99 protein-coding genes and 1 pseudogene (2 of these 100 running past the window's edge) are annotated in these 115,106 nt (G+C 70.4%); 58 read left to right on the top strand and 42 right to left on the bottom strand.

The genetic code is table 11. The features are described 5' to 3' along the window. A protein-coding gene (locus AB0L91_RS26500; RefSeq protein WP_365014547.1) for a TetR/AcrR family transcriptional regulator crosses the window boundary here: on the top strand, window positions 1–935 show its 3' portion. It extends 226 nt beyond the left edge of the window; only the last 935 of its 1,161 coding nucleotides appear in the window; its start codon lies off the left edge, out of view; its stop codon occupies window positions 933–935. Window positions 936–1,082: 147 nt separating this feature from the next. Then, window positions 1,083–1,469: a hypothetical protein gene (locus tag AB0L91_RS26505; RefSeq protein WP_365014550.1), complete on the top strand. Its 387-nt coding sequence runs from the start codon at window positions 1,083–1,085 to the stop codon at window positions 1,467–1,469. A gap of 29 nt (window positions 1,470–1,498) precedes the next feature. Here AB0L91_RS26505 and AB0L91_RS26510 read toward each other — a convergent pair whose 3' ends face one another. After that, complete coding sequence (locus tag AB0L91_RS26510; RefSeq protein ID WP_365014552.1) at window positions 1,499–2,212, bottom strand: cutinase family protein; 714 nt, start codon at window positions 2,210–2,212, stop codon at window positions 1,499–1,501. Window positions 2,213–2,371: 159 nt separating this feature from the next. Between AB0L91_RS26510 and AB0L91_RS26515 the strand changes: the two genes are divergently transcribed. After that, entirely contained in the window at window positions 2,372–2,653 is a 282-nt protein-coding gene (locus AB0L91_RS26515; RefSeq protein ID WP_365014555.1) for a hypothetical protein, read from the top strand. Between the two features lie 40 nt (window positions 2,654–2,693). Continuing rightward, complete coding sequence (locus AB0L91_RS26520; RefSeq protein WP_365014558.1) at window positions 2,694–2,957, top strand: hypothetical protein; 264 nt, start codon at window positions 2,694–2,696, stop codon at window positions 2,955–2,957. A 73-nt stretch (window positions 2,958–3,030) separates the two neighbouring features. Here AB0L91_RS26520 and AB0L91_RS26525 read toward each other — a convergent pair whose 3' ends face one another. Further along, entirely contained in the window at window positions 3,031–3,738 is a 708-nt protein-coding gene (locus AB0L91_RS26525; RefSeq protein WP_365014560.1) for a TetR/AcrR family transcriptional regulator, read from the bottom strand. Window positions 3,739–3,867: 129 nt separating this feature from the next. Between AB0L91_RS26525 and AB0L91_RS26530 the strand changes: the two genes are divergently transcribed. The 7 genes from AB0L91_RS26530 to AB0L91_RS26560 all read left to right on the top strand — a co-directional run bounded on the left by AB0L91_RS26530 (window position 3,868) and on the right by AB0L91_RS26560 (window position 10,987). Then, a complete protein-coding gene (locus AB0L91_RS26530) occupies window positions 3,868–4,650 on the top strand; it encodes a crotonase/enoyl-CoA hydratase family protein (RefSeq protein ID WP_357349050.1) in 783 nt (260 codons plus the stop codon). A 1-nt stretch (window position 4,651) separates the two neighbouring features. Next, window positions 4,652–5,545, top strand: coding sequence for an SDR family oxidoreductase (locus tag AB0L91_RS26535; protein ID WP_365014564.1), 894 nt, complete (start codon window positions 4,652–4,654; stop codon window positions 5,543–5,545). Window positions 5,546–5,584: 39 nt separating this feature from the next. Then, entirely contained in the window at window positions 5,585–7,138 is a 1,554-nt protein-coding gene (locus AB0L91_RS26540; protein ID WP_365014566.1) for an AMP-binding protein, read from the top strand. Then, window positions 7,135–7,542 (top strand): OB-fold domain-containing protein, encoded by a 408-nt coding sequence (locus AB0L91_RS26545; RefSeq protein WP_365014569.1) that lies wholly within the window; start codon window positions 7,135–7,137, stop codon window positions 7,540–7,542. The genes AB0L91_RS26540 and AB0L91_RS26545 overlap by 4 nt, the downstream gene beginning before the upstream one ends. After that, window positions 7,539–8,687, top strand: coding sequence for a thiolase family protein (locus AB0L91_RS26550; protein WP_365014572.1), 1,149 nt, complete (start codon window positions 7,539–7,541; stop codon window positions 8,685–8,687). Before AB0L91_RS26545 ends, AB0L91_RS26550 begins: the two co-directional genes overlap by 4 nt. A 68-nt stretch (window positions 8,688–8,755) precedes the next feature. Next, window positions 8,756–9,625 carry an alpha/beta hydrolase gene (locus AB0L91_RS26555; protein WP_357349060.1) on the top strand — a complete coding sequence of 290 codons (870 nt, stop codon included), beginning with the start codon at window positions 8,756–8,758 and terminating at the stop codon, window positions 9,623–9,625. Between the two features lie 48 nt (window positions 9,626–9,673). Continuing rightward, window positions 9,674–10,987 carry an oxygenase MpaB family protein gene (locus AB0L91_RS26560; RefSeq protein ID WP_365014575.1) on the top strand — a complete coding sequence of 438 codons (1,314 nt, stop codon included), beginning with the start codon at window positions 9,674–9,676 and terminating at the stop codon, window positions 10,985–10,987. Here the strand turns inward: AB0L91_RS26560 and AB0L91_RS26565 are convergent. Beyond that, window positions 10,984–12,522, bottom strand: a complete 1,539-nt coding sequence (locus tag AB0L91_RS26565; protein WP_365014578.1) for an FAD-dependent oxidoreductase — start codon at window positions 12,520–12,522, stop codon at window positions 10,984–10,986. The two genes, AB0L91_RS26560 and AB0L91_RS26565, sit on opposite strands and share 4 nt — an antisense overlap. 225 nt (window positions 12,523–12,747) lie before the next feature. On the opposite strand from AB0L91_RS26565, the gene AB0L91_RS26570 reads away from it, so the two are divergent. The 3 genes from AB0L91_RS26570 to AB0L91_RS26580 all read left to right on the top strand — a co-directional run bounded on the left by AB0L91_RS26570 (window position 12,748) and on the right by AB0L91_RS26580 (window position 17,082). Continuing rightward, window positions 12,748–14,979 carry an MMPL family transporter gene (locus tag AB0L91_RS26570; protein ID WP_365014580.1) on the top strand — a complete coding sequence of 744 codons (2,232 nt, stop codon included), beginning with the start codon at window positions 12,748–12,750 and terminating at the stop codon, window positions 14,977–14,979. A gap of 28 nt (window positions 14,980–15,007) precedes the next feature. After that, a complete protein-coding gene (locus tag AB0L91_RS26575; protein WP_365014583.1) occupies window positions 15,008–15,622 on the top strand; it encodes a TetR family transcriptional regulator in 615 nt (204 codons plus the stop codon). A 71-nt stretch (window positions 15,623–15,693) separates the two neighbouring features. Then, window positions 15,694–17,082: a wax ester/triacylglycerol synthase family O-acyltransferase gene (locus AB0L91_RS26580; protein WP_365014586.1), complete on the top strand. Its 1,389-nt coding sequence runs from the start codon at window positions 15,694–15,696 to the stop codon at window positions 17,080–17,082. A gap of 55 nt (window positions 17,083–17,137) precedes the next feature. Here the strand turns inward: AB0L91_RS26580 and AB0L91_RS26585 are convergent, their stop codons facing one another. Beyond that, window positions 17,138–18,022, bottom strand: coding sequence for an alpha/beta hydrolase (locus tag AB0L91_RS26585; protein WP_365014589.1), 885 nt, complete (start codon window positions 18,020–18,022; stop codon window positions 17,138–17,140). Between the two features lie 71 nt (window positions 18,023–18,093). Continuing rightward, a complete protein-coding gene (locus AB0L91_RS26590) occupies window positions 18,094–18,537 on the bottom strand; it encodes a hypothetical protein (RefSeq protein ID WP_365014592.1) in 444 nt (147 codons plus the stop codon). Between the two features lie 170 nt (window positions 18,538–18,707). On the opposite strand from AB0L91_RS26590, the gene AB0L91_RS26595 reads away from it, so the two are divergent. After that, window positions 18,708–20,105 (top strand): sensor domain-containing protein, encoded by a 1,398-nt coding sequence (locus AB0L91_RS26595; protein ID WP_365014594.1) that lies wholly within the window; start codon window positions 18,708–18,710, stop codon window positions 20,103–20,105. Window positions 20,106–20,119: 14 nt separating this feature from the next. Next, window positions 20,120–20,761, top strand: coding sequence for a response regulator transcription factor (locus AB0L91_RS26600; protein WP_365015289.1), 642 nt, complete (start codon window positions 20,120–20,122; stop codon window positions 20,759–20,761). 9 nt (window positions 20,762–20,770) lie between these two features. Here AB0L91_RS26600 and AB0L91_RS26605 read toward each other — a convergent pair whose 3' ends face one another. From AB0L91_RS26605 to AB0L91_RS26630, 6 genes are all read right to left on the bottom strand, one after another. Continuing rightward, entirely contained in the window at window positions 20,771–22,567 is a 1,797-nt protein-coding gene (locus AB0L91_RS26605; protein WP_365014597.1) for an acyl-CoA dehydrogenase, read from the bottom strand. A 149-nt stretch (window positions 22,568–22,716) separates the two neighbouring features. After that, window positions 22,717–24,546 carry an acyl-CoA dehydrogenase gene (locus tag AB0L91_RS26610; protein WP_365014600.1) on the bottom strand — a complete coding sequence of 610 codons (1,830 nt, stop codon included), beginning with the start codon at window positions 24,544–24,546 and terminating at the stop codon, window positions 22,717–22,719. Window positions 24,547–24,756: 210 nt separating this feature from the next. Beyond that, entirely contained in the window at window positions 24,757–25,980 is a 1,224-nt protein-coding gene (locus AB0L91_RS26615) for a TetR/AcrR family transcriptional regulator (RefSeq protein ID WP_365014603.1), read from the bottom strand. A 25-nt stretch (window positions 25,981–26,005) separates the two neighbouring features. Next, complete coding sequence (locus AB0L91_RS26620) at window positions 26,006–27,100, bottom strand: saccharopine dehydrogenase NADP-binding domain-containing protein (RefSeq protein ID WP_365014605.1); 1,095 nt, start codon at window positions 27,098–27,100, stop codon at window positions 26,006–26,008. Continuing rightward, complete coding sequence (locus AB0L91_RS26625) at window positions 27,097–28,014, bottom strand: alpha/beta fold hydrolase (RefSeq protein ID WP_365014608.1); 918 nt, start codon at window positions 28,012–28,014, stop codon at window positions 27,097–27,099. The genes AB0L91_RS26620 and AB0L91_RS26625 overlap by 4 nt, the downstream gene beginning before the upstream one ends. Then, window positions 28,011–29,405, bottom strand: a complete 1,395-nt coding sequence (locus AB0L91_RS26630) for an NAD(P)-binding domain-containing protein (protein WP_365014611.1) — start codon at window positions 29,403–29,405, stop codon at window positions 28,011–28,013. Before AB0L91_RS26630 ends, AB0L91_RS26625 begins: the two co-directional genes overlap by 4 nt. Window positions 29,406–29,504: 99 nt before the next feature. Here AB0L91_RS26630 and AB0L91_RS26635 point away from each other — a divergent pair, with 99 nt between their 5' ends. Then, window positions 29,505–30,161: a TetR/AcrR family transcriptional regulator gene (locus tag AB0L91_RS26635; protein ID WP_365014614.1), complete on the top strand. Its 657-nt coding sequence runs from the start codon at window positions 29,505–29,507 to the stop codon at window positions 30,159–30,161. Window positions 30,162–30,209: 48 nt separating this feature from the next. Here AB0L91_RS26635 and AB0L91_RS26640 read toward each other — a convergent pair whose 3' ends face one another. The 4 genes from AB0L91_RS26640 to AB0L91_RS26655 all read right to left on the bottom strand — a co-directional run bounded on the left by AB0L91_RS26640 (window position 30,210) and on the right by AB0L91_RS26655 (window position 33,350). After that, window positions 30,210–30,671, bottom strand: a complete 462-nt coding sequence (locus AB0L91_RS26640; protein ID WP_365014617.1) for a cupin domain-containing protein — start codon at window positions 30,669–30,671, stop codon at window positions 30,210–30,212. Window positions 30,672–30,751: 80 nt separating this feature from the next. Further along, entirely contained in the window at window positions 30,752–31,522 is a 771-nt protein-coding gene (locus AB0L91_RS26645) for an SDR family oxidoreductase (RefSeq protein WP_365014620.1), read from the bottom strand. Window positions 31,523–31,705: 183 nt separating this feature from the next. Beyond that, on the bottom strand, window positions 31,706–32,344 hold the full coding sequence (locus AB0L91_RS26650) for an MspA family porin (RefSeq protein WP_365014622.1): 639 nt from the start codon (window positions 32,342–32,344) through the stop codon (window positions 31,706–31,708). Between the two features lie 127 nt (window positions 32,345–32,471). Further along, entirely contained in the window at window positions 32,472–33,350 is an 879-nt protein-coding gene (locus AB0L91_RS26655; RefSeq protein WP_365014625.1) for a rhodanese-like domain-containing protein, read from the bottom strand. 174 nt (window positions 33,351–33,524) lie between these two features. Between AB0L91_RS26655 and AB0L91_RS26660 the strand changes: the two genes are divergently transcribed. From AB0L91_RS26660 to fabD, 17 genes are all read left to right on the top strand, one after another. Next, window positions 33,525–34,376 (top strand): SDR family NAD(P)-dependent oxidoreductase, encoded by an 852-nt coding sequence (locus AB0L91_RS26660; RefSeq protein WP_365014627.1) that lies wholly within the window; start codon window positions 33,525–33,527, stop codon window positions 34,374–34,376. A gap of 336 nt (window positions 34,377–34,712) precedes the next feature. Beyond that, window positions 34,713–36,065: a helix-turn-helix transcriptional regulator gene (locus tag AB0L91_RS26665; RefSeq protein ID WP_365014630.1), complete on the top strand. Its 1,353-nt coding sequence runs from the start codon at window positions 34,713–34,715 to the stop codon at window positions 36,063–36,065. A 254-nt stretch (window positions 36,066–36,319) separates the two neighbouring features. Next, window positions 36,320–37,495 carry an acyl-CoA dehydrogenase family protein gene (locus AB0L91_RS26670; RefSeq protein WP_365014631.1) on the top strand — a complete coding sequence of 392 codons (1,176 nt, stop codon included), beginning with the start codon at window positions 36,320–36,322 and terminating at the stop codon, window positions 37,493–37,495. A 29-nt stretch (window positions 37,496–37,524) separates the two neighbouring features. Then, on the top strand, window positions 37,525–39,282 hold the full coding sequence (locus tag AB0L91_RS26675; protein ID WP_365014634.1) for a biotin carboxylase N-terminal domain-containing protein: 1,758 nt from the start codon (window positions 37,525–37,527) through the stop codon (window positions 39,280–39,282). Window positions 39,283–39,302: 20 nt separating this feature from the next. Further along, window positions 39,303–40,757, top strand: a complete 1,455-nt coding sequence (locus AB0L91_RS26680) for an FAD-dependent monooxygenase (protein WP_365014637.1) — start codon at window positions 39,303–39,305, stop codon at window positions 40,755–40,757. Between the two features lie 23 nt (window positions 40,758–40,780). Next, window positions 40,781–41,107, top strand: coding sequence for a TcmI family type II polyketide cyclase (locus AB0L91_RS26685; RefSeq protein ID WP_365014640.1), 327 nt, complete (start codon window positions 40,781–40,783; stop codon window positions 41,105–41,107). Then, entirely contained in the window at window positions 41,104–42,381 is a 1,278-nt protein-coding gene (locus tag AB0L91_RS26690) for a beta-ketoacyl-[acyl-carrier-protein] synthase family protein (protein WP_365014643.1), read from the top strand. The genes AB0L91_RS26685 and AB0L91_RS26690 overlap by 4 nt, the downstream gene beginning before the upstream one ends. Then, entirely contained in the window at window positions 42,378–43,601 is a 1,224-nt protein-coding gene (locus tag AB0L91_RS26695) for a ketosynthase chain-length factor (protein WP_365014646.1), read from the top strand. The genes AB0L91_RS26690 and AB0L91_RS26695 overlap by 4 nt, the downstream gene beginning before the upstream one ends. A 14-nt stretch (window positions 43,602–43,615) precedes the next feature. Then, a complete protein-coding gene (locus AB0L91_RS26700; RefSeq protein ID WP_365014649.1) occupies window positions 43,616–43,882 on the top strand; it encodes an acyl carrier protein in 267 nt (88 codons plus the stop codon). A 33-nt stretch (window positions 43,883–43,915) separates the two neighbouring features. After that, window positions 43,916–44,698: a 3-oxoacyl-ACP reductase FabG gene (fabG, locus tag AB0L91_RS26705; RefSeq protein WP_365014652.1), complete on the top strand. Its 783-nt coding sequence runs from the start codon at window positions 43,916–43,918 to the stop codon at window positions 44,696–44,698. Between the two features lie 29 nt (window positions 44,699–44,727). Next, complete coding sequence (locus tag AB0L91_RS26710; protein WP_365014653.1) at window positions 44,728–45,672, top strand: aromatase/cyclase; 945 nt, start codon at window positions 44,728–44,730, stop codon at window positions 45,670–45,672. Then, window positions 45,653–47,602, top strand: coding sequence for an SDR family oxidoreductase (locus AB0L91_RS26715; protein ID WP_365014655.1), 1,950 nt, complete (start codon window positions 45,653–45,655; stop codon window positions 47,600–47,602). The genes AB0L91_RS26710 and AB0L91_RS26715 overlap by 20 nt, the downstream gene beginning before the upstream one ends. A gap of 36 nt (window positions 47,603–47,638) precedes the next feature. Next, entirely contained in the window at window positions 47,639–49,210 is a 1,572-nt protein-coding gene (locus AB0L91_RS26720; protein ID WP_365014657.1) for an acyl-CoA carboxylase subunit beta, read from the top strand. Beyond that, window positions 49,207–49,416, top strand: a complete 210-nt coding sequence (locus AB0L91_RS26725) for an acyl-CoA carboxylase epsilon subunit (protein ID WP_365014660.1) — start codon at window positions 49,207–49,209, stop codon at window positions 49,414–49,416. Before AB0L91_RS26720 ends, AB0L91_RS26725 begins: the two co-directional genes overlap by 4 nt. 15 nt (window positions 49,417–49,431) lie before the next feature. Further along, window positions 49,432–50,484, top strand: a complete 1,053-nt coding sequence (locus tag AB0L91_RS26730; RefSeq protein ID WP_365014663.1) for an LLM class flavin-dependent oxidoreductase — start codon at window positions 49,432–49,434, stop codon at window positions 50,482–50,484. Then, window positions 50,477–51,736: an MFS transporter gene (locus AB0L91_RS26735; protein WP_365014666.1), complete on the top strand. Its 1,260-nt coding sequence runs from the start codon at window positions 50,477–50,479 to the stop codon at window positions 51,734–51,736. The genes AB0L91_RS26730 and AB0L91_RS26735 overlap by 8 nt, the downstream gene beginning before the upstream one ends. Beyond that, on the top strand, window positions 51,733–52,680 hold the full coding sequence (gene fabD, locus AB0L91_RS26740) for an ACP S-malonyltransferase (RefSeq protein ID WP_365014669.1): 948 nt from the start codon (window positions 51,733–51,735) through the stop codon (window positions 52,678–52,680). Before AB0L91_RS26735 ends, fabD begins: the two co-directional genes overlap by 4 nt. Here the strand turns inward: fabD and AB0L91_RS26745 are convergent. Genes AB0L91_RS26745 through AB0L91_RS26770 form a run of 6 tightly spaced genes read right to left on the bottom strand, consistent with a single transcriptional unit; the run spans window position 52,677 to window position 57,570 of the window. Continuing rightward, entirely contained in the window at window positions 52,677–53,420 is a 744-nt protein-coding gene (locus tag AB0L91_RS26745) for a class I SAM-dependent methyltransferase (protein WP_365014672.1), read from the bottom strand. The two genes, fabD and AB0L91_RS26745, sit on opposite strands and share 4 nt — an antisense overlap. A gap of 58 nt (window positions 53,421–53,478) precedes the next feature. Beyond that, window positions 53,479–54,417 carry a PDR/VanB family oxidoreductase gene (locus AB0L91_RS26750; protein ID WP_365014675.1) on the bottom strand — a complete coding sequence of 313 codons (939 nt, stop codon included), beginning with the start codon at window positions 54,415–54,417 and terminating at the stop codon, window positions 53,479–53,481. A 12-nt stretch (window positions 54,418–54,429) separates the two neighbouring features. Next, a complete protein-coding gene (locus tag AB0L91_RS26755) occupies window positions 54,430–55,722 on the bottom strand; it encodes a Rieske 2Fe-2S domain-containing protein (protein ID WP_365014678.1) in 1,293 nt (430 codons plus the stop codon). Further along, window positions 55,719–56,618: a TIGR03621 family F420-dependent LLM class oxidoreductase gene (locus AB0L91_RS26760; protein ID WP_365014681.1), complete on the bottom strand. Its 900-nt coding sequence runs from the start codon at window positions 56,616–56,618 to the stop codon at window positions 55,719–55,721. The genes AB0L91_RS26755 and AB0L91_RS26760 overlap by 4 nt, the downstream gene beginning before the upstream one ends. Next, the gene (locus AB0L91_RS26765) at window positions 56,615–57,049 is read right to left on the bottom strand and encodes a hypothetical protein (RefSeq protein WP_365014684.1); all 435 of its coding nucleotides are present in this window, start codon (window positions 57,047–57,049) and stop codon (window positions 56,615–56,617) included. The genes AB0L91_RS26760 and AB0L91_RS26765 overlap by 4 nt, the downstream gene beginning before the upstream one ends. A gap of 29 nt (window positions 57,050–57,078) precedes the next feature. Further along, on the bottom strand, window positions 57,079–57,570 hold the full coding sequence (locus tag AB0L91_RS26770; RefSeq protein ID WP_365014687.1) for a nuclear transport factor 2 family protein: 492 nt from the start codon (window positions 57,568–57,570) through the stop codon (window positions 57,079–57,081). A gap of 244 nt (window positions 57,571–57,814) precedes the next feature. Between AB0L91_RS26770 and AB0L91_RS26775 the strand changes: the two genes are divergently transcribed. Beyond that, window positions 57,815–57,946: a hypothetical protein gene (locus tag AB0L91_RS26775; protein WP_365014690.1), complete on the top strand. Its 132-nt coding sequence runs from the start codon at window positions 57,815–57,817 to the stop codon at window positions 57,944–57,946. Between the two features lie 46 nt (window positions 57,947–57,992). Here AB0L91_RS26775 and AB0L91_RS26780 read toward each other — a convergent pair whose 3' ends face one another. Next, window positions 57,993–58,475, bottom strand: coding sequence for a nuclear transport factor 2 family protein (locus AB0L91_RS26780; protein ID WP_365014691.1), 483 nt, complete (start codon window positions 58,473–58,475; stop codon window positions 57,993–57,995). Between the two features lie 244 nt (window positions 58,476–58,719). Between AB0L91_RS26780 and AB0L91_RS26785 the strand changes: the two genes are divergently transcribed. From AB0L91_RS26785 to AB0L91_RS26800, 4 genes are all read left to right on the top strand, one after another. Then, entirely contained in the window at window positions 58,720–60,336 is a 1,617-nt protein-coding gene (locus AB0L91_RS26785; RefSeq protein WP_365014694.1) for an ABC transporter substrate-binding protein, read from the top strand. 6 nt (window positions 60,337–60,342) lie between these two features. Further along, the gene (locus AB0L91_RS26790; RefSeq protein ID WP_365014696.1) at window positions 60,343–61,296 is read left to right on the top strand and encodes an ABC transporter permease; all 954 of its coding nucleotides are present in this window, start codon (window positions 60,343–60,345) and stop codon (window positions 61,294–61,296) included. Window positions 61,297–61,412: 116 nt separating this feature from the next. Continuing rightward, window positions 61,413–62,195 (top strand): ABC transporter permease, encoded by a 783-nt coding sequence (locus AB0L91_RS26795; protein WP_365015291.1) that lies wholly within the window; start codon window positions 61,413–61,415, stop codon window positions 62,193–62,195. After that, the gene (locus AB0L91_RS26800; RefSeq protein ID WP_365014699.1) at window positions 62,192–63,799 is read left to right on the top strand and encodes an ABC transporter ATP-binding protein; all 1,608 of its coding nucleotides are present in this window, start codon (window positions 62,192–62,194) and stop codon (window positions 63,797–63,799) included. Before AB0L91_RS26795 ends, AB0L91_RS26800 begins: the two co-directional genes overlap by 4 nt. Before the next feature lie 4 nt (window positions 63,800–63,803). Here the strand turns inward: AB0L91_RS26800 and AB0L91_RS26805 are convergent, their stop codons facing one another. Then, a complete protein-coding gene (locus AB0L91_RS26805) occupies window positions 63,804–64,646 on the bottom strand; it encodes an LLM class flavin-dependent oxidoreductase (protein WP_365014702.1) in 843 nt (280 codons plus the stop codon). Further along, window positions 64,643–65,299, bottom strand: a complete 657-nt coding sequence (locus AB0L91_RS26810) for a TetR/AcrR family transcriptional regulator (protein ID WP_365014706.1) — start codon at window positions 65,297–65,299, stop codon at window positions 64,643–64,645. Before AB0L91_RS26810 ends, AB0L91_RS26805 begins: the two co-directional genes overlap by 4 nt. 369 nt (window positions 65,300–65,668) lie before the next feature. Between AB0L91_RS26810 and AB0L91_RS26815 the strand changes: the two are divergent. The 3 genes and pseudogenes from AB0L91_RS26815 to AB0L91_RS26825 all read left to right on the top strand — a co-directional run. Beyond that, window positions 65,669–66,886, top strand: a pseudogene (locus AB0L91_RS26815) (DHA2 family efflux MFS transporter permease subunit); the annotation flags it as partial. Between the two features lie 3 nt (window positions 66,887–66,889). Beyond that, window positions 66,890–67,264 carry a helix-turn-helix domain-containing protein gene (locus AB0L91_RS26820; RefSeq protein WP_365014708.1) on the top strand — a complete coding sequence of 125 codons (375 nt, stop codon included), beginning with the start codon at window positions 66,890–66,892 and terminating at the stop codon, window positions 67,262–67,264. A gap of 124 nt (window positions 67,265–67,388) precedes the next feature. Next, window positions 67,389–69,389 (top strand): glycosyltransferase family 39 protein, encoded by a 2,001-nt coding sequence (locus AB0L91_RS26825; protein ID WP_365014710.1) that lies wholly within the window; start codon window positions 67,389–67,391, stop codon window positions 69,387–69,389. Window positions 69,390–69,450: 61 nt separating this feature from the next. Here the strand turns inward: AB0L91_RS26825 and AB0L91_RS26830 are convergent, their stop codons facing one another. From AB0L91_RS26830 to AB0L91_RS26845, 4 genes are all read right to left on the bottom strand, one after another. Continuing rightward, window positions 69,451–69,852 (bottom strand): hypothetical protein, encoded by a 402-nt coding sequence (locus tag AB0L91_RS26830; protein ID WP_365014711.1) that lies wholly within the window; start codon window positions 69,850–69,852, stop codon window positions 69,451–69,453. A 139-nt stretch (window positions 69,853–69,991) separates the two neighbouring features. Next, on the bottom strand, window positions 69,992–71,065 hold the full coding sequence (locus AB0L91_RS26835; RefSeq protein ID WP_365014714.1) for a magnesium and cobalt transport protein CorA: 1,074 nt from the start codon (window positions 71,063–71,065) through the stop codon (window positions 69,992–69,994). A 28-nt stretch (window positions 71,066–71,093) separates the two neighbouring features. Continuing rightward, entirely contained in the window at window positions 71,094–71,375 is a 282-nt protein-coding gene (locus AB0L91_RS26840; RefSeq protein ID WP_365014717.1) for a hypothetical protein, read from the bottom strand. A gap of 85 nt (window positions 71,376–71,460) precedes the next feature. Then, the gene (locus tag AB0L91_RS26845; protein ID WP_365014719.1) at window positions 71,461–72,789 is read right to left on the bottom strand and encodes a cytochrome P450; all 1,329 of its coding nucleotides are present in this window, start codon (window positions 72,787–72,789) and stop codon (window positions 71,461–71,463) included. Window positions 72,790–72,962: 173 nt separating this feature from the next. Between AB0L91_RS26845 and AB0L91_RS26850 the strand changes: the two genes are divergently transcribed. The 3 genes from AB0L91_RS26850 to AB0L91_RS26860 are packed head-to-tail and all read left to right on the top strand — an operon-like array spanning window position 72,963 to window position 86,778. Next, entirely contained in the window at window positions 72,963–83,042 is a 10,080-nt protein-coding gene (locus tag AB0L91_RS26850; RefSeq protein ID WP_365014722.1) for an HAD-IIIC family phosphatase, read from the top strand. Further along, complete coding sequence (locus AB0L91_RS26855) at window positions 83,039–85,714, top strand: thioester reductase domain-containing protein (protein WP_365014724.1); 2,676 nt, start codon at window positions 83,039–83,041, stop codon at window positions 85,712–85,714. Before AB0L91_RS26850 ends, AB0L91_RS26855 begins: the two co-directional genes overlap by 4 nt. After that, window positions 85,711–86,778, top strand: coding sequence for an alpha/beta fold hydrolase (locus AB0L91_RS26860; RefSeq protein WP_365014727.1), 1,068 nt, complete (start codon window positions 85,711–85,713; stop codon window positions 86,776–86,778). The genes AB0L91_RS26855 and AB0L91_RS26860 overlap by 4 nt, the downstream gene beginning before the upstream one ends. On the opposite strand, the gene AB0L91_RS26865 is transcribed toward AB0L91_RS26860, so the two are convergent. Next, window positions 86,761–87,765, bottom strand: a complete 1,005-nt coding sequence (locus AB0L91_RS26865) for a Gfo/Idh/MocA family oxidoreductase (protein ID WP_365014729.1) — start codon at window positions 87,763–87,765, stop codon at window positions 86,761–86,763. The genes AB0L91_RS26860 and AB0L91_RS26865 overlap by 18 nt on opposite strands. Window positions 87,766–87,806: 41 nt before the next feature. On the opposite strand from AB0L91_RS26865, the gene AB0L91_RS26870 reads away from it, so the two are divergent. Next, window positions 87,807–89,096, top strand: a complete 1,290-nt coding sequence (locus AB0L91_RS26870) for a glycosyltransferase (RefSeq protein ID WP_365014732.1) — start codon at window positions 87,807–87,809, stop codon at window positions 89,094–89,096. Window positions 89,097–89,109: 13 nt separating this feature from the next. Then, window positions 89,110–90,306 carry a glycosyltransferase gene (locus tag AB0L91_RS26875; RefSeq protein ID WP_365014735.1) on the top strand — a complete coding sequence of 399 codons (1,197 nt, stop codon included), beginning with the start codon at window positions 89,110–89,112 and terminating at the stop codon, window positions 90,304–90,306. A 12-nt stretch (window positions 90,307–90,318) separates the two neighbouring features. On the opposite strand, the gene AB0L91_RS26880 is transcribed toward AB0L91_RS26875, so the two are convergent. Beyond that, a complete protein-coding gene (locus tag AB0L91_RS26880) occupies window positions 90,319–92,781 on the bottom strand; it encodes an FAD-dependent monooxygenase (protein WP_365014737.1) in 2,463 nt (820 codons plus the stop codon). A 120-nt stretch (window positions 92,782–92,901) separates the two neighbouring features. Between AB0L91_RS26880 and AB0L91_RS26885 the strand changes: the two genes are divergently transcribed. After that, window positions 92,902–93,471: a helix-turn-helix domain-containing protein gene (locus tag AB0L91_RS26885; RefSeq protein WP_365014739.1), complete on the top strand. Its 570-nt coding sequence runs from the start codon at window positions 92,902–92,904 to the stop codon at window positions 93,469–93,471. Between the two features lie 45 nt (window positions 93,472–93,516). Here AB0L91_RS26885 and AB0L91_RS26890 read toward each other — a convergent pair whose 3' ends face one another. Then, window positions 93,517–94,161 carry a dihydrofolate reductase family protein gene (locus AB0L91_RS26890; protein WP_365014741.1) on the bottom strand — a complete coding sequence of 215 codons (645 nt, stop codon included), beginning with the start codon at window positions 94,159–94,161 and terminating at the stop codon, window positions 93,517–93,519. A 78-nt stretch (window positions 94,162–94,239) separates the two neighbouring features. Here AB0L91_RS26890 and AB0L91_RS26895 point away from each other — a divergent pair, with 78 nt between their 5' ends. Beyond that, window positions 94,240–95,100, top strand: a complete 861-nt coding sequence (locus tag AB0L91_RS26895; RefSeq protein ID WP_357349993.1) for a haloalkane dehalogenase — start codon at window positions 94,240–94,242, stop codon at window positions 95,098–95,100. Here the strand turns inward: AB0L91_RS26895 and AB0L91_RS26900 are convergent. Continuing rightward, window positions 95,069–96,379, bottom strand: coding sequence for a HAMP domain-containing sensor histidine kinase (locus AB0L91_RS26900; RefSeq protein WP_365014744.1), 1,311 nt, complete (start codon window positions 96,377–96,379; stop codon window positions 95,069–95,071). The genes AB0L91_RS26895 and AB0L91_RS26900 overlap by 32 nt on opposite strands. Then, window positions 96,367–97,041: a response regulator transcription factor gene (locus AB0L91_RS26905; protein WP_355283913.1), complete on the bottom strand. Its 675-nt coding sequence runs from the start codon at window positions 97,039–97,041 to the stop codon at window positions 96,367–96,369. Before AB0L91_RS26905 ends, AB0L91_RS26900 begins: the two co-directional genes overlap by 13 nt. 149 nt (window positions 97,042–97,190) lie before the next feature. Here AB0L91_RS26905 and AB0L91_RS26910 point away from each other — a divergent pair, with 149 nt between their 5' ends. Then, a complete protein-coding gene (locus tag AB0L91_RS26910; RefSeq protein ID WP_355283910.1) occupies window positions 97,191–97,409 on the top strand; it encodes a hypothetical protein in 219 nt (72 codons plus the stop codon). A gap of 77 nt (window positions 97,410–97,486) precedes the next feature. On the opposite strand, the gene AB0L91_RS26915 is transcribed toward AB0L91_RS26910, so the two are convergent. After that, window positions 97,487–98,404 carry an aminoglycoside phosphotransferase family protein gene (locus AB0L91_RS26915; RefSeq protein WP_365014748.1) on the bottom strand — a complete coding sequence of 306 codons (918 nt, stop codon included), beginning with the start codon at window positions 98,402–98,404 and terminating at the stop codon, window positions 97,487–97,489. 363 nt (window positions 98,405–98,767) lie between these two features. Between AB0L91_RS26915 and AB0L91_RS26920 the strand changes: the two genes are divergently transcribed. The 7 genes from AB0L91_RS26920 to AB0L91_RS26950 all read left to right on the top strand — a co-directional run bounded on the left by AB0L91_RS26920 (window position 98,768) and on the right by AB0L91_RS26950 (window position 105,716). Next, the gene (locus AB0L91_RS26920; RefSeq protein WP_365014750.1) at window positions 98,768–99,562 is read left to right on the top strand and encodes an MHYT domain-containing protein; all 795 of its coding nucleotides are present in this window, start codon (window positions 98,768–98,770) and stop codon (window positions 99,560–99,562) included. A gap of 99 nt (window positions 99,563–99,661) precedes the next feature. Beyond that, window positions 99,662–99,850: a hypothetical protein gene (locus AB0L91_RS26925; RefSeq protein ID WP_365014753.1), complete on the top strand. Its 189-nt coding sequence runs from the start codon at window positions 99,662–99,664 to the stop codon at window positions 99,848–99,850. Window positions 99,851–100,077: 227 nt separating this feature from the next. Continuing rightward, window positions 100,078–101,268: a lipid-transfer protein gene (locus AB0L91_RS26930; RefSeq protein ID WP_365014755.1), complete on the top strand. Its 1,191-nt coding sequence runs from the start codon at window positions 100,078–100,080 to the stop codon at window positions 101,266–101,268. A 33-nt stretch (window positions 101,269–101,301) separates the two neighbouring features. Continuing rightward, a complete protein-coding gene (locus AB0L91_RS26935) occupies window positions 101,302–101,742 on the top strand; it encodes an SRPBCC family protein (RefSeq protein ID WP_355283898.1) in 441 nt (146 codons plus the stop codon). Then, window positions 101,739–102,608, top strand: a complete 870-nt coding sequence (locus tag AB0L91_RS26940) for a MaoC/PaaZ C-terminal domain-containing protein (RefSeq protein ID WP_365014757.1) — start codon at window positions 101,739–101,741, stop codon at window positions 102,606–102,608. The genes AB0L91_RS26935 and AB0L91_RS26940 overlap by 4 nt, the downstream gene beginning before the upstream one ends. A gap of 13 nt (window positions 102,609–102,621) precedes the next feature. Further along, window positions 102,622–103,500 (top strand): SDR family oxidoreductase, encoded by an 879-nt coding sequence (locus AB0L91_RS26945; RefSeq protein ID WP_357349980.1) that lies wholly within the window; start codon window positions 102,622–102,624, stop codon window positions 103,498–103,500. A gap of 2 nt (window positions 103,501–103,502) precedes the next feature. Then, entirely contained in the window at window positions 103,503–105,716 is a 2,214-nt protein-coding gene (locus AB0L91_RS26950; RefSeq protein WP_365014760.1) for an acyl-CoA dehydrogenase, read from the top strand. A gap of 5 nt (window positions 105,717–105,721) precedes the next feature. Here the strand turns inward: AB0L91_RS26950 and AB0L91_RS26955 are convergent, their stop codons facing one another. Continuing rightward, window positions 105,722–107,164 carry an amidase gene (locus AB0L91_RS26955; RefSeq protein WP_365014762.1) on the bottom strand — a complete coding sequence of 481 codons (1,443 nt, stop codon included), beginning with the start codon at window positions 107,162–107,164 and terminating at the stop codon, window positions 105,722–105,724. A 54-nt stretch (window positions 107,165–107,218) separates the two neighbouring features. Then, window positions 107,219–107,653, bottom strand: a complete 435-nt coding sequence (locus AB0L91_RS26960; protein ID WP_365014764.1) for a hypothetical protein — start codon at window positions 107,651–107,653, stop codon at window positions 107,219–107,221. A 155-nt stretch (window positions 107,654–107,808) separates the two neighbouring features. Between AB0L91_RS26960 and AB0L91_RS26965 the strand changes: the two genes are divergently transcribed. Next, window positions 107,809–108,501, top strand: coding sequence for a TetR/AcrR family transcriptional regulator (locus tag AB0L91_RS26965; protein ID WP_365014765.1), 693 nt, complete (start codon window positions 107,809–107,811; stop codon window positions 108,499–108,501). A gap of 1 nt (window position 108,502) precedes the next feature. On the opposite strand, the gene AB0L91_RS26970 is transcribed toward AB0L91_RS26965, so the two are convergent. From AB0L91_RS26970 to AB0L91_RS26995, 6 genes are all read right to left on the bottom strand, one after another. Continuing rightward, window positions 108,503–109,102 carry a TetR/AcrR family transcriptional regulator gene (locus AB0L91_RS26970; RefSeq protein WP_365014767.1) on the bottom strand — a complete coding sequence of 200 codons (600 nt, stop codon included), beginning with the start codon at window positions 109,100–109,102 and terminating at the stop codon, window positions 108,503–108,505. Continuing rightward, on the bottom strand, window positions 109,102–110,562 hold the full coding sequence (locus tag AB0L91_RS26975; RefSeq protein ID WP_365014770.1) for an alpha-L-fucosidase: 1,461 nt from the start codon (window positions 110,560–110,562) through the stop codon (window positions 109,102–109,104). Before AB0L91_RS26975 ends, AB0L91_RS26970 begins: the two co-directional genes overlap by 1 nt. 122 nt (window positions 110,563–110,684) lie before the next feature. After that, window positions 110,685–111,737 (bottom strand): lytic transglycosylase domain-containing protein, encoded by a 1,053-nt coding sequence (locus AB0L91_RS26980; RefSeq protein WP_365014772.1) that lies wholly within the window; start codon window positions 111,735–111,737, stop codon window positions 110,685–110,687. An 89-nt stretch (window positions 111,738–111,826) separates the two neighbouring features. Further along, entirely contained in the window at window positions 111,827–113,224 is a 1,398-nt protein-coding gene (locus AB0L91_RS26985; RefSeq protein ID WP_365014774.1) for an FAD-dependent oxidoreductase, read from the bottom strand. 373 nt (window positions 113,225–113,597) lie between these two features. Continuing rightward, entirely contained in the window at window positions 113,598–114,899 is a 1,302-nt protein-coding gene (locus AB0L91_RS26990; RefSeq protein ID WP_365014775.1) for a TetR family transcriptional regulator, read from the bottom strand. Further along, window positions 114,896–115,106, bottom strand: partial view of a hypothetical protein gene (locus tag AB0L91_RS26995; protein ID WP_365014776.1) — the 3' portion only. It continues 437 nt past the right edge of the window; 211 of the gene's 648 nt are visible here — the last part of the coding sequence; the start codon falls outside the window, past its right edge; its stop codon occupies window positions 114,896–114,898. The genes AB0L91_RS26990 and AB0L91_RS26995 overlap by 4 nt, the downstream gene beginning before the upstream one ends.

Here is a 115,106-nt window from a genome sequence, read left to right on the forward strand (position 1 = left end):
GCACGCTCGACGGCCCCGACGTCCTGGACGAGGTCGCCGATTTCGCGGTCGGCAGGCGCACCGCGCCACTGCTGTGGGTGCGCGAGGCACGTCACCTCCCGCGCCCACAGCGCCTGGATGTGGTCGCCCGGCTCGACCGGTTGTGCGAGGCGTTCGCGGTGGCGACGACCGGCGACGCGGTCGGCCCCGGTGCGCGGTTGCGCGCGCGCATGGCGCTGGCCGCGCTGCTCAGCCCGGCCTTCCACGGCACCACGCTGCCCGTCGAGGAATTCCGGTCGACCCTGGTCGGCATCGCCGCCGCGGTGCTGGGTACCGAGGTGGAAGTGCCGCCGCCACCACTGGTTCCACCACCGGCGGGGTTGGCCCGCGGCAGCAAGCGCGAACAGATCCTGCGCGCGGCCCTGCGGATCTTCGCCGATCAGACCTACGCGAGCACCGGGATGGAGGAGATCGGCGAGGCCGTCGGCCTGTCCACCTCGAGTGTCTACAACCATTTCACCAGCAAGCTGGAGATCCTCGACGTCGCCCTGCACCGGGCCAACGGCTATCTCCAGGTGACCCTGGACGACACGCTGCTGGCCGCGCCCGACGAGGGCGCCGCGCTGCGCGCGCTGGCCGGGGTCTACGCCGACTTCACCCTGCGGCACCCGGCCCTGGTCGACATCCTGGTCACCGAAGTCCGCAGCCTCGGCGCCCAGGCGGAACCGCTGCTGCAGGCCCAGCGTGACTACGTCAGCGAATGGGTCAGGCTCTGCCGCGCGGCGCGCCCCGCCCTGACCCGTGAGCAAGCCCTGGTCACCGTGCAGGCCACGCTCATGGCGATGAACGACATCGCCAGGGACAGCACGTTTTCCGATGTCCGCCTGCTGAGCGGTCCCTTGGCCGCGATCGCCGTCGCCGCCCTCGGCCTTCCGGAGCAGACGTCCGGGCCGTGACCGCGGCGTTCGGCCCGCGCGGTGGGCGTCCGCGATGAGCTGAATCGATCGGCCGTCGGAGCGCGGTCGAAAGATGTTGCGGTCGGCTATCTTCGAGGGGGAGGAGCGCGGGACCGTCGTCCGGGCTCGGGCAACAGGGGGTAGGACATGAATCCGAGAATCGTCGCCGCCGCGGTGGCCTTGGCCGCGGGCGCCGTCGTCGCGACCGGGTGTTCGAGCGACGCCGATGTGGTGTCGAAAAATCTGTCCAAGGAATCGGACCAGTTCAAGATCGACCGTCGGGTGGTGTTCTTCAACGGGATCACCGACAAGTACCTGCTGTCCATCGAGGGCAAGTGCTCGATCAAGGACGAGAACAACCAGCTCGAGGTCACCTGTAAGACCGGTGACGACGAGTACAAGAAGCACTTCCTCGGGCTCTCCGACAATGTGAGCTACTTCGTGGAACAGCTCGAATCCGCCGAGGTGAGCCGCTATCACTACAAGGTGATCTTCAAGCCCGAGACCATTCTTGCCGACGTCGACCGGCCCTGAGCCGAGCGGCTCGGCGCTCGACCGACGGGTCAGGCGCCGAGCCGCTCGTGCACGAAGGCCGCGGCCTGGTCGCGGTTGTCGTTGACGAAGTACGCGAAATGGCCGTAGCTCAGCGCGTTTCCGAAGCCTGCTGCCGGGTTGCCGCCCTGGCAGACTCGGTCGCCCGCGTTGCAGTAGTCGCGCAGGCGGTCGGCGAATTCGGCGAGGGCGCCCACGGGGAGCGCACCGGTGCCGGACAGGGCGGGATCGTAGCTGCCACGATCGTAGGGTTCGGCGCCGTTGAACAGCGGGCTGCCGAACAGGGCGATGGCGTCGATCCGCGCGGCGGCCTGGTCGGTCACCGCGGCGCGGGCGGCGAGGGTGTTGCCGATGACGCGGGCGCCCTGCGAGTAGCCGAGCAGGACGAGCTGCTGGTCCGGGCAGGCCGCGGCGGTCGCGTTCAGCAGCGCGGTCAGGTTCTCGACGCCGCGCAGGGAGCTGTCCGGCGCCATCGAGGCCGGGTACTCTAGCTCGGTCACCGTGGTCGCGCGCCCGGATTCCTGGGCGATCCGCTTGGCCAGCGGCGTCAGCAGCAGGCTGCCGATCTGCGGTTCGAGCGTGCCACGGACGGTGACGACGCGGACCTCCGCGCAGCCGGTGGGGCCGGTGGACGGCTCGGCGGCCGCGGCCGGGAGGGCCGTGAGCGCCAGTGCCGCTGTGACTGCCGCCGCCGAACGCAGCAGGATTCGGGATGGTCCACGCATGCGCCCACTGTATTGCGCCGAGGGGCGAAGTGGGGCCGGACAGACCGGGTTTCCGCACGTTCTCATGGAGCGGCCGCGCGGTGACAGACAGTAAAATTAGGGTATTTCACAATGGCGGGACTCGACTAGTGTCGGCGAGCACATTCATAGGAGGTAGCCATGACTCATCTACTCGCCAAAACCCTTGCCGTCACCGCTTTTTCGGGCGCCCTGCTAGGCGCATCCCTGAGTCCGGCGTATGCGGCCCCGGGCCCCGTCGCGCCGATCGCGGAATCCGGATCCGCGTCGGGTTCGGGCGATTCCGGTTCGTCCCTGGCGCCGCTGATCACCATCCCGCTCGGCGCGCTCTACATCCTGCTCTGTGACGCCGAACCGAACGGCCCGGTCTGCGCCCTGATCTACGAGATCGGCCACGGCAGTTCCGAATCCGACCCGGCCTGATCCCCGGAACATCCCCCTACCTGATCCGAGGTACTCCTTCATGGGCCGAATACTCACCACATCCCTTGTCGCGGTGGCACTCTCCGCCGGATTGACGCTGGCACCGGCGCAGGCCGCGCCGGCGGTGATCGCGCCGGTCGCCGATACGCCGACCGGATCGGCGTCGGGATCCGCGCGAATCCTGCTGGCCTGGCCGCTGGGCTTCGTATTGTTCGGCGCCTGCTTCGCCGACGGCGACAGCCCGACGCACAATCCCCTGTGCCAGGCGCTGCTCGACCTCACCGCGGGCAGCACCGACTTCTGACCCGACCGACACCCGACGCCGTCGTTCCCGCACCGCGGGGCGGCGGCGTCGTTCTGTTCCGGCGAGGGCGAATTCACTTCGCGCGGGACGGTTTTCGCTGCGTCGTGGGGGACAGGCTATGCCGGACGAAGCGCTGGCCGGCCTCGATCGCGGCCGTCAGCGCGACGGCGTCCGGCGCGATGAGGTACTGCGCGCCGACGCCGCGCAGCATGCCGACGAGGGTCACCGCGGTCGCGGCCGGGTCGAGCGCGCTGTCCACGGTCGCTTCGGCCTGTCCCGCGCGCACCACGGTCTCCACGCCCAGCCGGAACAGCGCGTCGTCGGCGGCGAAGATCGACCGCAGAGTCGCCTCGTCCGGGATCGCGGAGGACCACATGACGAAGAAGGCCCGACCCGCGTCGGGTTCGGAGACGAGCGCCGACAGGTAGTCCTGGACCAGGCCGACCAGGGTCTCGACGGCGTCGTCGCCCGATTCGGTCATCTTGGTGACGATCCCGGCGACGAACCGCGCCTGGATATCGTGGGCCAGCCGATCGATGAGCGCGGCCTTGCTGCCGAAGTGGTGGTTGACCAGACCGCGGCTGTAGCCCGCCTCCAGTCCCACATCGGCGAGCGAAGTCCGGTCGACACCGCGCCGCGCGAACAGTGCCGCCGCCGCGTCGAGCAGTGCCTGTTCGGCTTGCGCGGTCCGTTCCTGCTGGGTGCGGCGGGGTGCGGGGGTCGTCGTCGTTCCGGAGCTCGCGGGTGGCTTCTTGCTGGTCTTCCCCTGATTTCCGGTCATGCGGAGAACGGTAGCAGTCAACTTGCTGACCGTTCGACACGGAAGAAACTTGCTTGATGGTCAGTAAGTATCTATGGTTGGTTCGACTGTGACGCCGACCACGGCGCCCGACCACCGAAGGAACGACACATGACCGATGGCTCCGACAGCGTCATCCGCACCGAGCGACGATCGGACGATCAGGTGCTGCTGATCACGATCGACCGGGTACAGCGCCGCAATGCCTTCGACGGCGCGACCGCGCGAGCCATGGAAGCCGTCATCGACGACTACGAGGCCGACGACACACTCCGGGTCGCGGTCGTCACCGGCGCGGGACCGACGTTCTCGGCCGGACAGGACCTCGTGGCCGCCGCGGTCGGCGACATGGGAGTGTCCGCGCGCCGCGGCGGGTTCGGTGTGCTGGCGAAGCCACCGGCCAAACCGCTCATCGCCGCGGTGGAGGGCGACGCGCTCGCCGGTGGCTTCGAGCTGTGCCTGGCATGCGACCTGATCGTCGCCACCGAGGCGACCCGGATGGGCCTGCCCGAAGCGGCCCGGGCGCTGGTCGCGGTCGGCGGCGGGCTGTTCCGGCTGCCGCGCAAGATCCCGTTCAACGTCGCCATGGAACTGGCCCTGACCGGAAAGCCTCTGCCCGCCGCGGAATTCCACCGGATGGGTTTGGTCAATCGGCTGGTGCCGGTGGGCCAGGCCGTGGCGACCGCGCTGGAGCTGGCCGAGCAGATCGTGGCGGCGGGACCGCTGGCCGTCGTGGCGAGCAAGGCGATCGTCGAGCACAGCTACGAGTGGTCCGACGACGAGGCCTGGCAGCGGCAGTGGGAGTTCGCCGGACCCGCGATTCAGTCGGAAGACACCCGAGAAGGAATCCGCGCGTTCATCGACAAGCGCGCGCCGCAATGGAAAGGCCGCTGACATGCTGACCACCCCGACTCTCACCAGCACGCTGCTCGCGGGCAGAACCGCGATCGTCACCGGCGCGGGCAACGGCATCGGCCGCGCGACCGCCGAGGCGCTGGCCGCCAGCGGCGCCCGCGTCGTCGTCGCCGACCTCGACGCCGATCTCACGAGCGAGGTCGCCGGCGAACTCGGCAACGACGCGGTGCCGTTCGCCGGTGACCTCACCGACCCGTCGGTCCCGGACAAACTCGTCGCCGCCGCGGCCGCCCTCGGCCAGGGCATCGACATCATCGTCAACAGCGCGGGCTACTTCTGGGACGCCCCGGTGCACCGGATGACCGACGAGCAGTTCCAGGCGATGCTCGACATCCACCTGCTGGCACCGTTCCGGATCTGCCGGGCAGCCGCGCCCTACTTCCGCGACGCCGGTCGCGCGGAAGCGAGCGGCGGCGCCGTCCGGCACCGCAAGATCGTCAATGTCACCTCCCTGGCCGCCAGTTTCGGCACGGCCGGAGCGGCCAACTACGCGGCGGCGAAGGCGGGCCTGATCGGCCTGACCAAGACGCTCGCCACCGAATGGGGCTCGGCCAACGTCAATGTCAACGCCGTCGCGTTCGGCGTGATCCAGACCCGGTTCGGCGCACCGCGATCCGCCGGACAGACCATCACCGTCGACGGGCGCGAGGTGGCACTCGGGGTGCCCGACAAGACGCTCGCGGCCATGGGTTTCGACCCGGCCGAGGAGCGTGACCTGTTCGCGCCCCGCCCGATGTTCGGCGCCGCGCTGGGCCGCACCGGAACCATCCGGGAGGCCGCCGACGCCATCTTCTGGCTCGCCTCGCCCCTGTCCGATTTCGTGACCGGTCAGGTCATCCCCGTCAGCGGCGGCGCCCGCGGCGGACTGTCCTGACCTCGCTCGACCGCTCGCATCGCTCGAAGAGGAGCCATCATGTCCACACACTCGCTGACCCCGTCACCCGCATACGCGCCTGCTGATCTCGATGCCGTCTGCGCCACCGAAGGCGACCGCACACTCACCTGGCGCGACTGGAATTCGCGCGCCGACCGGCTCGCCGACTCGCTGGCCCGGCGCGGCGTGTCCGAGGGCGACCGCATCGCGGTGCGGATGCACACCCGCCTGGAATGGCTGATCGTCTCGCTGGCGCTGGCCAAGCTGAAAGCGGTCATCGTCGCGGTGAACTACCGGCTCTCGCCACCGGAAACGCTGTACATCGCCACCGATTGCGCGGTGACAGCCGCCGTCGTCGACGACGCGGATCCCACCACCGTCGTCGAGGCGTGGGCACCGCTGGAGCTGAAGGCCATCGTGTCGATCGACGTCGCGGCCGACGGTACCGAACTGCTGGCCGAGCTGATCGCCGAGGGCACGGAGCGTGACCGGGTGGCGGCGTCGCTGGCGCCGCTGATCATCTATTCCTCCGGCACCACCGGCGCGCCCAAAGGCGCACCGCTGGCCAGCTTTCAGACCGATGTCGACGAGGCCGTCCTCCGGGACTATCGGATCTCGGTGCAGTTCGACTTCGCCGCCGGCGGTCCGGGCAACCGGACCCTGATCAACCTGCCGATGCATCACGGCGCCGGTCCGTCCTACACCGAGTTCGCCCTCGCGACCGGCGGCGCCGTGGTCTTCCAGCGGCGCTTCGACGCCGAAGAGGTACTGGCGTTGATCGCCGGACACGGGGTGACCCATTGGATCTCGGTCCCGACCATGCTGCACCGCGTCCTCGAACTGCCCACCGAGGTCCGCGCCCGCTACGACACCTCGACGCTGCGATTCCTCGGCGGCGGCGCGGCGCCGTTCAGCGCCCAGCTCAAGCGGCAGGCCATCGAGGCCTTCGGCGACGTGGTCTACGAGGTCTACGGTGCGACCGAGGCGGGCATGATCGCGGGCGCGACCCCGGAACTGTTGCGGCGCAAGCCCGCCGCGACCGGTTTCCCGTTCCGGCAGGTCGAGGTGCGCATCGTCGACGAATCGCGGCGCCCCGTTCCCGCGGGCACCGCCGGGGAGATCATCGTGAAGACTCCCGCCGTCATCAGCGGCTACCTCGGCCGCGGACCCCTGACCGAGGACGAGATCGACGCGGACGGCTTCTACTACACCGGCGACGTCGGCTATCTCGACGACGAGGGTGTGCTCTTCCTGTCCGACCGGATCACCGACATGATCATCGCCGGTGGGGTGAACATCTATCCCGCCGAGAGCGAAGCCGTGATCGTGACACACCCGCAGGTGGTCGATGTCGCGGTCATCGGGGCGCCCGACGACGACCACGGCGAACAACCGATCGCTTTCGTCCAGACCGTGCCCGGCGCGAGCCTGACCGCCGCGGAGATCCTGGCCTACTGCGACGGCAAGCTGGCCAAATACAAGTGGCCAAGGGAGATCGAGTTCATCGACGAGATTCCGGTCAACTCGATGGGCAAGAAACTCAAACGGGTCTTGCGCGCCCACTACGCGGCGAACAAGGGGGCGACGGCATGACCTCCGTGTCGGCGGAGCCCGCCCTCTACGACGTCGATGCCGACGGAGTGCCCCGGCTGTTCGGGCTGCGTGACTCCAGTGGATTCGTGTCCTATCCCTTCCAGCCATACGGCTCCGAGAACAACGGCGACCACGGCGAACTCGTCCGGCGAGTGGCCCTGGCGGGCACCGGCACGATCACGGCCGTCACCACGGTCCATCTCGCGCCGCATCCTTCCGTCGACGCTCCCTACACGCTGGCATCGATCGTGCTCGACGAGGGACCGATGGTGCGCGCGGTGCTGATCGATGCCGACGACGCCGGAATCGGCACGCGCGTGCGGGCGGTCACCGTGCCGATCGAACGCGGGGGCGAGCAGGTCGCCGAGGTGCGGTTCCTGCCGATCATCCAGGGGGACAGGTGAAGATCACGCTCGCCCAGCAGCGACCGGTCTACGTCGCCGGTGTCGGCAGGCATCGCTACCAGAAGCCCGGCGACACACCCTATGTCCAGCTGGGGCTGACCGCGGTCCGGGCGGCGCTCGGTGACGCGGGCGTCGCGTGGCCCGCCGTCGACAGCGTGTACACCGCGACCGCGATGCTCGGGATGGCGGTGTCGCGGCCCTTGTTCAAACACCTCGGCGTGACCGGGGTACCGATGACGCAGGTGGAGAACGCGTCGGCGTCCGGGTCCACCGCCTTCCGGCTGGCCTGCCACGACGTGGCCGCGGGGACGAGCGACATCTCGCTGGTCCTCGGGGTCGACAAGCTCCCGGCCGCCGGTGTGGTGCCCGCCCCGACCGGTGTTCCGACTCCGGCGGCCGCCTATGTACCGCCGATGGCGCACTTCGCGCTGCTGGCCTCGGAGTACCTCGACCGCTACGGCGCGACGCCCGATCAGCTGGCCGCGGTCGCGGTGAAGAACTACGCCAACGCGGCGCTGAACCCGGACGCGCAGCGGCCGAAGGCGCGCACCATCGAGGAGGTGCTGGCCGGTCCGTTGCTGGCCGGTCCGCTGACCCGTCTGCAATGCTGTCCGCTCGGCGAAGGCGCGGCAGCGGCGATCGTCGTCTCCGACGACGCCATCGATGCGCTCGGTCTGGACCGCTCGCGCTGTGTGCGGGTGCTGGCCTCGGTCCTGCGCAGCGAAGAACTTTACGGCGCACGGAGTTTCGATGCCGAACTCACCCGGGCGACGGTGTGCTCCGCCTACGACCAGGCGGGGATCGAGCCGGAGGATCTGGACGTGGTCGAACTCCACGACGCGTTCACGATCGAAGAACTGCAGTACGTCGAAGCGATGGGGCTGGTCGAGGAAGGCAAAGCCGCGGCTGCCCTGGCGCGGGGTGAGTTCGACCTCGGCGGCCGGGTGGCGGTCAGCCCGTCCGGCGGACTGCTGGGGGCGGGGCATCCGATCGGTCCCACCGGGGTCGGTCAGATCGGTGAGGTCACCACCCAGCTCCGCGGCGAGGCCGGACCCCGCCAGCACCGTGGCGCGCGCACCGGGCTGGCGCACATGGTCGGCCTCGGCGCGGTCTGCGCCGTCCACATCCTGCGGGCGGGGGAGTAGCGGATGAACCGCGATTCGGCAGCTCACCGCGCACCGCGCGTCTCGACGCGAGTGATCGGAGCCGGGCGATGAGCGCGACGAGGGACGCCGACACCACCGGGGTCGCCTTCACCGGTGGCGCGGGCCGCCTCGCGGGCGACCTGTGGGGCGGGTCGGGCCGCGCGGCGGTCGTGCTGGCGCACGGCGGCGGCCAGACCCGGCACTCGTGGCGGCGCACGGCCGCCGACCTGCATCGCCACGGCCATACCGTCGCGACCTTCGACGCCAGGGGCCACGGCGACAGCGACTGGTCCACCGCAGCGGAGTACTCGTTCGACGATCTCACCGGCGACCTCGCCGACGTCGTCGCGCAGGTGCGGTGGCGCACCGGTGTGGGCCGACCGGTGCTGGTCGGTGCGTCGATGGGTGGGATCGCCGCCCTGCTGGCCCTGGCCGCCGATCCGGGACTGGCGGCGGCGCTGGTGCTGGTCGATGTCACACCGAAGGTCGAGCCGGACGGGGTCAGCCGGGTCCATCGCTTCGTGACCGGTGCGCCGAACGGATTCGGTGATCTCGACGAGGTGGCCCGTGCCGTCTCGGCCTACAACCCGCACCGTCGCACGCCCGCCACCCCGGACGGCCTGCGAAAGAACGTGCGCCGCGGCGCGGACGGCCGGTGGTACTGGCACTGGGATCCGGCGTTCTTCCAGGTCCGCCGCGAGGTGACGGCCCAGGGGCTGCAACGACGGCTGGAACGGGCGGCGCAGCGTATCGCAGTGCCCACCCTGCTGATTCGCGGCACGGCCTCCGATATCGCCACCGACAGTGGGGTCGCGCTGCTGCACCGGCTGATCCCGCACGCCGTGGTCGCCGATATCAGCGGCGCCGGGCACATGGTCGCCGGCGACGACAACGACGTCTTCGCGGTCGCGCTGCGGACATTCCTCGACGAGCTGTAGCGAGGAATGCCCGTGGCGTCCACCGCCCCTTCGAAAGGTTCACGCCCAATGACCACCGCTCCGGCCGAGATCCGTGCACGGATCGCCCAGCAGAAGTTCCTGCTGCCCGGCATGTACGGCGCCATCGACTTCACCCGGCGCCCGGAACGATTCACCGACGCGCCGGACGCCGAGACCGCGATCCGCGCCGAACTGGCGTCCCTGCGGCCACGACTGCTCGCCGACAGCGACCGTGTCGCCACCATCGAGGCGTACACGATGCTCGGCGATCTCGCCGCCGATGCCTACGCGGCGCTCATGCCCGAGTACGGCTTCCGGCGCCTGGTCGAGATGCTCGACCAGGCGTGCGCCGACGGGATCGGCAGCATCGAGCATCCGCCCGCCGAGCTGATCGCGCTCCTCGCGGAGATGGAGCGGATCCCCACCTGGCTCGACATGGCTCTGGTCGAGGAGGGCGCCCGGATCGAACGGAACATGACCGCGCACCTCATGCCGTTCCTGATCCGCGGGTCGTTCGTCGGCACCTTCATGAATTCCTATGCGGCGCTGCCGATGGCGATCACCGGGTCACTCGGCACCAGGACCGCCGGACGGCGGATGACGGAGACCGCGTCGTTCTTCGCCTGCACCACCCTGCCCGGCGCTTTGGCCCGGCACGGTGTCGGATTCCGGGCGGCGGCCAAGGTCCGGCTCATGCATTCGATGGTCCGGTTCAACATCCTGCGTCGCGACTGGGACGCCGCGGTGTACGGCATCCCGATCCCGCAATCGGATCAGATGCCCGCCGGACTCATTCCGACCATGCTGCTGGCCCTGCGGGTCCTCGACCGGGGCCGCGACCACTTCACCCCCGCCGAACGGGCCCAGGTCGAATTCGCCCGCTACCGTTGCTATCTGCTCGGCCTGCCCGAGGATCTGCTCCCGGCCACGCCTCGCGAGATCGTCGATGTTCTGGCCACCCGGCAGGCCACCCTGCGCCGGGCCTACGACGACACGACCTGCGGTGCGCTCGTCCGCGCGACCATGGCGGCCTACACCGAGCCTGATCGCGGTCTCGCCAGCCGGCTGCACGACCGCGTGGAACGCAGCGCCGCCAAGGTCTTCTTCGTACAGGCGGTGCTGTCCGGCAGCACCGAACGAGCCGCTGCCATGGGGATCGAGGTGACGGCCGCCGACAGACTCCGCGCGACGGTCGCCTTCGCCTACGCGGGCTGCCGTCTGGCCACGTACCGCCTGCTGCTGCGCATCCCCGCGACGAGGTCGATCGCGGACGCTCGCCTTGTGCGCAAGATCGATCGGTACCTGGCGCGGCTCGGCCACGCCGAATTCACCACCGACGCTTCGACCTACCGCGCACCCTAGGGCTCGCGGCCGTCCGGGGTAGCGACCCGGACCACGCCGGTGTGCTCGTGCACGTGATCCAATGGCCCGCACCGGACGTCGAATCGGGTGCGGATGGTGTCCAGGGACCGGCGCAGGTGCTCGCGTTCGCGGTGGTGAGTGAGGGCGAACCGGGCCATGGCCGCCATGCGACGGGGGAGGGGATACCAGCGATCGAGGTCGAGTCCGCAGTCCCGGAAGATCGCGTTCGGGACGCTGTCGTAGATGCGGCTCACGTTGTACTGGGTGAGGGTGAACAGTGCGTACGGGACAACTGTTTTCGACTTGTCGAGGAGGTCCTGGACGTCGAGTTCGTAGAGCGGAGTGTCGGAGATCCGGTCCAGGAACATCAGGTGGGTCAGGAAATACGCGATCATTGTGGTCAGGTAGAGCGTGGCCGAGCGCGGCTGGATGGACAGGACGGCGCCGTCGTTCGACATGTACGGCTCGTAGGGATACTCGTGGCGCATGACGTAACCGGTGCAGTTCACCACCCAGCTGCCGGGCTGGATGGACGTGGACGTGCCGCCGCGGAAGACGAGGCGGGTGTCGTCGCCGTCGTCGACGGCGTCCACGAGATAGTCCATGACCACCGTGCGCAATCCCGCGGCGATCGTCGCCGCTTCGGCTTCCGACAGGATGCCCAGCAGGAAATTTCCGGCCTCGGGTGTCACCGCGGTGCCGAACGTCGTGCGATGCCAGTCCCAGACGGCGGCCTCGTTACTGCCGTCGAATCGCCGGTTGACCTCGCGGAGCAGAGCGCTGGGCAGCGCACCGCCCCACCATCGCCGGGTGCCCCCGGGGAAGAACTTCTCGCGGCTGTGGAAGAAGGTGCCCCTACCGGCGACCAGATTCACCTCGCGACCGGGCTGTGCGGTGACCAGTTCGTAGGCGGTGTCCATGGCGGTCTTGCCGCCGCCGATGATCCAGACGGGATCGGCACTGGCGCGCAGGCCGTCGCCGCGCAGATCGCAGTCATCGGGTGACACCGACCTGACCCGCGTGCTGGACAGGGTGAGCGGTGTGTTCGGGGCGATGCGGAAGCCGTAGGCCTTGATCAGCCGCCGCGTGTCGATCACGACCGAGCGGCCGTCCGCGGACTCGCAGGTGATCCGGACGGTGCCCGCCGACTCGTCCTGCGCGGTCATCGTCCAGCCGAAGAGCTCGTCGACGTGCACGCGCTGCTCGATCTCGGCCAGGCAGTGTTCGAGATGGTCGAGCACCTCGTCCTTGGTCGCCAGATAGGAACGGTCCTGACCGAGGGTCCACGGGATGTCGCCCGCGGTGAACATGCCGTGCGGCTGATGCAAGCGCACGTACGGATAGGTGTCGGTCCACATGCCGCCCACCCGTTTCCGACTGTCGACCAGCACGACACGGTGGTCGCGGCTCAGATAGCGACTCGCGACATACAGCGCGTTGAGCCCGGCGGCGCCCGCACCGACGACGCACACATCGCACGTCATCGTCGCGGCGTCCGCCGCCGCTTCGCCGGAGTGTTCGCTGCGGGGAGACATGCTCTGCTCCCTCCTTCGAGGTGGACGCGATTCCGTCCGATGGGGCAATTGTCCGGCAAACCGGTGCGGTCGAACAGAGTAGTGCGTTACCCGGTCGTGGGTGACAGCCGTCATAGCCGCCCCCTACCGCGGAAGCGCTATCTTGTTAGTGACTAACAAGTGGTAGTCACTAACAGATTCGTGCACGCGGTGGTCGGCGGACGGCCCGGGAGTGGAGGAAGTGCGATGGCGTCATGGTTGTACCGGCTCGGCCGGTACTCGTTCCGGCACAAATGGCAGGTGATCGCCGCCTGGCTGATCGCCGCGACGGCGGTGGCCGGGCTGGTCGGTGCGCTGAACCCGAAGTTCGCCAAGGACTTCGACCTGCCCGGAACGGACTCCGGCACGGCGACGAGCCAGGTGGAGAAGTACTTCCCCGAGGTCATGGAGCAGCAGATGAAGGCCTCGACGAGTGTGCTCGTCGCGGCCGAGGACGGGATCGCGAACCACACGGCGCAGATCGACGCCCTGGTGGCGGACCTGCGGACCCTGCCCGAGCTGACCGATCCGGCCACTGTCGTCGACCCGGTGCTGGTCGCCCAGGTCGAGCCCGCGCTGGCGGCGTCGGTGCTGGGCGACAACGGCAAAGTCGGCCTCATCCAGGTCCGCCAGAACATCGACGTACTGGATCTGAAGTCGGATCAGAAACACGAACTCCAGGACATCCTCGACCGGCACAACGGTGACGGACTGCAGGTGGAGGCCACCGGCTCGCTGATGCAGATCATGGAGGAACCGGGCAAGGCGGAGCTGATCGGTTTCGCGCTCGCCTTCGTGGTGATGATCGTGGCCTTCGGTGCGCTGGTCGCCGCGTTCATCCCGCTGGTCACCGGCGTGGTCGGGGTGTTGATCACGATCCTGCTGGTGACCCTGAGCTCGGAGTTCATCAGCGTCAACCAGAGCGCGACCGGCATCGTCACGATGCTGGGCATAGCGGTGTCGATCGACTACGCGCTGTTCATCGTGTCGCGATATCGTAGTGAGCTGGCCCGTGGCGGCGTCCCCGCCGACGCCGCCGGGCGCGCGGTCGGCACGGCCGGCTCTGCGGTCGTCTTCGCCGGGCTGACCGTGATCATCGCCGTCGTCGCGCTGACGGTGATCGGTATCCCGCTGATCACCCAGATGGGCATCGGCGCCGCGGTCGCGGTGGCCATCGCGGTGCTGGCCGCGCTGACGCTGATCCCGGCGATCCTCGGTGCGGTGGGCCGTTTCGCGTTCACGCCGCGGATCCCGTGGATCAAGCACGCCGAGCAGTCGGAGACCGCGGAGACCACCGGGGTGAAGTTCGGGCGGATGGTGGTCCGCAGGCCGCTGCCGTTCGTCTTCGCGGGCTTGGCGGTGCTGGTGCTGGCGGCGCTGCCGATGAGCAAGCTCGAACTGGCGATGACGATGAACACCCCGGACGAGGCGCGTGCGATGACGTTGCTGCAGCGCGGTTTCGGCCAGGGCATCAACGGCCCGCTGCTGGTCACGGTTCACCACGACGACGGTGACGTGCGCACGGCGGCCGACGCGAGCGTGGCCTACATCAAGACCCTGCCCGATGTCGCCAATGTCGACACGCTGACCTGGACCGGCAACGGCGCCGCGCAGCCGAACCTGGACGCGGACACCGCGCTGATCATGGTGATCCCCACCAGCGCGCCCGCGGATCAGGCGACGCACGATCTGATGGAGCGGATCCGCGACTACGCACCGGCCGCCGAGCGGGTGGGCGCGGAACTACATGTCGGCGGCCAGACCGCGATCGTGTCGGACCTGTCGGCCAAACTCGACCGCGCGCTGCTGCCGTATCTGGTCGTGGTCGTCGGCCTGGCGTTCCTGATCATGATCGCGGTGTTCCGGTCGATCTGGGTTCCGCTGATCGGCACCCTCGGCTTCGTCTTCTCGGTCCTGGCGACCTTCGGCGCCACCGTCGCCATCTTCCAGGAGGGCGCGCTCGGCCTCATCGACAACACCCAGCCGATCGTGTCGTTCCTGCCGATCTTCCTGATCGGGGTGGTGTTCGGCCTCGCGATGGACTATCAGGTGTTCCTGATGACACGCATGCGGGAGGAGTACATCCACGGCATGTCCGCCAAGGACGCCATCGTCGCCGGTTATCGGCACGGTGCGCGCGTGGTGACCTCGGCGGCGATCATCATGGTCAGCGTCTTCGCGGCGTTCATGCTCGCCCCCGACACCACGATGAAGATGCTGGGCTTCGCACTGGGCATCGCGGTGTTCTTCGATGCCTTCATCATTCGGATGATGGTGGTACCCGCCGTCGTCGCGATGCTCGGTGACCGGGCATGGGGCCTGCCGACGTGGCTCGATAGGCTCGTGCCGAACTTCGACATCGAAGGCGGCGCCGTGCGCAACCGCGGTATCCCCGCGGCGGCCGACGACGCGGCCGAACTCGTCGAAGTGAGGAGCTGACCGAGGCACCGCCGATGAAGGAGCCGAGATGACGAACGCGACGACCCCGGGCACGAGCCCGGGGCGTCGGGTCGGGCTGCGTGAGAAGCACAAGATGCGCACGCGAACCGCGATCCGCGAGGCCGCGATGCGCCTGTTCGAGCAGCAGGGGTACGCGAGCACGACGGTCGAGCAGATCGCCAAGGAAGCCGACGTCTCGCACACCACCTTCTTCCGCTACTTCGCGTCCAAGGAGCAGGTGGTCATCCACGACGACCTCGCCGACGAACGAGAAGCCGCGATCGCCGCGCTGCCACGGGGGCTCAACCACTTCGATCTGCTCCGCGCTGTTCTCCGCGAACTCTATCGACTCGCCCTCGAGGACCCGTGGACGGCCAATCCCGAGCGGATGAAGCTGATCCACGCCGAACCGGCCCTGCGGACGGCGTATCAGATCGAATCCGATCGGGCCATCTCCGAGGCCGTGGAGTTCTTCGCCGACTACCTCGGCGTCGAGCCGGACAACCCGCGGCTGCGCGTGTTCATCGCCGCTGCGGGCGGGGTGATGTTCCACATCGCCAACAGCGCCTACGAACCCGGCGACGATGTCTACCGGCTGGTACTGGAGGCGGTCGATCTGCTCGAGCAGGGGCTGCCGCTGTAATCAGTGTGAGAGTCGTCTATTTCGGCCGCGCGAGACAGCGAAATTAGAACGTGTTCTAGTAGGGTTCGGCTATGGAACGACTTACTGGATTGGATGCCAGTTTCCTCTATCTGGAGACCGATACCCAGCATCTACACGTGTGTGCCCTGCTGATTCTGGATCCGGCCGACGGGCCGTATTCGTTCGACCATCTGCGCGACGAGCTCCGCAGGCGCCTGCCCCTCATCCCGCATATGCGCCGCCGGGTCCACCCGGTGCCGTTCAACCTCGACCATCCGCTCTGGGTGGACGACCCCGAGTTCGACATCGACAACCACATCCGGCGCGTCGAGCTGCCGGAGCCGGGCGGGCAGGCCGGTCTGGCCGCGCTCATCGGCGAGGTAGCGAGTACGCCGATGGATCAGAACCGGCCGCTGTGGGAGATGTCGGTGGTGGAGGGGCTCGACGACGGCAAGGTCGCGGTGGTCTGCAAGTACCACCATTCGGCCGTCGACGGCATCACCGGCACCAACATGATGATGCACCTGTGCGATCTGGAGCCGGGGCTCAGCAGGCCGGAACCTGAACCGTGGCACCCGGAACCGGTGCCCGGCGATCTCGAGCTCATCGCGCGCGCCGCGGTCCGCTTTCCCGCCAGGGTCGGGATGCTCGGCATGGTGCCCAAGACTCTCGGCATGGTGGCGGGTTTCGCGCAACGGCGGCGGAACAACGAAGCGGGGATGGCCCTGCCGTTCTCCGCGCCGCGCACGCCGTTCAATCAGGCCGTCACCGCGACCAGGGCGGTCTCGTTCACCAAGACCGATCTCGGCGTGATCAAGGAGATCAAGGCCGCGTTCGGGGTGAAGGTGAACGATGTCGTGCTCACCGTGGTCGGTGGTGTGTTGCGCCGCTACCTGGCCGATCACGATGAGCTGCCTGATCGCTCGCTGGTCGCCTCGGTGCCGGTGTCGGTGCACGAGTCCACCCGGCACACCGAGGGAATCAACAAGGTCTCGACGCTGTTCTGCCGGCTCGGCACCGATATCGCCGATCCGGTCGAGCGGCTGGAGATGCTGGCCGTCGCCAACCGGGACGCCAAGGCCGAGCACGATCTGATCGGTGCCGACTTCCTCCAGGACTGGTCGAAGTACGCCCCGCCCAACACCTTCCGCCTCGCCTCGCGTGTCTATTCGTCGCTGAAGCTGGCTGAACGGCATCCGGTGGTGCACAACCTGGTGGTCTCGAACGTGCCCGGTCCGCCGATGCCGCTGTACTTCCTCGGTGTCCGGGTGGACGGCATGTATCCGTTCGGGCCGGTCTTCCACGGCGCCGGGCTCACCGTCACTGTGCTGTCGAACTGCGGCGACCTCGATTTCGGCTTCATCGCCTGTCGTGACCTGGTGCCCGATGTCGGCGCGCTGGCCGACGCGGTGCCCGCCGTGATCGACGAACTGCTGGCCGCGGCCCGCGCCAGGGGCTGATCGCCCACTCCGCATGTCCGCCCTGTTCGCCACCGGCGTCGAACAGGGTCGTCGACTACCGCCGCGCGGTCGCCGCCCGGCACGCGTCGGCCAGTACCGGCACGAACCGGTCCGGTGCGACAGCGCACGCCGCATGACCCGCCGCGACCGGATGCACGCTCGACCCGGGAATCGCGGCGGCGAGCTCGATCTGCCGATACACCGGGATCGCCCGGTCCTTGGTCGTGATGACCACCGCGGTCGGCACCCGCAATTCCGGCAGCCACGGGGTGGCGTCGAAGGTTCCGATCTCGGCCAGCACCGGCGCCAGCGCCCATCCGCTCGTACTGCGGAATTCGCCCATCGCCCACTGTCGTAGGTGCCCCGGCACCAGCGCGTCCGGCAGTTCCGGCAGCGCGCGCAGGAGCCGCCGGGCCCGGCGATACGGATAGTCACCCAGCGCCTCGGCGACGCCGGCGAAGCCGCGATGGAATGCCCGCTCACGCCACTTCTCCTGGAAGCGATACGGCGTCGCGCAGAGCACCAGCCCGGCCACCCGGTCCGGATGCCGGTGGGCGGTGAGCAGGGAGACGATGCCGCCGAGCGAATAACCGACGCAGACGAAGCGGTCCAGGCCGAGCGCGTCGGCGACCGCGACCACGTCGTCGGCGCAGTCGTCGAGCCGGAATCGGGCCGACTGGATTCCGCGCCCGTGCCAGCGCTGATCGAACAGCACCACGCGGTACCGCGCGCTCAGGGTCTCCAGTGCCGGAAACCAGTTCAGGGCCGCCGTGCAGGCGGTGCCGTGCAGCAGGATCAGGACGGGGGCGCCGACCGGTCCCGGGATGTCCACGACATAGGTCCGGCCGCGGCCGGGCAGATCGAGCATCCGTCCGCCGGGAATCTCGTCGACGGCGGGCACGACGAAAGGCCCCGTCCGCACCGATCGCGCAGGTCCCACGGCGGCCTCCTCGACATTTCTAGAACTCGTTCTAGTTCATGATGCCACAGCGGCGCGAGGACGCCGGGATCTCACCCGGCCACCCGCTCGATCGCCCGCAGCCACGCCGCGTTGTCCTCGACGAAGAAGCCGATCTCGCCCGCTCGGGTGTCGACGACCAGGTGGGTGCGGCCGCCGGTCACCGCGCCCTGGAAGACCTTCGTCTCGTGTGCGGACACGATCTCGGCCACCGGCACGTCGAAAGCCGTTCCGACGTACGGCCGGAACCGCAGCGAGGTGGCGGTGAGCGCGACGACGCCGTTGCCCTTCACGGTCGGGAATCCCGGCGCGGTCGCGCCCCGGTAGAGGGCCCGCTCCGGTCCGCGCACGACGGTGTCGCCGCGCAGGTCGCGGGTCAGCTCCTCGGTGACGCGCGCCTCGCGTCGCCGCAGCCACACGACGACCGGGATCGAGACGATCGCGAGTGCGGCGAGAATCCCGGCGACCAGGACGACGACGAACCACAGGGTGCTCATGCGGTGATCATCGTTCGCGCGGGCCGCGCTGTGAACAGGCGCGCCGCCGACCCTTCCGGCGGCGGTGGCTGCCGCGATGCCGACCTGGTGGGAAGGTGGTGCCTGCTACACCACCGACCCGGTGGGCAGCTCCATCGAGATCCCGGCCCGCCTCGACAACCATGGGAGTCATGACCCACCCACCAACCGAGCCGACCCTGGTCATCAGTGGTTCCGGCGAGCAGACCGCGGTCCTCGACGGCCTTCGCGAGCCAGCGCGCCCCCGCGGCGGGGTGCTCGCCGCCATCGCGCGGGCGCCCTTCCAGCTCCGGACCTGGAAGGAGCTCGGCTATCTGATCCTGTCGTTCGTGCTCGGCTGTGTGGCCGTGTGCTACCTGTTCTTCGGTGTCGGCGGCGGGCTGTACACGTCGATCTTCCTCGTCGGCATCCCGCTGCTGGCGCTGATCCTGCTCGGCGGCCGGGTGTGGGGACGGATCTACCGTCGGCTCGGCAGGGCGCTGCTCGATGTCCGGGTCGAGGCGCCACCGGCGTTCGTCCGCGGACCGGGCCTGATCGGCTTCCTGAAGAGCGCGTTCACCGACCGGGTGAGCTGGCGGGCCACGCTGTTCCTGCTCGCGCAGTCCGTGCTGGGTGTGGTGGTCGGCTACGTGGTGCTCGTCGTGACCGCGATGGTCGCCTTCACCGCGATCTCGCCGATTCCGTGGCTGCTGGTCGACCCGGTCCAGGTGGACGAGAACGGCATCGAGCGGCACAGTCTCGTGCAGTTCGGTTCGTTCTATGTCGACACCTGGCCCAGGGCGCTGGCCGTGTCCGGCATCGGCATCGCGCTGTGTTTCGCGGTGCCGTGGCTGATCCGCGGTGTCTGCTGGGTGCACGGGATGCTGATCACGCACCTGCTGGCCGCGACATCGCGGGACCGGCAGCTGGCCGAGCTGCGCGCGAGCAGGCGGGCCGCGGTCGACGACGCCGCCGCGACGCTGCGCCGGGTCGAGCGCGACCTGCACGACGGCACCCAGGCACGGCTGGTCACCATCGCGATGGCCCTGGGCCGGGCCGAGGAACGCCTGGCCACCGGCGGGGACCCCGGCGATCTCATCGCGGAGGCCCGCGCCGGTGCGAAGGAGGCGCTGACCGAGCTGCGCGAACTGGTCCGCGGCATCCACCCGCCCGCACTCGAACTCGGCCTCGGGCCCGCCCTGGAGACGCTCACCGCCCGCTGCGCGGTGCCGGTCGACCTGCGCGTCCACCTGCCGCGGCGGCCGAGCCCCGCGGTCGAGGCCATCGGCTATTTCTCGGTCGCCGAACTGCTCACCAACGTGGTCAAACACGCGCGGGCGACGGAGGTCACCGTCACGGTGCTGCCCGCCAGTCTGCGCTCGCTCGTGATTACCGTGCGCGACAACGGGATCGGTGGCGCGTGCCCGTCCGGGTCCGGCGCGGCGGGTGGCAGCGGGCTGGCCGGTCTCGCCGCCCGTGCCCACGCCGTCGACGGCACACTCACTGTCGACAGTCCCGCCGGTGGGCCTACCGTGGTGGCCATGGTGTTGCCGATGACGGGTCCGCGGTGAGCACGCCGGGGCCGCTGCGAGTGGTGATCGCCGAGGACAGCGCGATCCTGCGGGACGGTCTGGCCGGCCTGCTCACCGAACGCGGCCACGAGGTGGTGGCGATGGTCGGTGACGCGATGTCGCTGTCCGAGGTGGTCGGGGCGCACCGGCCCGATGTCACGGTGGTGGACGTGCGGATGCCACCCACCTTCACCGACGAGGGACTGCTTGCGGCGATCGAACTGCGCCGCGCCTACCCGGACATCGGTGTGCTCGTCTTCTCCCAATGGATCGAAACCCGGTACGCGACAGAACTTCTCGCAGCGGGCGCGGGCGGTGTCGGCTACCTGCTCAAGGATCGGGTCGCGGACGTCGCCGATTTCGTCGACGCCCTGCACCGGGTCGCGACCGGCGGCACCGCGCTCGACCCGGAGGTGGTGAAACAGCTGATGGGCGCCTCCCGGCAGCAGGACAGCCTGACCCGGCTCACGCCCCGCGAGCGCGAGGTGCTCGAACTGATGGCCCAGGGCCTGACCAACAACGCGATCGCCGCCGCCCTCACTGTCACCGAACGCGCGGTCGAGAAGCACATCGGCAACATCTTCACCAAACTCGACCTGCCACCGTCGGACACCCATCACCGCCGAGTCCTCGCGGTCCTGCGCCTGCGGGGGTGACCTGCCGGGTCAGAACCAGTTCTCGTCGGTGTCGAGGGTCGTGCGGTCCAGCGCGGCGAGCAGGTCGAGCTGGGGTGCGGTCTTGGGTAGTTCGTAGCGGAAGTAGTAGCGGGCGGCCGCGCGCTTGCCGTCGTAGAAGTCGCCGTCCTTGCCGACGGTCGCCAGTTCCTGTTCGAGCCAGATCCAGGCGAGGACGAGGTGTCCGAACGCCTCGAGGTAGACGGCGGCGTTGGCCATGGCCGCGGCCGGGTCGCCCGCGGCGAACATGGCGGCGGTGACGGTGAGCAGGCGCTGCCAGGCGGTGTCGAGGAGCTCGGCGTGCGCGCCGGGCTGTCCGCCTGCCGCGCCTGCGGCGGACACGGTGGCCGCGATGTGTTCGGTCAGCAGGAGCAACGACGCGCCGTCGTGCTGGATCACCTTGCGGCCCAGTAGATCCAGGCCCTGGATGCCGTGCGTGCCCTCGTGGATGGGATTGAGGCGGTTGTCGCGGTAGTGCTGCTCGACGTCGTATTCGCGGGTGTAGCCGTAGCCGCCGTGGACCTGGATGGCCAGATTGTTGGCTTCCAGACACCACTGCGACGGCCAGCTCTTGGCCACGCCGGTGAGGATCTCCAGCAGCCGGGTGTGCGCGCGAGCGGCCTCGGGATCGGTGTCTGTGCGCTCGAGATCGATGAGCCGGTTGCAGTACAGCAGCAGCGCCAGCGCGCCCTCGCTGTAGGCCTTCTGCGCCAGCAGCATTCGCTTGACGTCGGGGTGTTCGATGATCGGGATCTGCGCGGTGGCCGGGTCCCTGGTGGTGAGGGCACGGCCCTGGTGGCGGGTGCGCGCGTACTCGACGGACTTCAGGTAGCCGGTGTAGCCGAGCGCGGTGGCGCCGAGGCCGACGCCGAGGCGGGCCTCGTTCATCATCGTGAACATGTAGGACAGACCGCGGTGCGGCTCGCCGACGAGGTAGCCGACCGCGCCGGGCGTGCCGTCCGGCGTGTGGCGGCCCTCGCCGAAATTGAGGACGGTGTTGGTGGTGCCGCGATAGCCCATCTTGTGGTTGAGCCCGGCCAGGACGACGTCGTTGCGTTCGCCGCGTGACCCGTCCTCGGCGACGAGGAACTTCGGCACGATGAACAGCGAGATGCCCTTGGTGCCCGCGGGGCCGCCCGGGATCTTCGCCAGCACCAGATGCACGATGTTCTCGGTCAGTTCGTGATCGCCGCCGGAGATCCACATCTTGGACCCGAACAGCCGGTAGGTGCCGTCGTCCTGCGGCTCGGCGCGGGTGACGATGTCGGCCAGCGAACTCCCGGCCTGGGGTTCGGACAGGCACATGGTGCCGGTGGCGGTGCCCTCGATCATCGGGCGGACGAACCGCGCGATCTGGTCGGCGCTGCCGTGGGCCGCGATCAGATTCGCGTTGCCGATGGTCAGGAACACATAGGCGGTGGTGCCGACATTGGCGGCCTGGAACCAGCTCATACCCGCGGCCTGCACGGTCGCGGGCAGCTGCAGCCCGCCGAGCTCCTCATCCATGCTCGCGCCGACGAGGTTGGCCTTGGTGAACGCCTCGACCGCGGCGCCCACCTCCGGGATCATGGTGACCGTCGCGCCGTCGAAGGTGGGCTCGTTGCTGTCGTTGCGCTTGTTGTGCGGGGCGAAGTAGCGCGTCGCGATGTCCTCGCACAGCTCGAGGAAGCCGTCGAAGGTCTGCTTGGAGTGTTCGGCGAACCGCGGGGCCGCGGTCAGCTCCGCCACGCGCAGCCACTCGTAGAGCAGGAAGTCCAGATCCCGGCGGGAGATCAGGGTCGAGCGCACGGTCGTCCTCTCCGGGGCGGCCGTCTCGGACGGGAGCCCCTGTGCTGTCGGCACCAAGCTACCGACGATCGGTCAGTGGTTCCGGGGAACTCGCCGCGAGGATCGGCACCGCGGCGAGACCCGATGTCTCGTCGCGGTGCCTGCTCGGATCAGAACGCGGCTTCGGGGATGGTCATGGCGTCGTCGGTCAGGCTCGCCACGACCGCGCGGTCGGCGGTGAGCCGGGGCAGGACCTCGCGAGCGAAGAACGCGGCGACGGCGACCTTCCCCGCGTAGAAGTCCCGCTCGCCGGTCGTGCCGTCGAGAGCCGCGAGGGCGATCTCGGCGTTGACCAGCAGGCGCCAGCCGATGAACAGGTCGCCGACCGCCATCAGGAAGCGGACCGAACCCAGGCCGACCTTGTACAGCTCGGTCGGCTGCTCCTGGGCGCCCATCAGGTGGCCGGTCAGGGTGGCGGCCATGGTCTGGACGTCCTCGAGCGCGGTGGCGAGCAGCTTGCGCTCGCCTTTCAGTCGTTCGGTGGCGGAGTCGGCGTCGATGAACTTCTGGATCTGGCCCGCCACGTGGGCCAGGGCCACACCGCGGTCACGCGCGATCTTGCGGAAGAAGAAGTCCTGCGCCTGGATGGCGGTGGTGCCCTCGTACAGCGAGTCGATCTTCGCGTCGCGGATGTACTGCTCGATCGGGTAGTCCTGCAGGAAGCCGGAGCCACCGAAGGTCTGCAGCGAGTCGGTCAGGTACTGGTAGGCGCGCTCGGAGCCGACACCCTTGACGATCGGGAGCAGCAGATCGTTCACGCGCGCGGCCAGCTCGCCGTCGGCACCCGAGACATGCTGTGCCACTTCGGGATCCTTGTGCGCGGCGGTGAACAGGTAGACCGACCGCAGGCCCTCGGCGTAGGCCTTCTGCAGCAGCAGCGAACGACGCACGTCGGGATGGTGCAGGATCGTGACGCGCGGTGCGGTCTTGTCGGTCATCTGGGTCAGGTCGGCGCCCTGGACGCGGGTCTTGGCGTACTCCAGCGCGTTCAGGTAACCGGTCGACAGGGTCGCGATGGCCTTGGTGCCGACCATCATGCGAGCGTTCTCGATGACCTCGAACATCTGCGCGATGCCGTTGTGCGCGTCGCCGACGAGCCAGCCCTTGGCGGGCACGCCGTGGCCGCCGAAGGTGAGTTCACAGGTGGCCGAGGCCTTGATGCCCATCTTGTGCTCGACGTTGGTGACGAACACCCCGTTGCGATCACCGAGTTCGCCGGTGGCGGAGTCGAAGTGGAACTTCGGGACGAAGAACAGCGACAGGCCCTTGGTGCCGGGACCGGCGCCTTCCGGACGGGCGAGGACCAGGTGCACGATGTTGCCGAACAGGTCGTCGGAGTCGGCGGAGGTGATGAAGCGCTTGACGCCCTCGATGTGCCAGGAGCCGTCTTCCTGCGCGATCGCCTTGGTGCGGCCCGCGCCGACGTCGGAGCCCGCGTCCGGCTCGGTCAGCACCATCGTCGCGCCCCAGCCACGCTCCACGATGATCTGGGCCCAGGCGCGCTGCTGGTCGTTGCCGACGCGGTCGAGGATGTCGGCCATCACCGGACCCATGCTGTACATGTGCGCGGCGGGCTGGGCACCGAGGACGAACTCGGTGACCGCCCACTCCAGGATCGCGGGCGCGGGCACGCCGCCGATCGCCTCGGACTTGCCAAGGCGCCACCACTCCGCGTCGTACCAGGCGCGGACGGCGCGCTTGAACGAGTCCGGCAGTGACACCGTGTGCGTGGCCGGGTCGAATGTCGGGGGTGTGCGGTCGGCCTCGGCGTACGGCGCCGCGACCGGACCCTCGGCGAGCCGGGCCGCCTCACTGAGCACCGAGCGCGCGGTATCCGCGTCCATATCACCGAAAGTGCCTGCCGCGAGGACGGTTTCGAGTCCGTACACCTCGAACAGGTTGAACTCGAGGTCTCGCACGTTGCTCTTGTAATGACTCACGAACGTTGCCTTCTCGGTGGGCCGGGGACGCGACGCGTCCGGAGGGATGGGGGGCGGCGGTGCGGCTCCCGCGGCCACTGTGCGGCACGGCAGCGCGGCGGGCAACGCTAAGTGAACGGTGGCTAAAACGGGGTGCGCGGGGGCGGTGGGCCCAGTAGCTGGTAGCCGGACGTCGGCGGCCACCGGTCAACGTCCGGTGAGTGGCGTGAATCACTTTCCGGGTCGTGCGGGCTCCAGCGGGACGGCCTGAATCCGCTCGGCCACCGCGACCAGCGCCTCGACCAGATCCGGACGCCCGGCCAGCCGTGGGTTGCGGACCGCTTCGATGACCACGGTGGTGACCGCGCGGATGAGCATCCGCGCCACGGGCGGGGCCACCTCGGGACGGAGCGCCCGCAGCAAGCGCGCCCAGCGGCCGATGCCGTCCTGGCGGACCTGCCGGTACCGGCGTTCGGCGGCCGACGGCAGGTAGCGGGTCTGGCTGACCGTGATGGCGAGCAAATCGGGTTCGTCGACGCCGAACCGGGCGAAGTTGCGGGTGAGGGTCCGCAGCGTCTCCCCGGGATCACGGCCGTGCGTCAGCGCGCGGGAGACCAGCAGATGGACCCACTCGTCGTGCCTGCGCACGATCTCGTCGAGCAGTTGCGCCTTGCTGTCGAAGTGGTGGTAGACGGCCGGGCCGGTGATGCCGACGGCGGCGCCGATGTCGTCGATGCTCACGCCGGGGAAGCCGTGGTCGGTGAACAGATGCGCGGCCGCGGCGAGGATGCGTTCGCGGCGCACCGTGCGGTCGAGCCCTGGGCGATCGCTGGCCGCCCAGTGCGCGCGAACATGCGCGGCGCGCGCCCCGTTCGCCGGGAGGTCGATCGCGAGGACCTCGCGCGCGGTCGCGACGAGCACCCGCGCCGCGACCGGCGGGGGCAGCTCGAGCCGGTGGTAGGCCGGGCTCGCCGCGACCGAGAAGGCCGCCCAGCTCAGCAATTCCACGTCGGCGGCTCGCAGTTCCGGTCGTCGCGTCCGCACGGTGCGGCGCAGGTACTCCGTCAGGCGGGCGGCGCGCAGCAGCACCGCGACCCGGTCGGTGGGGTGCAGGTGCCGGAACTCGAGCTGCCACAGCCGGGGCAGACCGCGGCGGTCCAGCGCCACCTGGACCAGCTCGACGACCACCGCGTCGTCGGCGGGGGACCGTCGGTAGGCGGTCTCGAGCCGGGCCAGCGCGTCGTCCAATCCGGCGAGCAGACACTGGCCGAGGAGGTGCTGCTTGCTGTCGAAATGCCGGTAGAGGGCTCCGGGGGAGATACCCACCCTGGCGGCGACCATCGCCATCGAGGTGTCGTGATATCCGTCGTGCGCGAAGGCGTCGAACGCGGCGTCGAGGATGATCGTGCGACGGTTGCGCGGTCGCGTGCGGCGGGTGGTCACCTCGGATCTCATCCCCCTCAGTGTGCCCGCACCCGGCTCAGACCACGACGAGACCGGTCTCGGCACAGCCCTCCCGCAGTTCCCGCAGTCCGAAGGCATCGACGGGGCCGACCACACCCGCGGTGGACGAGGCGCCCTCGGCGAGGCGCGTCGCGGCCCAGGCGATGAGCTCGCCGGTGAGGTCGTAGATGCTCGGACCTTCGACATGGACCTCGGTCGCGGGGCCCGACGCCGACGACGCGACCGCGACGACATGCGTTCTGGTGCGGGCGCGTTCGGTGGCGTCGGGCCCACCGGCGGGGCCGATGACCGGGCGGGTCAGCGTATCGATCAGGGCGCGCCCACCGGGCACGCGCAGGGCGGCCGCGGTCGCCGCGGACAGCACCGTCGCCGGGCGGCTCAGGGCGGGGAACCAGCCGTTGTAGACGGTGACGTTCTCGAGCGACGGGAACGCCGCGGGCAGGTGGAGTACCTCGGTGCCCGAGACCAGGAAGGCGCGTTTGCGCTGCCCGCGGACGGTGAAGGCCCGGGTGGACGAGGCGCTGCGTTCCTCGACCAGTCGCGCGTCCCGCCAGCGGGCGGTCGGCAGCGACAAGCCGTCGCGCATGGTGGTCCGGGTGCCCTGGCTCAGGCCCCGCCACAGCGGTCCGGTGGCGAAGTAGCCGATGTCGAGCGAGCGCACCGGGCTCGGGTGGTCCGCGGCGGCGAGTGACCCGGCGAGGATTCCGGGGACGTAGTCGTAGCCGAAGGCGGGGAGCATCACCGATCCGGTCCGCCGGGCCCGGTCGTCGAGGTCGCGGTGCAGGTCCCGCACGAAACCGACCTCGCCGGTGGAATCGATGTAGTGGGCACCGGCCTCGGCGGCCGCACGGGCCACGGTGTGGCCGAACCGTTCGAACGGGCCGACCGTGGTGACGAGGACATCGCCCTGCCCGATCAGCGCGGCGACGCTCCCGGCGTCGGTGACGTCGGCGACCGCCAGATCGAGACCGCCGGACCGCTCGGCGAGTGCGTGCAGCGCGGTCCGGTCGCGGCCCGCGAGCACGGGTCGGGCACCGCGGCGCCGCAGTGCGCCGAGCACCAGGTCGCCGGTGTAGCCGGTGGCGCCGAGCAGGACGATGCGTCCGGTCATGGAATCGATTCTCCTTCGTCGAGGCGGGCGGTCGGCACCTGCCGCCGCAGGAAGTCGAGCTGATCGGTGACGACGCGTTCGAAGGCGTCGCCGCGGTAGATGTCGAAGTGCCCGTCGGGATACGTCCGGGTCTCGCCGAACGGCGCGTGGGCGGCGTAGCGCAGTGTCGGCCCGGCCGGGGCGACCGAGTCCGTCTCGCACACCGAGAACAGGATGGGGACCCGGATGTCGGCGGTGAGGCGTCCGGGCCGGTCGGTGAGGATGTCCAGCACGACCCGGGCGGCGACCTCGTTACGGAAGTCCGCGCCGGGCGGGACCAGCTCCAGATAGCCGGACTCGGCGTCGGGTGCGGTCATCAGCGCCGTGCCGCGGACAGGTCCGGCGGTGGCGATCATATGGGGCGCGCGGCCGGCGCGGGTACCGACGACATCGCGCAGCCAGGCGACGGTCGCCTTCACCGAGCTGACCGGATGGACGGCCAGAGTGGAGGCCACGCCGTCGGTGAACGGGCACTGCGCGATCGCGGCCACGAGGCCGGCCGGTCGTTGCGCGGCGGTGTAGATGACGTGACCCCCGCCGAAGGACGTGCCCCAGGCCACGATGCGGTCGCCGTCCACCTGGGGCAGCTGCCGCGCGAAAGTGAGGGCGGCGGCCCAATCGGCCCGCTGTTCGGTGGTCGAGAGCAGGTGCCGTGGTGTGCCTTCGCTGTCTCCGAAGTACCGGTAGTCGAACACCAGGCACGCGTAGCCCGCGGCCGTGAATCGTTCGGCGTAGGCGGCCAGGCCCATGGCGCGGATCGCGCCGAGGCCGTGCGCCATCACGATCACCGGCGGGCGCTCGCCCTCGGGCAGGTACAGCGTCGCGGCGCAGTATTCGCCGCCGACGGACGGGAAACGCAGATGTTCGATGCTCATCGCGCCGCCACCTCGAGCTCGCGCTGGCGGCGTGCGGGCACGGACGCGGTCGGGTAGTCGGCGCCCGACAATCCGGCGGGGCGAGCGGCTCCGCGCTGCCGCTCCAGGCGAAGATCGCGCATGTAGTCGTCGAAGTCGACCTGGATGGTGTGCCGCTTCGACGCCACGTAGCGACGTTCCAGCCCCCGCCGATGCGCGGTGATCTCCCGATCCATCGCCCGGCGGTCGGGCAGGTGGTAGACGCCGTGCAGGTGGTCGGCCACCAGGTGCGCCTGGCGTTCGGCGATCGGCATGATCGCGCCCAGCGGCTGCACCAGGCCGATGAAGTACAGGCCGGGGACATCGGGATGGAAGAGCCTGCGGTACAGGCCGATTCGATTGTCGCCGGAGGGGTCGAGGAATCCGGGGTCGAAGAACGGGAAGCTGATCTTGTAGCCGGTGCAGAACACCACCAGGTCGGCGGCGACGCGGCGGCCGTCGGCGAAGACGACCTCGTCGCCGTCGAACCGGTCGATGGTGGGCACCGGGGTGATCGCGCCGTGCGCGAGCCGGTCCAGGATGCGGCTGGACATGGTCGGATGCGCCTGGGCGAACTTGTGGTCCGGCTCCGGCAGGCCGTAGCGGGACATCGGGCCGGTCGCCGCGGCCATCAGCCGCCGGGCCAGCGGCCAGCGCAGGAACGAGGGGATCCATTCCGCCCCGCCGATCCGGTCGTAGGGACGCCCCCACACGTACTTCGGGATGACGTGGACGCCGCTGCGAGCCGAAAGATGGGTCTGCGCGGCGTGATACGAGGCGTCGACGGCGATGTCCATCGCCGAATTGCCCATGCCGAGCACGACGACGCGCTTGCCGGTCAGCTGGGCTTCGTCGGTGTAGGCGTGGGAGTGCATGATCTCCCCGCGGAATTCGCTCGCGCCGGGGAACATCGGCTCGGGCAGGCGCGGATCCCAGTGGTGGCCGTTGGCGACGAGAACCGCGTCGTAGCAGACGATCTCGCCGGTGGACAGGGTCACGTCGAAGGTGCCGTCGTTGCGCGGGGCGACATGGGTGACGCCGGTGTGGAACCGGATGCGGTCGCCGAACCGGAAGTGCGTGACGTAGTCGGCGAAGTACTGCGCGATCTGATCGTGGCGCGCGAAGTCGGGCAGGTGCGCGGGCATCGGGAAGTCGCTGAATTCCATCCGCTGCCGCGAGGTGTTGATGTGCAGCGACTTGTACGCGGCCGAGACCCCGTTGCTGTTGCCCCACACCCAGTTGCCGCCGACCCGGTCGGACAGCTCGTAACAATCCACGTCCAGGCCGCGTTCGGCCAGCACCTTCACCGCGGCGATGCCGGCCGAACCCGCGCCGATCACGCACACTCGGGCGCCCTTGGAGGGGTCGAACATGATGCACACTCCTTTGTGACCAGTGGTCATATGACCACTGGTCACTGTACGATCGAAGAGGTCACACCGTCAAGGGCCCGCGGGCAGAGGAGAGCAGTGATGCCGACAGGGACATGGGACCGGCTCGCGCCCGCCCGCCGCGCCGCCGTGGTGGCCGCCGCCGAGGCCGAGTTCGCCGCGCGGGGGTTCAGCGGCGGCAGTCTCAACACCATCTGCCGGGAGGCGGGCGTCGCCAAGGGCAGCCTGTTCCAGTACTTCGCCGACAAGGCGGATATGTATGTCTACCTGGCCGAACAGTCCAGCGAACGGATCCATGCGACCATTGATGCGGCCGCGGCGGAACTGCCGTGGGATACCGACTTCGTCGGCGCGTTCGAGAGTCTGGTGACGACCTGGGTGCGGTACTTCTACGACCACCCGCTCGAACGCGCGATGACCGCCGCGGCCAATCTCGAGCCCGATCCGGTCGCCCGCACGGCGGTCCGGGAGGCTGTCAACAAGCATTACCTGGCGGTCCTGCGTCCGCTGCTGGAACGCGCGGTCGACACCGGTGTGATCCGCCGCGACGCCGACCTCGACGCCCTGCTGGCCCTGCTCCTGCTGATGCTCCCGCATCTGGCGCTGGCGCCGCACGTCCAGGGATTGGACCCACTGCTCGGGCTGGCCGACGGCGATGCCGACCATGCGGTGCGCGTCGCGTTGAACCTGGTCACCACGGTGCTCGCGCCGTTCCGGGTCACCGATCCGGCGGTGTGAGGCCGACCGCCGGGTGATGCCCCGGTCCCTGGCGGTCCGTGCGATCGCCTACGGGTGACGGTGGATCGGGTCGACCCAGTGCACGGTTTCCGGCTTCTCGATCGGCTCGATATCGAGATTGACGACCACCGCTTCGCTGTCGCTGCGCACCAGCACGCACTCCAGGGGTTCATCGGTGCTCGCGTTGATCTCCTGGTGCGGGACATACGGCGGCACGAAGATGAAATCCCCCGGCCCGGCCTCGGCGACGAACTCCAGCCGCTCACCCCAGCGCATCCGCGCCCGCCCCCGCACCACATAGATGACACTCTCCAGCGCACCGTGATGATGCGCCCCGGTCTTGGCATCCGGATGGATCGTGACCGTCCCCGCCCAGATCTGCCGCGCCCCCACCCGCGCGGCATCGATCGCCGCAGCCCGGTCCATCCCCGGTGTCTGGGCCGTGTTCGCATCCAGCTGATCCGCCTTGATCACCCGAACACCGTTGTGCCGCCAGTCTTCCGCTGTCATATGTGCGCTCCTCCGTTTGCGGTCGGGGTCGAGCTGTTCGGCCGATGAGGCCGGGCAATGACGATTCGTTCTGCTGTCGATCAGCGTGCCAGGCCGGGTAGCGGGAGGATGCCGAGATCGGCGTCGAGCCCGCCGTCGACCACGAGGGTGGTGCCGGTGATGTAGCTCGCGGCGGGTGAGGCGAGGAACCAGATCGCCTCGGCCTGTTCGCGGGGTTCGGCGAGGCGGCCCAGGGGAATTCGGCGCTCCAGTGCGGAGAGCACGGCGTGGTCCTGGTGGACGCCGGCGGTGATGCCGGTGCGGGTGAGACCCGGTGCGATCGCGTTGATCCGGATCCCCTGTGCGGCATAGTCGAGCGCGAACGCGCGGACGAGATTGATCAACGCGCCCTTGGACGCGTTGTACGCCCAATTTCCGGTATCGCCGCGCAGACCGGCGACCGAGGCGGTGAACACCGCCGAGCCGCGGGAGTCGCGCAGGGCGGGCAGTGCGGCCCGGAGGCCGTGGACCGGGCCGAGCAGGTTCACGTCGAGAATGCGATCGGCCCGGCCCACCGCGTCCGGGGATTCCAGCGGTGGGGTACCCCCGATCCCGGCATTGAGCACGATCGTGTCGAGCCGCCCGAACCGGCTGAGCGCCGTATCGACAGCCGCCTGATTGACCGCCGCCGCGGCGATGTCTCCGGCGAGCGTCACGATGCCGTCGCCGAGATCGGCGAGCCCGCGCTCGGCGACATCCACCGCCACCACGTCATGTCCACGTTCGGCGAAGAGTTCGACTGTGGCGCGGCCTATTCCGGAAGCGGCACCGGTCACGATCGCGACGCGGTGGACGTCGGCGGGGGCGGTCACCCGATGCCACCCAGCGGACGCGACGGGAAACCACCCGCGCCGAAGCCGCGGACAGTGATCGCCGGCCGTGCCGGACCGCATCGATCGAGGAGCGCGCTGGTCACGAGACCGAAATCTAGGTGGTTGCCTGCGTTCCGTGAACGGTTGCGATCACCCGGAACCCTAGGTGCGCGGACGTGCCGGTCAGAGGGTGATCGGGTCGGCGAAGACCGCGCCGGTGCCGGTCACATCGAGAGAGTGGGTGGTGATACTGGTGTAGGGCCGAACAGTCAGTGGCCCAGCGCAATTGGTGACAACCAGGTGGAAGTCGCGGCTGTGGACATAGCCGGTCGCGTCCGGACGCAGGGCCTGCTCGCCTACGGAGATCTTGACGATCTTGCCCGGTGCGACCGACAGTTCGATGCCGAGTCCACCGGAGACGTTCGGCCCGACGCCGAGCTCGACACCCGGGTCAAGGGAGGTCAGGCCGACGTCGAGCGTGGCGTTGGCGCCCGCGTCGAATCCGAGTCGTCCCTCCAGCTTCACCTCGACATCGATATCGGCCGCGCACGCCACGAGATACCCCGCCTCGACCGTGCCCGTCCCCGGCCCGGTGACCCGCCCGTACCCGGTGATATCGAGAAATGCCTCCCGATTGGTGGGCATCCCGTTGAGCGCTCCGACCGACCGAGCGGCGACATCACCGTGCCCCACGGTGTACTCGATCCCACCCGGCGCGTCATAGGTCTTCTCGCGCGCGGGCACCGTAGCCGTCGCCGGAACCAGCACGAGCAGATGGCCGACGCTGAGCGCGGCACCGATCGCCACGCGCTTCCTGTACATGATTCTCCCGCTCTGTCTCGATCAGCCGGACGGCCGACGGCCATCGTTTCCGCTGAACCTCCAGGAACCCTGGACGATCGCTGGGAGGAGCCTGGGAGCGAGGCGAATCACAGTGTGATCGCAGCGGTTATCCAGGCTGGTCGCCCAGGGTGAGTGGAAGGGTGGGGTCGGCGGTCCAGGCGGTGAGGGAGCCGTCGTAGACGGCGACGTCGTCGCGGCCGAGCAGGGCCAGGGCGTGGGCGACGGCGGTGGCGGCGACCCCGCCGCCGCAGTAGGTGACGGGGGTGATCGTGGAATCCAGCAGGCCCGCGGTGGCGAACAGGGTCCGGAGTTCCGCCAGGGGGCGCAGGGTGCCGGTCCGTGGGTCGCGGATCCGGTCGATCGGGAGGTTGATGCTCGCGGGGATGTGTCCGGGGCGGGCGAACACCTCGGTGTCGCCGCGGTAGACGGCGGGGTCCAGGACGCCGACGAGAACGGAGCCGTCGTCGTCGATGGCGGCCCGCACCTCGGCGGTGGATCGGAGGAGACCCGGCCGCCGGCGCGGGGTGAAGGTGACCGGGGTCGGTGGGACGGGGAAGCTCGAGACCTCGCCGCCCGTGGTCTGCCAGGCCGGGAGTCCGCCGTCGAGGACGGCGACGTCGTCGAAACCCTCCAGGCGCAGCTGCCACCAGAAGCGGGTGGCCCACATGCCGTCGTCCTGGTCGTAGACGACGACGCGCACGCCGTCACCGATGCCCAGGGCGCCCGCCGCCGCGGCGAAGCGCGCCGAATCCGGTGCGGTGACGGGCTGATCGGCCGTGGGGTCGGCGAAGTCGGTGAGCAGGTCCGCGAAGACCGCGCCGGGCACCTGCGCGGCGGCGTAGGCGGTGCGGCCCGGCTCGAGGGAGAAGGTGCCGTCGTCGTGCACGGTGAACCGGGTGCTCGCGTCCACGACGAGCAGGCCGGGCTCGCCGAGATGGTCGCGGAGCCAGGAGACGGACACGGTGTGGGGGAAGGTGAGCCCCATGTGAACCTCCGATCGCGCTGGTGGGCACTGCCTCCCGAACCTAGCGAGGGGCGTCGAGTGGTGGACAGAGCACCGATCGCCGTGAATGTAATCAGGGCCTCGAACTGAACTCGCTGTTCCAATTCACTGTACGGTCGGGATGACATCGATGAACCGTCCCGTTAGCATCAATGTATGAAGCACATTGTTGTCGCCGGCGGGACCGACGGCCTCGGGCGGGCGGCGGCTCTCGACCGCCTGGCCAAAGGCGACACCGTCGTGGTCATCGGGCGGAACCCGGTGCGGGGCGCCGAGTTCCTGGCGGCGGCCGAGGCGCTCGGTGGCGGGGACCGTGCGCATTTCGTCGCCGCCGACCTCAGCTCGATCGCGGCCACGCGTGCGGCGATCGCGGCGGTTCGCGCGCGCGTCACCCGGCTCGACGCACTGGTACTGTGCGCGCGGCACTACCGGTCCGAACGGCTGGTGACCGCGGAAGGATTCGAGTACACCCTCGCCTTGTTCTATCTGAGCCGCTTCGTGCTCGGCTACGACCTGCTCGACCTGCTCGCGGCCGCACCTCGGCCGCTGATCCTCAATGTGGCGGGCCCCGGTAGCGGCACCGGCCAGATCCGCTGGGGTGACCTGGGTTTCGCGCAGGGCTATCACGGCCTGCGCGCGCTGTCGCAGGGCGGTCAGCTCAACGACCTGCTGGGAATCGAGTTCGCGCGCCGCGCTCCGGCCCGGGTGGCGTACGTGCTGCTGCATCCGGGCGTGGTCGACACGGGGCTGTCCGGCGACTACGACCCCGAGATGGCGGCCAGGATCGAGGCGATGCGGGTGGGCGCGCAATCGGTGGAGCGGGCGGTCGGCCCGATCCTCGACGTGCTGGACGATCCGCCGGTCGCGCCACTGACCGCGATCGTGCAGGGCAAGGTTCTCGACGTCCGCGGGCCCGCCTTCGATCCGGTCGCGGCGGCGCGGCTGTTCGACGAGACGACGACCCTGCTCGCGCGCCTGTCCCAGACCGTGGGTGCCGTCGAGCGCTGAACCGAGAACTGCGCTCGTTCGGCTATCGGCGGGCGAACTTTCGTCTGCAAGCACATTTGCCTTTGCATCGACGATCTGGCGGCGGATTGTGTAATCGCCTGTGCGAGTATTCGATTCGAGATCGTGATCTGCAAGAGATAAGATCATGAAAATCGTATGTCGAGCGTCACTGTGAATGACGCTGTGTCGCTGGTACTTTGAAACAGGGGTGGGAATTCTTCGCGGCTGTCGACGGCGTGGCCGCGAAAGCTCGGCTTGCTGCACCAGGGAGACTTCATGAACGATCATCCTGTGCCCTGTTCGGACGGCACGTCGCCGCCGGGCGTAGTGAATTCTATGGCGGGACGCCAGGAATTCCGGTCCATCGGTACGACCCGGATGTCCGGGTGCGCGGAGAGAACCCGATGCGATCGCCCGGAGCGGACCTGGTGTGAACGGCGCGATGCCCGGCTCACCCGCACGATCGATTACCTGTCCGGCGTCGGCCACAGCGAGGCCCGTATCCGGTTCGGCGACGCCGACACCCTGTGCGGCGGCGTGCAGAGCATGCTGTTCGTGCACTGCGGTGTACTGGACCGCGAAACCATCGTCCGCCGTTCGGAACTGGTGCTCGACACCGAATCCGGGCAGCCGGACGCGGGCTGCCTGTGGCTGGCGCTGCTGGCGCTGGTCTACGCGGACCGCTGCGCCGAGGCCGCGGCCTACTGCACCCGGCTGCTGTCGGCCGACCGAACCGAAACCTCGCCGCGCGTCGTCGAGGCACTCACGCTGATCCGCGCCAGGATCGACGCCCAGTCCGGCAGACCCGCCGCGGCGATCGAGGCGATGGGACCGCTGCTGCGGCGCGGGGTGTCGCCCTCGCTGCGGGGAATGGCGCTGGCCTGGCTGGTCGAGGCGCTGGTCCAGGTGGGTGACCTGCGCGGTGCCCGGTGTCTGTTCGAGGACCGGATGAGAGCGGTAGAGGCCATGCCCGACCACGCGCACGTGCTCGCCGCCCGCGGCGCGTTGCACCGGGCCGAAGGGGAGCTCGAGCGCAGCCTCGCGGACTATCTGGCCTGCGGAAAGGTCCTCACCGCACTGAATGTCGCCAATCCGGCGATCGTGCCGTGGCGGTCTCGCGCGGCGCTGGTCGCCACCGCGCTCGGGCGCTGCGACCTGGCGGCGGCGCTGGCCGACGACGAACTCGCGGCCGCCCGGCGCTGGGGGTCACCCGGCGCGGTGGGGCGGGCGTTGCACGCGGTCGGGATGGCACGGCGCGACGGCGGGTCGGTCGCCACGCTCGAACGCGCCGTTGAGCTGCTGGAACTGGCCGAGGCCCGGTACGAATTGATGGGCGCCCTGTGTGACCTGGGGCAGCTGCACGCACTCGAAGGTGATGTGGCGCGATCGCGGTGGGCGGTCGCGGCGGCCACCGAGCTCGCGGCCGCCGCGGGCAGCAGACCGGTGCTCCAGCGGGCGGGCTCGGTGCTCGGCACGCTGGACAACCAGCACCGCGAGACCGGTCTGACCAGACAGGAGCGCAAGATCGCCGGCCTGGCCCTGCGGGGGCTGACCAACAAGGACATCGCCGAAGAACTGTTCCTGACTGTGCGGACCGTCGAGTTCCATCTGTCGAATGTGTACCGAAAACTCGGCATTCCGGGTCGGCGGCAACTGGCGGGGGTGATGAATTCGCGGGAGTGTGCATGAACTAGTTTAGCGGTAGTCCAATTCCTCGGACGGTAGTCGTGTTTCGCACGGCTGCCGTCCTTCGTGCGTTTCCGGTGGCACCGAATGCGAAGTCCCGGTGGTGATCCTGTGGGTTTCCCGGGGATAACCTACGGGTCGACCGTAGAGTCGTTCCGCAGCTCTTGAACCGCCGCCGAATCCTGTGCGAGATTTCTCGTGATCGGTGAGCAGCGTTGTCGCCGAATAATTCTCGAAATTCGGCGAGAGGAATCGATATGTCTGCCAACCCGTCCCGCGCGGAACTCGTCGAACGTGCCGCGAAATTGGCGCCGCTGCTGCGCTCCCGGGCCCGGTGGATCGACGAGAACCGCCGTCTGCCCGACGATGTCATCGCGGCGATCGAGGAATCCGGCCTGCTGAAGATGCAGGCGCCCGCGCAGTACGGCGGCTACGAGTCCGCCACCCGCGATTTCGTCGATGTGCTCGCCGAAGTCGCCCGCGGCAATACCTCGGTGGCGTTCTGCCTGTCGATCTATGCCTCGCTGACCTGGATGTCGGCACTGTGGCCCGACGCGGCGCTCGACGAGGTGTTCGCGACGCCGAACGTGCGGATCTCGGGCACCACGGCCCCCACCGGCACGGCCACGAAGGTCGACGGCGGGTGGTTGCTCAACGGCACGTGGCGCTTCAACAGCGGTGTGCTGCACGCGCAGTGGAAGATCACGGTGGCCCTGCCGACCGAGCCCGGCGCCGCGCCGGTGCCGATCTTCGCGCTGGTGCCGACGGCGGATCTGCGCATCGTCGACGACTGGTACACCTCCGGGCTGGAAGGCTCGGGCAGCGTCTCCACGGTGGCCGAGAACGTCTTCGTGCCCGAGCACCGCGTCATCACCGGTGAGGACTTCTATCAGAACCGCTCCAAGTCGGCGGTCAACGTGCTCAAGCCGCAGTACGCGGCGCCGGTGCTGGTGCCGGTCACCGCGATCCAGACCGGACAGCTGGTCGGCGCGGCACGGGCGGCGCTGTCGGCCTTCGTCGAACGGCTGCCCGGCAGGCCGATCACCTACACCGACTATCCGAGTCAGCTCGACGCTCCGGTCACCCACCTCCAGGTCGGCGAGGCCGCGCTGCTGATCGAGGACGCCGAGGCACGGGCGCGCACCTTCGCCGACGTGATCGACGCGAAGGCAGCGGCGAACGAGGCGTGGACCGAACAGGAGCGGGTCTGGTCGCGGGTGCAGATCGGCTGGGTGGCTCATCAGGCCAAGGCCGCGGTGGAGATCCTGGCACAGGCCGGCGGCGGCTCCTCGATCCAGCGCGACGTCCCGATCGGGCGCTTGCAGCGCGACATCCACGCGACCTCGCTGCACGCCATGATCACGCCCAGCGTGAACATCGAGCTGTACGGCCGCTCGCTGGTCGGCCTGCCGCCCAACACCGTCTACCTGTGACCACGACGCAGCGACAGGGAGCCGGAACCATGCGCAAGGTACTCATCGCCAATCGAGGCGAGATCGCGGTCCGCGTCGTGCGCGCGTGCCGCGACGAAGGACTCACCGCGGTCGCGGTCTACGCCGAACCCGACCGGGACGCACCCCATGTCCGGCTGGCGGACGAGGCGTACGCGCTCGGCGGTGACACGCCGGCGACGAGCTATCTCGACTCGGCCAAACTGCTGGCCGCCGCGGCCGCCGCGGGAGCCGACGCCGTCCATCCCGGCTACGGATTCCTTTCCGAGGACGCGGATTTCGCGCAGGCGGTGCTCGACGCGGGGCTCATCTGGATCGGTCCGCCGCCGGCCGCGATCCGCGCGCTCGGTGACAAGGTCTCGGCCCGGCACCTCGCCGAGGCGGTCGGCGCTCCGCTCGTGCCGGGCACCCGTGATCCGATCGCGGGCGCGGCCGAGGCGGTGGCCTTCGCCGATCGGCACGGTCTGCCGATCGCGATCAAAGCCGCCCACGGCGGCGGCGGTCGCGGGCTGCGGGTCGCGCGGGATCGCGCCGAGATCGCCGAACTGTTCGACGCCGCCGTGCGCGAGGCCACCGCGGCCTTCGGCCGGGGCGAGTGCTTCGTCGAGCGCTACCTCGAGCAGCCACGACACGTGGAAACACAGTGCTTGGCAGACGCTTTCGGGCATGTCGTGGTGGTGTCGACCCGGGACTGCTCGCTGCAGCGCCGCCATCAGAAGCTGGTCGAGGAGGCCCCGGCGCCGTTCCTCACCGAGGCGCAGCGCGCGGAGCTGTACCGGGCGTCGAAGGCGATCCTGTCCAGGGCGGGCTATGTCGGCGCGGGCACGTGCGAATTCCTGATCGGGCGCGACGGCACACTGTCGTTCCTCGAGGTGAACACCCGGCTGCAGGTCGAGCATCCCGTGAGCGAGGAAGTGACCGGGATCGACCTGGTGCGCGAGATGTTCCGGATCGCCCGCGGCGAGGCGCTCGGTTACGACGACCCGCCCGCGCGCGGCCACGCGCTGGAGTTCCGCATCAATGCCGAGGACCCGGGGCGCGGATTCCTGCCCGCGCCCGGCACGGTGACCGCGTTCGCCGCGCCCTCGGGGCCGGGAGTCCGGGTGGACACCGGTGTCTACGAGGGGACCGTGATCGGCCCGGCCTGGGATTCGCTGCTGGCCAAGGTGATCGTCACCGGCGCCGACCGCGAGCAGGCGGTGGCCAGATCGCGACGGGTGCTCGCCGAGCTCACCGTCGACGGCCTCCCGACCACGCTGCCGTTCCACCGCGCCGTGCTCGACGACCCAGCGTTCACCACCGCGCCGTTCACCGTGCACACCCGCTGGATCGAGACCGAATTCGACAACCGCATCGCCCCGCAGGACCTCGGGGGCGAAGCGGAACCGGAGCAGGCGAGGGAAACGGTCGTCGTGGAGATCAGTGGTCGCCGGGTCGAGGTATCCCTGCCCGCGGCCGAGCGGATCGGGCCGGGTAGCGCGCCCCGCCGGACGCCACGGGCGGCGCGCGGTGGCGGAGTCCGCGGGGCTGTCGCCTCCGACGCGCTGGTCGCTCCCATGCAGGGCACCGTCGTGAAAGTCGCTGTGGCGGAAGGTCAGTGGGTCGACGCCGGCGAGCTCGTCGCGGTGATCGAGGCCATGAAGATGGAACAACCGATCACCGCGCACCGGGCGGGCACCGTGCGCGAACTGACCGCCACCGTCGGGACGACGGTGAGCTCCGGCACCACCCTGTGCCGGCTCGACGACTCCGGAAGTCATGCGGCATGAACGGGATTCAGGAGGAAACCATGGACACTGCGGTCATCGTGGCCGGAGCGGGACCGACCGGGCTGACCCTGGCCGGGGAACTGCGGCTGGCCGGCGTCGACGTGATCGTCGTCGACCGGCTGCCCGCCCGCACCGGGGAATCGCGCGGCATCGGGCTGACGCTGCGCACCGCCGAAGTACTGGAACAGCGCGGCCTGCTGAGCCGCTTCGGCGCGCTCGAAACGGGTTCGGCCGGACACTTCGGCGGTATCCCGCTGGACCTCGCGGTGCTCGGCGCCCCGCTGGAAGCACCGCGGACCGTGCCGCAGTCGACGACGGAAGCGGTGCTGGAGAGCTGGGCGCGGGAACTCGGCGCGGACATCCGGCGCGGGCACGAGGTCGTCGGGCTCGACAGCGACGCCGACGGGGTCACCGTGCACCTCGACGGTCACCCGCCGCTGCGGGCGGGCTACCTCGTCGGCGCCGACGGCGGGCGCAGTGTGGTGCGCAAAGCGGCCGGATTCGACTTTCCCGGCACCCCGGCCACCACCGAACTGCTGCTCGCCGACGTGCGTGGCGTGGAGATCGCGCCGCGGATGATCGGTCAGCAGGTGGCGGGCGGCATGGTGATCAGCGCCCGGCTGCCCGACGGCACCTACCGCATCATCGTCGGCGAACGCGGTGCCGCGCCCCGGCGGCGCAGTGGCCCACCGGATTTCGCCGAGGTCGCCGACGTGTGGAAGCGGCTGACCGACGTCGACATCTCGCACGCGGAGCCGGTGTGGGTGAGCGCGTTCGGTGACGCCGCGCGCCTGGTCACCGAGTACCGCCGCGGCCGGGTCCTGCTGGCGGGCGACGCCGCCCACGTGCACCTGCCCGCGGGCGGGCAGGGCATGAACACCGGCATCCAGGACGCGGTGAACCTCGGCTGGAAACTCGCCGCGGTGGTTCGGGGCACGGCGTCGGCGGCGCTGCTCGACACCTACCACGCGGAGCGCTATCCGGTGGGGGAGCGGCTGCTGGCCAACACCAAGGCGCAGAGCCTGTTCCTGCTCGGCGGCGAGGAGGTCGGGCCGCTGCGGGAGGTGCTGCGCGAACTCGTCGCCTATCCCGAGGTGGAACGGCACCTCGCCGCGCGGGTCACCGGTCTCGACATCCGCTACGACGTGGGCCGCGGCTCCCACCCGCTCTTGGGTGCGCGGCTGCCGCGGCGCGCGCTCGTTCGCGGCGGGCAGGTCACCGACACGGCCGCGCTGCTGCGGTCCGGTCGCGGTGTCCTGCTCGACCTCACCGACAACCCGGCGCTGCGCCGCCGGGCCCAGCCCTGGACCGACCGCATCGACGTGGTCACCGCCACCACCACCGAACCGATCGAGGCCGGCGCCCGCACCACGGCGGTGCTGGTGCGGCCCGACGGCCATGTCGCCTGGGTCGCTCCCGGCACCGACGACGATCTGCCGACCGCCCTGGACCGCTGGTTCGGGCCGGGCCGGTGAAGACCACAGAGAAGGGGAAGTCAATGTTCAGCACACTGATCGTGGCCCGCATGGACCTCGCGTCCGCGGGCGATGTCGCCGGATTGTTCCGGGACTTCGACACCACCGAGATGCCGCACCGGATGGGCACTCGCCGCCGTCAGCTGTTCCACTACCGCGGCCTGTACTTCCACCTGCAGGACTTCGACGCCGACGACGGCGGCGACCGGATCGAGGACGCCAAGACCGACGACCGCTTCGTCCGGATCAGCCAGGACCTGAAGCCGTTCATCGAGGCCTACGACCCGAAGACCTGGCGTTCCCCGGCAGATGCCATGGCGCACCGCTTCTACGACTGGAACGCGCGATGAGCGCCGGGGAACGCCGCGTGGTGATCACCGGCGTCGGTGTCACCGCCCCTGGCGGGGTCGGCACCAAGAGCTTCTGGGACCTGATCTCCAACGGCCGCACCGCGACCGGGCGCATCTCGCTGTTCGATCCGGCGCCGTTCCGCTCCCAGGTCGCCGCCGAGATCGACTTCGACCCGGAACTGCACGGCCTGACCCCGCAGGAGATCCGGCGGATGGACCGGGCGGCGCAGCTGGCGGTGGTGAGTGCCAGGGAGGCGGTGGCCGACAGCGGACTCGAATTCGACGACATCGACCCGTTCCGGACCGGTGTCACCATCGGCAGCGCGGTCGGCGCGACGATGGGGCTCGACCAGGAGTACCGCACCGTCAGCGACGGCGGGCGGCTCGAACTGGTCGACCACACCTACGCGGTGCCGCACCTCTACAACTACTTCGTCCCGAGTTCGTTCGCGACCGAGGTGGCCTGGGCCGTGGGCGCGCAGGGACCGTCGACGGTAGTGTCCACCGGTTGCACCTCCGGTCTGGACGCGGTGGGCTACGCCGCGGAGGTCCTGCGCGAGGGCGGCGCCGACGTGATGATCGCCGGTGCCACGGACGCGCCGATCAGCCCGATCACCGTGGCCTGCTTCGACGCGATCAAGGCGACGACCCCGCGCAACGACGACCCCGAACACGCCTCGCGCCCGTTCGACGCCAGCCGCAACGGGTTCGTCCTCGGCGAGGGCGCCGCGGTGTTCGTGCTCGAGGAACTCGAGAGCGCGCGCAGGCGGGGAGCGAAGATCTACGCCGAACTGGCCGGCCACGCCACCCGGTCCAACGCCTTCCACATGACCGGCTTGCGTCCGGACGGCAAGGAGATGGCCGAGGCGATCCGCACGGCGCTGGGTCAGGCGCGGATCGACGGCTCCGAGGTCGACTACATCAACGCGCACGGCTCGGGCACCAAACAGAACGACCGGCACGAGACCGCCGCGGTCAAGCGCAGTCTCGGTGACCACGCCTATCGCACGCCGATGAGCTCGATCAAGTCGATGGTCGGACACTCGCTCGGCGCGATCGGCTCGATCGAGATCGCGGCCTCGGTGCTGGCGCTGGTCAACGACGTGGTGCCGCCGACGGCGAACCTGCACAACCCTGATCCCGAATGCGATCTGGACTACGTACCGCTGACCGCCCGCGACCACAAGGTCGACGTGGTGCTGTCGGTGGGCAGCGGGTTCGGCGGCTTCCAGAGCGCGGTCGTGCTGGCCGATCCGTTCCGGAGCGGGCGATGACCGCCGCGGTGGTGACCGGGCTCGGTGTCGCCGCGCCGACCGGTCTGGGCTTGGACGAATACTGGCGCGCCACCCTCGCCGGGCAGACCGGGATCCGCCGGGTCACCCGGTTCGACCCCGAGTCCTATCCCGCCCGATTGGCCGGGGAGATCACCGGATTCGAGGCCGAGGAGCATCTGCCGGGCCGGCTGCTGCCGCAGACCGACCGGATGACCCGGCTGGCGCTGGTGAGCGCCGACTGGGCCTTCGCCGACGCCGGGGTGCGGCCGGACGAACTGCCCGACTACGCCGCTGGCGTGATCACCGCCAGCAGTTCGGGCGGGTTCGAGTTCGGGCAGAACGAGCTGCGCGCGCTGTGGAGCAAGGGCGGCGAGTACGTGAGCGCCTACCAGTCCTTCGCCTGGTTCTACGCGGTCAACAGCGGACAGATCTCCATCCGCAACGGGCTGCGCGGTCCGAGCAGCGTCGTGGTCAGTGACCAGGCGGGCGGCCTGGACGCGGTCGCCCAGGCGCGCAGGCAGATCCGGCGCGGCACCGCGCTGGTGGTGACCGGTGCCGTGGACGCCTCGATCTGCCCATGGGGCTGGGTGGCGCAACTGGCCGGTGGCGGGCTGAGCACCGTCGACGACCCCGAGCGGGCCTACCTGCCGTTCGACGCGCAGGCCGGTGGCTACGTCCCCGGCGAGGGCGGAGCGCTGCTGGTGCTCGAGGACGCCGAGCATGCCCGGCGCCGGGACGCGCCACAGATCTACGGCGAGATCGCCGGACACGCGGCGACCGTCGACCCGCGACCCGACGGCCCGGGCGAGCCCGGACTGCGCCGGGCGATCGACCTCGCCCTCGCCGACGCGGGCGTCACCCCCGCCGAGATCGACGTCGTGTTCGCCGACGCCGCGGGCATCGCCGAGCTCGACCGGATCGAGGCCGACGCCCTGGTCGCGGTGTTCGGCGCGCGTGGCGTACCGGTGACCGCGCCGAAAACCATGACGGGACGGCTGTATTCGGGCGCGGCGCCGCTCGATCTGGCCGCCGCCTTCCTGTCCATCCGCGACGGCGTGATCCCGCCGACCATCGGCACCGATCTCGCCGCGGACTATCCACTCGATCTGGTCGGCGAGGCCAGACAAGCCCCGGTGCGCACCGCGCTCGTGCTCGCGCGCGGCGCGGGCGGGTTCAACTCCGCCATGGTCGTGCGCGGCCCCGATCATCTTCGTCCCTGAGAAAGGAAAGCCCCGTGTCGACATCCCCGTTCACCCTCGACGACCTGCGCCGCATCCTGCGCGAAGGCAGTGGCGACAGCCCCGGCCTCGACGGCGAGTTCGCCGACCTCGAATTCGAAGAGCTCGGCTACGAGTCGCTGGCGCTGCTCGAGACCACCGGCCGGATCAAGCGCGAATTCGGCGTGACCCTCGACGACGACGCGGTCGTCGCCGTGACCACGCCGCGCGCCCTGGTCGCCCTGGTCAACGAACAGCTGCTCGAAGCGCCACAGCCCAGCTGAGCGCGACACCGATTGCCCGACAGGAGTACAGACATGACCAACGACGACAAGGTGGCCCTCGTGACCGGCGCCACCAGCGGCATCGGCCTGGCCTCGGCCCGTCAGCTGGCTGGCCAGGGACACCGGGTGTTCCTGTGCGCCCGCAGCAAGGAAGCCGTCGCCGACACCGTCGCGCGATTGCGGGGCGAGGGCTTCGACGTGGACGGCACCACCGCCGATGTCCGTGCGGCCGAGGACATCTCGGCGTTCGTCCGGGCCGCGGTCGACCGGTACGGCCCGGTGGACGTGCTGGTCAACAACGCGGGCCGCTCCGGCGGCGGTGTCACCGCCGACCTCACCGAGGAACTGTGGTCCGACGTGATCGCGACCAACCTCAACAGTGTCTTCCTGGCCAGCCGCGAGGTGCTGACCACCGGCGGCATGCGGGACAAGCAGCGCGGCCGCATCATCAACATCGCCTCCACCGCGGGCAAGCAGGGCGTGGTGCTCGGGGCGCCGTACTCGGCGTCCAAGCACGGTGTCGTCGGCTTCACCAAGGCCCTGGGCAACGAGCTGGCCCCGACCGGGATCACCGTCAACGCGGTGTGCCCCGGGTACGTGGAAACGCCGATGGCGCAACGGGTCCGGTCCGGCTACGCGGCGGCCTACGACACCACCGAGGACGCCATCCTCACCAAGTTCCAGGCCAAGATCCCGCTCGGCCGCTACTCCACCCCCGAAGAGGTAGCCGGCCTGGTCGGCTACCTGGCGTCCGATCTGGCCGCCTCCATCACCGCGCAGGCGCTCAACGTCTGCGGCGGACTCGGCAACTTCTGAATCCGGCCGACGAGCACCAGGAGACTCCCATGACGACGCAGACCACCCGCCAGGTCGAGCACACCATCACCGTGGCCGCCCCGCCCGGCGAGGTGTACCGCCTGCTGGCCGAGGTGGAGAACTGGCCCCGGCTGTTCCCACCGTCGGTGTACGTGACCCGGCTCGAACACGAGGGCAACTCCGAACGCATCCAGATCTGGGCCACCGCCAACGGCGAACCCAAGACCTGGATCTCGCGTCGCGCCCTCGACCCCGTGCAGCTGCGGATCACCTTCTGGCAGGAGGTGTCCGCGCCGCCCGTGGCGCAGATGAGCGGCACCTGGATCATCGAACCGAGCGGGGACGGCACCGCGCTGCGGCTGCTGCACTCCTACCGGGCGATCGACGACGATCCCGAGGGCCTGGCGTGGATCGAGAAGGCGGTCGACGACAACAGCCGCGCCGAACTGCCCGGGCTCAAGGCCGCGGTGGAGTCGGCGGTGCGGACCGCCGATCTCACCCTGTCGTTCGTCGACTCGGTCGAGATCGTCGGCGCGGCAGGCGATGTCTACGACTTCGTCAACGAGGCGGACCGGTGGACCGAGCGGCTGCCGCACGTGGCCTCGGTGCGGCTGACCGAGGACACCCCGGGTGTGCAGGTGCTGCGGATGGACACCCTGACCAAGGACGGGTCCAGCCACACCACCGAATCGGTACGGATCTGCTTCCCCCGGGAGCGGATCGCCTACAAGCAGACCACCCTGCCCGCCCTGATGGCCGTGCACACCGGCTATTGGGAATTCCGGACCAACCCGGACGGCACGACCACCGCGTCCTCGCAGCACACGGTGATCATCGAGGAATCGCGGATCACCGAGATCCTCGGACCCGATGCCGGGGTGCCCGAGGCCCGCACGTTCCTGCGCGAAGCGCTCGGCGGCAACAGCCGGGCCACGCTGAACCACGCCAAGAACTATGCCGAAGCCCGACGATGACCCCGACGTCCTGATCGTCGGCGCCGGACCGGTCGGGCTCCTGCTCGCCGGCGACCTGGCCGAGGCGGGCCTGCGCGTGACGGTGGTGGAACAGCTCGCCGCGCCCACCACCGAATCGCGGGCCTCCACCCTGCACGCCCGCACCATGGACGTGCTCGCCGAGCGTGGCGTGCTCGACCGGCTCGGTCCGCTGCCCGACGGTGGTCCCGGCCATTTCGGCGGGTTGCGGCTCGACCTCACCGAAGCCGATCCGGCACACCGGTTCTCGGGCCAGTGGAAATGCCCCCAGGTCCGGCTGGAAGCGGTCTTGCAGGAGCGAGCGCTCGAGGCGGGGGCCGTGCTGCGGCGTGGACATCGGGTCACCGCCCTGATCGCGCACCCCGGCTTCGTCCGGATCGAGACCGTCACCGGGGACGGCGTCCGGCACACCCACCGCGGCGCCTATCTCGTCGGGTGCGACGGAGAACGCAGCACGGTGCGTGACCTGGCCGAATTCGAGCTGGCGGGCGCGGCGGCCGGCAGGGAGATGCTGCGGGCCGACGTGGCCGGGATCGATATCCCGGCCCGCCGGTTCGAACGGCTCCCGCACGGGCTGGCGGTGTCGTCGCGCTGGCCCGACGGCAGCACCAGGGTGATGGTGCACGTCTACGGCGCCGAACCCCGGGGCACCGGCGGCGAACCCGGGTTCGAGGAGATCGCCGCCGCTTGGACGCGGGTGACCGGCGAGCCGATCGGACACGGAACGCCGCTGTGGCGCAACGCGTTCGACGACACCAGCCAGCAGGTCACCCGGTATCGGCGCGGCCGGGTCCTGCTGGCCGGTGACGCCGCCCACCGCCAGCTGCCGGTCGGTGGCCAAGCTCTCAACCTCGGCCTGCAGGACGCCGCCGACCTGTCCGGCCGACTGATCGGCAGTCGCGCCGATGTCGAGGCCGGACTCGACGGCTACCACCGCACCCGGCACGCCGTCGGCGCCCGCACCCTGACCAACATCCGCGCCCAAACCCTGCTGCTCCTGGGCGGACCGGAGGTCGAACCCGCCCGGCAGCTGTTCGCCGAGCTCCTGCGCCTCGGCGACGTCCGCTCCCATCTCGCCCGCATGATCAGCGGCCTGCCCGGTCCCGGCGACCCGGCCGCCGCACCACCCCCGTCGAAGGAGAACCTCATGAGCCTGACGAACAAGACCGCCCTGGTCACCGGATCCAGCCGTGGCATCGGTCGCGCGACCGCCCGGCAGCTCGCCGCCAAGGGTGCGCTCGTCGCCGTGCATTACGCGGGCAACGAGGCTGCCGCGCGCGAGACGGTCGAATTCATCGAAACCGACGGTGGCCGTGCCTTTCCCGTCCGCGCCGACCTGGGCGAGGCGGGGGGCGTGCACGAGTTGTTCCTCGGCCTGGAACAGGGACTCAAGGAACGCACCGGTGAGACCACCCTCGACATCCTGGTCAACAACGCCGGGATCACCACGCCGGCCGGTGTGCTCCCCGAGGACGTGACGCCGGAAGACTTCGACCGGCTCTTCGCGGTCAATGTCCGGGCGCCGTTCTTCATCGTGCAGCGCGCCCTCGGACTGCTGCCCGAAGGCGGGCGGATCGTCAACATCTCCTCCGGCCTGACCCGATTCGCCAGCCCCGACCAGGTGGCCTACTCGATGACCAAGGGTGCGGTGGAACAGATCACGCTGCACTTCGCCCGCCACCTGGCACCGCGCGGGATCACCGTCAACACCGTCGCGCCCGGCATCACCGACAACGGCAGCGCCGTGTTCGACATCCCCGAGGCGGTCGAGCAGATGGCCCAGTTCTCGGCGTTCAAACGCGTCGGCGCGGCGGTCGACGTCGCCGATGTCGTCACCTTCCTCGCCACCGACGAGGCCCGGTGGATCACCGGCGCCTTCCTCGACGCCACCGGCGGAACACTGCTCGGCTGACCGCACGGCCCCGGCCGAGACACCCCAGGAGATCCGATGACGACAGTGCACGAACCCACCGGGTACACCGACCGGCTCGACGAACTCGATGCCGTCAAACGCGCCGCCCGGCTCGGCCCCGATCCGGCGGCCACCGAACGACAGCACGCCAAGGGCAAACTCACCGCCCGCGAACGCATCGACCTGCTCCTCGACCCCGGCTCGTTCGTCGAGGTGGAGCCGCTGCGCAGGCACCGGGCCACCGGCTTCGGGCTGGAAGCGCGGCGGCCCTACACCGACGGCGTGATCACCGGCTGGGGGACCGTGGACGCGCGCACGGTCTTCGTCTACGCGGGCGATTTCCGCGTCTTCGGCGGTGCGCTGGGCGAGGCGCACGCCCAGAAGATCCACAAGATCATGGACATGGCCGTCGCGGCGGGCGCGCCACTGGTCTCGCTCAACGACGGTGCGGGCGCCCGCATCCAGGAGGGCGTGACCGCGCTGGCCGGCTACGGCGGGATCTTCCGCCGCAATACCCGGGCCTCGGGGGTGATCCCGCAGATCAGCGTGATGCTCGGCCCGTGCGCGGGCGGCGCCGCGTACTCGCCCGCGCTCACCGACTTCGTCTTCGTGGTACGCGATATCGCGCAGATGTTCATCACCGGACCCGACGTGGTGCGCACCGTGACCGGCGAACGGGTGACCCACGACGAACTCGGTGGCGCCGACGTCCACGCCTCGGTGTCGGGGGTCGCGCACTTCGTCTACGACGACGAACAGTCGTGCCTGTCCGATGTGCGCGCGCTGCTGTCGATGCTGCCCGCCAACAACCGGGAGCTGCCGCCGGTCGCCTTCACCGCCGATCCCGCCGACCGGCAGACCACGGCACTGACCGAGCTGGTGCCGCTGGACGGCAACCGCCCCTACGACATTCGCGATGTGCTGGTCGAAATCGTCGACGACGGCGACTATTTCGAAGTCCAGGCCACCTGGGCGACGAACCTGGTGTGCGCGCTGGCCCGGCTCGACGGACAGGTGGTCGGCGTGGTGGCCAGCCAGCCGCTGAGCCTGGCGGGGGTGCTCGACATCGACGCCAGCGAGAAGGGCGCGCGGTTCGTCCAGTTCTGCGACGCCTTCAACATCCCGCTGCTGACGCTGGTCGATGTGCCGGGATTCCTGCCCGGCGTCGGGCAGGAACACGCGGGCATCATCCGCCGTGGCGCGAAACTGCTCTACGCCTACTGCAACGCGACGGTGCCGCGCGTCTCGCTGGTGCTGCGCAAGTCCTACGGCGGCGCCTATATCGTGATGGACTCGCTGTCGATCGGCACCGACCTGGCCCTGGCCTGGCCGACCAACGAGATCGCCGTGATGGGGGCCGAGGCCGCCGCCGACGTGGTGTTCCGGCGCGAGATCGCGGCGTCGGCCGACCCCGCGGCCACCCGCGAGCGCAAGATCGCCGAATACCGCGACGAACTCGTGCACCCCTACTACGCGGCCGAGCGCGGCCTCATCGACGACGTGATCGACCCGCGGGACACCCGGGGCGTGCTGATCCGCGCCTTCGCCATGCTGGCGGGCAAGGACACCGATCTGCCCCGCCGCAAGCACGGGAACCCGCCGCAATGAGCGCCGATCACCCGGTGCCCTTCCTGCGCGTCGAGAAGGGCAGCGCCGACCCGGACGAACTCGGCGCCCTGCTCCTGCTGCTGCTCGCCCGGCGTCGCGCCGCCGCCGAACCGCCGGCCCCCGCCAGGCCCGTCGCCCGCTGGCGGCGCCTGGAACGCCGGCCCGCCTTCACCGACCCCCGCGCGTGGACCGGATCCACCCGCTGACGAACGGAACCCGAAATGGACGTCGGACTGCTTTTCGACCTGCGCAATCCCGCCCAGTGGCAGCGGCCGTGGGCCGACCACTACGCCCGCACCCTCGAGTTCTGTGAGGAGGCCGACCGGCGTGGTGCCGGCGGGGTCTGGTTCACCGAGCACCACCTCTTCGAGGACGGATACCTGCCGCAACCGCTCACTTTCGCCGCCGCCGCGGCGGCCAGGACGAAGCGGGTACGCATCGGCACCGCCGTGGTGCTGCCCGCCCTGCGCAAACCCGCCCAGCTCGCCGAGGAGGCGGCGCTGGTCGACCTGATCAGCGGTGGTCGGCTCGAGCTCGGTCTCGGCGCGGGCTACCGTGTGCCCGAATACCGGCTCTTCGACACCGATTTCGGCCGCCGATTCGCCCGCACCGGCGAGACCATCGCCGAAGTCCAGCGGCTCTGGGCCACCGGCGGCATCACGCCGGGACCGATCCAGGACCCGGTGCCGCTGTGGGGCGGGTTCTACGGTCCGCGTGGCGCGCGCCTGGCCGGGCGGCTCGGCATCGGGTTCCTGCACATCTCGCACGCGCTGTTCCCGCAGTATCGCGAGGGACTGATCGAGGGCGGGCACGACCCCGAGACCGCTCGCGTCTCCGATCTGCTGCCGATCCTGCTGGCCGACGACCCCGAGGCCGCCTGGGAACGGGTGGCCCCGCACCTCGCCCACCAGATGAACTCCTACCGGCAGCTGTCGGTGGCGGGCACCGACGCCCCGGTGCCCCCGGCCCTGGAACTCGACGAGCTACGGCAGCGCCCTGAGGACGGATCCTTCGGCCTGCTCGAAATCCTCACTCCCGAACAGGCCGCCGCGCGGATCCACGACCGCGTCGCCGGGCTGCCGGTGCGGCACCTGATCTTCTGGGCCAGCATCGCCGGAATGCCCGACGACCTGGTGACCCGGCACATCGAGCTGGTCAGCGAACAGCTGCCGCCGTTGCTGGACAAGCGGTTCCAGCTCGCCGCCGGGACGATTCCCGACGGGCGCCGCTCGACGACCGGCGCCCCGATTCCCGCCCGCAACGGCCATGGCTGACGCACGACCAGCGGTGCCGACCTGGGATCGGCGCCGCTGGGTACTGCTGCTGGTGCTGTCGGGCAACATGATCCTCGACGCGATCGAGGGCTCGATCCTGGTGCCTGCGTTCGGGGCGCTGACCACCGAGCTGGGCCGGTCGGCGTGGGAGACCCAGTGGTTGTTGGCCGGTTTCGCCGCGGGCTTCGCTGCTCTCTTGCCGACCGGGCCCGCCTTGGCCGTCCGGTTCGGACGCAAGCGGGTCTACCTGGCCGCGATGGCGTTGTTCGCCCTCGCCTCGGTGGTCGGCGGGCTCACCGACGACCTGTCGCTGCTCGTCGCGACGCGGGTGGTGAAGGGCGCCGCCGCCGCGCTCACCGCACCCGCCGGGTTGGCGGTCATCGCCGCGGAGTTCCCCGCGGGTGCCCAGCAGCGCCGGGCGATCTCGGTCTACGCGGTGTTCGGGGCCGCCGGATTCACCACGGGCCTGCTGCTCTCCGGTGGGCTCGCCGCACTGAACTGGCACCTGCTGTTCGTGTTTCCCGCGCCGGTCGCGATCGTGCTGCTGATCGCCGCGTGGCGGGTGATCCCCGACGCGCCGGTGGGTGCGCTACCGCGGCTGTCGAAGGCGTTGGTGCGCAACGGTTCCCTGGTGCGGTCCGCGCTCGGCGCGGCGGCACTCAACGGTGGCTATCTCGCCCTGCTGGTGGTGTTCGCCGTGCAGTTGCACGAGGTGCTCGGTTGGGCCACTTGGCAGATCGCGCTCGGGCTGTTGCCCGCGAGTGTGCCACTGGCGGTGTCGGTTCCGTTCGCGGGACGCTACGTCGCCCGGTTCGGCACCGCGCCGATGATCCTCGCCGGCGCGGTGGCGACCCTGGCCGGTCACCTGCTGCTGGTCGCCGGGCCCGACATCCGGGACTATCGCGGCGATGTGCTGCCGGTGCTGCTGCTGATCGAGGCGGGGTTCGTGCTCTCCTTCGCGGCGCTGAACATGCAGTCGACCGCGACCGTGCCCGCCGAGCTCCGCCCGATCGCAGTGCCGCTCTATCAGACCGGGGTCCAGTTCGGTGCCGCGCTGGTACTGCCGGTCGCGGTCGGGATCGCGGTCGCCGCCGACGCCTACCGTCCCGCGGCGGCGGTGATCGCGGTCGCGGGCCTGCTCGCGGTGCTCGCGGCGAGCGCGGAATTCCGCGCCACCCGTCGCCCGACCGCCGACCCCGGCGAAAGTCATTCCCTGACAACCACAGTCGAAGCCGAGAGGTCCCCGTCATGACCGCAGATGTTTTCCTCCGAGAACACCCCGACGAGCAGCGTACCGGCAGACGGACCCTGGCCCTGTTCCCCGGCCAGGGCTCCCAGCGGCCCGGAATGGCCGCCTGGATCACCGACTACCCGGCGGCCGCGGAGGTCTTCCGGCGCGCCGACGACATCCTCGGCCTCCCACTGACCCGGCTGTGCGTCGAAGGCACCGCCGAACAACTGCGGGCCACCGATGTCGCCCAGCCGGCCATCGTCGCCACCAGCCTCGCGCTCAGCGCGGTCCGCGCCCAGCGGGGCCTGCCCCCGGCGGCCGTCGCGGGCCACAGTCTGGGGGAGTTCACCGCCCTCGCGGTCGCCGGCGTCCTGGACGAGGACACCGTGCTGCGCCTGGTGCGCCGCCGCGGCGAGCTCATGGCGGAGGTCTCGCGCCGCCACGACGGTGCGATGAGCGCGGTCATCGGGCTGGCCGCCGAGCAGGTCGACACCCTGTGCGCCCAGGTGACCTCGGGGGTCGTCGGTGTGGCCAACTACAACCAGCCCACCCAGACCGTGGTCTCGGGCACCGCCGCGGCGGTGGCCGACCTCGAGGACCTGGCCCGCGCCGCCGGTGCCGCGAAAGTGGTGCGGCTCAGAGTCGCCGGCGCGTTCCATTCCCCCCTGATGGCCGAGATCGCCGACGAATTCGGCACCGAGCTCGACCGCTGCGCCCTCCACGCTCCGCGCATCCCGGTCCTGAGCGCCGTCACCGCCGACTACGTCGCCGACCCCACTGAAATCCGTGCCCTCCTGCGCGGCCAGCTCCTGGCCCCGGTCCGCTGGGTGGAAACCGTCCAGCGCGCCGCCGCGGACGGCTACGACGAACTCGTCGAGCTGGGCCCGGGCCAGGTACTGACCGGCTTCTCCCGCCGCATCGCCCCCGACCTCACCTCGACGGCGATCTCGACGCCGGAGGGCTAGCCGAGGTGCCGGTCCGGTGGTTTGCGCCAGACCGAGACATGGCTCTCGCTGTCGTCGGTGAACGGCGTGCCGAGCCAGTCCGCGGTGCGCCGCTCCGGCGACAGTCCGGCCAGCTGGGCCATCAGATCGCACTCGGCGGGCCAGGCATAGCGGAAGTCGCTGTGGCCGTAGGTCACCGTGCCGTCGGGATGGCGTCGGTAGTGATGGGACGTGCCCTGCTGGGTGCTCAGATCGTAGGTGTCGAATCCGGTGTGGTGACTGCCCACATGGAACGGCACCGCGGTCTGACCCGGCGGGAACCGCCGGATGCCGGGGACCCACAGCTCGATGACGAACCTGCCGCCGGGGGTGAGATGTCGTGCGGCATTGCGGAAACACTCGACCTGCTCGGCTTGAGTCAGCAGGTTTCCGAGGCCGTTCCACACCAGGTACACCAGGGCGAATTCGCCCGGCACCCGGCTCGTGGTCATGTCACCGACGACCACGGGGAGGTCGGGGCGCTTGCGGTGGAGCTGCTCGACCATGGGCGCGGACAGTTCGATTCCCTGCACGTCGACGCCCTGCTCGAGCAAGGGAATCGCGACCCGGCCGGTGCCGATGGCGAACTCCAGCGCGGCACCGCCGTCGGCCGCGTCCGCCAGGAACCGCACCGCCGGATCGAGGACCTCGGGCGCGAACATGAAGGCCGAGTCGCGGTCGTATCGCTCGGCCTTCGCGGCATCCCACACCTCGCTGCTCACCACACCGGCAACCCTTCCCTGGCGGACCGGTCGCCTGCCACTCCTTTTCGCGGCGCGCTCACAGGTCCAGGTCGAGGACGGGGGAGTGGGACCGGGACGAGCAGGTCGTGAACATGCCCTCGGCCCGTTCGCCGTCGGTGAGTACATCGTCGCGATGGTCGGGATCGCCGGCGAGCACGCGCACGACACATTCGCCACAGATGCCCTGCTGACACGAGAAGGGCGCGTCGACACCGTTGTCCAGCAGGACATCGAGCACGGTCCGGTCCTCGTCGACGGGGTATTCGGCGCCGGTCGAAGCCAGTCGGACGACGAATCCGGTCGCCTCGGACCCGGCCGGTGCGGCGAGATCGGTACCGAATCGTTCGGTGTGCAGGGCCTGGCCCGGCCACCCGAGCGCCTCGGCCTTGCCCAGCACATAGTCCATGAACCCGTCCGGCCCGCAGACGTAGACCGCCGTCCCCGACCGCGGATCGCCCAGATCGCGGGCGACATCGAGCGCAGTGTGTTCGTCGTCGATGTGGAGGCGGACCCGGGGATTGCCGGTCAGCTCGTCCAGAAAGGCAGCGCGAGAACGGCTCCGGGCGCTGTAGTGCAGGACATAGTCCGTGCCCACCTGTTCGAGCTCGGCCAGCATGGCGAGCAGCGGCGTGATTCCGATCCCGCCCGCGATCAGCACCTGACGCTTCGCCGTCACCAGGGGAAAGCGGTTGCGCGGGGCGGAGATCCGTACCCGATCACCCACCGCCAGCGCGTGCATCGCTTGCGACCCGCCGCGCGAGTTCGCCGCGTGCAGCACCGCCAGCCGATACCGGCCCGGCCCGGGCGTTCCGCACAGTGAGTACTGGCGGACCGTCTCGGGACCGAGCTGGACATCGATATGGGATCCGGCGGTGTACGAGGGGAATTCGGAACCGTCGACCGGGGCGAGCTCGAGCACCACGATGTCGGGCGTCACCAGGGTGCGGGCGCGGACTTCCGCGTCGGTCCAGGTCATCGCGTGCCCCGGTCAGACACCGGCCACCGGTACCGCCGACGCGGACGCCTCGGGCGTCGACTCGGCGAGGGTGAACAGTCCGGCCTGGGTGTCCCGGACCGGTTCCTCGACCAGACTCACGCCCTGGGGATCGCGACCGGCCTCCACATCGTCGATCATGGTCCGTAACAGCCTGCGCAACAGCACCACACCGCGATCGGTGGTTGCCAGGGTTTCCTCGGAGTGCAGGGCGACCGGGCCCTGGGAGGTCATGATCTCACCGTCACCGGGAGACCGCTGACGTTCCTCGTCGCTCAGCTCCCACGAGTTCTTGCCGTCCTGGGTGATCCCGAACAGGAACCGCTCCAGGCGACCGGGATCGCGCGCGCGAATGGAGAAGAACGCGCGATGCCGGGTGTCGTCGATCGGCACCGCCCAGATCACCATGTCGGCCTTGGTATCCGGGGTCAGCTCCACCCAGTCCGGCAGCACCGTGGCGTTGGGCAGGTGCAGCTCGGCGCCCCAGACCCGCTCGGTGCGCACGCCGTCGCGTTCCCGGTCCAGGAACCGGACGCTGTACTTGGCCCCGAACTCGGTGCGGTCGTAGCTGACCCGGCCCGGCAGGGTGTACGGATCGAAGAAGTCCTCTGGAAAGCCGGTCGTGCCGGTGCCGAGGAATTGGTAGCCGCTGTGCTGGGAGTGCAGCCAGTTGATGTGCACCGGATCGATCGTGTTCTCGTAGATGAGCAGCCAGTGGAAGTCCTGCTCGGCGCCGGTCACCGACACCCCGGGAAAGGGCCACTCGGCGAAGTACTGCTCGCCCTCCCCGAGATCTTCGAGGACGTCGTAGCGGGGCAGCGCCGGTTTGCGGTCGGGCGGACCGAGGTAGGCGAACACCAGCCCGTAGCGCTCCTCGACCGGATACCACGGCTGCCGGGCGGCATCGCGGCGCCGGCCGCGATCGGGCTCGCACGCCTGCTCCAGGCAGCGGCCCTGCACGTCGAACTTCCAGCCGTGATAGCCGCAGCGCAGCCCGTCGTCCTCGACCCGGCCGAAGAACAGGCTGGCGCCCCGGTGCGCGCACCGCTCGAACACCACGCCCGCCCTGCCCTGACCGTCCCGGAAGACGACCAGATCCTCGCCGAGAATCCGGGTGCGATGCGGTACGTCGGCGGTGAGCGTGGCCGAGGTGGCGATCGGATGCCAGTACCGGCGCAGCGCCTCGCCCATCGGAGTGCCGGGACCGACCTCGGTCAGACGTTTGTCGTAGGACGGGGCCGGGCGGCCGTATCCGGTGCCGGTGTCCACCGTGCTGTGGTCGGTCATGGTGCCGTCCTCCGGATTTCCTGGATGATCGGGGCGAAGGACTCCATCTCGGGTTCGAGCACGGTGTAGTAGGTCAGGCCGAGTGTCTTGCGCCGCTCGCGCAGGGTGTCGGCGTTCTCCTCGGGCGTCCCGAACAGCAGCGACGGCAGTTCCTCGAGCTCCGCAGGGGTCAGGTCGAGGCGGTTCTGCCAGACGTCGGTGACGCCGTCGGTCGCACCCTTGGGCAGCACCTTGTGGACGGGAATGTTGAACTCCACCTGGTTGATCCGATCACCGAGCAGCCCGCGCACGTACTCGATCCGATCGGTGACCTCGGTGATGCCACCGAGTTTGAGCCCGTCGCCGTCGCGGACCTCGGTGGTGCCGGTGAAGGCGATGATGTCGGCGTGCGCGGCGGCCAGCTTCAGCAGCCGGGGTCCGCGCCCGGCGATCAGGATCGGCGGTCCGCCGGGCTGTTCGAACCGGGCGTACGGTTCGAGCTCGGCTCTCGGCTTGCGGAACTCGGCGACCGTCCGCTCCAGCTGGGAAACCCGTTCGCCCGCAGCGGGAAACGGGATTCCGGCCGCGTCGAACTGCGCCCGGTCGTAGCCCGCGCCGAGTCCCAGCTCGACCCGGCCCCCGGAGTACCGGTCCACCGTCGCGAGATCGCGGGCCAGCACCGTGGGGTGATAGAAGGCGGTATTGAACACCAGCGTGCCGATCCGGATCCGCTCGGTCGCCTCGGCGGCCAGCAGCAGCGTCGGGATCGGGGCGGGCATGCCGAGATGATCCGACACCGAGATGACGTCGTAGCCCAGTTCCTCGGCCGCGCGCACCTTGGCGACCCACTCCGCGCGGGTGGACGGGGTGAAGACGCAGAGGCCGAAGCGGAATGGCCGATCGTGCGGGGAGGTCATGGCGCCTCCTCGGTGGCGATGTTGTCGGCGATCGTCGCCAGTACGGCGTTCGCGGCGAGGAACTCCTCCTCGGTGATGCCACGCAGCGACTCGGCGGCGTGCGCGTTCACCAGGGTTTCGGCACGCTCGTGGGCGGCCTCGCCCGCGGCGGTCAGCCGCAGCGTCGCCTCCGCGACCTCCACCCAGCCGCGGCCGGTGAAGTCGTCGACGATCGGCTGATAGGTCCGCGCGCCGTCGGCGACGAGGAACGGCGCGAACGCCGCGTCGAGTTCGGCGACGCTCCCCAGGCCGATCTGCAGGGCGTGCAGGATCTGCCAGTCCCGCCGGGTGAGCTGCTCCTCGCGCAGCAGTGTCCCGGTCGCCGCGTCGAACTGCTGATGCAGATGTAGCAGCCAGTAGCCGATGCGTTTGGTCGTGTTCTTCTGGAGCATGACGAGCCTCTCTGTTGTTCCGACGTCGGCTACTGCTGCCAGCCGCGCGAGTACGGGACCACCCAGTACAGGTCGAGCTCTATCCGCGCGAACCGCCACCGGCCGTCCTCGCGGACGTACTCGTCGGTGAACTTGCCTGCCACGAAAGAACTTTCGGTGTCGAAGACGACCTTCTCCTCGAAGAAGGACACGCCCGTCGCGCGGTCACCGAGGATCTCCACGTCGTGCCCGTGCAGGAACTGTTTGACCAGGACCTGCCCCGCCGGGCTGTTGTCCTCGATCAGCTGCGGCAGGCCGGCGAAGTAGGCCGCGATGGCCTCCCGGCCGCGCGCCTGGCCGAGGTGGCGGTAGTCGAGGAACGCGTCGGCGCTGAACAGCTCGCCGACCTCGGCCCACCGGCCCTCGTTGATGTGGCGCGGCAGGTCGTGGCGCAGGGTGTTCAGCGCTCGGACGGTCTCGAGCGTCTCGAGCCGTGCGGTGAGCAGCTCGACCTGCTCGACCAGTTCCAGGACTTCCGACATCGCGTGGCACCTCTCGCTCGAACCAGAAACCGGAGCAGATCCCCGCGGCGTTGCACAGGCCGGTCGGGAGCCTCCGGGAAACCTCGGCCACGTCGTTTCCGGGCCGGGCTGAAATCACCTTCGCACGGGTGGTTCGGGGCGTTCAAGATCGTGGCCGAAAACCTGCGGACCGACCGTAGGTTTCGGCTGTCCCGACCGCAGTATTCCGATATCCGGTGGACAGCCGCACAAATGTTGTCGGAACATGGGTGACAGTGTCATCGGCGGCGTCGGAATATCGGCAGCGGAAATGTCACCGAAGGTGTCGGAACACAATGTCACCGATGTTCCCGAACAATTCGGTGACCGTGTTGCCGCGGTGCGGCGAAAACAATGATCGGGCCGGACTCGACAGCGAGTCCGGCCCGATCGCGCGGTGCTCTTCAGATCGGTCCGTGACCCGCGGCGACCCGTCCCGCGACATGACGCACGTCGCGATGCGAGATCAGCCATTCCCCCTCGTACTGCTCGAACTCGTCCTGGACCAGCCCGACGACGGTCCAGTCGGCCGGCCTGCCGACATCGGTGGCCGGGGTGCTCGAGAACCAGTGCCAGACCGTGGCATAGGCTGTGAGCAGGGGTTTGTCACCATTCCATTCGATACTGGCCTGCCCGATCACGTGGGCGACCAGGGACCGCTGCGACTTCGGCACGCGGCTCATGTGCGCGGTGAACTCGTCCCGGCCGTGGAACAGCACCGGCGGGCCCGGCATGATCCGGTACTCGATCAGCGCGTCGGGGGTGAAGCACTCGCTGAACCGTTCGCTCTCCTGGGTGTCGGCGATTCGGAAGAATTTGTTGAACGTTCGGAAGATCGCCCGCTCCGCTTCGATCGTGGCGAGCAGATTGTCGTGTACAGCGGTCACGTCGGTCCTTTCTCTGCCGGGCGACGACGCATCGACCCGGCGCGTCCTTCGGTAATCGACCCGATGCGAAACTAGCACGGTGCCGCGACCGGCTCGATGGCGTGCCGGGGAATTCGCTGCGACCAGGTATTGCGAGCGAGGTGATTCGAATTGTTGACCGAGTATTTCATGGTGTGAAATCTTTCGTCGTGTCGCCCGCCGTGAGTCCCACGTGAATCCGGGCAGTAGACAGAGGAATTCTGGCGTGAGCAGTGCTGTTCGTAAGAAGTCGATTCGCCGTGCCGTGGTGTCGGCGGCGGTGGTGAGCCTGTTCGCCGGTGGGTGTGGCACCGGTGCGCAGCAGGGCGGCGAGGCGGGGCCGCCGAGATCCGGTGGCACGCTGCGGTTCTCGGTCGCCTCAGACGCGGGCTGCGTCGATCCCCAGCAGGTCGGCAGCAGTGACACCTTGTACTCGCTGCGCGAAACCGTCGATTCGCTGACCGACCAGGACCCGGAGACGGGCAAGACGGTGCCGTGGCTGGCCGAGAGCTGGGAGGTCGGGTCCGACGCGCGGGCGTTCACCTTCCGGCTGCGCCGCGACGCCACCTTCAGCGACGGCACCCCGGTGAACGCCCAGGTGGTCAAGGCGAATTTCGACGCGATCCCGAAGCTGGGCGCGCTGGCGATCCTGTCCAAGGGCTACATCAACGGCTATGTCGGCACCGAGGTCGTCGACGAGTACACCGCCAGGATCACCTTCGAACAGCCCAACGCGCAGTTCCTGCAGGCGACCTCGACCGCCGCGCTGGGTCTGGTCTCGGCGGCCAGTGCCGAGAAGACGCCGCAGCAGCGGTGCAGTGACGGGGTGATCGGCTCCGGGCCCTTCGTGCTGTCGAAGTACGTGCCCAACCAGTCGATCACGATCGCCAAGCGGGCCGGGTACGCGTGGGGTTCCCCGCTGTGGACCAAGACGGGCGAGGCCTACCTCGACACCATCGAGTTCACGGTGATCCCCGAATCGGGGGTCCGCGCGGGCAGTGTGCAGTCCGGGCAGATCGACGTCGCCGCCGGCCTCGGCCGCGCCGACGAGGCCGGGCTGAAGGCCGCGGGCATCTCGCTGCTGACGCGGTCGCACCCGGGTGCGGTATTCAACTTGGGGCTCAACAACTCCCGGCCGATCCTGCAGGACGCGCAGGTGCGCCGTGCGATCCAGACCGCCGTCGATCGGCGCCAGATCGTGGAGGCGGTCTTCGCCAGCGGCACGGTGCCCGCGACCGGCATCCTCTCGCACACCACGCCCGGGTACACCGATCTGTCCGCGGACCTCGCCTTCGACGCCGCCCGGTCGACGTCGCTGCTGGACGCGGCGGGCTGGCGGCCCGGCGGCGACGGCATCCGGCAGAAGGACGGCGCCCGGCTGAGCCTGAACGTGGTGTGGTTCAACAACTCCCAGAACACCCGCGCCGCGCTCGAACTGGTCCAGCAGCAGCTCAAGGCCGTCGGGGTGGAGTTGCAGCTCAGGGAACTCCAGGTCACCCAGTTCCCGCAGCTGATCGGCTCCGGCGACTTCGACGGTCTGTGGGGCGGCGATCTGAGCCGAGCCGACCCGGACTGCCTGCGCACGCTGTATTCCACCCAGCAGGTCAACGCCTACCGGCTGCCGCCGAGCGAGCTCGACGGGCTGCTCACCGCCCAGGCCGCCGAGACCGACCAGGCCGAGCGCCAGCCGATCGTGGAGCGGGCCCAGCAGCTGGTCGTGCGCAACGCCTACGTGATCCCGGTGGTGGAGCTCGAGACGGTCCTCGCGGCGGGGCCGACCGTGCACGGCCTGACCTTCGAGTCGTCGAGCCGGACCCGGCTGCACGACACCTGGCGGAGCTGAACCGGCGTGGGACGGTACGTGATCCGCCGCCTGGCCCAGGCGGTCGGGGTGCTGTGGGCGGCGTACACGGTGTCGTTCTTCGTGCTGGAGTTCCTGCCGGGCGACCCGGTGTCGGCGATGGCGGGTGGCGGACTGACCGCCTCGCCGGTCGATCCGCAGGAACTCGCCGCGTTGCGCGCCGAGTACGGCTTCGACCAGCCCATCGTGGTGCAGTACCTCGACTATCTGGGGCGGGCGGTGGTCGGTGACTTCGGCGATTCGGTGGCCACCGGCCGGTCGGTGACCGCCACCATGGGCGCGGCACTGCCGCCCACCCTGCAGCTCACCGGCGCGGCGCTGATCCTGGCCGTGCTGTTCGGCGGCGGCCTCGCGGTCGCCGCCACCTACACCTCGCGGCGCTGGTTGCGACAGGTCCTGCTGTCGCTGCCGCCGTTGGCGATCTCGATCCCGTCCTTCTGGGCGGGCCTGATGCTGGTGCAACTGCTGTCGTTCCGGATCCCGCTGTTCCCGGCCTTCGGCAACGGCGGGCCCGCCGCACTGGTGCTGCCCGCCGTCACCCTGGCGATCCCGACCGGCGCGCTGCTCGCGCAGGTGCTGGCGAAGAGCCTGCTGAGCACCCTGGACGCGCCCTTCGTGCAGACCGCGCGGGCCAAGGGCGCGGGCCGGATCCGGGTCCACCTGCGGCACGCGTTGCGCAACGCGTCCCTGCCCGCGCTCACCCTCGTCGGCCTGCTGGTCGGGCAGCTGGTGGCGGGCGCGGTGGTGATCGAGACGGTGTTCTCGCGCAACGGTCTCGGCCGCGTCATGGCGAATGCCGTGAGCGTGCAGGACATTCCGTTGGTGCAGGGCGTGGTGGTGTTCGGCGCGTTCGTCTTCGTCGTGGTGAATCTGATCGTCGACCTGATCTATCCGCTGCTCGACCCGCGGATCGTGGTCGCGCGCCCGAGGAGCTACGCGTGACCGACACCGCGCCGGCCGTCGCCCGCCCCGTCATCGCCGGGACAGCCGACGACGATCACGACACCGACGCCGCCCGGAGCGGGCTCGCGCGGTTCCTGCTGTACCGGCCCGGGCTGATGCTCTCGGTGGTGACGCTGGTGCTGGTCGTGCTCGCCGCGGCGTGGCCGACGCTGTTCACCGCCCGCGACCCGCTGCTCGGCGTGCCGTCGGAGATCTTCGCGCCGCCGAGCGGACAGCATTGGTTCGGTACCGACGAACTCGGCCGCGACCTGTTCACCCGCGTCGTGCACGGCACCGCGATGTCGCTCCAGGCGACGGTGATCGCGGTGGCCGTCGCGTTCGTGGTCGGCGGCGCGATCGGCCTGGTCGCCGGTTTCGTCGGCCGGTGGGTCGACGACGCGCTCATGCGTTTCGCCGATGTGCTGCTGTCGATTCCGTCGCTGTTCCTGTCGCTGGCCCTGGTGACGGCGCTGGGCTACGGCACGGTGAAGGTGGCGATCGCGGTGGGGGTCGCGGGGGTGGCCGGGTTCGCCCGGGTGATGCGGGCGGAGGTGCTGCGGGTACGGCAGGCGGTGTTCGTCGAGGCGGCGTGGTCGTCCGGAGCGCGCTGGTTCACCGTGCTCGGCCGCCATGTGCTGCCGAACTCGATCGGCCCTGTCGTCGTCCTGGCGACGCTCGAGCTCGGCACCGCGGTGCTGGCGGTGTCGGCGCTGAGCTTCCTCGGCTACGGCGCGGTCCCGCCGGCGCCGGAATGGGGCACGCTGATCGCGAGCGGCCGGAACTATCTCGCCAACGCGTGGTGGATCTCGACCATGTCTGGCCTCATGGTGGCGTTCGTCGTGCTCGCGACCAACCGGATCGCGCGGGCACTGGACGGGGAATGGGAGCGTCGCCGATGACCGGGAAGCTGCTGGAAGTGCGCGGGCTGTCGGTGTCGTACCGCACCCGCACCGGCCGGGCGCGGGCGGTGCGCGGGGTGGACTTCGACATCGCGCCCGGCGAGATCGTCGCGCTGGTCGGGGAATCCGGATCGGGTAAGAGTTCGACCGCGCACGCCGTCACCGGGCTGCTGCCCGCCGCGGGCCGGATCGATGCGGGCGGTATCCGGTTCGGCGGCACCGATCTCGCCACCGCGGGCGAGAAGCACCTGCGTGCGATTCGTGGCGCGCAGATCGGCCTGATCCCGCAGGACCCGGCGGTGTCGCTGAACCCGGTGCAGCGCATCGGCACACAGGTCGCCGAGGTACTGCTGATCCACGGCCTGGCATCGCGGCGGTCGGCGGCCGACGCGGCGGTGGACCTGCTCGCGCGGGCCGGGATGCCCGACCCGAGGACGCGCGCCGCCCAGTACCCGCACGAACTGTCCGGTGGCATGCGCCAGCGCGCCCTCATCGCCGTCGCCATCGCCGCGAATCCGGCGCTCATCGTCGCCGACGAGCCGACCAGCGCCCTGGACGTGACCGTGCAGCGGCTCATCCTCGACCACATCACGAGCCTGACCGAAACCCTCGGCACCGCGGTCCTGCTGGTGACCCACGACCTCGGCGTCGCCGCCGATCGGGCCCAGCGGATCGTGGTGATGTCGCGCGGCCGGATCGTGGAGAGCGGACCGACCCGCGAGATCCTCGACAACCCCCGCGACCCGTACACCCGGCAGCTGCTGAGCAGCGTCCCCGGACGCGCCGCTACCCGCCCGCCCGGCCGGCTACCGGACACCGCGCCGCCGCTGCTCACCGTCGAGAATCTGGTGAAGGAGTTCCCGCTGCCGCGCGCGCGGAGTGTCCCCGCGGTGGACGAGGTGAGCTTCACCGTGCGCCGCGGGGAGACACTGGCGCTGGTGGGGGAGTCCGGCTCGGGCAAGACCACCACGGCCAGGATGGTGCTGCGCCTGACCCCACCCACGGCGGGCCGCATCGTCTTCGACGGCGACGAGGTGACCGCGAGCACGGGCGCGCGGTTGCGGGCCTTCCGCCGCCGGGCCCAGGTGATCTACCAGAACCCGTACGCGTCACTGGATCCGCGTTTCACCATCCGCGACGTGATCACCGAGCCCCTGCGGGTCTTCGGGATCGGCAACCGTGCCGACCGCGCGGCGCGGGCCCGCGAGCTGCTCGACCGGGTCGCGCTGCCCCTGGCGATGCTGGACCGCAGGCCCGCCGAACTCTCCGGCGGGCAGCGGCAGCGCGTCGCGATCGCCAGGGCGCTGGCCTTGTCACCGGAACTGGTGGTCTGCGACGAGCCCGTCTCGGCACTGGACGTCTCGGTGCAAGCACAGATCCTCGAGCTGTTCGCCGAGTTGCAGGCCGCTACCGGCGTGGCCTACCTGTTCATCTCGCACGATCTCGCCGTGGTACGCCGGATAGCCCATCGGGTGGCGGTGATGCGCCGGGGCCGGATCGTCGAGATCGACAGCACCGAAAGGGTTTTCGGTGCGCCGACCCACGACTACACCCGGCAGCTCCTGGCCGCCGTTCCCGGTGCCGGACTCGTCGAGGGGGCCTGAGCGATCAGGTTCCCGCCAGGCGGGCGACGACCGGCGCGAGTTCCCGTGCCGCGTCGTCGTCGAGGACGATGTAGGAGATGCCGTATTCGTCGCGGAGCCGGTGGAGCTGATCGGCGACCCGCGTGGCCGATCCGGTGAGCAGATTCGGCGCGCCGGCGGGGATCGGCGGTCCGATGGTGCTCGCCGGGGTACTGAACCGCAGACCACGTTCGATCTCGGAAAGACGTGTACCCGCGGCAGTTTCGAGCCAACCGACCTGGCGGGCGAGCTGGTCGGCGGCGAAGGTGCTGAACGCGACGGTGTCGGCCTCGGCCGCGGCGAGTTCGGTCGCCCTGCGCCCACCCGCCGCGATCAGCAGCGGCACCTTGCGTGGCGGCGGAGGCAGCAGCGCCGTCCCGGCGTTGGTGTAATGCGGTCCGGTCGCCGTCACGCGTTCCCCGCGGAACAGTGCGTTGACGATCCCGACCGAGGCGGCGAGACGCTCGAACCTGATCCGGTCGGACTCGACCGCGACACCCAGCTCGCCGTAGCCGAGCGCGGTCTGACCGGCGCCGAGCCCGAGCCGGAACCGGCCGCCGGACACCAGATCCAGGGTCGCGGCCTCCCTGGCGAGGACGAATGGGTTGCGGAAGTCGTTGGCCAGCACGAACGTTCCGACTTCGAGCGTCGTGGTGGACGCGGCCGCCCAGGCGAGCGCGGTCAGCGGAGCGGGTACCGGGCCGGGCAGCTCGGGCAGCAGCAGTGACGAGAAGCCGGCGTCTTCGGCCCGGTGGGCGGTCGACGTCCAAGCTGTCGCGTCGGCGGGGGCGACGGTGACCAGGCCGAAGCGGAAAGGGCGGTGGCTCAAGGGTTCTCCGTGGTGCCGTAGGCGCGCAGGAAGGTGTCGACCGCCGCCGTCGCGACGGCGTGCATCTCGGCGGCGGCGACCTTGCGGGTTCCCAGCCTGGTCCGCCCCTCCATGGGCCCGGTGATCAGCACGAGGAATTGCTCGGCGGCGGTGGCGGGATCGCTCGCGCGCAACCGCCCCGACAGCGCCAGCCGCGCCAGCCGATCCGCGAGCGCGTCGCCGAGCTGGTCGGACGTGCGGCTCACCACGACATCGATCAGGTCGGGGAACTGGGCCACCTGACCGTAGGTGAGCCAGCGCAGGGATCGGGACTGCTCCGAACAACACGACCGGATCAGCCGGTATGCCACGTCTTCCAGGGTGGCGCGCAGATCGTCACCCGGGGTGCGCAACCGCTCGACCACCGCCAGGTTCTCGGCGAGCACGGCGTCGCTCACGGCGGCCAGCGCGTGCCGGAACAGCGTTTCCTTGTCGTTGAGGTGGTTGTAGATGGTCGGCTTGGCGACCCCGGCCACCTCGGCGATCTCCTGCACGCCCGCCTGCGCGTACCCCCGCCGGGCGAACACGACGAACGCCGCGTCCAGGATCGCTTGGCGCTTGTCGATCCGCCCGCGCGAAGTGGTCTGACCGGCCGGTGTCGTCGCTGAAGTCACGACCGCAGTCTATCCCATCCGCACCGGAAAATTGCCTCGCTGGTTCAGTTCCATGTACTCCGGTTGTAATGTTCGTGCTCGAACATTAGAGTGAACCAGCGAGTTCAATTCACGCTGCTCCAGTTCGGGAGAAATCGATGACGCAACCCCTGGAAGACCGGCTCGACCCGGCCCTGCGCCGGATGATCGCCGTGATCCTGCTCGGCGGGATCATGGGCATCCTCGACGGCTCGATGGCCGCGGTCGCGGTGGACACGTTGTCCGCCCGATTCGACACCTCGCTCGCCACCGTCGGCTGGGTGTCCACCGGCTACCTCCTCGCGCTGACCCTCACGATCCCGGTCGGCGCGTGGGCGGTCGACCCGGTTCGGCGGCCGCACCCTGTGGCTGTCCGGGCTGGTGGTCTTCCTGCTCGGCTCGATCGGTTCCGGCCTGGCCTGGTCCATCGACAGCCTGATCGTGTTCCGGGTGATCCAGGGCATCGGCGCGGGCATCCTCGACCCGCTCATGCTCACCCTGCTGGCGCGGGCGGCGGGCCCGAACCGGATGGGCCGGGTGATGGGCGTGATGGGCATCGTCGGGTCGACCGGTCCGATCCTCGGCCCGATCGTCGGCGGACTCATCCTGAGCAGCTTCGACTGGCGCTGGATGTTCCTGATCAATGTGCCGATCGCGATCGTCGCCTTCGTGCTGTCGCGCCGGATCCTGCCCGCCGATCCGCCCGAACCGTCCACCACCAAGCTCGACGTGCTCGGTGTGGCGTTGATCGGTCCCGGTGTCGCCGCCGGTGTGCTCGCGCTGTCGGCGGTCGGCGAGCACGGGACCGCCGCGAGCTGGCCGGTGCTGCTCCCGCTGGGTGTCGCCGTCGTCCTGCTGGCCGGATACGCCGTGCACGCGTTGCGCCCCAGGCTCACACCGCCGCTGATCGACCTGCGGCTGTTCGCGCGGCGCAGCTTCACCGCCAGTGTGATCGCGGCCGCGCTGCTCGGCCTGGTCAGCTTCGCCAGCATCTTCGCGATCCCGCTGTACTACCAGCAGGTGCGCGGCTTCGACGCCTTCGAAGCCGGTCTGCTGCTCGCGCCCTTCGGCCTCGGCTCCGCGATCGCGATGCCGTTGGCGGGCAGGTTGTCCGACTCACTCGGCTCCCGCAGGCTCGCGCTGATCGGCGCGACCATCGCGCTGCTGAGCTCGCTGGTGTTCACCCGCTTCGACGCGGACACCCACCTCTGGTGGACGGCCCTGGCGGCGGTCGCCCTCGGCGTCGGCACCGGGTCGGCGGGCGCGCCGGTCATCGGGTCGGTGTACCGCACGCTGCCGCCGGAGCTGGTGCCCCAGGGCAGTTCGGTGCTGTACATGCTCAACCAGCTCGGCGCCTCGATCGGTATCGCGACGGTCGCCCTGGTCATGGAGACCACCGTCGGCGCGCAGCTGGGCTTCCAGCACGCCTACCTCTGGATCGCGGGCGGTGCGGTGATCATGATCGCTGCGGCCTCGTTCATCCCCGGCAAGCCCACGGCCGCGCCCACCGAGGACGCCGCCCCGCCGGCCGCGCCCGCGCCGGTGGCTGACCGGGCCGATGCGGTGTGATCGATGAGCATTCCCTCCGGACAGTGGCTCGAGATCCTGCAGGCCCCCGAACGGGACCGGCTGACGGTGACCGAGGTATGCCGCCGCTACGAGATCTCGCGCAAGACGTACTACAGCTATCTCGCGCGCTACCGGGCACACGGTGAGGATGGGCTCGCCCCGCGCTCCCGTCGCCCGAAAACCGTGCCGGGCCGCTCACCCGCGGACCTCGAGGCGGCCGTGGTGCGGATCCGGCTGACCCGCCCCGGCTGGGGCGCCCGCCGCATCCGCGCCGAGCTGCTCCGCGCCACCACCGACCACGTCCCCGCCGTCTCCACGGTGCACGCGATCCTGCGCCGCCACGACCTGGTCGGCCGGACCAGGGGGTCCATGCGCTGACCGGCCGCGTGCCGGGCCGGCGTTCTGCCTCGCGCGGGGTGGTCGCGCGGTGGCGTCGTGGTTCACAGCGGGCTCCCAGCCGGTACCCAGCTGGGCTGTAGTGGGCGGGGACAAGGTGGTGGCTATGTCAGTTACCGCCATCGTGCCTTCCGGGCACCTCGATACCCGTGCCGAACTCGGCGAGCCGGTCACGGTGCGCCGCGATGGACGTGCGCAGTGGGTCGGCTTGGTCCTGTTGCTGGTGGGGACCGCCGGGGCCTACCTGTGGAACCTGTCGGCCAACGGGTGGGCCAACACCTATTACGCGGCTGCCGTCGAAGCGGGGGCGCGGTCGTGGAAGGCGTTCTTCTTCGGGTCGCTCGACGCGTCCAACGCCATCACCGTCGACAAGACCCCGGCCTCGTTGTGGCCGATGGAACTGTCGGTGCGGCTGTTCGGGATGAACAGCTGGAGCATGCTGGTGCCGCAGGTGCTGCTCGGCGTCGCGTCGGTCGCCCTGCTGTGGGCGATCGTGCGCCGGCACTATGGAGCGAATGCCGGACTGCTGGCGGGTGTGCTGCTGGCGGTGACCCCCGTCGCGGCGTTGATGTTCCGGTTCGACAACCCCGACGCGCTGCTGGTGCTGCTGATGCTGGCCGCGGTGTGGGCGATGAGCCGGGCGCTGAGTGACGGCCGGTGGCGCTGGCTGGTGTGGTGCGGTTTGTTCGTCGGGCTGGGGTTCCTGGCCAAGCAGTTGCAGGTTCTGCTGGTCCTGCCCGCGCTCGCCCTGACCTACCTGCTGTTCGGGCCACCCGCGCTGGGCAAGCGGATCGCGCAGTTGTTCGCGGCCGGGGCGGCGATGGTCGTCGGTGCGGGCTGGTGGATTCTGATCGCCCAGTTCTGGCCCGCCGATCAGCGACCGTATTTCGGTGGCTCGGAGAACAATTCGATCATCGAACTCACCCTCGGCTACAACGGGCTGGACCGGCTGAGCGGCGGTGAAGGCCCAGGCGGCGGATCCGGTGGCGGGAATCTGCCCGACATCTCCGGTGACGTGCCCGGCGGCTTCGGAGGTGGAAGTGCGTTCTCGCAGAACGGGATCGGAAGAATGTTCAATGACGCGGTCGGCGGACAGATCGCCTGGCTGATCCCCGCGGCATTGATCCTGCTGGTCGCCGGCCTCGTGGTGTGCGGGCGTGCGCGCCGCAGCGATCCGCGCCGGGCCGTGCTCGTGCTGTTCGGTCTGTGGGGGGTGGTCACCTGTGTGGTGTTCAGCCTGATGAGCGGCATCTTCCACGAGTACTACACCGTCGCCCTGGCACCGGCCCTGGCCGGGATCATCGCGGCGGGGCTCGGTGTGCTGTGGCCGCGGCGGGACCGCTGGTGGATCCGGCTGACCCTGGCCGCCGCCGTCGCGGCGACCGCGATCACGGCGTGGATTCTGCTCACTCGCACACCGGATTTCGTGCCGTGGCTGAAGTGGGTGGTCGCCGCTGCCGCGGTGCTCGCGATGGCCGGGCTGCTGGCCGGGAAGCGAACGAACCTCGCCGTGGTGACGGTGCTGGCCGCGCTGTTCGTCGGTGTCGCCGGGCCCGTCACGTACACCGTCGACACGATCGGCACCGCGCACACCGGGTCGATCCCGACCGCGGGCCCGCAGACCGAGCGGAGCGCGGGCGGTCCCGGCGGGTTCCCGGGCGCTGTCGGCGACGGTCCGAGCACGGACGGTGGCATGCCCGGCGCCGATCGAACCCCCGGATCCGGCACCACGACGATCCCCGGATCCGGCGGTGGTGATGTCAGCGACGAGGTGGTGGCCTTGCTCGACGCCGATCACGACTCCTACCGATGGGTCGCGGCGACGGTCGGCTCGATGTCGCAGGGCGGGTATCAGCTCGCCAGTGATGGCGAGGTCATGGCCATCGGCGGATTCAGCGGCGGCGACCCGTCGCCGACCCTGGAGCAGTTCCAGCGGTACGTCGCCGACGGCGACATCCACTACTTCATTGCCGGTGGATCCGGCGGTGGACCGGACTCGTCGAACACCAGCGCAGGATCCAGGGTCACCGCCTGGGTGACGGAACACTACAACGCCATCGAGATCGACGGCGTCACGCTCTACGACCTCACCCAGCCGAAGACCTGACACGAACGAAGCGCCCGCCGGGAACCCGTCCGGCGGGCGCTTCGTCTGTTCAGCGAACCTGTCAGGCGGCGTCGAGGGCCGCGGTGATCTTGCGCAGCATCGCGGTCACGGCGGGGCTGGGCGCACCCTGGGCGAACTGGGCGGCGGATTCGGTGGCGGTCAGGACGGTGTCGCGGAAGTTGGCCGCCTCGGCCGGGTGCTGCTCGCCCAGCAGGCGCACGGCCGCGGTGAGGCTCGGCAACACCTGGTCGGCGAGCTCGGCGACCGACTTACCGTGCAGGTGAACATCTTTGGACTTGGCGGCCAGCACGTGACCGACCAGACCGGTCGCCGACGTGAGGGCGATCGAGCCGTGCGAGATCGCCTTGTGCGGCGCGCCCGCGGCCGCCAGCAGCGAGACGGCGCCGTAGGCGGCGGTGCGCAGGGTGGCGGCGTCCTGGGCGGTCAGGGTGGTGACAGACATGGTGTTCTCCTCGAAATCCGTTGTGGCGCCGACGGTGTCGGTGCCGGTTGTTTTCTTCGATGAACACACTGTGCCGGGGCGTCCTGATACCGCCCTGACGCACACCTGACACCACCACTGACACGCGATCGGCCGAGACTCAGAGCCACCTGATCCGGCGGAACACCACCACCAGCGCCAGGCAGATGACCACCATCGTCGCCAGCACCACCGGATAACCCCACGTCTGCCTCAGTTCCGGCATGTAGTCGAAGTTCATCCCGTAGATGCCGGCGATCATCGTCGGGACCGCCAGGATCGCCACGAACGCCGAGATCCGGCGCATGTCGGCGCTCTGCTGGATCGCGATCTTGGCCACCGCCGCGCCCACCAGCGCGGTCAGCGACTCATCGAGGTCGTTGATCCGCTCGGCCACACCGGTGTGATGGTCGGCCACATCGCGCAGGTAGCGGCGGATCTCCTTGGGCAGCGGTATCTCGGGGCGGGTCAGCAGCTGCAACGGCTGGGCCAACGGGCTCACCGCTCGCCGCAGCTCCACGATCTCGCGCTTGAGCTGATAGATCGATTCGATCGGCAAGCGGCTGCGCGGAGTGAACAGCTCCTCTTCGATCTGCTCGACGTCGTACTCCACCGATCCGGCGACCTCGAGATAGGAATCGACGACGTGATCGGTGATCGCGTGCAGCACCGCACCCGACCCCCGCGCCAGACGCTGCGGATCCGCTTCCAGCCGGTGCCGGACCTCGGCCAGCCCGGAATGCTCACCGTGCCGGACCGCGACCACGAAATCGGGCGCGGTGAACACCATGATCTCGCCGGTCTGGACGATCTCGCTCACCGTCGCCATGTCGTGCTCGACATAGGCGACCGTGCGCATCACCGTGACCAGGGTGTCGTCATAGCGCTCCAGTTTCGGCCGCTGGTTGCCCTTCACCGCGTCCTCGACCGCCAGCGAATGCAGGTCGAAGGTCCGGGCGATCTCACCCATCTGCCGGGCATCGGGCTCGAACAACCCCACCCAGACGAACCCCTCGCACCGGCGCCGCACCTCCGCCAGCGCGGCGGCCGGGGTGAACCGGCCGGGCAGACGCCGCCCGGCCACGTAGACGCCGCAATCGACGATCGCCCGCGCCGTCGGCACCGCAGGCTTCGGCGCGTCCTGCGCGGGAGTGAAGCGGGAACGTCGAAACCGGAACTGCGGAGCTGATGACACCGCACGATCCTACGGAGCCGCACGTCCACTATCCGTGCGGCTGACTCGGGTCGTAACCGGGACAGCCCGCGTACGGGCGGGGGAGTTCGGGCTTGGCGCCGAAGCAGACGCTGTTCGGGTCGGTCGGGTCGTAGGAGTCGCCTTCTCTGCGGTGGGTGCCGGACGGGATCGGAACGGGGGTGGTGGAGTCGGTGGGGGTGGTGGGCGGCGGCGTCGTCGGGGTGGGCGGCACCGGGTCGGCGGCGCGCGAGCAACCGGTTCCGAGAAGCGCGAGAGCGAGCACGGAAGTGACGAGCAGGGTGCGGTTCACAACTGTCCCTTCATCGGAGATCGCCGCCGCCGACGGACGGCCAGCACACTTTCGGCAACACTAGTGTGGTGGGCCGTCGCCGCCGTCAGCGGGGGAGCAGGGTGATGCGCGCGTTCGCGGCGGGACTCAAGCCGGTGTGATAGCGCCGCGGCGGCTCGATCGGGCCGTCGATCGGCGCGATGCGGCGATGCTCGAGCACCGTGCGGAACAGGATCCGCGCCTCGGCCAGGGCGAACTGCGCGCCGAGGCAGCGGTGCGCGCCCGCGCCGAAGGTGAGCCAGGTGTTGGTGCTCGGGCGGTGGTCGAGGAACCGCTCGGGACGGAAGGTCATCGGGTCGGGGTAGTGGTGCTCGGATTCGTGGATCAGCAGGATCGGCACGATGACGATCGCGCCCTTCGGGATGGTGATGCCGTTGATCTCGGTGTCGCGCAACGCCCGTCGGCCGGTGAACGGCGAGACCGGGCGCAGCCGCATGACTTCGGCGACCACCGCGTCGAGATAGTCGTCCAGACGCGCGCTGTCGCCGGTGTCGACGGCGGCGTCGACCTCGGCCATGGCGGCCGGATGGGCGGCCAGCATGGCGGCGATCCAGCCGAGGGTGATGGCGGTGGTCTCGTAGGCGCCGAGCAGGATGCCGCGCATATTGCGGGCCAGGGCGGGGTCGTCGTGCTGGTCGAGGTCGGTGCCGATGTAGCGCGACAGCACGTCACGGCGGCCGCTCGCGTGCTCGGGCGCGGCGCGGCGGGCGGTGATCTCCTCGACGATGACGGCGTCGACCTCGCGCTGGGCGCGGCGCAGCGGCGGGTAGGGGATGGTCAGGCCGCCGATGAACGGGGTGATCAGGGTGACGGCGAGGAAGCCGCGGCTCTCGATCTCGCCGAACCACGCGGCGACCGCGTTCCGCAGGCGGTCGCGGCGCTCCGGCGCGACCTCGCCGAAGACGACACCGAGCAACACGCCGATGGCGAGGTCGTAGCCCGCGGTCAGGAATTCGAAGGACTCACCCACCGGCCAGTTCGGCAGTTCGCGCTCGACCACGTCGACCATCAGGTCCTCGTAGGAACGCAGTGCGGCGGTTTGGAACGGCGGCGCGAAATGCTTGCGTTCGCGCCGGTGCTCTTCACCGTCGAGGAAGATCATCGTCTGCTTGCCGAACATCACGTCGTGACTCGAGAACCGGCTCAGGACCTGGCCGATGGAGAAGTCGTCGTGATTGGCGAACAGCGCGCGCACATCACCGGGTTCGTGGGTGACCAGCATCGTGGGAAATCCGGGGGGATCGACGACGAATCGCTCGCCGAATTCCCGCAGCGGGGAACTGTGCGTGCCGGGGCGCAGCAATCCGCCCAGCTCGCCGAGCCGGCGCAGGGGTAGTCGGGGCAGGTCGCGCAGCGCGAGGGAGGTCTGTGACACCCCGCCATCCTCACCGCGAAAATGCCGTTGTGCCAAGCGGTGTCGAAAATTCGATGCCCCCAATTATCGGGGCTCACCATGACGCGGTCGATGGTTCACGACGCCCGCTGAGCGCTCGTGTGGCCGCTATTGTGGGCGCAGTCAGTGGGTTCCACGGTCAGAGGAAGTAGTTCGTGCTCAACACTTTCGTCGAAACATTGTTCGCCCAGGTCGAGAATCGGCCGGCCGAGGTGGTGTATCGGTTCTTGGACAATGGTGACGTCGATGGTGTCGTGCACGAATTGTCCTATGCCGAACTGGGGCGGCGGGCCCGCGCGATCGGCGCCGTGCTCCAGGATTCCGCGCCCCGGCGGGCGCTGTTGCTGTATCCGGCCGGGCCCGAGTTCGCCGAGGCGTTCTTCGGGTGTCTGGTCGCCGGGGTGGTCGCGGTGCCCGCGCCGCTGCCGGAGTGGGAGAACCGGTCACTGCGGCGGTTGCGGCGGATGGTGGCCCACGCTGAGGTCGACATCGTGCTGGCGCCGCGCCGGATCCTCGCCGACGCGGCGGCGCTGGGAGCCGAGATCCCGGAATTGGCCGGGGTGCCGTGGCTGTCGACCGACGACCTGCCCAGCGCGGCGGCCCTGCGCTGGCGCGAACCGGAGCTGCGACCGGACTCGGTGGCGTTCCTGCAGTACACCTCCGGCTCGACCAGCGCGCCGCGCGGCGTGGTCCTCACCCACGCCAATCTGCTGCACAACCAGGCGGCGCTGACCGCGGGCCTGGGCCACGACCGGATCGCCGACCACGACGGCGCGCTGTTCGCCAGCTGGCTGCCGATGTACCACGACATGGGACTCATCGCGCCGCTGCTGCACACGGTGTATCGCGGCGCGCACTCGGTGCTGATGTCGCCGTTGCACTTCCTGCAGCGCCCGGAACGGTGGCTGCGCGCCATCTCCACCTATCGCGCGCACACCAGCGGTGGACCCAATTTCGCCTACGAACTGTGTCTGCGCCGCATCGCGCCCGAGCAACTCGACGAGCTGGACCTGAGTTCGTGGCGGTGCGCGTTCAACGGCGCCGAGCCCGTGCGGGCGGGCACGGTGCGCCGCTTCAGCGACACCTTCGCCCGTGCCGGGTTCCGCGCGACGGCCCAGCAGCCGGTCTACGGCCTGGCCGAGGCCACGCTGATCGTCACCGCCCCGTCCACGACCGCCGCGCCGACGATCATGCCCGCCGCGGAAAGTCCCACGCGCGGTGGCGAACTCGTCGGCGTCGGTCGCGCGGTGCCGGGGATCTCGCTGTCGATCGTCGATCCGGACAGCGGGACCGAGCGCGCGGAGGGGGAGGAGGGCGAGATCTGGGTGGCCGGTGACAGCGTCGCGGCGGGCTACTTCCGCGACGATGCGGCCACCGCCGAGGTCTTCGGCGCCGAGCTACCCGGGCGCGACGCGACGTTCCTGCGTACCGGTGATCTCGGATTCCTCTCCGGTGGTGAACTTTTCGTCACCGGCAGGCGCAAGGATCTGGTGATCGTGGACGGGCGCAATCACTATCCGCAGGACATCGAGGTCACCGTCGAGGCGGCTCACAGCGGGGTCCGGGCGGGGTGTGTGGCGGCGTTCGCCGTCGATCTGGACGGGGAGCAGCCGGTCGTCGTCGCGGAGGTCCGCGGGACCGACCCCGCCGAATTGTCGGCGATCGAAGGCGCTGTGCGAGCCGTGGTGGCGACCGAGCACGGCCTCACCCTGGCCGCGGTCCTGCTGATCCGGCCGGGCACCGTCTTCAAGACCAGTAGCGGGAAGATCCAGCGCTCGGCGTGCCGGGCGGCCTATCTGTCCGGGGAACTGCTGACCCTGCTGGCCGGTCCCATGCGCGCGCCGGAGGACGAGATCGCCGACGTCGAAGCGGCCGTCGCCGCGGAGCCCGAGGTCGACGAGCCGGCGTCGGCCCTGTCGGCGGAGGCGGTGCGGGACTGGCTGGTGACCGCGATCGCCCGCCAGGCCCTGCTGGATCCCGAGCGGGTCGACGTGCACCGCCCGCTGGTCGAATTCGGTTTGGGGTCAGCGGATCTGGTGGAACTGGTCGTCGACCTGTCCGACTTCGCGGGCCGCTTCATCGACACGAACCTCTTCTTCGACCACCCCACGATCGACGGTGTCGCGACCGTCCTCGCCCGACCGACCGAGGACGCGGCGGTGCCGACCCCGGCTGTCGACGCGGTCGCGACCGAGGACACCGACGACGACGGCATCGCGATCATCGCCATGTCGTGCCGGTTCCCCGGCGCCGCCGATTCCCCCGAGGCGCTGTGGCGGCTGCTGGACGGCGGGGCCGACGGGCTGGGTGAGGTGCCGCCGGGGCGCTGGGATATCGACGGGCTGTACAACCCGGACACGACCGCGACCGGCACCGCCTATACGTTCCGCGGCGGATACGTCGACGGGATCGATCGTTTCGACGCCGCGTTCTTCGGCATCGGCCCCCGCGAAGCGGGGGTCATGGACCCCCAGCAGCGGATGATGCTACACCTGGCCTGGGAAGCCATCGAGCGTTCGGGACGTGATCCCCGGACCTTGCACGGCAGCGCCACCGGCGTCTACCTGGGCGTGTACAGCACCGGATATCTTGCCGACCCGGCGCCCGAGCAGCTGAACGGGCAAGTGGGAACGGGTCTTTCGCCGAGCGTCGCCTCGGGCCGGATCTCCTACACGCTGGGCCTGCACGGTCCGGCCGTCACCCTGGATACCGCGTGCTCCTCCTCGATCGTGGCGATGCACCTGGCGATGCAGGCGCTGCGGGCGGGGGAGTGCGATCTCGCGCTGGCGGGTGGCGCCACTCTGCTCATGTCGCCGGTCGCTCATATCGAGCTGTGCCGGTTGGGAGTGCTGTCCCCGACCGGCCGGTGCGCCCCGTTCTCCGCCGACGCGGATGGGACGGTGTGGGCCGAAGGCGCGGGCGTGGTGCTGCTCAAGCGGCTGGGCGACGCCCGCCGCGACGGTGACCGGGTGCTCGCGGTCGTGCGCGGGTCCGCGGTCAATCAGGACGGCCGCAGCCAGGGCCTGAGCGCGCCCAATGGTGCCGCACAGGAACAGGTTCTGCGCTCGGCGCTGCGGGTGTCGGGGCTGACCCCGCACGACATCGACTACGTGGAAGCCCACGGCACGGGCACCGCGCTGGGCGACCCGATCGAGGCGCGGGCGCTGGCGCGGGTGTACGGGCCGGGCCGGGATCCGGGGCGGCCGCTGGGGATCGGCTCGCTCAAGTCGAACCTGGGCCACACGCAGGCGGCGGCGGGCGTGGCGAGTGTCATCAAGCTCGTGCTCGCGCTCGAGCACGAGCGCATTCCGGCCACCCTGAACGTGAATGTCGCCTCGCCCCATGTCGATTGGGAGCGCAGTGGGGTCGCGGTCCTCGGGCACACCTCCCCGTGGCGACGCGGCGACCGGCCGCGCCGGGCCGGAGTGAGTGCGTTCGGGCTGAGCGGTACGAACGCGCACCTGATTCTCGAGGAACCCGCGCCGAGCCCCGCGCCGATCGCGTCCGGCCGCGAGACCGCGGTCGCGCTGCTGCCGATCTCGGCGCGGAGCGAACGATCGCTGCACGGGCAGGCCGAGCGGCTGCTCGACCTCGTGCTCGCCGATCCCGGCGCCGAGCCGTGGTCGGTGTCGCGGGCGCTGAGCACCGAACGCAGTCAGTTCGAGCGCCGCGCCGTGCTGGTCGCCGCCGATCGGGACGAGATGATCGGCGCGCTGCGCGACCTGGTCGACGGCCGGACCGCGGCGAATGTCGTGGTGGGCGACGGTCCGGTGCTGACCACCGCGAAGACCGCCTTCGTCTTCCCGGGGCAGGGCATGCAGTGGGTCGGCATGGCGCGGGACCTGCTCGACGAATCGGCGGCGTTTCGTGCCGAGTTCGAGCTGTGCGACAAGGCATTCGGTACATACCTCGGCTGGTCGCTGACCGCCCGGCTGGCCACGCTGACCACCGTCGATCTGGTCGATTTCCCGGTCGTGCAGCCGGTGCTGTTCGCGACCATGGCCGCCTTGGCCGCCACCTGGCGGGCGGCGGGTGTCGCCCCGGACGCGGTGCTCGGGCACAGCCAGGGCGAGATCGCCGCCGCGTACTGCGCGGGTGCGCTCGACCTCGACGATGCCGCCCGGATCGTCGTCACCCGCAGCCGCCTGATGCAGGCCATCGACGACCCGGCGGCGATGGCGATGATCGGGTTGCCCGAGGCCGAGGTGGCCGCGCGGCTGCTCGCCTACGACGGCCGGATCTCGATCGCCGCGGTGAACATCCGGCGATCGACCATCGTGGCCGGTGAACAGGCCGCCGTCACCGCGCTGCTCGCCGAACTCGACGATGCGGGCGTCTACACCCGGCTCGGTGCGTCGGGGCCGGGCCTCGCCGGGCACTGCCGGATCATCGAGGACATCCGCGACGACCTGACCGCGCAGCTGGCCGACCTGTCCGCGAACGCGCCCACCATCCCGTGGTATTCGACGGTGACCGGCGAGCCGATGACGCTCGCGCCGACGGGACCGGACTACTGGTACCGGAACGCGCGCGAGACGGTGCGCTTCGCCGCCACCGTCGAGCGGATGATCGGCGACGGTGTCCGCTACTTCGTGGAGTTGGGCGCGCATCCGTCGTTGACCGCCGCCGTGCGGACCGTCGCGGAGGAACTCGGGCGGGACGTGATCGCCGTCGGGTCGCTGGTGCGAGATCAGGACGGGCCAACGGCGCTGGCGCGGTCTCAGGCGGCGCTGTACGCCGCCGGACACGACCTCGACTGGAGCCGCCTCGCTCCCGGTCCGGGCCGGATCGACCTGCCCACCTACGCCTTCGACGAGCGGCGGTTCTGGACCGACAGCGGTCACCGTGACACGGGCGCGATCGGTCTCGACGACATCGCCCACCCGGTCCTCGGTGCCGTTGTCGCACAGCCGGATTCGGGTGGCGTCACCCTGACCGGGCGGCTGTCCCGCGCGCTGCACCCGTGGGTCGCCGACCATGCGGGACCCGCCGCGGTGCTGGTCCCCGGTGCCGCGCTGGTCGAGTGGGCGGTGCGCGCCGGGGACGAGGTGGACTGCCCGGTCGTCCGCGAACTGGTGCTGCGCGCGCCACTGCTGGTGCCCGAGCGTGCCGCGATCCAGCTCCAGGTGGTCGTCGGCGGCGCGGACGCCGAGCAGCGGCGGACGGTGCGCGTGTACGCCCGCGACGAGCACGATCCGGACGCGCAGTGGACGCTGCACGCCGACGGGCAGCTCGGCGAGGACCCGGGAGTCGCGCCAACGCAGACGAATTCGGCTGTGTGGCCACCGGCCGGTGCGGAGCCGGTCGATATCGGCGGGCTCTACGATCGACTGTTCGATCGAGGTCATCGGTACGGTCCGGTGTTCCGGGCGGTGCGTGCGGCGTGGCGACGCGACGACGACCTGTTCGTCGATGTCGAACTGCCCGAGCAGGCGCACGAGGACGCGGCCGGATTCGGTCTCCACCCGGCACTGCTCGACGCCGCCCTGCACGCCACCGCGCTGTTCGCGGGCGACGGCGAGCACGCGCTGCTGCCGTTCGTCTGGTCCGACGTGGTGCTGTCGGCGACCGGCGCGACCGCGCTGCGCGTGCGGCTGAGCCGGTCGGGGCCCGACACCGTCACCGTGTCCGCGACGGATCGGTCGGGCCGTCCGGTCGTGTCGGTGGGGTCGCTGCTGTCGCGTCCGATCGATGTCACCCAGTGGCAGGGTGCGTCACCGGCTGCGGCGTCGCGCCGCCTGTTCCGCCTGACGTGGACACCTTTCGCGGTGCCCACCGCGACGGGCGGGTCGGCTGTGGTCGAATGGCCCGGGGTTGGCGACACCGTCGTGCTCGCTGTCCCCGAGGGGCAGTCGATCGCCGAGGTCCACACCGTTGCCCAGGGAGTCCTGGCCGAGCTCCAGACGTTCCTCGGCGACCGTCGATTCGAGCGGTCCACTCTCGTGGTTCGCACCCGCAACGCTGTGGTTGAGAACCCGCTCGGGAGCAACCCCGAAGCCTCGGCAGCCCTCGGTTCCCCGATCAGCCCGGATCCGGCCGGTGCGGTGGTCTGGGGTCTGGTCCGCTCGGCGCAGTCGGAGAACCCCGGGCGGATCGTCCTGGTCGATTCGGCCGACCCGGAGATCGACTACCCGGCGCTGCTCGCCGGCGGCGAACAGCAGTTCGTCATCCGTGACGGTCGCGCGTTCGTGCCGAGGCTGACCCGGTTGCCGGAACCCGCCGGGGCCACGCCGCCGCCCCGGATCACCCTGGGCGACGGCGCGGTGCTGATCACCGGTGCGCCGGGACGCCTCGGCTCGGCACTCGCGCGCCACCTGGCCGACGCCTATGGTGCGCGCGACCTGGTCCTGGTCAGCCGACGCGGCATCGATGGCCCCGGCGGCGCGGACCTGCGCGACGACCTCGAACAGCGGGGTGTGCGGGTGCGGTTCGCCGCCTGCGACATCACCGACCGATCCGCACTGGCCGATCTGCTCGACGGGCTGCCGCTGGCCGGTGTCGTGCACGCGGCGTGTGTCCTCGACGACGCCACCATCGGCTCGCTCACCCCGGCCCAGCTGACCGCGGTGCTGCGCCCGAAAGTCGATGCGGCGCATCACCTGCACGAACTCACCGCCGATCGCTCGCTGTCGATGTTCGTCCTGTTCTCCGCCGCGGGTGGCCTGTTCGGGACCCCCGGCCAGGCCGACTACGCGGCCGCGAACGCCTATCTCGACGCACTCGCGCTGCATCGCCGAGCGGTGGGCCTGCCCGCGCAGGCCCTGGCCTGGGGCGCCTGGGAAGTCGACATGCACGACCATCTGGCCCGCGCCGACATCGCCCGCATCGCCCGCGCCGGGGTCCGCGCGTTCGCCGTCCCCGACGGCATGGCGTGCTTCGATGCCGCTCTCGCACAGGGCGATCCGCTGTTGGTGCCGCTGCTCCTGGACACCGCGGTCCTGCGCCGCTCACCGGCGGTGCCACCATTGCTGCACGGGCTGGTGCGGCGGGCGCCCCGCCGCGCGGTGGCCGATCGCGCGGCGGTCGACGCCGGGGTGAGTTCGCGCTTCGCCGACGAGCTGCGCACCGCGCCCCGCGCCGACGCGGTCGCCACCGCCCTGGCCGCGCTGGCCGGGTGGACGGGCGACGTGCTCGGACACGGCGGCACCGAGACGGTCGACGCCGGGATGTCGCTGCACGGTCTCGGCCTGGATTCGCTGATGGCGGTGGAACTGCGGAACAAGGTGCGTGAGCACACCGGGATCGCGGTGCCGCTGGGCACCATCCTCGCCGAGCAGAGCCTCACCGACCTCGCGGGCTATCTCGTGGACGAGATCGGCCGCCGGGCCGGCGACGACACCGCCGCCGTGGTGGTCGAGGTCCCCGAGGTCGAGGTGCTGCCGGTGACCCGCGACATGATGCGGCTGCTGCGCACCGAACAGCTCGGCATCCCGAGTGCCGCGCAGACCGGTGGCGTCGCGGTCCGGGTGCCGGTACCGGTCACCCGGACAAAGCTGAGCGCGGCCGTGGCCCGGCTCGTTCGCCGACATGCCGCCTTGCGCAGCACCATCCGGCCCAGCGAGGTTCACGGCCGGGAACTGGCTATCTTCCGTGACGCCGAGGTACCGGTCGGGTGGCGCACGCTGGACCACCTCGACGACAGTGTCGTGGAGCGGCATTTCCGCGCTCTGATGACACCGCCGTTCGATCCGGCGACCGGTCCACTGTGGCGCTTCGAACTGCTCGACGCCGGTGCGGCGGGCCAGGTGCTGCTTTTCGGGGCGCACCACGGGATGAGCGATGTGCAGTCGATGCTGCTGGTCGCGGGCGAACTCGCGACGGACCTGTCCGGTGCCCCGCTCGGCGACGCCGTCACCAACCGGGACCTGCACCAGCTGCTCGCCGCGCAACCGAGCCGACGCGACGACACCGCGGTGATGCGCTGGGGCGCCGCCTTCGCCGGGGCGCAACGGCTCGACCTGACCCTCGCCCGCCCCCGCCCGGCCGAGCGCACCTACGGCGCGGGTGCCTCGGCACTGGACCTGCCGCGGGGACTGCACGCCCGGGTCGCCGACCGGGCACGCGAGCTCGGGATCACCCCGGCCGCCCTGTTCCTCGGCGCGCTGACCGTCGCGCTGGCCCGGCGGCAGCGGGTCGATCGGTTCGCACTCGCGGTACCGGTCGACACCCGGATGCACGCGGACGCGACCGACGCCGTCGGCTACTTCGGTGTGCCCGTACCGTTTCCGGCGGAGGTGGCCGACGGCGATCGGGTCGCCGATGTGCTGCGGCGCACCGGTGATCGGCTCCGCACGCTCCTCGCGCCCGGGGCCGGGTTCGCCGAGGTCCTGGCCGCACTGGCCGGGGAGGGGCTGTACCGGGACAACGCGCCGATGGTGGAGGTCTACTTCAACTATCTGCGCGCCAACTCCGCGGTGGCCAGCGCCGAGATCGTCCCGGTGAGCACCGGGTTCTCCGATCTCGATCTGATGATCGCGGTGCTGCCGGACACCGGCCAGGTGTGGTTCACCTACAACACCGACATCATCGACGCGGCGGCCTGCGCCGAATTCGGCAGGTACTACCTCGATGTCGTCGCTGCGGCGGTCGCCGATCCCGGTGCGCCCGCCGTGCCCGAAAGCGGTGGGCAGCAGTCGAAGTCGGGCCTGCGGGTCGCGGTCGGTGCGACATTCGCGCTGGGGCGGCTCCCCGAACTGCTGGCGGCCGCGGCCACCGAGGTGCCACTCACCGTCGCCGAAGCGCCGTACCACCAGGTGCTGTCGTGCCTGCGTGACCCGTCGGGCGTGTTCGCGCAGCCGTCGACCGAGGTCGGTGTCGTGCTGATCCGCGCCGCGGATCTGGAGCGCTTCGGTGACCTCACCGACGATGTGCTCGCCGAACTGGCGATCGAATTCCCCACGGCGGTCGGCGATGTCGTCGCGCGGACCGGACGGCCGATCATCGTCGGCCTCCTCCCGTCGCTGCGGCCGACGCCGCGGTGCGCGGACTGGGAGCGGACCGTCGCCGATCGGCTGCGCGACATTCCCGGCGTCGCGCTGCTCGAGCACACCGAGTGGCACCGCGTGCACGCGGTGGATGCCCCCTTCGACGAGCGCACCGAGGTCCTGGCGCATCTGCCGTTCACTCCGGAATTCCAGGCGGCGGTGGCGCTGACCCTGGTCGCGACCGTCGCCGCGGTCGGCGAACCGGCGCCGAAGGTCATCGCCGTGGACGGTGACGACACATTGTGGAGCGGGACAGCGGGCGAAATCGGCTCCGCCGGTGTGCGTTTCGACGCGTCGCGGCTGGCGCTGGCCGCCCGGCTGCGGCAGTGGCGCGACGCGGGCACCCTGCTGGTGCTGCTGACCAACAACGACGACGACATCGTGCACGAAATACTGGCACGTCCGGATAGTCCCTTGCGCCGTGCGGATTTCGCCGCCGTGGCCACCGGGTGGGCGGCCAAGCCGGGCCGCCTGACCGCCGTCGCCGACACGCTGCGCCTGGGACTCGACACCTTCTGCTACCTCGACGACAACCCCGTCGAGATCGCGCGGATGCGCGCCGAGCTCCCCGAAGTCCTCGCGGTGACCTGCCCGCCCGCCGACGAACTCCCGTCCTTCCTCACCCGGCTGTGGCCGCTCGTTCCGCTCGCCACGACCGCCGAGGACCGAGGCCGGGCCGACTTCTACCGCCAGGAGTCCGCACGCGACACCGTCCGCGCCACCGTCGAATTCGAACAGTTCCTCGATCAGCTCGGCCTCGAGGTGGAGATCGAGGCGCTCACCGACGACTCCGCCACCCGGGCACGGCAGCTCGTGCGGCGGACCACCCAGTTCACCCTCGCCGCCGTCACCGGCGACGACCTGGACCGCTGGCGCACCGAAGGCGAGGTCTGGACCGCCACCGCGCGCGATCGCTTCGGCGACTACGGCCTGATCTCCGTGCTGGCCCTGCGCGTGGACGGTGACAGCCTGCGCGTCACCGGCTGGCAGCTCAGCTGCCGGGCCCTCGGCCGCGGCGTCGAGGAACGGCTGCTGCGCTGGGTCGCCTATCGGGCGGAGGCCCTCGGCTGCTCGACGGTGCGCATGACGGTCGACAACACCGCCCGCAACACCCCCGCGCGCCGCCTGGCCGCCCGCCTGCACGGCCACGACGCCCACGACGACGCGCAGAAGGTGTCGACGACACCGGACCGATTGCGCGAGTTCCGTTCCTGGCACACCCCCGTGCCCGTGGGAGAGGTGATCCGGTGACGAGCCAGGACGACGTGACCACGGCCCGCAACCCCACCGTCGACCGGCGGGCCCGCGGTGAGTCCATCGACAGTGGCGCTGCGGGAATGGATGTCGCCGCACTGCTGGCCCGCGTCGGCGTGCACAGCGGCGAGCCACTCGGCGGTGCCGACCACCCAGATGCCGCCGTGCCGCGGCGTACCGACTCGGCTGAGGCCATCGAGTACTCGCGTGACACCATGGACGCCGTCGGGCCGCGGCGTACCGACTCGGCTGAGGCCATCGAGCACTCGCGCGACACGACGGACACTGCCGCGCCGCGGCGTACCGACGTGGCCGCAGCTATCGGGCACTCGACTGACATCACGGAAGCCGCCGCGTCTGGCCACATCGGCGGGAACGAGGCTGTCGGGCCGTCGGCTGACACCGCGCGCACCGCCGGGCCCGGTCGCATCGGTGGGGCCGAGGCTGTCGGGTTGGCGGTTGGCCCCTCGGGCACCGCTGACCCGAGCCGTCTCGGCGAAACCGAGGCCGACGAGCAGTCGGACACCTCGGACGCCGCCTGGCGAACCACATCGAGCCCGAACGTCCACGTGCGAGCCGCCGATGTCGACGAGGTGGCCGAGGAAATCGCCGCCCTGGCCGATCGGTTCGCCGCATCGGCGGTCGGCGTCGACACCGACTTCTTCGACGCGGGCGGCACTTCCATCGCCGCCGTCGAATTCGTCGCGGCTCTGGCACGTGAGCTGGATATCCACCTCGACCTCGACACGGTGTTCTTCGATGCGCGTCCACGGCGACTGGCGCAGCGGTGGCTGGCCGAAAAGGCCGACGGGTCTGTGGCTTTGCTGGAGCCCGTCGAGTCGAGCGCGGAATCGCCCGCGCCCGCGGATACCGACGACCTCGCCCTGCTCTTCGCCGATCTGGCCGGAGCGGACCGCCTGCCGGTGGTGGCCGCGCCGGAGTCGGTGGTGCCCCGCCGGATCCTGCTGACCGGGGCGACCGGATTCCTCGGCAGCCACCTGCTGCTCGACCTGTTGCGGCACAGCGACGCCCACGTCGTCTGCCTGGTCCGCGCCGACGACGATGCCGCCGCGGCCCACCGGCTCGAGCACGCCCTCCGGGGCTACGCCCTGCCGTGGTCACGGGAGATCCTGCGCCGGGTCACCCCACTGGCCGGCGACCTGCGCAGGCCGCGGCTCGGTCTCACCGCCGCACGTTGGGACACCCTGGCCGCCGAGATCGACGCGATCGTCAACGCGGGCGCCGCGGTCGACTTCCTGCGCGGGTACCCCTCGCTGCGCGGCACGAACGTGCACGGTCCGCTCACCCTGGCCGAGCTGGCCTGCGCCACGCGATCCAAACCGCTGCACCACATCTCGTCGCTGGCGGTATTCAACGGCTCGACCGCCACCACCCTCGCCGAGGACGCGCCGACCGCCAACGTCGCCGCCCTGCCCATCGGCTACGACCGGTCGAAATGGGCGGCCGAGGCCCTGCTGCGGCGGGCGGGCGAGCACGGCGTCACGGTGACCGTGCTGCGTCCCGGCGGCATCGGCGGCCACCCCGAGACAGGGGCGCACAATCCGCGCGACCTCAACACCGGCATCACCGCGGCCCTGCTGCGGTTCCGCACCGTCCCCGGTTTCCGGTATCTGAACGCGGCGCCGGTGGACTGGGTCAGCCGGGTGGCGGCGCAGATCGTCCTCACCCCGGACGCGTGGGGCCAGACCTATCACCTCACCGGACCGCCCACCTCGCTCGACCAGATCATGGCCGAGACCACGCTCGGCGGCATGGGCGTCCGCGTCCAGGACTGGGCGCGGTGGTGTGCCGACGTGGTCCGGGCGATCGAGGACGAAGCGATCACGGAACTGGAGCCGCTGGCCCAGGTGCTGCGGAGCCCGGTCGCCCGGCGGCAGCTGACCGCGATGGTGGACACCCCACCCGCGACGGCGACCCGCACCGAGGCCTTCGCCGCCGCCCACGGCCTGCCCGCTCCGAGCAGCGCGGGTCCGGCGCGCGCCCGGATGCTCGCCGCCCTGGCCGCCGTGGCCCCGGCGGGCGACCACCCGTACCTGCGATTCCACGAGACACTCAGCGGAACCGTCACCCGGACAGGGGAATCCGTGTCGTTCCCGTGCGAACTGCGGCTGACCCTGTCGGTGGCCAACAGCGCCCAGGTCTTCGCGGCGCGCACCCTCGACGTCACCGGAGAGCTCACTTGTCCCGCCCTGCACGACGAACCATTGCGTGTCGACGGGACCGCCACGGTCCGGCCGCACGAGGGAATCCCGCTGCCCGACGAATTGCGGCACCCGATCATGCGGTACCAACTGACGCTGCGTGATCCGGCCGGCGGCACCTGGTGGTGGACCGGCCACAAGTTCGCCGCCGCCCGGCGCCGCTTCGTCCGCCAGCTGGGTACCCAGGTGATCGAACTCGGCCGCGTCGGCGAACCCGGCTCCTACACCGGCGAGGTCGCCGTGCCGATGCACACCTACCTGCCCGATCAGATCGACGGCATCGAGATCGATCCACGACTACCCGAACGGCAACGGCGGCTGGCGAAGATGCTGTGGCTCAGCTGGTTCGGCGGGCAGCTCGGCAAGAGCCTGATGGAGCCCATGCTGCGCGTCGGCATCGACCTGCTCGACCTGCGCCGCGCCCTGCGGAAGGAGCACCGCCGATGAGCCAGACCCGGGTGTCCGGCACCGAATCCGAGACGATCACGGTCCGCACCGCCGACGGACTCGACCTGCGACTGCGCCGCGTCGGCCCCCAGGGCGCGCCCGCGGTGCTGCTGGTGCACGGGCACGGGGTGTCCTCGGAGATGTTCGCGCTGGCCGAGATCCGCAATCTGGTCGACGTCCTCGCCGACGCGGGCTACCAGTCGTGGCTGCTCGACTGGCGCGGAAGCAGCCGCCTGCCCTACAACGTGTCCGGTCCGCCCTACACCCTCGACGATGTCGCGCTCTACGACCTGCCCGCCGCGGTCGCCCGCGTCCGGGAGTCGATCGGCGACCGTCCGCTGTTCGCGGTGGCGCATTGCGTCGGCGCGCTGGCGCTGGCGCAGAGCCTGACCGCGGGCCTGCTGCCCGGGCTGGCCGGTGTCGTCGCCCAGGGCGTGTTCCTCACCCCGAAGGTCAGCACCTCGACGCGGGTGCGGGTGCTGGTCGGCAGCGAACTGCTCGGCTCCCGCGTCGGCCACCTCGAATCCGACTTCCGCAAGGTGGGACTGTGGTCGCGGCGCACCTTGCTCTACGCGGCCCTCTCGCGCAAGGGCGACTGCCCGGACCCGACCTGCCGGATGGTCCACCACGGCTGGGGGATGGGCGCCGAACTGTTCGCCCACGACCACCTCGACCCGCGCACCCACGACCGGCTGGCCGAGCTGTTCGGCGCGATCCCGCTCTCGGTGCTGCCGCACCTGCGCCAGATGGAGCTGGCCCACGCCGTCGTGCGCTGGAACCTCGACGACGACCGCTACCTGGCCCTGCCCGAGAACGCCCTCGACCACGCCGACCGCATCGACTGCCCGGTACTGCTGCTGGCGGGCAGCCGCAACGCGGCCTGGGTCGATTCCAACCGGCTCTGCCACGAGGTGCTCGCGGTGCGCAATCCCGGTCTCGACGTGCGCTACACCGAGATCCCGTCGTACGGGCACCTGGACACGTTCATCGGCCGGGGCGCGGCGCTCGACGTGTTCGGGCACCTCGTCGACTTCCTCGACGAGCACTCAGCTGGGCAGGCGTAGTGGCAGCCCGGCGCGGCGGTAGACGGCATCGATGACGGACATGGTGACGATCGCGTCGTCCGGGGTGGTGGCCACCGGCGCCCCGCGCAGCACGGCATCGGCGAAGGCGTCGAGTTGGTAGTCGTAGGACGGGCGGCGGGGGAAGCGGCGGACCCGCCTGCCGCGGTCGGAGCGGACGGCGAGCAGATGCCCGTAGTGCGGCAGCACCGGATTCAGCAGGCGCATCCGGCCGCGGTCGCCGACGACGGTCGCGCTGATCCGCAGGACGTCCGAGGACCACATCGAGCAGCTGACGCGCCCGGTGTGCCCGGCCGGGAACCGCAGCTCGGCCGTCATCGCGCGGTCGATCCGGGGATCGGTGTGCGGTTTCGCCCGCGCGGTGACGACTTCCGGGTCCTGGCCGCCGAGCACACGGGCCATGTGCACGGCGTAGCACCCCGCGTCCATGAGCGCGCCGCCGGCGAGGTCGTAGTCGTAGCGGATGTCGGAGAACTTCGGCAGCGGGAACGACAGCGCGGTCTCCACCCGCCGCAGCGTGCCGAGTTCGCCGGACGCGATGATGTCCTCGGCGGCCCGGATCAGCGGGTGGTAGCGGTAGTGGAACGCCTCCATCACCACGCGGCCGGAATCCCGTGCCAGCGCGGCGATCTCGCGCGCCTCGTCGGCGTTCGCGGTGAACGGCTTCTCGCACAGGACGTGCTTGCCCGCCGCCACCGCGGCCCGCGTCCAGCGTCCGTGCAGGCCGTTCGGCAGCGGAATGTAGACGGCGTCGATCTCCGGCGCGTCGACCAGTTCCTGATAGTCGTCGAAGACCCGCGCGATCCGGTGCTTGTCCGCGAAACGCGCGGCCCGCGTGCGATCGCGCGCGGCGACCGCCGCGACGGTGACTTCCGGATGGCGCCGGGCCGGACCCACGATCGCCGCGGGCGCGATGGCGGCGGCGCCGAGAATGCCGATACGGAGCGTGAGGCGTGGGTCTTCGGTCACGAGCAGACGGTAACAACAGATCACGAACGGAAGTCGAGAGTATGCGAATCGCCTTGCTGACCGCCGGAACCCGGGGCGATCACCAGCCCTATCTCGCCCTGGCCGACGAATTCGCCGCCCGCGGCCACGCGGTGACGATCACCGCCACCGAGAACTACGCCGAGGTGGTGCGGCGGTCGGGCTTCGAACCGCACGTCATCCCGTTCAATTCGGCCGAACTGCTGGAGTCGCCCGCGGCCAAACGGGCGCTGTCCTCGGGCAAGACCCTGCCGTTCGTGCGGATCATGCTCGATACCGTCAAGATCATGACCGGTGAACGCGGCGAGCGGATGCACCAGGTGCTCACCGAAGCGTGCGAGGGGGCCGACGTGATCGTCTCGTGCGCGTCCACGCTGCCGTGGGCGATGGAACGCGGCGAGAAGACGGGCCAGCGGGTCGTCGGCTGCCTGCCCTATCCGCTGGAGCGGACGCGGGAGTTCCCGTCCTCGTTCATGGTCAAGAAGATGGTCGCGGCGCGGTGGCTGCGGCTGGCCAGCTACGCGGGGTTCGAGTTCGCCTACGGGGTGGCGTATCGGCGGGTGGACCGCCGGGTCAGGGAACTCATGGAACTGCCCGGCGCGCCGCGCAATCCGTTCCGCCGGATCCGGGAGGACGGGATTCCGCTCGTGCACATGGTCAGTCCGGTCCTGCTGCCCAAGCCCGCCGACTGGCCCGAGCGGTCGACCGTCGTCGGCGCGCCGATCCTGCCGCGCCGGCTGCGCGGCGCCTGGGGCGAAGCCGAGGTGGATCCGACCCTGACCGGGTGGCTCGACGAGGGCGAGCCACCGGTCTATTTCTGCCTGACCGGCATGCCGATCCTCGACCCCGTCGGCAGCTGCGATCTGATCGCCGACGTGTGCCGCCGCCTCGGCGTCCGGGCCCTGGTGACGGTGAAGGGCGAGGGGTACCCGCGCGGCATCGGCTACGACCGGAACCTGTTCGTGCTGGACTCCTTCGACTACGACCGGGTGCTGCCGCGTTGCCGCGCGGTCGTCCACCACGGCGGCAGCGGCAACACCCACGATGTGCTGCGCGCCGGTCTGCCCGCGGTGGTCATCGGCGTGCACAGCGACCAGTTCTTCTACGGCTGGCGCATCGCCGACCTCGGCATCGGCGCGGACTTCCCGTATCCCGCGCTCACCGCCGATCGGCTGCACGACGCCCTGGCCCGCACCTTGACCCCCGGGGCCCGCGACCGGGCGGCGGAACTCGGGCGCGCGGTCGCGGCCGAGAACGGGGTCGGCGCGGCCGCGGACGCGGTGGAACGCCTCGTCGTCGCGGCGACGGCCTGAGCCGGGCGGCCGCGTGCACATCGCGCTGTTCACCGACTTCCACCCGGACACCCTCGGCGGTGTCCAGACCGCCCAGCGCGCCCTGTGCGACGGACTCCGCGGCCGCGGTCACCGGGTGAGCGTCTTCACCGCGCCTGCACCGGGTTCCGGGGACAGCGACGGCACGATCCCGCTCCGCACGGTGCCGCTGTCGATGAACAACGGCTTGCCCGTTGTCCTGCCGACCCGGGCCAACCGGCGTCTGCTCGACGCGGCGTTCGCCGAGCGCGGGCCGGTCGATGTCGTGCACACGCTGACCACCTACGGCGTCGGCATCGCCGGCGTGCGCGCCGCCCGCCGCCATGGCGTCCCGGTCGTCCAGAGCATGCAGAGCCGCGACGACACGATGATCGAGAAGTACTCGCCGTCACCGTATTTCGCGGCCCTGACCATGCGGATGCTGCACGGCTGGTTCGTGCCGCTGCGGGGCGAACAACGCCACGACGGCGACGGCCGGACCGCGCGGCTCGCCTGGCGGCCGCTGCTCGCCCAGGCGCAATCGGCCGACCGGGTGGTGGTGCCGACCGAGCACTTCGCGCGCCGACTGGCCGCTCGCGGTGTCGACCGCCCGATCCACGTGGTGTCCAACGGCATCGACGACGCGCTGCTCGATCGCGTCCGGCGGGCCGAGCGCGCGGCACCCGCTACCGGGGCACCGCTGCGGGTGCTGTGGTGCGGCCGGTTCTCGGCGGAGAAGCGCCCGCTCGAGGCGATCGAGGCCGTCCGCCGGACCGAGCACTGCACGCTCGATGTCTACGGCAGCGGCCCCCTGGCCGACCAGGTCGGCGCGGCGGCCGGTGCGGCGGGAGAGCGGGTGCGCCTGCACGGTGCGGTCACGCAGGCCGACATCCTGGCCGCCATGCGCGCGCACGATGTCCTGCTGCTCACCTCCGACTGCGACACCCAGGGCATGGTGCTGCTGGAAGCGGTCGCGACGGGACTGCCGATCGTGTTCTGCGACCCCGAACTGTCCGAAACCGTGCCCGAGGGCGGCGGTGTCCGCACGGGTGATCCGACCGTGCGCGCGTTCGCCGATGTCCTCGCGGCTCTCGCCGGGGACCGCGCGCGCCTGGGCGCGATGCGGGAGGTCCTGGCCGCGTCCGGGGACGAGCCACGCCAATCCCGTCATCTCGACCGCCTGCTGTCGGTCTACCGGGATGCCGCCGGGTGACCGGGCCCGGCGTCAGTGACCGAACCGGAGGGTGACCGCGTCGTCGTCGGCGTAGGCCCGGCAGGCCAGCACCTTGCCCGCCGCCAGGTCGGCGGCGCTGATCGCCAGCAGGGGATCGGGGTCCATCACGACGCTGCCCGACCGCACCGAGGCCAGGCAGGTGCCGCAGGAGCCGCCCAGACAGGAATAGGGGAGGTCGTCGCGATGTCGAACGGCGTCGCCGAGGATCGGGCGGCCCCGCGGCATCGTGAACACCAGATCGTCTCCGTAGCCGGTGAGCGTTACCTCGCACGGCGGCGTGTCCGGCTGGGCCACGGCGGGTTCCGGCGCGGAGGTCGCGAACAGCTCGAGGTGCACCCGATCGGCGTCGATCCCCCGGGTGGACAGCGCGGTCACGATCGAGCGGGTGAGTTCCGTTGGCCCGCAGACGAACCAGTGGTCGGCGTCGACGGCATCGAGATCCGCGGCGGCGAGGCGACCGTGCCGATAGTGGACATTCCCGGTACCGGTCGGTGGGTGCTGACGCGATAGGTGGTGGACGACGCGCAGCCGATCGGGGAAGCGGGCGCTCAAGGCGGTCAGCGGGTCGGCCAGCATGGTGCTGCCCTGGTCACGGCTGCCGTAGTGCAGGGTGACCGTGCTGGCGGGCTCCTCGGCCAGGACGGTCGCGATGATCGAGACGATCGGCGTGATGCCGCTGCCCGCCGCGACCGCCGCGTAGTGCTCGGCCCGGCCGGAACACGGTGTGGCGGTGAAGGTTCCGGTCGGCTCGGAGACATGCAGCAGCGTGCCCGCGGTCAGCTGGTCACGAGCGAAGTCCGAGAAGGCGCCGCCGTCCTGGTGTTTGACAGCGATCCGGAGACGCCCGTCGCCCGTCGCGTCGCACAGCGAATAGCTACGGCGGATCGGTCGGCCCCGATGGACACCACGGATCACGACGTGCTGTCCGGCCAGATAGGAGTACCGGTCCGCGAGCAGGTCGGGCACCGCGAATTCGATCAGGGTGCTGTCCGGCGTATCCCGGTGCACGGTCGCGACCGTCAGCAGATGGAATCCGGGCGCTGGGCCGGTCGGCAGCGGATCGAAGGCACTCGGCCGCGACGGTGATCCGCTTGCCGAGCGGATGGACCGGAGCCGGTCGGTACCCAGGGCGACGGCGGCGCGGGCCGCACCGGCGAGAACACGCGGTGACAGGACGGTCGCCGGGCTGTCCAGGAGACCCGCGACGCGGGAGATCTGTTGTCCCAGTGTCGCGTCGCGGGCACCGAGGGCGACGGCGACCTGGGTCAGTGAGCCGATCGCCCGCAGCCGCGGCTCGCCCTGCGCGTCCACGTGCGGCATGGCCAGGTCGAACAGCCGGGTGATCGTCCACGCGTCGTCGACGGCGCCGGCCGCGGCGCGGAAGAAACGGGACGCCAGCTCGTGGTCGCCCGCGGCGAGCACCGCGCGCAGTGCCAGCGCCTGGAGCGAGGACACCGTCATGCCCTGGCCGAACGCGGGGCTGAAGCTGCACACCGCGTCACCCAGCACCAGCAGACCGTCCGGGAACCGGCGCAGACGCTCGTAGCGCCGGCGCTGATTGGCCAGGTAGCGGTAGGTGCTGATCTCGCCGAGTGGTTCCGCGTCCACCAGCGCCCGGCGCACGTCCGGCGGCGCGACCGAGGCGGCGAAGCGCCAGAACCCGTCGGAATCGGTCGGCGGATGGTCTCCGCCGTAGCCGATGAGGGTGAGGATGTGCAGGCCGTCCTCGATCGCGAACAGAGCCAAGCCCCGGGCGGGATCCCGGCCCGCGATGACGATCTCCTTGTCGCCGACGCTGCCGCCGGGCAGGCGCAGGTAGCGGCTGGCGTACATCATGTCGATCCGCAGGCCCTCCTCGGCGGGGCGGTCGTAGCCGAGCTCGGCGAGCCAGTCGGTGATCGGGCCGTGGCGGCCGAGGCAGCTGACCACCAGGTCGGCGGAGAGGTCGCGGCGGCCGCTGTCGTCTTCGACATCGACTCCGGTGACCCTCCTGTTCGCCGTGTCGGTGGTCAGGGCATGGGCATTCGTGCGGTCGAGGATCCGGACGTTGGCGAGCGCGCGGACGCGCTGCCGCACCCGCCACTCCAGAAACGGCCGACTGGCCTGCAGGAGGGAGTATCCGCCGTCGGACCGGTGCAGGGTGTGCCCGGAGATGGTCATCCGCATCTCGGTCAGGGACCGACAGTCCACCGCGCCGTCGGCGAGCAGCTCCGCGGTGATGCCGGGGAAGAGCGCCTCGACATTCTGCTTGCCCCGGGCGAGCAGCGCGTGCACGTGCCTGCCCTGCGGGACACCCCGCCGGTCGCCCGGCGTCGAGAGATCGTCGCGCTCGACCACGGTGACGGTGTCGAACGTCTCGCTCAGCACCCGGGCGGTCAGGAGCCCCGCCATGCTCGCGCCCAACACCACGGCATGGCCGCGCCGTCCCCGTTCGAGGCCTGCCCTGGGGTTCATCTGTCCTCCGACTCCGTTGTCAGGTCAGTCCACGCCGACGTCTACGCCGCTCGAACTGATACGAATAGGGAGATTAGTCTCAGTGGTCGAGACCTGGCAACCGTCGGTGTAGAAAGAGACATGGCTTCGACGACCCGATCATCGGACGCGCTGCGGGCGGCGGCCCTCGCGCTGATCGCCGAGAGCGGCCTCGATTCGCTGACCCTGCTCGCGGTCGCCGAGCGGGCGGGGGTCTCGCGCGCGACCGCCTACCGCGAGTTCGGCGACAAGGACGGGCTCGTGGCGGCGGTCGGGCGCGGTGAGATCGCGGCGATGGTCGGGGCCGCCTACGGCGCGATCGATCTCTTCGCGCCACTGCCCGAGGTCGTGCGTTCGGCCACCCTGTTCGCGCTGGCCTACCTGCGAAAGCATCCGGCGTTCGGCTATATCCGGACCAACGAGCCCGGCTGGCTGCTCGGCGTCGCCGTCCAGCACGGCGACGCCGAACTCAATCTGGTCGAGACGGTCGCCGCCCTGGCCGCGCCGCTCATCGCGGCCAGGGCGGGTGACGATCTAGCGCTGCCGCCCGCGGCGGCGGCCGAGGTCGTGGTGCGCATCGTGCTCTCCCACGCGCTGATCGAGCACAGCGCGCTCACCGACGAACAGATCGCGGACACCGCGACGAGAGCCGTCGTCGCGGGTGGCGCGTAGCCGCGCGGCCCACTGATATTGGTAGCTGAATTCGTCTCAGTGTGTTCAGCGTCGCCAGAAGAAGTGGTGCACCACGCCGCTCGGACTCGGCACCTGCTCGTGGTGGAAACGGTCGGCGTAGTCGTCGGGGCCGTTCCAGAATCGTTCACCGCGACCGAGTTCCACCGGGGCGACGACCACGTGCATCATGTCGATCAGGTCGGCCGCGAGGAATGACCGGACGGTCGCGACACCACCGCCGATCCGGACGTCCTTGCCGTCGGCAGCCACCTTGGCCTGCGCGAGGGCGTCCTCCGGTGACGCGTCGACGAAGTGGAACGTGGTGTCGGACAAAGTGAACGATGGCCGCGCGTGGTGGGTGAGGACGAAGACCGGGGTGTGGAACGGCGGTTCGGCGCCCCACCAGCCCTGCCAGTCGTAGTTCTCCCACGGGCCACGCTGCGGGCCGAACTTGTTGCGCCCCATGATCTCCGCGCCGATATTGTTCGCGAAGTCACGGGTGATGTAGTCGTCGAGACCGTAGGTGCCACCGGGGTCGGTCCGGTTGACCCAGTGCGCGGTGGCACCGGCCCAGGACATGAAGTCCGCGGGGTCGGCGTGGCCGAACGGGTGCTCGAGGCTCTGCCCTTCGCCGGCCCCGTAGCCGTCGCGGGAGATCGAGAAGTTCTGAACGCGAACGAACTGTGTCATCGGAGGAATCTAGCGCCGGGGACCGACACCACGTAGGTTGCCACTCAGACGATCTGGTGTCCGAGGGGGAGGCTGTCCGTGCTCATCGATTTCGTTCCCGACAAGTCGCTGTACCCGTTCGAGTCGCGGTGGTTCGACTCGTCCGCCGGGCGGGTGCACTACCTCGACGAGGGGTCCGGTCCGGTGATCCTGTTCTGTCACGGGGCGCCGGCGTGGAGTTTCCTGTACCGCCACCTCGTGGTCGGCCTGCGCGATCGGTACCGCTGCATCGCCGTCGACAACCCGGGTTTCGGATTGTCGGAGCGCCCGGCGGGATACGGCTACACCGTCGCCGAGCACACCGCGGTCCTCGGTGAGCTGATCGATCACCTCCAGCTCGACGGCTTCGTGGTGATGGGCCACGACTGGGGCGGCCCGATCGGCCTGGGCGCGGCCGTCACCCGCGCGGACCGGGTGCGCGGGATCGTGCTGGGCAACACCCTGTTCTGGCCGACCGAGGCGCTGGTCAACCGGGCGTTCAGCGTGATCATGAACAGCCGTCCGATGCAACGCCGGATCCTGGAACAGAACTTCCTCGTCGAACGCGTCCTGCTCGCCGAACTGGGGCGCGTCCTCACGCCCCTCGAGGCCGAGCACTATCGCGCGGTACAGCCCACCGCGCAGGCCCGGTGCGGTCTGGCCGCGACACCCAAGGAGATTCGCGCCGCGCGGCCCCTCCTGGAGCGGCTGGGCCGGGAGGTGCCGGAACTGCTCGGCGACAAGCCGACCCTGGCGGTGTGGGGAATGCGGGACATGGCTTTTCGTCCGAAGGCGTATCTGCCGCGCATCCGGGCCACCTTCAGCGACCTCGAGGTGATCGAGCTCGCGGGCGCCGGGCACTTCATCCAGGAACACGATCCGGAGACGATCACGGCCGCGATCGCGAAGCGGTTCCCGTAGGCACGGCGGTGGGTGGCGGCAGCAGCAGCGTCGCGATCGTCCCGCCGCCCGCCACCGGCTCGATCGTGGCGGTACCACCGTGCAATTCGGCGATCCACGCCACCAGCGCCAGACCGATACCGCTGCCGCGCCCCGCGGTGACACCACGGTCGAACGGGTTCGACGACAGCCGCGGCGCCAGACCCGTGCCGTGGTCGCGGACGCAGACCCGGCCCTCACCGACGTAGATCTCCACCGGCGCCCGCGGATTGACCGCGCCGTGGGTGAGCGCGTTCTCCACCAGGTTGCGGATCGCCAGCGCGAGCAGGTGCGGATCACCCATCACCACGGTCGGATTCGGCTGGAGGACGAGGCGGGGGTTGTCGAATTCGTCGACCACCGACTCGGTCAGCTGGTCGAGCAGCAGCTGCACCCGCTCCATCGTGGTGACCCCGGACTGCATGCGCGCCCGGGCGAGCAGCCCGGTCACCACCCGTTCCATCTTCGCGCCGAGCGCGTGTACATCGGCCAGCACCTGTTCGGCCTCGGCCTGCGTGCGCCTGCCCGGCGCGGTCGCCAGGCGATGGGTGGCGAGCGGGGTGCGCAGTTCGTGCGCGGCGTCGGAGAGGAAACGCTCCTGATCGTCGAGCAGCACCAGCGCCTGGCGCATGCTGCGCCCCGACAGCAGATGCCCGCCCACCGCCGACGCCGCCACCATCACCGTGCCGCCGACGATCAGCGCCCACCACAGCAGCGCGCGTCCCCGGTCCCAGCCGTCCGGGTCCGCGCCGGTGATCAGCACGACTTCCCGATCGGACTCCTCCCAGCCGAACACCGCCGTCGCCAAGCGCACCCGGCGGCCCGCGCTGTCGATCGAGTCCCGGTACACGGTGTCGCCCGCCGCACGCGTCGCGGCGTCGGCGGTGGCCGCGATCCCCGACTCGGCGGGCATGTGCGAGCGCAGATGGCCGTAGTGGACGGTCCACCCGCCGGTACCGTCCGCGGTCAGCACCAGGATGGCGATCTCGCCGCCGACGAGCTGATCGCTGGGTAGGTCGGAGGTGTCGACCGAATCGTCGTCGTTCAGATACACCCGCGGCGCGAGCCCGGTCAGCACCCGGTCGAGGGCGCCGTCGAGGGCCTGGTCCCGGGAACGCGCGTCGATCACCGCGGCCACCAGGCCGAGCACGATCATGCACAGCGTCGTGATCGCGGTGATCAGGACCGTGAGCTGTACCCGGGTGCGGTGCAGCCGAGCCACCGCGGGACGAGCGTCGGAGGTGGAGATCAGGACACGCACGCGACGCCACCGAGGACGAAGCCCGCGCCGCGGACGGTGTCGATCACCTGCGGTGGTCCGAGTTTGCGGCGCAATCCGGCCATCACCGCGTCGACCACATTCGAATTCGGTTCGGCCATCTCGTCCCAGCACGCCTCGATCAGCTCCGAGCGCGACACCACCGTGCCTGCCCGGGTCGCCAGCAGTTCCAGCACCGCGAACTCCTTGGGCGTCAGCGAACGCAGGATGCCCGCCCGCTGTACCCGGCGACGCGGCAGGTCGATCTCGATATCGCCCAGCCGCAGCAGCGCCGGGAGCGGGTGGTCGCGGCGGCGGCACAGCGCCCGCACCCGTGCGGCCAGTTCGGCGAGCGCGAAGGGCTTGCTGAGATAGTCGTCGGCGCCGTGCTCGAAACCGGCGATCCGGTCGGACAATCCGTCGCGCGCGGTGAGGACCAGCGCCGGGATCCGGCAGCCGCGCGAGCGCAGCGCGCCGAGCAACTGCAGGCCGTCGCCGTCGGGCATGCCACGGTCGACGACGAGCACGTCGTAGCTGTTCACCGAGATGTTCACATCGGCGTCGACGAGCAGATGCACGAGATCGACCGCGAATCCGGCGGCCCGCAGCCCCGTCGCGATCTCCCGGCCCAGTCCCTCGTCGTCCTCCACCACCAGCACACGCACGAGAAGCGAGCGTAAGGCAACCCCCGGCAGGCCCGGCGTCATCGCGGCATCACGAAAAGCTCATCACCGCGCCTCATGAAATCCTCACGCGCGCTTTGGTTCTCTGATCCCGGCCCGGAAACGACCGGGCCGGTACGAAAGGAACACCCATGAGCATCAAGTCCGTGATCGCCGCCACCGCGATCGCCGCCGCCTCCGTCGCGGGCGCCGGCCTGGCCTCGGCCGCCCCCGCTCCGATGCTGAGCGGCTACGTCGGCACCTACGCCACCTACGAAGCCTGCGCCGCCGACGGCAACTCGCCGAGCACCGGTGGTGCGCAGTGGGAGTGTGTCGAGGTCATCGGCGGCTGGGACCTGTACACCTACTGACCCCGGTCAGCCCGCGCGCGGCGGCCCTCGATGTCGACTCCCCGAGACATCGAGGGCCGACCTGTCCGCGGAGACGCTCAGGTGAGCGCTTCGGCGAGTTGATCGGTCGCGAACACCAGCCACCCGGGATCGCCGTCGACCCGCCCCCACAGCGCCTCCCGCACCGCGCCCGCCTGCGTCCAGCGGCGCACCCGCACCGGGTCGAGCTCGGCCGCCTCACTGTAGATATCGAGCAGGCGCAGAATCCTCGCCTTCGGGTTCGCTGCCCGGAGTTCGCGGTCGAATCGGGGACTCCGGATGACATCGAGCGCGTCGCGGGCGGGATCGCCGACCGCGCACTTGGGATCGATCGCCAGCCATGGTTCCCGCTCGGACGCCAGCACATTGGCATCGTGCAGGTCCCCGTGGACCAGCAGGTTCGGCTGGTCGGGCCCGAGGTCGCGGAGCGTGGCCAGCGCCGCGTCGACGACTCGGCCGGGCAGCGGGTCACCCAGCTCCGCCGCGGTGGCCCGGATCGAGCGCGCCCAGTCCCTGGCCTGATCGGTGAGCCGGGGGAGTCCGGCGGGAGCTTCGACAGCCAGTCGTCGGGTGAGCGCGCCCTGGATCGCGATGGCCTTCTCGGGGTCGGTCACGGTGGCGAGGGTGGCGCCCGCGCGCTCGAGCAGCATCGCGCACCGGTCGTCGTCGCGCTCGTGGAGGTGGACGGCGCCGCGGCCGTTCCACACGGTGAAAGCATCGGGTTCGTGGCGGATGTCGGGACGCGGGTACGAGATCTTGATGACCGCAGGCGGCAGCGCGCGCGGCCGGACCGGCACCACGATGCCGACCTCGCCGTGCATCGCCGGCCCATCGGGGACGCACGACCACAGCTCGAGCAGGTCGTCGACCACGCCCGGCAGAGCCGCGAGCCAGGCGCGTCCCGGGGCGTCGACATACTTGCCGGCGAACGCCGCGGGCACCGCGATCATCCGGCGGTGCCGCTTGCCGCTGGGCACTGTGCCACGGTCCTCCGATGAACGTGTCGATTCGATTCTCGGCAATCTATCGCACGGTGGCGTGAAACATGTTCCGCACCAGCTGAATATGGGGACACATGCTCAATCAGGCAGGTTGTTACAGTGAATTGCTGATCGAATGCCAGAAGGTTTCCATGCGATGGATTGCTGGCGAATCGGGGGCGAAATCCCGGCAGTAGTTAGCCGAAGCAAGGATGCATGTCGTCACATATTCGCTGATAAAAGCCGGGTGTGACGAAAGCAACTATCTGGACGTACGTCCAAGTGCTGGAAATTTGCCGGAAGTCCAGTACTCTCACCGCAGGTCGGATTTCGTTGTGCCGCAGCAGGGCTGTGGCACCGATGCGAGGGTTTCACGGCGTGCTCGACATCTATCACTTCTCCTATGGCTGGATCACCCCCGTTCTCGCCTACTTCATGTCCTTTCTCGGCTGCCTGCTCGGCCTGCAGTGCGCGGCCCGTGGACGCAATGCGGGCAGGGGGCGCGCCGGCTGGTTGATCAGCGCCGCGGTCGCCATCGGTGGAACCGGTATCTGGGTCATGCATTTCATCGCCATGCTCGGCTTCTCCATCGCGGGCTCGGAGATCCGCTACGACGTTCCGCTCACGCTGTTCAGCGCGGTGACGGCGATGATCGTCGTCGGGGTCGGGCTGTTCATGGTGAACAAACCGCAACCGACGCTCGCGTCGCTGATCGGCGGCGGCACGATCGCCGGGCTCGGGGTCGGCGCCATGCACTACGCCGGCATGTACGCGATGAAGTCCCATGCGGTCATCTCCTACGATCCGTGGCTGGTCGCGGCGTCGATGGTGATCGCGGTGGTCGCCTCGATCGTGGCGCTGTGGTTCACCCTGCGCGTCAAGGGATTCCTGGCGACGGTCGGCGCGGCGATGATCATGGGTGTCGCGGTCTGCGGGATGCACTACACCGGCATGGCCGCGATGCGCGCGCACGAGGGGCATCACACCTTGGCGCCGCCGCCGGGCGTGCAGGCGATGCAGTTGCTCGGGCCGCTGATCGGGATCATCAGCATGGTGACCATGCTCGTGCTGATCAGCGTGAGCCTGTCCGAGATCGAGAACGAGGACGCGCTGCCGAAGATGCGGTGGAATACGACACCGCGATCTCGCCGCTGAGGTATCCGCAAACGCTCAGCTATGTTAGTTTTCCTTCGGCTCGATCGCCGGGGCAGCAGGCGGTCGGGTGAGGTTCGCTGCTGCGCCCAGGGAGTGCGGATGTCGTCGAGTGTTCCGATCGGTGCTCGGGTCGTCGTCGGCCGGCGCAGACCGTTCTCCGATCCCTGCTTCGATCGCTTCATCGCCTTGGTCGACGGCCTCTCGGTCGAGTCGCACGAGATTCTGATCGGATTCGCCGAGCGGCTGCGCGCCGTCGAAGGCATCCCCGTCGACCCGCTGGTCGACTAGTTCATTCCTGGTCCCTCTCTCGGGGACTTGCCGTCCCGTGCTCATCTATCCGGGACTTCTGACTCACTAAATCCGCGCAGGTCATCGCCGTTTCCGGCAGGCCTGCCGTTCTGCTGTGCCCAGATCTGGTTCCGTTCGAGGTATTGACCTGGACGCGATGTCCAACCTAAATTGCAGGGACACCGTGTCCCACATACTGGGGACGCGCGGCACACAGGAGTGCGTACATGACACAGAAGGTGTTCGTCGTCGGCGTCGGCATGACGAAGTTCGAGAAGCCGGGCGAACTGGAGTGGGACTACCCCGACATGGCCAGGGAGGCGGGCACGAAGGCGCTCGCCGACGCCGGGATCGAGTACCGGCTGGTCGAGCAGGCCTATGTCGGCTATGTCTACGGCGAGTCCACCTCGGGTCAGCGCGCGGTCTACGAGTTCGGGCTCACCGGCATCCCGGTGGTGAACGTCAACAACAACTGTTCGACCGGGTCGACCGCGCTGTACCTGGCGGCGCAGGCGATTCGCGGCGGGCTGGCCGAATGCACGCTCGCCCTCGGCTTCGAGAAGATGCAGAAGGGCTCGCTCGGTTCGACTTTCGACGACCGCGAGCAGCCGATGATGCGGCATCTGCTGGCGCTGGCCGAGCTGCAGGAGTTCGCGATGCCACCCGCGCCGTACATGTTCGGCGCCGCGGGCAAGGAGCACATGGAGCGCTACGGCACCACCGCCGAGCAGTTCGCCAAGATCGGCGTGAAGAACCACAAGCATTCGGTGAACAACCCGTACGCGCAGTTCCAGAAGGAATACAGCCTCGACGAAGTGCTCGCGGCCAAGCAGATCTACGGCCCGCTCACCAAGCTGCAGTGCTCGCCGACCTCCGACGGCTCCGGCGCGGTGATCCTCGCCAACGAGGCCTTCGTCGATCGCCACGGGCTGGCCGATCGCGCGGTGGAGATGGTCGGGCAGGCCATGGTCACCGATCTCCAGTCCACCTTCACCGATCCGACCGCGATCAACCTGGTCGGCTCCGACATGTCGCGGACCGCGGCGCTGAAGGTGTACGAGCAGGCCGGGATCGGTCCCGAGGACGTCGACGTCATCGAGCTGCACGACTGCTTCTCCACCAACGAACTGCTGACCTACGAGGCGCTGGGCCTGTGCGCGCCGGGTGAGGGCGGTCGCCTCGTCGACGACGGCGCCACCACCTACGGCGGCACCTGGGTCGTCAACCCGTCCGGCGGCCTGATCTCGAAGGGTCACCCGCTGGGCGCGACCGGTCTGGCCCAGTGCAGCGAACTCACCTGGCAGTTGCGCGGCACCGCCGACGCCCGCCAGGTCGACGGCGCGCGCATCGCGCTGCAGCACAACATCGGTCTCGGCGGCGCGGTCGTGGTGACCGCCTACCGCCCGGCTGTCCGCTGATCCACCCCCCACGAATCATCGAGGAGTAACCCCATGGCGTCTGTGAGCGTTTCCACCGATCTTCCCGTCACCCCCGAGCAGGCGTGGGCACGCCTGAGCGATCTGGCGAACTGGGCGGACTGGCTGACCATCCACCAGGGCTGGCGCAGCGAGCTGCCCGCCGAGCTGACCGCGGGCGCGCGGTTCATCGAGGTCGTGTCGGTGATGAACATGGCCAACAAGATCGAGTGGACCGTGGCCGAGGTCGACCCGAACACGTACCTCAAGATCACCGGCACCGGCATGGCCGGGGTCACGGTCGAATTCGCGTTGAAGGTGGAGCCGACGGCCACCGGATCGAGCGCGGTCTTCGACGCGAGCTTCAAGGGCACGATGATCGTCGGCCCGATCGGCAAGGCCGTCGCCAAGCACGCCGAGGCCGACCTGAAGGAGTCGATGGCCAAGTTCACCGAGCTCGTCGGCTCGGCCGCGTGACCACCTCGGAATCGGCCGGAGTCGTCTTCGACGGCTCCGGCCTGGGGGAGTGGACCGACCCCGAGCACTTCACGGTCACCGCCGAACGGATCGCGGAATACGCGGCGGCGACCAATGATCCGATCGAGGCGCACCGCGGCGGTGAGATCGCGCCGCCGGTGTTCGCGGTGGTCCCGGTGTTCACCTCGATGGCGCCCGCCGCCCTGTCGGTGGCGCCGGTGGAGCTACTGATGAAGCTGGTCCACGGCGAGCAGGACTTCCGGTTCCATCGCCCGATCCGGGCCGGTGACGACCTGGTGGTGCGGGCCAAGCCGATCGGCTACGTGGGCAGGCCCAACGGCTCGACCGTGGTGGTCTACGCCGAAACGCGAGACGCGGCAGGCGAACTCGTCAACGAGCAGTGGATGACCGCGTTCTTCCGCAAGGTCGACGCCGGGCCCGGTGAAGGGGAGCCCGCACCCGATCATCGGATCACCGACGCTGATCGGGCCGGGGAGCCGGTCGCGCGGGTCACCGCCCACATCGACCAGGACCAGACCTTCCGCTACTCGCCGGCCTCCGGCGATCCCATGCCGATCCACCTCGACGACGAGATCGCCCGCATGGCCGGGCTTCCCGGCATCATCAACCACGGCCTGTGCACCATGGCGTTCACGTCCTGGGCGGCACTGACCGAACTCGCCGAGGGGGACACCGCCCGCCTGCGCCGGCTCGCCGTGCGCTTCGCCAAGCCGGTGCTGCCGGGCCAGGACATCACCACGACCCTGTGGCGCGCCGAGTCCGCGCCGGGAGTCACCGCCTACGCCTTCGAGACCGAAGCCGCCGGGCAGATCGCCATCACCGACGGCCGCGTCGAATTCAATTAGGAGACACAGACTCATGGGAAAACTTGACGGTCGCGTCGCCGTCGTCACCGGCGCCGGACGCGGTATCGGCCGCGAACACGCGCTGCTGTTCGCCCGCGAGGGCGCGCAGGTCGTGGTGAACGATCTCGGCGGCGCCAACGACGGTTCCGGCAGCGACGCCGGTCCGGCCCAGCAGGTGGTCGACGAGATCGTCGCCGCCGGGGGCCGGGCGGTCGCCAACACCGACAACATCGCTACGTGGGACGGCGCGAAAGCCCTTGTCGACCAAGCGATCAGCGAGTACGGCTCGCTCGATGTGCTGGTCAACAACGCCGGCATCCTGCGCGACGCGTTCATCGCGGGGATGGAGGAGTCCCAGTGGGACGCCGTCATCGCCGTGCACCTCAAGGGCCATGCCGCCACCCTGCACCACGCCGCGGCGTACTGGAAGGCGCAGGCCAAGGCGGGCACTCCGGTCGCGGCCTCGGTGATCAACACCGCCTCGGCCTCGGGCACGTTCATGCCCAACGCGGGCCAGGGCAACTACGGCGCCGCGAAAGCGGGCATCGCCGCGCTGACGCTGGTGGCCGCCGACGAGCTCGAACGCTACGGCGTGCGGGTCAACGCGATCGCCCCGATCGCCCGCACCCGGCTGACGCTGGCGACCCCGGGCATGGGGGCGCTGTTCGCCGCCGAGGTACCCGAGGGGGAGTTCGACGCGTTCGCCCCCGCCAATATCTCACCGCTGGTCGCGCACCTGGCCGAGGCCGGCTGCCCGCTCACCGGCAAGGTGTTCGCGGTGCAGGGCGGCGCGATCGTCGAACTGGCCGGGTGGCACGACGTGCGCACGGTCGAGACCGACGGCCCGTGGACCATCGACGAGGTCGCCGCCCGGCTGAAGGAGACCAGCTAGCCATGGCACGCAACAGCTACGAGCTCGGCGTCGGCGTCGGCGAAGACCACCTGGCCCTCGCCGACGCGGTCAGCGGATTCGTCGAGCGCACCGTCACCGCCGAGATCGTCCGCGCGGCCGTCGAATCCACCGAGGCGGGCAAGCAGCTGCCGTACTGGGACGCGCTCGTCGCCCAGGATCTGCTGAGTCTGCACGTCTCCGAGGACCTGGGCGGCCAGGGCGCGGGTCTGCTCACCCTGGCCGTCGCGCTCGAACCGCTCGGCCGCGGTCTGCACACCGGTCCGTTCGTGCCGACCGTGCTGACCAGCGCGTTGCTCGCCCAGGACAGCGGGGCGTGGGCGCGGGCCCAGCTGCCCGGGCTGGCCGACGGATCGCGCACCGGCGCCGTCGCCCTGTCGTCGGGGCTGACGGGTGTGCTGCGTGACGGTGCGCTGATCGTCGACGGGACGGCCGACGGCGTGACCGGGGCGGTGTCGGCGGACGTCATCCTGGCGCCGGTCACCGTGGACGGTGACCGGCGGTGGGTGGCGTTCGAGAACGTCGACCTGACCGTGAGCGCACAGGATTCCGTGGACGTGCTGCGCGGCGCGGCCCGGCTGCACGCGGATGCGGTCGAGGTGCCCGCCGAGCGGGTGCTCGCGGTGTCCACGGCGCGAGTGCGCTCGGTGGCGGCGGTGGTGCTAGGCGCCGAGGCGGTCGGGGTGATGTCGTGGTGTGTCTCCACCGCGGCGGAGTACGCCAAGACCCGCGTGCAGTTCGGCAGGCCGATCGGGCAGTTCCAGGGTGTCAAGCACAAGTGCGCGCACATGGGCATCGCGCTGGAGAAGGCACGGGCGGTCCTGTGGGACGCCGCGTTCGCGCTCGACCGCGACGACGAGAACGCCGACTACGCGGCCGCGGTCGCCGCACTGATCATCCCCGACGCCGCGGTCGAGGTGGCCCAGGACTGCATCCAGGTCCACGGCGGCATCGGCTTCACCTGGGAGCACGACGCGCACCTGTACTACCGGCGCGCGCTCGCGCTGCGGGGTCAGCTCGGGGCACGGGACGAACGGGCCGAGACGGTCGCGGGCTACGCGCTGTCGGGCGCGACGCTGTCGAGCGAGCTGGAACTGCCCGCCGAGGCCGAACAGATCCGGGCCGGGATCCGCGCGGAGCTCGCGGTGATCGCCGCGATCGACGACGAGGACGAGCAGCTGGTCGCCCTCGGTGACGGCGGCTGGAACCTGCCGCACCTGCCGCGTCCCTACGGCCGGTCGGCGTCGCCGCTCGAGCAGGTGGTGATCTCGCAGGAGATCAAGGCCTCGGGGATTCCGATGCCGCAGCTGCTGATGGGCACCTGGGCGGTCGGCGCGATCGTCCCGCACGGTGACGAACGGCAGAAGCGGGAACTGGTCGTGCCGACCCTGCGCGGGGAACTGGTGTGGTGCCAGCTGTTCAGCGAGCCGGGCGCGGGGTCGGACCTGGCGAGCCTGACCACCAAGGCCACCAAGGTCGACGGTGGCTGGCGGATCTCCGGCCAGAAGATCTGGACCACGGTCGCGCAGTTCGCCGACTGGGCGATGCTGATCGCCCGCACCAGCCCGGACAAACCCAAACATGAGGGCATCACCTATTTCGTGCTGGACATGTCGACGCCGGGGATCACCGTGCGGCCGCTGCGGGAGATGACCGGATCGGCGCTGTTCAACGAGGTGTTCCTGGACGACGTGTTCATCCCCGACGCGAACGTGGTCGGGGCGGTCGACGACGGCTGGCACGTGGCCCGCACGACGCTGGCCGGTGAGCGGGTGGCGCTGAGCCAGAAGATGGAGGCCTACGCCACCGACACCGATCTGCTGCGGTTCGCCATCGGCCGGGAGCTCTCGCCGGTGGCGCGCTATCACGTCGGCGAGCTGATGGCCGAGAGCCGGGCGGTGGACGTGATCGGGTCGCGGGTGGTGCTCAAGCAGCTCTCCGGCATCGATGTGTCGACCACATCCAGCGTCGGCAAGCTGCTGGGAATGGGCCTGGGACAGGCGATCTCGGAGTTCGTCGTCGCCGAGCTCGGGGTCGCGGGGGTGGTCTCGGTGCCGGGCGAGCGCAGCGATCACGCGATGGAACAGTTGATCGCCGGTCGCGCCACCACCATCTACGGTGGCACCACCGAGGTGCAGCTCAATGTTATCGGTGAGCGGATGCTCGGCCTGCCCAGGGACGCCTCGGTGACCGCCTGACGCGGTCACGGCCGCGGCCGCACCCACCCGCCGAAGGCGTCCTGGAGGGTGAGGGCCGCGGCGATCGACAGGTGGTCGCGGCCGGCACCCGCGACCACCTGCACACCCAGCGGCAGCCCGTGCGCGCCCCGGCCCAGCGGAACCTGGGTCACCGGCAGCCCGGCGAGGCTGAACGGGGCGACCGCGTCGGTACGCCACGGCTGCCCGGTGGTGCGACCGTGGCGCGGCGCGACGGAGGTGAGCGTGGGATGCAGGAGCAGACCGTCGCCGATGGCCTCGGCGATCTCGGCGGCGGCCGCGTGAGCGGCCCCGGTGATCCGCCGGGCCGGTCCGGCGGGCACGCGAGCGGCGAGCAGTTCGCCGAGCGCGAGCAGCCGGGTGGGCAGGGTGTGGTCGCCGGGCAGGCCCGCGAGCTGCCGTGGGGCCAGGATGTCGGCGCCCTCGCCACGCATGATCTCGGCGAAGCTGATGCCGGTCTCTTTCGCGAGCACCATCGTGGTGAACAGTCCGATCATCCGCAGCGACCCCGTCCGGACGCGGACGATCTCGGCGCCCGCGCTCGCCAGCGCGGCGGCCGCGCGATCACGCGCGGCGAGCACCTCCCGGCCGACGCCGGGGGCGAACGCGCCGTCGAGCAGCACGACCCGCACCCCACCCAGCGAGGTGGTCGCCGGATCACCGAGCGTCATCTCCCGCGCGAGCGGGTCCACGCCGTCCGGACCGGCCATGATCCGCAGCAGGGGCATCAGATCCTCGGCGCGGCGGGCGATCAGGCCGTTCGCGCAGAGGACGGCGACGCCGTAGGGCGGCGGCCACGCGCCGGTGGTCGGCAGCAGGCCGGTCGACGGGCGGTGGCCGAAGACGCCGTTGCAGAACGCCGGAATGCGGATGGACCCGAGTGTGTCGGTGGCCAGGCCGAGCGGGGACCCGCCGCTGCCGACCGCCGCGCCCTCACCACCGGAGGATCCACCCGCCGTGCGGGTCCGGTCGTGGACATTGCTGGTGCGGCCGTAGACCCGATTGTCGGACTCGATCCACATGCAGCCCTCGGAGGTGTTGGTCAGCCCGAGCAGGATGGCCCCGGCGTCGAGCGCCCGCTGCACCACCGTCGCGTTCGCGGACGGGCGCAGGTGCCTGCGGGCCAGCACCCCCGCCGTGTGGGGCAGGCCGGCCACGGCCAGCGACTCCTTGACGGTGATCGGCACGCCGAACAGCGGCGGCAGCGTCGCGGGGCCGGTCGCCAGCTGCGCGTCGGCCGCGTCGGCCTGGGCGCGCGCGGCCGCGTAGCGCTCGACGACGACGGCGTTCGTCGCCGGGGCGAAGCGTTCGAGCACGGCGATATGGGCATCGACCACCGCGCGGGCACTCACCTCACCCGCGCGGAGGGCGGCAGCCAGGCCGATCGCGGACTCGTCGGTGATCGTCGTCCCGATCCGGCTGGAGCTCATGCGTTACATTATTACGCACTATGTCAACTCGATCGGCGGACGTGGCGCGGCCGGTCAGGGCATGCTGTGCGCCAGCGCGAGGATGCCGCCGACCAGCAGGGCGAGCACCTTCACGACCTCGAGGGCGATATAGGCGAAATGGCTGTGCGATCGTGGCACGTCGGCACCGGCGAGCACGGCGTCGCTGCGGCGGGTCAGGCGCGGGCGCACGACCGCGACCTGCGCGGCGAATACGACCATCGCCACCGTGAGGGTCCGGGTGGCCGCGGCGCCGGGGGAGTCGACCAGGATCGCGGCGAGAATCGTTGCGGCGAGGACGAGTTCGGCGATATTGAGGGCCCGGAAGACCAGCCTGCCGATGCCGAGCCCGATCGGCACGGTGACCCCGGGCGCGCGGAATTTCAGCGGCGCCTCCAGGAACGAGATGGCCAGCACCATGCCCAGCCAGCAGAACGTCGCCGCGGCGAGCACGGCCAACGCGGTCGTCATATCGATCGGGTCCTCTCCGTCGGTGATCCTCGCCGACCAGACCAGGATCGCCGATCGGCGGTGATCTGTCCCGAGTCCGCGTCGGCCGGGTGCCGGACCCGGCTGGGATACTGTCCGGGCCGGATCGCCCCGTTCCGGTGCCCGATGGGAGGAACGTGACCGCACAGCGCGCCGATGGCCGGGCCAGCCGGTGGGACCGGCATCGCGCCGAGCGCCGGGACCGGATCCTCACGGCGGCGCTGACGGCCGTGCAGGCCCAGGGTGCCTCGGTGGGGGTGCAGGAGATCGCCGATCTCGCTGAGGTGCCGCGATCGGTGCTGTACCGGCTGTTCAAGGACCGCCAGGACCTCGACGAGCAACTGCGGGCCCGCATCGTCGACGACCTGATGGCCGTGCTCGCCCCGACCCTGAACCCCGAAGGCACCGTCGCCGAGGCCATCGCGCGCTCGGTGGACGCCTACGTGGGCTGGATCGCCGCCAACCCGCGACTGCACTATTTCCTCGGTGCCGGGTCGGCGGCGGAGAAGCGGCCCAATTCGCCGATCGTGTCCGGCACCAAGATCGCCATCGCGGGCACCGTCCGGGAGGTGTTCGAGAACGCGCTGCGTGCCCAGTCCGCCCCGGTGACGATCGCCGAGCCGATGGCCTTCGGCCTGGTCGGCTTCGTCGACGGCAGCGTGAACCGCTGGCTGAGCCGCGCCATGCAGCCGATGAACGCCGCCGAGCTGTCGTCCTATCTCCAGGAAGCGATCTGGGCGATCGTGGACAGCAGTCTGCGCAAGGTCGGCGTGATGCTCAATCCGCTGACACCGATGGCGGATCTGGTCGCGCCGCCTGCCGAGGACTGACTCACCGTTCGGTGGCCGCCCGGACCGTGGCGAGCAGTTCGCGCGTGCACGCCGCCAGGTCGAAATCGGGCTCGGCGGCGACCCGGGTGATCACCCCGTTGCGCAGCGACAGGACGAACCCGGCCATCAGATCGGTGTCGAACTCCCGGAACTCGCCGTCGCGCTGCCCGCGGGCCAGCAGTTCGGCCAGCTGCGCCCGGTCCGCTGCCGCCAGTCCGGCCAGGTCCGCGCTGTCGGGCGCGGCGGCCTGGATGCGCAGCATCGCCACCAGGTGATGCCGGTGCTCGCGCAGGAATTCGCTGTTCGCGAGGAGGAACCCGGCCAGTTCCTCGGCCGCGGTACCCGGCGCCGTGCGCGCCACCACGAAGGCGGCGAAATCGGCCAGGACAGTGCGCATCACCTCGGTGATCAGGTCCTGTTTGCCCTGGAAGTGGTACGAGATCATCCCGGTGCTGCTGAGACCGGCCCGGCGCGCGATGGCCGCGAACGAGGCACGGGCGTAGTCCGTCTCGGCGATGGTGTCGATGGCGGCGCGCACGATCTGGGCGCGGCGGGCCTGTTCGGTGATCGTGAGCACCGCACGCCGCTGCTGTCCGGCCATCACCACCCCGTGATCGCGAGCGCGAAGGCGTGCCGCTGCGGTGCGGCCTGGGCCGGTAGCTCGACGAGCAGGTCGGGGCCGTGCTGCTGCCAGGTCGGTGCGGGTGGCCCGCCCACCAGGGCGACCGTGGCGCTGTCGGGGATCGTCAGGTCGCGCAGGGTGATCGCGCCCGCGGGCTGATCGGCCAGCACGATCGCGTGCACGGTGTCGCCGCGCCGGGTGAAGCGCACCGGGTGACCGTCCGTGGTGGTGGTGGCGGTCCGGTCCCACGGGACCGTGTCGTAGATCGCCGCCGCGTTGCGCCCGAGCCAGGTACCGAGCGCACGCAATGGTGCCCGCTGGAGGTCGGGGATACGTCCGGCGCCGTCGGGGCCGACATTGAGCAGGAGATTGCCACCCCCGGCCACCACGTCGACGAGCAGGTGGATCACCTCGGTCCCGGTGAGGGTGTCCGCGGCGGTCTCCTCGGCGTTGTATCCGAACGACCTGCCCAACCCCCTGGTCAGTTCCCAGGCGCCGGACGGTGGGTCGGTGGGTAGGGCGTACTCGTAGGTGGTGAAGTCGTGGTGGAAGTCCTTGGGCGGGTCGGGAATCGGCTTGCCGAGCGTGCCCATCACCCGCAGCGCCCCGCCCAGGAAGCGCAGATAGGCGGCCCGGGCGACCCGGTTTCCCGGCAGCTTCGGCTGCATCCAGCGATCGTTCACCAGGCCCTCGGGGACGGTGTCGTAGTAGTGCGCCATGATCTCGTGCGGATCTACCTCGGCAGGCCAGCCCATGTCGTTCCAGAGGATCGACGGCGCGTAGGTGTCGATGAGTTCACGCCACTGCGCGGTGGCGTAGCGGGCATATTCGGGTCCCAGCGCCTGATGCCGGATCAGGTCGGTCATGGTCCGCAGCGGGGCGGTCCGGAAGGTCCAGTTCATGCCGCCGCAGTAGTACAGGCCCATCCGCGCGCCCCGCTGCCGCACGGCGGCCGACAGATCGCCGACGAGATCGCGGGACGCGCGATAGTTCCCGGGCATATGCGGATTGCCGATATCCGTGGGCCACAGCGGATATCCGTCGAGATGCCGGGTCACCAGGACGACATACCTGGCGCCCGCCCCGGTGAACAGCTCCGCCCACTCGTCGAAGTCCACCGCCCGCGCGGCCGCGTCGAAGCGGGGTCCGAAGCCGGTGTAGTCGACACCGTCGCCGTAGGTGGCGGCATGGTGGATCGCGGTGGGGGAACCGGGAACTCGTAGCGAATTGAGGTACCACTCCGCGTACGGGATCCGGTCGGCGGTCGTCGCGCCGGTGGTGAGGTCACGCATGAACGCGGTGTAGTCCGCGGTGCCGCGTGCGGCGAAGGCGGGCACCGAGTACGGGCCCCAGTGCACGAAGATACCGAGCTTGGCCCCGCGGTACCAGTCCGGGACCGGCCGCTGGGCCAGGGCCTGCCGGTTCGGCGGGTAACTCATCGGCACTCCTCGGTGTCGTGCGGTGCGAGCGGCGATCCGCAGATTTGCTCAGGTGAGCAAAAATAAGCATACATGAGCAAGAGGGCCAGGTTCGCCCAGGTCAGGGCCGCGCGAGAGCCCGTTCAGCCCTGTGGCATCGGCAGGGGAATCACCACGCCGAGCGGCAGCGTGAGCTGCGGACCCGGTGTGGGGTCGGTGTCGGCCGGTGGCCGTTCGGTATCGGTGGGCTGCTCGCCGCACAGGATCCCGCACTCGATGGCACCGATCACCGGGAGCGACACGAGAATCACCGGTTCACGCGGCGGGGCCGGGGTCGGTGCCATGGGTTCGAGTGCGAGCGGGGATTCGTCGGCGGGGGAGGGGGTCTCGGGTGCCGTGTCGACCGGTGGCCGGGTGGGTGCCACCGGATCGAGGACGACGTCGACGCGCACCGGGGAACCACCGGTGCGGTAGCGCTCCGACCAGCCGAGGACGTCGGCCGCGTAGGCCGCCGAGTAGTTGTAGCGCAGCACCGCACGTTGCCGCGCCGCGGCGTCCCGCAGATCGGTCCCATCGGCACACAGGTAGCGGCCCGCGGCCAGCGCGGCGTCGAACACATTGTGCGGGTCCGTCGTTCCGTCGCCGTTGCCGTCGGTGTCGTAGCGGCTCCAGGTGCTCGGCAGGAATTGCATCGGGCCGACCGCGCGCACGAATCCGCCCCCGGCGGCGGGGATCACCTCGTTGCCCGGCAGCGTGCCGTCGAGGGCCGGACCGAAGATGGGGCGCAGCGTGGTGCCCTCGGCGTCGGTGTTGCCCCGGTCGGCGTGATCGGACTCGATCTTGCCGATCCCCGCCAGCAGATGCCAGCTCACGCCGCATCCCGGGGCCGAGGTCTGCAGGGACAGTTCGGCATTGCGATAGGCGGCGAGGACGATCTCGGGGATGCCGAGGCCGCCGGTGGTACCGGTCGACGCGACCGCGATCGGCTCGATCGGCGGCGTCGCGGTCCGCAGCTTGCGCGGTGTGGGTGGCGTGGGCGCGAGCAGTCCGACAACGGTCGACTCGGTCGGCAGGGACTCGACAGTGGCCGGCGCGGCGATGAATTCGGGCACGGCCGGTGCGGTGACGCGGGCCGAACCGGTGACGAGCAGCCCGGCCGCGAGGATCGTGGTCGCGGCGAGAGGAGCGGAGCGCATGGGGTGAACACCTTCCGCGGCCTGGTGCGGGCCGCCTGGAATCGGGTAGTGCGGACGGGTGGCCGTGTCCGGCCTGGTGGGCGACGTGATCAGCGCACCGGATACCTGCGGTCGGTCAGGTCGAAGGCGTGGGGCCGACCCGCGTGATAGAGCGCGCTGTCGGCGAGCTTCAACGGCTCCCACAGCGGCATCCGGAATCGGGGCGTGATCGGGACGCGGCCCGCCGCCGAACCGCTGACGTGCAGTACCGCGTTCGCCGCCAGCCGTCCGCCCTCGTTCGCGCCTTCCATGCACGCGACATTCGCCGGGGTCCGGATCCAGTCGCCCGCGAGGAACAGGTTGTCGATGGCGGTGGTCGCGTCCGGCCGGTCGGCCCACGAGCCGGGTTTCGGGAGGAAGCCCGCCGCGAGATCGGCCCGTCTGCGCAGGAAGAACTGGACGCCGACCACCCAGATCGACGGCAACCGGGAGACCCCGTCGAGCCGGGGGTCGGCGGCGAGAACGTCCGCGGTGAACACCGCGGTCGCCTTGTCCGGCGGGATCGCGCAGACGTAGTAGTCGGCCTCGACGCGATGCCCGGCACCGGTGTGGTCGGTCACCGTGGCGGCCCGGATGTGCGCGCCGTCGGTCTCGAAGCCCGACAGCCGCGCGCCGAACGCGAAGGTGACACCGAGCGAGCGCAGGTGGGCGACCCACGGATCGATGAAGGTCGCCGAGGTCGGCCCGTTGAGCACCCGGTCGTCGCGGTCGTCGTCCGGGTTCAGTAGTGACCGGACGAAGTCCTCGCCGGTCAGGCCGATCGAATGCGCGCTGCAGGCGCTGGCTTGCGTCGCCATCAGCGTCCGGAGGAAACCGTCGCCGAGGAAGCGGTGGTATTCGGCCGACGCGTTGTCCAGGCCCGCGAATTCGCTCCAGCTCATCCGTTCCCACTGGCCGAGTCTGCGTTCCTCGCAGCTCGAGATGTAGACCGCCAGCCGTTCGGCGGCGAACAGCGCCTCGTGCGGGAGCAGGCAGAACAGCGTCTCGAACACCGAGGCGAAGGAATCGGCGAACTGCCGTGGCGTCCTCGGGCTCTGGCGCGACGGCAAGGGAAACGGCAGCGCGGCGGTCGAGTCGGCGCGTCCCATCCCCGCGATCGTCGCCGCGTCGACCCGGACCAGATTGTCGTACACGCCGTCGCGGTTGCGGCGGAACGGAATACGGCGCAGCGTGTCGGGCAGATCGCGGTGGCAGCCGAAGAAGGTGTGGAAGCCGTGCTCGCCGGGCAGGGTCCGATCGCTGACGATGCTGCGGCACTTCCCGCCCGCCGCGCCGAGCCGTTCGTAGACGGTGACCGCGAAGCCGCGTTCGGCGAGTTCGTGCGCGGTGGTCAGTCCGGCGAGCCCGGCGCCGAACACGGCGACGGTGCGCCCGCCCGGCGCGGCCGCCGCCCGGCGGTTGGTCGATCGCAGGAAGCCGCGTCGCGCGGACTGCCAGGTGATTCCCATGTCTCGTCCAGTCGTCTGCCCGGCCGTCCTCGACGTGTGCGCGCCGTTGCCGGGTGTCGATACCCCTGCCTTATGTTACTGACGATTCTGGCTAGGCAATGCGAATTCGCTAATACTCATGCGGCGCAACGCCGGTTGTCGAGATCAATAAGTTGATGACAATTCCGTTAACTCGAGGTACTGTTCGAAGTGCCCGGCGACGACGTGTGTGGCGGAAGTGCCCCTCGCCACAGCGTGATCGCGCGTCGTGCCTCCTCACGTGTTCCGTGCGGCAGCCCAGCGAACTCACTGTCGCGGGGAACGGGTGATCGAGAAGCGCGGCGGCCGGAGTCGATGTGCCGGTTCCGGCCGCCGTGCGCCGGGCAGGCGGGGCCTAGTGCGGCAGTGGACGGCCGAGCAGAACGGTCTCCAGCAGCCCGATCACGGTGTCCTGCGGGCAGATTCCGTCGTCACCGAAGGTGCGTCCGAGGTCGACGACCAGGCTGAAGGCGGCGTGCACCAGGATGCGGGCCTCGCCGAGCGAGAGCTCCGGCCGGGCCGCGACCACCAGCCGGGCCCACTCGGTGACGATCAGTTGCTGGAGATGGCGCAGCGTCACCTGGTCGGTCTGGTCGACATGCCGGAATTCCGCGTAGTAGACGAAGGTCAGCGCGCGTTCGTCGAACGACCCCGACACGTACAGCTCGATCAGCGTGCCCAGCGCCGCGGCCGGTGTGCGCGCGGCGGCGGTCGCGGGCCGGATCGCCGCCGACACCCGGTCGGCCGCCCGGCGGAACGCCGCGACCAGCAGATCGCTTTTGCTGCGGTGATAGCGGTAGACCGCCGATGCCGAGGACAGCTCGGCGGCCGCGGCGATGTCCTCCACACTGACATTCGGGTATCCGCGCTCGTGGAACAGCTCGACCGCCCGATGCAGCAGCAACTCGTGTTTGAACAGGGGCGCTCGGTCACCGGTCCGGCGCACGCGGGGCGCGGTGCGCGGGGCCGACAGGTCGGCGTCGACCACGGCCCAGCTCAGCGAACCGAGCAGGGCGGCCAGGGTTTTCGCGGGCACCGTCGCGTGATGGTCGCCGATGCTGCTGATGACGGCGTAGATGGACACCGCGCGCACGGCGCGATCGTGCCCGTCCAGCTCCGGCCTGACCTCGCCGATGCGCGCGCGCAGGCTCGCGATCGCGGCCGCGAACTGATCGCTGAACGCCCGGAGGTCCTCGGGTTCCAGATAGCGGCGTTCCCAGCGGGCCAGGGCGGCGGTGGGCCGGTTGGCGATGGTCGCGGCGACGATGGCGGCGAGCACGTGCTCGAGGCGCTGCCGTGGTGTCCAGCCCGCCGCCTCCTCGGGGAGTTCGACCGCCCGCAGCGCCAGGCCCGACAACCGGAGCAGCTCGGCGCGGAACAGCGCGTACTTGCTCGGGAAATGCCGGTACAGAGCGGTCGAACTGATATCGAGCCTGCGGGCGATGTCGTCCATGCTCACGCCGTGGTAGCCGTGCGCGCCGAACGCCGCCGCCGATTCCGCGGCGATCTGCGCCCTGCGATTCTTGGGCCTGCGCCGGACCGTGCGCGCCGGTGCGTCCGAGGACGGCGCGTCGGCGTGCGTGCCCGGCGATCTGCCCTCGGCCGCGCGCGCGGAACCGCCGCGGCGCCGGGGGGATAGCGCGCCGGGTTCGGTCACTGGGCGGGTGCCGTCGTCAGCGGGGAGTTCACCTTCTCGACCAGCCAGCGGCCGTTGTCGTTGTGCAGGCGCAGCACCATGGACAGCTGCCCCGGCTTGGGCTTGTGCTCGGTGCCCAGGCTGGAGATGGTCTGGCCGATCACCACGATCGCCTCGGCGGACTCCTCGTCGCCGGTGCGGATCGCGCACTGGGTGTCGGTGACCTTC

Origin of the sequence: Nocardia sp. NPDC051833, assembly GCF_040681225.1 — a bacterium.
Classification (GTDB): Bacteria; Actinomycetota; Actinomycetes; order Mycobacteriales; family Mycobacteriaceae; genus Nocardia.

Excerpts from the sequence above, each read along its gene's own strand:
- AB0L91_RS26870 (WP_365014732.1), top strand. The coding sequence starts at position 87,807 with ATGCGAATCGCCTTGCTGACCGCCGGAACCCGGGGCGATCACCAGCCC.
- AB0L91_RS26615 (WP_365014603.1), bottom strand. The coding sequence starts at position 25,980 with ATGAGATCCGAGGTGACCACCCGCCGCACGCGACCGCGCAACCGTCGC.
- AB0L91_RS26520 (WP_365014558.1), top strand. The coding sequence starts at position 2,694 with ATGGGCCGAATACTCACCACATCCCTTGTCGCGGTGGCACTCTCCGCC.
- AB0L91_RS26580 (WP_365014586.1), top strand. The coding sequence starts at position 15,694 with ATGGAACGACTTACTGGATTGGATGCCAGTTTCCTCTATCTGGAGACC.
- AB0L91_RS26735 (WP_365014666.1), top strand. The coding sequence starts at position 50,477 with ATGGCTGACGCACGACCAGCGGTGCCGACCTGGGATCGGCGCCGCTGG.
- AB0L91_RS26770 (WP_365014687.1), bottom strand. The coding sequence starts at position 57,570 with ATGTCGGAAGTCCTGGAACTGGTCGAGCAGGTCGAGCTGCTCACCGCA.
- AB0L91_RS26935 (WP_355283898.1), top strand. The coding sequence starts at position 101,302 with ATGGCGTCTGTGAGCGTTTCCACCGATCTTCCCGTCACCCCCGAGCAG.
- fabD (WP_365014669.1), top strand. The coding sequence starts at position 51,733 with ATGACCGCAGATGTTTTCCTCCGAGAACACCCCGACGAGCAGCGTACC.
- AB0L91_RS26535 (WP_365014564.1), top strand. The coding sequence starts at position 4,652 with ATGCTGACCACCCCGACTCTCACCAGCACGCTGCTCGCGGGCAGAACC.
- AB0L91_RS26620 (WP_365014605.1), bottom strand. The coding sequence starts at position 27,100 with ATGACCGGACGCATCGTCCTGCTCGGCGCCACCGGCTACACCGGCGAC.
- AB0L91_RS26655 (WP_365014625.1), bottom strand. The coding sequence starts at position 33,350 with ATGGGGCTCACCTTCCCCCACACCGTGTCCGTCTCCTGGCTCCGCGAC.
- AB0L91_RS26540 (WP_365014566.1), top strand. The coding sequence starts at position 5,585 with ATGTCCACACACTCGCTGACCCCGTCACCCGCATACGCGCCTGCTGAT.
- AB0L91_RS26925 (WP_365014753.1), top strand. The coding sequence starts at position 99,662 with ATGTCGTCGAGTGTTCCGATCGGTGCTCGGGTCGTCGTCGGCCGGCGC.
- AB0L91_RS26695 (WP_365014646.1), top strand. The coding sequence starts at position 42,378 with ATGACCGCCGCGGTGGTGACCGGGCTCGGTGTCGCCGCGCCGACCGGT.
- AB0L91_RS26675 (WP_365014634.1), top strand. The coding sequence starts at position 37,525 with ATGCGCAAGGTACTCATCGCCAATCGAGGCGAGATCGCGGTCCGCGTC.
- AB0L91_RS26955 (WP_365014762.1), bottom strand. The coding sequence starts at position 107,164 with ATGAGCTCCAGCCGGATCGGGACGACGATCACCGACGAGTCCGCGATC.
- AB0L91_RS26685 (WP_365014640.1), top strand. The coding sequence starts at position 40,781 with ATGTTCAGCACACTGATCGTGGCCCGCATGGACCTCGCGTCCGCGGGC.
- AB0L91_RS26910 (WP_355283910.1), top strand. The coding sequence starts at position 97,191 with ATGAGCATCAAGTCCGTGATCGCCGCCACCGCGATCGCCGCCGCCTCC.
- AB0L91_RS26565 (WP_365014578.1), bottom strand. The coding sequence starts at position 12,522 with ATGTCTCCCCGCAGCGAACACTCCGGCGAAGCGGCGGCGGACGCCGCG.
- AB0L91_RS26860 (WP_365014727.1), top strand. The coding sequence starts at position 85,711 with ATGAGCCAGACCCGGGTGTCCGGCACCGAATCCGAGACGATCACGGTC.
- AB0L91_RS26530 (WP_357349050.1), top strand. The coding sequence starts at position 3,868 with ATGACCGATGGCTCCGACAGCGTCATCCGCACCGAGCGACGATCGGAC.
- AB0L91_RS26625 (WP_365014608.1), bottom strand. The coding sequence starts at position 28,014 with ATGAGCATCGAACATCTGCGTTTCCCGTCCGTCGGCGGCGAATACTGC.
- AB0L91_RS26525 (WP_365014560.1), bottom strand. The coding sequence starts at position 3,738 with ATGACCGGAAATCAGGGGAAGACCAGCAAGAAGCCACCCGCGAGCTCC.
- AB0L91_RS26750 (WP_365014675.1), bottom strand. The coding sequence starts at position 54,417 with ATGACCTGGACCGACGCGGAAGTCCGCGCCCGCACCCTGGTGACGCCC.
- AB0L91_RS26650 (WP_365014622.1), bottom strand. The coding sequence starts at position 32,344 with ATGTACAGGAAGCGCGTGGCGATCGGTGCCGCGCTCAGCGTCGGCCAT.
- AB0L91_RS26985 (WP_365014774.1), bottom strand. The coding sequence starts at position 113,224 with ATGGGAATCACCTGGCAGTCCGCGCGACGCGGCTTCCTGCGATCGACC.
- AB0L91_RS26590 (WP_365014592.1), bottom strand. The coding sequence starts at position 18,537 with ATGAGCACCCTGTGGTTCGTCGTCGTCCTGGTCGCCGGGATTCTCGCC.
- AB0L91_RS26960 (WP_365014764.1), bottom strand. The coding sequence starts at position 107,653 with ATGACGACCGCGTTGGCCGTGCTCGCCGCGGCGACGTTCTGCTGGCTG.
- AB0L91_RS26730 (WP_365014663.1), top strand. The coding sequence starts at position 49,432 with ATGGACGTCGGACTGCTTTTCGACCTGCGCAATCCCGCCCAGTGGCAG.
- AB0L91_RS26970 (WP_365014767.1), bottom strand. The coding sequence starts at position 109,102 with ATGGCCGGACAGCAGCGGCGTGCGGTGCTCACGATCACCGAACAGGCC.
- AB0L91_RS26670 (WP_365014631.1), top strand. The coding sequence starts at position 36,320 with ATGTCTGCCAACCCGTCCCGCGCGGAACTCGTCGAACGTGCCGCGAAA.
- AB0L91_RS26690 (WP_365014643.1), top strand. The coding sequence starts at position 41,104 with ATGAGCGCCGGGGAACGCCGCGTGGTGATCACCGGCGTCGGTGTCACC.
- AB0L91_RS26950 (WP_365014760.1), top strand. The coding sequence starts at position 103,503 with ATGGCACGCAACAGCTACGAGCTCGGCGTCGGCGTCGGCGAAGACCAC.
- AB0L91_RS26775 (WP_365014690.1), top strand. The coding sequence starts at position 57,815 with ATGGGTGACAGTGTCATCGGCGGCGTCGGAATATCGGCAGCGGAAATG.
- AB0L91_RS26880 (WP_365014737.1), bottom strand. The coding sequence starts at position 92,781 with ATGAACCCCAGGGCAGGCCTCGAACGGGGACGGCGCGGCCATGCCGTG.
- AB0L91_RS26595 (WP_365014594.1), top strand. The coding sequence starts at position 18,708 with ATGACCCACCCACCAACCGAGCCGACCCTGGTCATCAGTGGTTCCGGC.
- AB0L91_RS26660 (WP_365014627.1), top strand. The coding sequence starts at position 33,525 with ATGAAGCACATTGTTGTCGCCGGCGGGACCGACGGCCTCGGGCGGGCG.
- AB0L91_RS26630 (WP_365014611.1), bottom strand. The coding sequence starts at position 29,405 with ATGTTCGACCCCTCCAAGGGCGCCCGAGTGTGCGTGATCGGCGCGGGT.
- AB0L91_RS26885 (WP_365014739.1), top strand. The coding sequence starts at position 92,902 with ATGGCTTCGACGACCCGATCATCGGACGCGCTGCGGGCGGCGGCCCTC.
- AB0L91_RS26665 (WP_365014630.1), top strand. The coding sequence starts at position 34,713 with ATGGCGGGACGCCAGGAATTCCGGTCCATCGGTACGACCCGGATGTCC.
- AB0L91_RS26710 (WP_365014653.1), top strand. The coding sequence starts at position 44,728 with ATGACGACGCAGACCACCCGCCAGGTCGAGCACACCATCACCGTGGCC.
- AB0L91_RS26505 (WP_365014550.1), top strand. The coding sequence starts at position 1,083 with ATGAATCCGAGAATCGTCGCCGCCGCGGTGGCCTTGGCCGCGGGCGCC.
- AB0L91_RS26930 (WP_365014755.1), top strand. The coding sequence starts at position 100,078 with ATGACACAGAAGGTGTTCGTCGTCGGCGTCGGCATGACGAAGTTCGAG.
- AB0L91_RS26680 (WP_365014637.1), top strand. The coding sequence starts at position 39,303 with ATGGACACTGCGGTCATCGTGGCCGGAGCGGGACCGACCGGGCTGACC.
- AB0L91_RS26975 (WP_365014770.1), bottom strand. The coding sequence starts at position 110,562 with ATGAGTTACCCGCCGAACCGGCAGGCCCTGGCCCAGCGGCCGGTCCCG.
- AB0L91_RS26890 (WP_365014741.1), bottom strand. The coding sequence starts at position 94,161 with ATGACACAGTTCGTTCGCGTTCAGAACTTCTCGATCTCCCGCGACGGC.
- AB0L91_RS26795 (WP_365015291.1), top strand. The coding sequence starts at position 61,413 with ATGCTCTCGGTGGTGACGCTGGTGCTGGTCGTGCTCGCCGCGGCGTGG.
- AB0L91_RS26575 (WP_365014583.1), top strand. The coding sequence starts at position 15,008 with ATGACGAACGCGACGACCCCGGGCACGAGCCCGGGGCGTCGGGTCGGG.
- AB0L91_RS26555 (WP_357349060.1), top strand. The coding sequence starts at position 8,756 with ATGAGCGCGACGAGGGACGCCGACACCACCGGGGTCGCCTTCACCGGT.
- AB0L91_RS26720 (WP_365014657.1), top strand. The coding sequence starts at position 47,639 with ATGACGACAGTGCACGAACCCACCGGGTACACCGACCGGCTCGACGAA.
- AB0L91_RS26725 (WP_365014660.1), top strand. The coding sequence starts at position 49,207 with ATGAGCGCCGATCACCCGGTGCCCTTCCTGCGCGTCGAGAAGGGCAGC.
- AB0L91_RS26560 (WP_365014575.1), top strand. The coding sequence starts at position 9,674 with ATGACCACCGCTCCGGCCGAGATCCGTGCACGGATCGCCCAGCAGAAG.
- AB0L91_RS26980 (WP_365014772.1), bottom strand. The coding sequence starts at position 111,737 with ATGCGCTCCGCTCCTCTCGCCGCGACCACGATCCTCGCGGCCGGGCTG.
- AB0L91_RS26570 (WP_365014580.1), top strand. The coding sequence starts at position 12,748 with ATGGCGTCATGGTTGTACCGGCTCGGCCGGTACTCGTTCCGGCACAAA.
- AB0L91_RS26825 (WP_365014710.1), top strand. The coding sequence starts at position 67,389 with ATGTCAGTTACCGCCATCGTGCCTTCCGGGCACCTCGATACCCGTGCC.
- AB0L91_RS26830 (WP_365014711.1), bottom strand. The coding sequence starts at position 69,852 with ATGTCTGTCACCACCCTGACCGCCCAGGACGCCGCCACCCTGCGCACC.
- AB0L91_RS26510 (WP_365014552.1), bottom strand. The coding sequence starts at position 2,212 with ATGCGTGGACCATCCCGAATCCTGCTGCGTTCGGCGGCGGCAGTCACA.
- AB0L91_RS26755 (WP_365014678.1), bottom strand. The coding sequence starts at position 55,722 with ATGACCGACCACAGCACGGTGGACACCGGCACCGGATACGGCCGCCCG.
- AB0L91_RS26635 (WP_365014614.1), top strand. The coding sequence starts at position 29,505 with ATGCCGACAGGGACATGGGACCGGCTCGCGCCCGCCCGCCGCGCCGCC.
- AB0L91_RS26800 (WP_365014699.1), top strand. The coding sequence starts at position 62,192 with ATGACCGGGAAGCTGCTGGAAGTGCGCGGGCTGTCGGTGTCGTACCGC.
- fabG (WP_365014652.1), top strand. The coding sequence starts at position 43,916 with ATGACCAACGACGACAAGGTGGCCCTCGTGACCGGCGCCACCAGCGGC.
- AB0L91_RS26760 (WP_365014681.1), bottom strand. The coding sequence starts at position 56,618 with ATGACCTCCCCGCACGATCGGCCATTCCGCTTCGGCCTCTGCGTCTTC.
- AB0L91_RS26820 (WP_365014708.1), top strand. The coding sequence starts at position 66,890 with ATGAGCATTCCCTCCGGACAGTGGCTCGAGATCCTGCAGGCCCCCGAA.
- AB0L91_RS26640 (WP_365014617.1), bottom strand. The coding sequence starts at position 30,671 with ATGACAGCGGAAGACTGGCGGCACAACGGTGTTCGGGTGATCAAGGCG.
- AB0L91_RS26515 (WP_365014555.1), top strand. The coding sequence starts at position 2,372 with ATGACTCATCTACTCGCCAAAACCCTTGCCGTCACCGCTTTTTCGGGC.
- AB0L91_RS26715 (WP_365014655.1), top strand. The coding sequence starts at position 45,653 with ATGCCGAAGCCCGACGATGACCCCGACGTCCTGATCGTCGGCGCCGGA.
- AB0L91_RS26945 (WP_357349980.1), top strand. The coding sequence starts at position 102,622 with ATGGGAAAACTTGACGGTCGCGTCGCCGTCGTCACCGGCGCCGGACGC.
- AB0L91_RS26920 (WP_365014750.1), top strand. The coding sequence starts at position 98,768 with ATGCGAGGGTTTCACGGCGTGCTCGACATCTATCACTTCTCCTATGGC.
- AB0L91_RS26765 (WP_365014684.1), bottom strand. The coding sequence starts at position 57,049 with ATGCTCCAGAAGAACACGACCAAACGCATCGGCTACTGGCTGCTACAT.
- AB0L91_RS26545 (WP_365014569.1), top strand. The coding sequence starts at position 7,135 with ATGACCTCCGTGTCGGCGGAGCCCGCCCTCTACGACGTCGATGCCGAC.